We start from the raw sequence: 115,343 nt of genomic DNA, 5'->3' as shown, positions 1-115,343 counted from the left end.
GCCTACAGCAGACGCTCCAGCGATGAAGTCAGCCCCTTTGCCGAATTGCACCAGCGCCAGTTCCTTCGCTTTTGCCGGATCATTGAAGCCACCCACATAATTCACCAGGAACTCAGCGTTCGGATTCACAGATTCCAGACCTGCCTTGAAGCCCTCTGTATATTTCTTGATCAGGGGAACGTCCATCGCCGCAATCATGCCGACTACGTTAGACTTGGTGGACAATCCAGCCGCTGCGCCGAGCAGATAGGCTCCTTCGTATTCGCGGAAGCCGACACTTCGGACATTCGGCAGATCAATGGTCGTGTCAATGATCGCGAATGGCTTGTCCGGATTCTCAGCAGCTACCTTCTTAAGCGCATCCTCCGCCTGGAACGTAGCTGTGATGATCAGATCATAATTCTCAGCTACTGCTGCACGCAGATTTTGCTCAAATGCTGCTGGGTCTGTAGACTCGATCGTTTTGGCATCCACCTTGAAGTCTGTACCCGCTTTTTTGAAGCCCTCATCCATTTGGACGAAGAATGGGTTGACCCCGATTTTCTCAGGAAGTACGAGTGCAACTCTCAGAGCTTTGCCGCTATCGTTCCCACCTTCAGTCCCTTGAGTGGATTGTTCGTTTTTTGTCGCAGATGTACCACATGCCGAGAGCAAAATGGCCAAGATAAGGATAGATAATACGAACGAAAAGCCACGCTTCATTTTTTATAATTCCCCTTTTCGATATTCTTTGTTATCATCCTAGCGGAAAATGTCGAGCCTTGTCAATAAATCTTTGAAGGTTTACACTTCATTCGTAGATTTTTATGATTTTGATCATAGACAACTTCCAATTCCGTGCAATTTCTTCCTGATTTCCTCATTGACAGCATATCAGGTTCATGCTAAATTCAGTGCAATTCTGATTCCTAAATTCGATATATCCAATCTGTTTAGTAGGATTATATCGTAAATGTTCTCTTCGGGCTATCCCCACTTGGGTGCCAGCATACATAATTCATAATATTTTATAGGAGGAATCACGCTTGAGAACCTTATCACGCTTCACCCTGGCAGCCTTGGCTGCTGCACCGCTTGCTCTTGGCAGCTTCAGCCTGCCCGCTTTCACCCCTTATGCTTCTGCACAGGCGGCTACTGTCGTCTCGAACCCACAGGCTACGATCCACAGCGATAGCGCCGCTGATTTTGCCCAGTTTCTGAAAGTAAAGCTCAATATCGAACTGCCTGCTCAGCCAACCCAAGGGGATTTTCTGCTGGCATTGGCAGCAGTTGCTCTGGATGGAAAGGTTACCGCAGTAGATGGCACGGCTCCCGAATTCAGTGATCTTACTACGGGTAGTGCCCTATATGATGCGGCTGCATCACTATACAATGCAGGTGTGCTGACAGATACTGAGGTGAAGGCTGCTGACCGTCTGAACGCTCTGGATGCAGCTCTGATCGCCTTCAAAGCCTCCGGCTTGAAGGAGCTGGCTTACACCTATCCCGATGCTAAAGTCGCACGGACTTTAAGCAATGCCGGCATCAGCAGTAGCCTGGTAACAGGTCAAGCCGCCCAAGAGCTGGCAGCTGCCATCGACACTGGACTTGTCCCCGAGAGTCTCTATCCTGCCCTTCGTGAAGGTGGAACTGCTAGCCGAGAATACACCAATACCCTGCTGGGACGGATCCTCGTGAGTCAGGGCAAATACAAACACAGCATTGGCCGTACGAACGATGCAGATATTTATTCGAAGCTGTACGCCGCTTACCGCTCGACTGGATTGGTTGAGGTACCAGAGCTGAGATCCATTCTGGATCAAGCACTGCTGACAGATCTCGTCACAGGCTACAACCTGAAGGACAGTCGATTTGATTCCAATTTCATTGATGATTTGACGCTGACCTACGGTCACGACGATATCAAGCATGCTGTCCAGCTTGTTGGCCTGCTGCGCAGTGAGGGCATTGATGCGGCCGTTCAGCTCCAGCCGAAGACATCCGCCTTCATCTATCTGAAAGAATGGGGCGAGCCGAAGGAGACACCCGATTATAAGGTAGTACAGATCGAGAACGGTAACTATATTGCATATGCGAAGGAATACGACATTCAGTTCGAATTCAAGAATACGGCAGACAAAGCCCGCTTCGATCAGATCATTTCCCAATATGCCAAAAAGAATAGCGATTCCACTGCGAAGCTGATCTATGGCTCCTGGTGGCAGCCGCTGTATTATACCAATACTGCACTGAACGGATATCCGGTCATTGCCAACAACAAAATCTCACTTGGCAACTATTACGGCCAGTCCTTCTCACTCAAGGAACAGACCGGAGTGATCGCAGATGGGCTGCGCAAGCTTGCACCTGATGCGACCGTATCAAGCTACACTTTCTGGGTGGACCAGCCATTCTTCAATTACCTGAACGGTGAATCCGAATAACACGAGTAGCACAGCAGGGCTGCACATCCGTATCTATTTACTTAACGGATGCTGCAGCCCTTTCTTTACCTGAATATCTTTCTTAACATGCGATATAAACTAAACCTGCTCACAGTTAGTCCAGCATTTTCATGCTCATCTACGAATAAAGCTGCTGGCTGATTGTCGTTTGCTTCTCATTGGTACAGATAATGCTGCCCGATACAGACTTGCATATCTTTTTGATTCGGGTGGCTTCATCCACAATCTGATCCACACTCTCATACTTGCACTCGCTGTTCGTCACTACGGCAATGGACATGGATACCAACGGAATTGGCCGATGCTGGCCGGACCGACCTTCGCCGAGTACGTAGTTATTCTGCAGATCCTCCCGATTATAGAATGCTCTCTTCATCTGTTCAAAATCAGCTATGACGTCCTCTGATACTTGACGATAATGATGATGGTTCAGCATGGCTATGAAGTCATCTCCACCAATATGACCAAGAAATGCTTCGGGAAGCACATAATGCCGACGTAATAAGTTGGCGGTCTCCTGAATCAGCTGATCCCCCATTTTGAAGCCATAGCTGTCATTATATGATTTGAAGAAATCCAGATCTATGTACAGAACGCTATAGGAATCACATTGGTGAGTCTGATGCAGACGATCATCAATGATACGGTTTCCAGGCAGGCCTGTCAGCGGATTCATGAAGATCGCCATTTCAGCCCGTACATCAGCAACAGCCAGCAACAGACGGCGGATACTCACCGCTCCGCTTAGACTTCCTTTCGAGGTCACCAGCACCAAATCGTACAATTCCTCTTCTGTGCGATTCATAGCCTGAATACTTACTTCTGTAATCTGCTCGGCATAATCTACGACAAGCGGTCGTACGTTCATGACCAGGCTGACCGGACGGCCCATGTAGAGGGTATATCCATACTGTGAGCCGATCTGTTGAAAGAAGCGGGCTCGCATCATCAATGATGGAACACCATCCTCTCCCATGATCGCAATTCCTTCCAGATTAGGTTTCATCTTAAATAGACGATACACAATATCGCATTTCGTATCTGGCGCTACTACAGGAATGGTTTCTGCTATATCTCCAATTTGCGTAAATATACCGTTCACCTTCTCTTTGTCATAGCTAATTAGTTACTCTTATCTGTATTTCTTAACCCCGCTTGGCCAAATTCAAGCTTTGGGAACTTTAATTGAGGATCTGGTCGGCCCAGTGCATACCCTTGTCCATACTCAATGCCTTCACTTCGCAAAAATTCAATCTCCTCATCTCGTTCGATCCCTTCGGCTACGATATAGGTGCCCGAGCCAGCAGCGAACTCCTTCAATAACCTGACAAGGTGCTGCTGATCTGAGTGGACATCGGCGTATCGAATCAGAGCTCTGTCCAATTTGATGAAGTCCGGCTTCAAGCTAATAATGGCTTTGAGACTGCTATAACCAGAACCGACATCATCAATTGCAATTCGGAAGCCTTGTGCCCGATAGTTGGACAGAATCCGTTCAAATTCAAAATAATCATGGACCGCCTGCTTTTCGGTGAGCTCAAGGACAACCTGCTCTGGTGACAGACCATGTACGTGAAGGAGATTGACCGTCTCTCCACTCCGATAATGGGAATCAGCCAGCACCTGGGGATGTACATTCAGAAATACGACGGCCTCCTTCGGGTCTCTATCTGCCGGAAAGGAGGCTCTGAAGCGTTCGATAGAAATTTCACGACAAAACCGTTCGAAGGCAAAGACCTGATCGGTATGACCGATGAACTCATAGAAGGATTCTGTGCTGGGAAAACTGCTCGACAGAGGCGGTCGATTTAATATCTCGTAGCCGAGGCAGCTTCCATCCTGCAGATTCATGATGGGCTGAAAAAATGTCGTGAGCCGATTGTGACTCATAATCTTATGCAGCTCAGAGAACTGTCGATATGTAATCATTGTCTTCCGGGCATTATTATGAACATAGGTAAGAAAATTGGTGAACTGATTCGTATATGGGTATATAGAAACCCTTTTCTTCATGAAAATGCATCCTTTATGCCTATAGTGAGAGCGGATATATAGCCCCATGGTATCATTTGGTTGCACAAAAATCATCAACTGCACGTAAAACTTTGTTACTCCCTGTGACGAATTTGCTTCAAGGCAGTATTATTCAGGAGTCTTCAAAGAATTCCAGCTTGTACCTGCTCGAAGATCTCTTGAATCTTGCGGATGACCTGAGTAATGTCCTTCGTGCGATATTCGATGATCGGCTGAGCCCAGTCCTCCCCATCCTGCCCGATTCTTAGCAAATACAAGGCATACTCTCCTGTAGGGCTCATCTCCGGATACCAGCCCAGATCCAGACTTCGCTTCCTCACCTCACTTTTGAAGTAGAAGATGTCTTCTACCAATTCATAGCGATGCGGAAAGCTGTCATCTACGAACGACGCGGACGGTACATCATAAAAATGATTCCATTTCACCTGCCAATCTTCAGGTATTTGTAGATCTACTAATTGCAGGCTCATATGTACTGTTCTCCTATGTATCGTATTTCCTAACCAATGAGGTCCATCGCATTCCAGTATAACAGGATATGAACTTTCCTATTGTTGTTCTGTTATTTTCTTATTGTTATCGAAATAAAGACAAGCCCCCAATACCATATATCCGGGCATTGGGGGCTATATTTATTGTGGACCATCAAAGGCAGCTTGCAGTTCAGCCAGGTTGAACTTCTTCATGCTCATGAATGCTTTCGTTACTCGCTCACGCTGCTCTGCCGTACCCTTGTTCATAAATCCATCCATATTGGCAGGAACTACCTGCCACGAAAGCCCGTACCGATCCTTGAGCCAGCCGCATTGCTCGGCTTCTGGTACAGCAGATAAAGCCTCCCAATAATGATCGATCTCCTCTTGAGATTCACAGCGAATCATAAAGGATACCGCCTCATTGAAGCTGAATGCGTGCTCCATGGCACTATCCATAGCCGCAAGCCAGGTTCCCTCCAACATGAAGTCGGTGAACATGACCGTACCCGCTTGATTTGGCTCCTGACCAGGTCCATAGTGCTGCAAGGAGCCTGGGGTGGAATGCCGAAAGATAGAGAGGTAGAATTCACGTGCTTCCTCTGCTTTGCCTACATTTTCACCAACGAACATAAATGAAGGGACAATCGGAGGACGGGGTTCGCCCGCGGGATTCGTCAGCATCAACTGCCAGGTAACACCATATTTGTCCTGTACCCAGCCGAAGCGCTCACTGAACGGATACTTGTCCAGCGGCACTAGCGGCGTACCTCCATCAGACAGCTTGGACCATGCCTCGTCCAGCATAGCGCTTGCGTTCGCTTCACGGGATGGATCAAAATTGACAATGAAGGAGATGGAGGGATTGAGCTTGAAGTAGGGCCCTGCCGAGATTGCCTGAAAAGGAAGTCCCCAGAGCGTGAAGGAGACGAGATCACAATCACCTGAGGGCGTATTCTGCAAGACAGTTGTATGGGTGATCTCTGAATTTGGAAATATCGAACAATAGAACGCTGCAGCATCTGTCGCTTCTCGATCGAACCACAGATGTGGAATCAGATTGTGACGATGTGAATCGTTTCTAACATTGGACATAATCTTTCCTCCTCACGAATTGTATAAGCTGATTGTAGCATGATCATCATGCATGACGAGAACGAGTCTTCCTCTTTCGTTGCCTCCATTTCCCAACCATGAGCATGAGCAAGGGTAATGCGATCATATTCATCGGCATCGCGATTGGCACCCAATAATTCACCAAATAGTTGGTGGATGCCTGCGACACATCCTGAGGAATCAAGGCGAACGCAAACATCACCGGGGCAAAGATCCATATTAGATTTCTCCAGTTGCGGATATTCAGGAACTTGGCTGTTCCATAGCACGCAATGAAGAAATAGACAGACAATTTAATGAATACACTCGCAATCCAGACCACGACAGGCACCGCATCAAAATTGTCAATAAAGCCGAATAGAGAGATTTTTCGAGCCAACTCAAAAAAAGGATACCACATCGACGAGGCTAACGTACTCCCAATGGTACAAATAATAGTCACTGTCGTTACGAGCACCATGAAGCAAGCCAATAGCACAGCCCAGAATACGTAGGAGGATTTATTAGGCTGCTGTTTGACGAACGACGCCAGCATCAAATACTCTATGGAATGACCCAGATAGGAAGCTGGGGCAAAGGCTCCTTTTATAATCTTCATAACGCCACTATCTGCATATACCGGCAGAATCTGACTCCCATGGACATTGAAAATATTCGCAAATAGCACCAAGGTCACCATGATCAATATAATGGGTCCCAAAAATTCGCCGCACCGTCCGATACCTTCAATCCCCCCTATGTAGGTGACATATACTATGAGGAGCACCATTAAGGCAATAACCGCTTCTTTGGGTGTCTTTTGCAGCAGCATGACCTGAGCCAAATCAGAGAACTGACGGAGCACAATCGGAATGATGGTGTACCACTGGATGATGTATGTGACAATTACTAGCTTACCGAGCCATGACCCCAGAATTTTCTGACTCGACTCCACCAGAGTGAGATTGGGATAAAGCTTCGCTGTCTGGGTGGTCAGTAGGGCGACCAGCATGGCGATGCCGCAGGCAACTATTATAGATATCCAGGCATCCTGAGCGTCGACTTGCAAAGCAGGTGTAATCGTCATCACCAGACTCATCCCCAAGTTCATGGTCATAATCATCCAGAATACCTGAATACCGGTTAGTTCCATCTTCACTTTGAATCACCGCCTCTGCTGTGCTGATCAATTTGCGCTGCCTGTGTGTGCAGGCTTTTCTGTCTTTCCGGTACGAACAATCTTGATTTTACTCACGACTTGAACAGGAATCGTCGGGTATATATCGACCCAGCTAGACCTCAATTTCTTCCATACGTAAGGCCTTCTGTGATGTACGATCTCACCTAATCCGAGAATATCGGATTTAAGTTCGTTTTTTACATACTGCAGCAATTCATCCATGTCCTCCGTAATCTGTGTAGACAACAGCAGTTCGACCTTGCGCATGTTCTCCTCCTGGGTCACGTCCAGACTAGAGTCGTTATCCACAGCTCGGACAGTGGCATTGAGATCAATTAAGAATTCAGGCATACCGTTATGGATCTTCATATGAATTTTTTTCTTGCTGTCAACGAGTTCTACTCCAATAATACCTTTATATCTTTGACTTTCTGGCTCCACCCTTACTGTGAATCTTATCTTGTATTTCTGCTCAGACCACCAACGCAGCAGCTTCGCTCTCTCCCCTTCAAGGAATCCTACCAGCTTATTGCCCCGATACATGGCGATTTGGTCAATAACAAATGTCTTATTGGAGGGCTCCTGCCCCATTACCCGAATACCGCCTGTGATCGCTGACCTTCCCTGGGTAGCTAGCGCAGATGCATATTGATCAATTTTTACACCAAAGCTAATGTTGTTGGATTGAATCTTAGCCATACCGATACCAGAGATCAGCTCAGGCTGATAGGGAGTGGACAGAACTTCTTTGGCGGTTGCCCCTCTTGCCGTCAGCACATAGCTGTTATATCGGCTTTCGGGTAGTCGGGTAAAGGTATCCAGCACCTGGTTTACCCCCTTTCGGGCGTATTGCTCTCCGAATACAATGACACTTCGGTGACCGAAATGAATGGTGCGTGACATCTGCTGCTGCAATTTCCCTAATATATCAGATGAATTTTTGCCTTTGGAGGAGAGGACGATAATAGGCTTCTTATCTGGGCCACCAGACTGTACAGCGCTCGGGATTCCCGTCGGCAAGGCAATTTGAACTGTAATCTCTAATTGTCCATCTTCAGTCAGATCGATTCCACTCGCCATGACGAGAGCCAACTCATCCATCTCTTTGCGGTCCCAGCAGCCCGTAATCATCCCCGGAATCAACAATATCAGTAAAAATCGCAGGGCTAATGGTAATCGGGCCATCCCATCTCCTCCTTAATCCATTCGATGCTTACTGTAGTGATGTCGTTTGCGTAGCACTCTCCATGGGGCACGGATAATAGAATCAGCCAATCCAGCCCATTGAAACGGCGCAATCGGTGTCATATAAGCTGTCCCGAAGGAACTCATGTTGACCAGATGAATGAGTACAGCTAGCAAGCCAACCCCCACGCCATATAAGCCAAGGGTTGCCCCCAGAATCATGAGCGGGAATCGGATCAAGCTAATGGCCTGACTCATGCCAGGATTAGGAATGAGAAATGAAGCAATCCCGGTCGTGGCAACCACAATGATCATAGGAGCAGATATGATGCCAGCCTGAACTGCAGCCTGTCCAATAACCAGTGCTCCGACAATACTGATCGTCTGACCGACCGGGCGTGGCAAGCGAATACCCGCTTCGCGAAGTGCCTCGAAGGTAATCTCCATAATGAGTGCCTCTGCCATGACTGGAAATGGTACGACCTCCCTGGCTGCTGCAAGGCTAAGCGCAAGAGAGGTCGGAATCATTTCCTGCTGAAAGCTGGTTATTCCTATATACATGGCAGGCAGTGCCATCGCTAAAAAAGCAAACATATAACGCAGCCAGCGAAGCATCGTTGCGAATATGAAGCTCATATAGTAATCCTCAGCTGTCTGGAAGCCGAACCAAAAGGTGATGGGAAGCACAAGCGACATCGGTGTACCGTCGATCAGCACAGCGACCTTTCCCTCGATCAAAGAGCCTGCTACTACATCCGGTCTTTGGGTAGATTGAATGGTCGGAAAAGGAGAATAGGGATGATCGTCAATGAACTCCTCCAGATATCCCGACTCCAGCACACTATCCATATCAACCTTGGAGATGCGCTTCTTTACTTCATCAACCACGCTCTGTTTTGCATAGCCTTCTATGTATACAATCGCGATATCGGAATGTGACAGACTACCTACACTCATTCTTTCCATCTTAAGCCTTGGGGTACGAAGTCGTTGGCGCAATATGGCAATATTGATGTCCAGCTTCTCAATGAAGCCGAAGCGAGGTCCGCGAATGATCGCTTCGGTCGTCGGCTCCTCCAGATTCCGGTGCAGTTTGTTGCCAATCTTGAAGGCATAGGCTTCTGAGAAGCTATCGACGAACAGGATGATTTCTCCCTTGACAATCCGTTGTATGATATTCCCCATATTCCGAATCATTTCTGGCTGTACCGTGGATGCCAGCTTGTGACCTAGCAGCTCATACAACTGGGCCGGACTCTCGACATTGGATCGGTCCTGTAGCATTAAAGGCTGCAAAAAACCGATATCCCACATTTCACTATCGACCAATACATCCAGATAGATGGCAACTCCAGGCATCGATCCAAGGACCTGCAATCGGCGTATGACTAGATCAGAGCAATTGGCAAATTGTTGCTTCAGCAGATCAATATTCTCATCCATCTGGGAGGAAATATCCACATGTATTGCAGATTCCAGCCCCTTCAACTTTTTTTCGAAAGGATCTTTTTTACCCCGTCTCATCCTTCTCACCCCCTGTACTCCAAGCTTAAGCTTAAAATGTCCTTTTTTTACTAATTTATGCAGAGACAAAATCAACTTAACTTCAAATAGCCCCACCAAAGGTGAGGCTGCCGCTTAACTTCTATTGTATACTTTTCCTTGGCTGAACATTATTCATGATGCTGGAGTCAGAGTATGGATCAAGGGCAAGCATGTGTATACTGAAAATACTGATATATTTCTGTTTCTGTTCAATCTCCTAGAGAGTGGTGAGCTGATGCGAACGGTTGGGAAAGCGATTGTCCTGGGGCTTTTGCTGGTGCTCGCAGGGATGGTCATGTATTTTGCAGTTGGTGCAGGCAATTAGGAAAAATATTTGTGTGCAATGGCCTCGGCTGTTCTGGTGGCTAATGCTTGTGTAGTTAATGTCGGGTTTGGGCCACCAATGCCATTAAAATGCACACTATTATCCGCAATAAATAGCCGTTTGACCTGATAAGCCTCACAGTGACTATCCGTCACAAATCCCATTCGCATCGTGCTCTCCAGATGTAGCATGAAGGAGAACGGGGTGTCGGATCGAATAATCGTTCTCGCTCCCGCCTTCCGCAGGGTCTCTGAAGCGTATTTGGCCAGCTGATCTCGTCGCTGTAATGTCTTGATGCTTGGCCTGTAATGAATGACCGGAATCGGGCCATGCTCGTCTTTCAGAATGGGGTCAATGCCTACTCTGTTATGGTACTGTGTCTCGTCATCGGTGAGCAGTAGCATCGTCATCGTCCGGTTGTAATTCATCATCAATTCCTTCAATTGCGGGCCGACAACTCTGCCCCGAATATCCCATGGCTCCCCCTGCACAGGTGGATTCAAAGCATCATAGCCCGCTTCACTAAAACCATAGGTCAAATAAGACATTAAGCCTGGACTCAGACAGGACACTTGGAAAATCCCCGTTCCCGGAATGTCCACTCTGGCGCCCGAGGTGTGTCCAGCATATGGATAGACATCATTCGTGCCGAGGATCCGCATCAGATCCTGTTCATCGAAGACGCCTCCTACCCAGTCAAAGCAGTGATTCGTAAGCCCTCTACCTACCCATTCATTATGCGGAAGCTCCGAATTGAGCCATAGACGCGGCGACTCGATGCAGCCAGCTGCCATGACGACCGTCCTGGCTGTCAGTTCCCCTATCTCACCCGTCCACGTGTCCCGAAATTGTACACCTGTGGCCCGAATCCCACCTTGTGCATCATGCCCGGTCAGAATCTTGAAGACATACGAATTGGGACGAATAGCTACATTTCCGGTCTTCAATGCAAGAGGAACGTAGCTGACCAAGGTGCCACGCTTGGCAATTCGATCGACGGAGGGGCCAACACTACAGCCATTCACACAATTCCCCTTCAAAGTGCAGCCTTCCATATGGGATAATTGCTCCAATGAATAGTTCGGGTCCATGAGATGCTCATTGACGGGCAATATAGCATTAGGATTGGGACGATAGCCAGGTGTAGTCACATTCAGGGTTGGATTCAGCGTCCAGCCTGCTTTTTTCGCTCCATAATAGAATAGCTCTTCCTTAGGAGTCGTTGGTGAAAATTGTACTGGCAGCGTTGCCTCCACACGCTCATAGTAGGGCATTAGCTCACGATAGCTGATGGGCCATATTCCATCAACCGCCGCCGGAAAAGCACGAGGGGATTGACTCCAGTAATGCTGAGTCGTCCCACCAACTCCAGCAATTTGCCAGATCGCTCCCTTTTGCGGCGTCACCCGATTCCAGGGAACACGACTTCGATCAGCTGGGCCAAAGCGAAATACGCCAGAGATCAGATCGTTCATATTGTTCTCATAGGCGTTGTAGATGTCCTTATAGATGCCTATATCCAGATCTTGATAACTGGAGCTCCATTCACCGCCACGGTCACTATTGGGATGCGGCCATTTCTTGTTACCAATCCAGGGGCCTGCTTCAAGCACGAGTACCTTTAACCCCAGTTCCCCAAGCTCCTTGGCAACAACGCCTCCTCCGCCTCCAGAGCCAATGACAATAACGTCCGTATCGAAAGCCGAATCAGTTGGATACAACTGTGGATGTCCCCCCTTCCCGAACGATCATTAGCTCATACCCCATGAACACGCGGTAGCCCGGCTGTACACCAGGGTATTTCACCTGCCTCCAGCTTATCGGAAAGTATTCCAGTCTTCGCTTGGTAGGCGTCAACAATCGAGTACTTCCATAGGCGTTCCACTCCGAATAGTTGCCGAACATCAGTTGTCTGTTCAGGATACTCACCATGAACCTGACCCAGCCACCATTGTAGGTGTACGGTAGCGGTAAGTCACCCAGGTCGATCTGCACCTCTTCCAGCATAGAAAGCACACGAATACGATCCATTGGTGTTAACGATGCAAACGGGCTAATATGCCAAATCTGTGGATTCGGTGGGCACTCTGTCTGCTGCGCTTGCGTAAACTGTACAGCTCCGGAATTGAGCAGATGAGCCGTTGGTCTTGATAGCGGTATAACCGACGGCCCGAGGCCAATCACCACCGAGAAGGCATGATCCAGCTCCCAGATCATATATTCGTGAATGCATAATTCAGCTGCCCCAGGCACCTGTTCAGCCCCATAGACGGCGAGCGCTGGCGTCTTCGGAATAAGTGCTTCGGCCAGTGCCCAAAAGGTTGTGACAGTACAGACATCGACGCTGGCAGCATAAGCTTGAGCCGGATGCATATTCATCCTTTTCCCCTCCCTAACGGTCCAAGCATAGACGAGCCGATTATGAAATAGCGTGATAGTAATTACTATTCTAGGGAAGAAGGATTATGCTTCGTACTATATCCCCATCTCTACTCCTAACTCTACTTCTGGTGCTATTCTTCTACCAGCTCTGTCCAAAACGGAATACGCTTGATTCTATCAAATTCAATGGCATTGTATGGCTTATCTCCGAACTCTACCATCAAGTATTCCTCAAGATTCTCTCCATAGTAGATGATGTCTGTCTGATACACAGAAAATACCGGGTTCCCTGCCTCCATGGGAGTGGAAGGAATGTAGCGGTGAGAGTAGATCGGTATAAGAGTCGGTACGCTGCTGCATTCTTGGATGCAGATTTCCTTTGCAGCAGCTACATTGTCGGGCTTGCTTCCCCATGACGGATTATGCTCGACATCAAACAGCATGCCGTCTAACGGCCATCTCAAGCGGGTACGAAGGCTATGAACATTTGACTCCGAAAAGTCCCGCCAGTTGGGGAATTTATCGCCACTAGGCAATGCATGCTGCAGTAGCTCTCGCATATCCTGGGGAAATTCTATTTGATACAGCTCCTCAATTTGGTGGATCTCTGCCTGTGTCAGACCATCTGTAAGTTGAACTCCCTGCTCTCGTAGTCTGTTGCATATCTTCTATCCTCCATATTTTTCATAGATGCGTTGACACTGCGAGTAGAGCGTCATATAATGTGGATATCAAAAAAACATATGAATAGTTGCTCATGTGTTATTTTATCATTTAAATTCAACTCATCATTTTCCACACAATGACTCATGCTACACCTACATACTAAAGGAGATGAATCTCTATGTCTGGACAACACCACGAGCACGGGCACGACCATGCACACAGTCATAATCACAGCAGTAACAAGAAAATACTTCTCTTCTCATTCATCATCATCACGGGTTACATGTTCATTGAGGCTGTTGGAGGATTTATAACGAACAGTCTGGCGCTGATCTCGGATGCTGGCCACATGCTATCCGATTCCATTGCACTTGGAATTGCCCTATTGGCCTTCACCTTCGGGGGTAAAGCTGCAGATGCCACGAAGACCTTCGGCTACAGACGTTTTGAGATTCTTGCTGCTATACTAAACGGTGTCACACTGATTGGCATCGCATTGTACATTTTCTATGAAGCAATTCAAAGATTCGCCAACCCGCCAGAGGTCGCAACCGTTGGCATGCTGATCATTAGTGTTATTGGGCTGCTCATTAACATTCTGGTGGCCTGGATGATGATGAGTAAGAGTGATACCGAGAAAAACTTGAATATGCGTGGCGCCTACCTGCATGTCATCAGCGATATGCTGGGGTCCATTGGTGCGATTGCGGCAGCGTTATTGATGATGTTCTTCGGTTGGGGCTGGGCTGATCCACTTGCAAGCGTGATTGTTGCGGTGCTTGTGTTACGCAGTGGCTTCTTTGTCACCAAATCATCCCTGCATGTACTGATGGAAGGTACACCGAAGAGTGTAAATATGGAGGAAATTGTGCAGACGATCCTGCAGGTGGATGGCGTTCAAGGCGTGCATGATGTACACATCTGGTCCATTACCAGTAACTACAATGCTTTGACGGCCCATATCGTCGTTGATGGAAGCATGGATGTGTATGGAACGGAAGCTCTGATCCACAAGATTGAGCATATGCTGGAGCACAAGGACATTAAGCACGTCACGCTCCAGGTGGAATCCGAGAAACACATGCACGATAGCTCTGTTCTATGCACGCTCAAAGCGGATGCCCCGGATGCGCATGCTCATCATAATCATTAAAAGACATACAAGGAAGCCAGTGACAAACGAGATGCTCGCATAATGAAGCGGCCACTCGTTACTGTATACTGGCTTTTCTTTTAAGAGAAACATTCTTCTGCATGGTACTGTTTGCCTTTACTGTATTTGAAGTAGAGACAGGCAAGTAAGAGTACTTTCCCCGTACTTAATTAGGAATAGTATACTTGTTCTACTTTATATAAAGTATGCTCGATAATTGGGCAGAGATCAGCATCCACTTTGTAAAATTTAATTCGAAAATATAGACTTTTCAAAAAGTTCTTTATATTATTTTTTTGCTTAAAGGCAAGCAGAAACTCTGAGGGCTTTTCCACATCACCAAAGCTTTGAATCCACTCTTCCACAACAGTCTGACTAAGCATTTTTCTATTTAAAACACTGATGATAGCTCTTACCATTCTTTCATCTTCCCCGTCGGAATACACTCGATCTGTTATGGTCATCTTTTCGTAAACCAAATCGAGGATGGCTAGGAGGTCATTCTCATTCAATTCAGAGCATTGAGCCAAATCGTCTAAAGCGTCTGCTGCATGGGCTATCGCATGAGCCCAGCCTTTTTCTTCGTCATACCCACGGTAATCTCGCTCTTGCTGTATATTGTAAAATACCTTCTCCTTTATCAGATGAATACGCTCACCTGAAAGAAATGGTAATTTTTTATGCCTCATCAAGAGGAGTGGTATAACTAGCATAGAGAATGATCGGGTAAAGACTGAATCTGTATTTATTTCACCTAGCCTATACAGCAAATGGTCATCATCCAAAACAATGGATAAGAGTTGTTCGAGTTCGTAGGTTGTTAGCATATTACCCGGAATCCAGTTGGATAAGGTTGTATAAATAAGCTCATCACGTAGCTGGGCATCCAAAGAACCTATATTCTCCATCATTTCTTGTATCAATTGGAATATGTCTTGAGGTGGTTGGTAGCCATTTTCTTTGATTATTATTAGCTTTTCTTTCATATTCATTTTTCACACTCCAACTATAATCCATTTACTTGAAAGCACACTACACAAGCAACTATTTAATATTAAGCTATCTCAAAAACTCTGGATATGTAATAAGCTCAGAATCGTATTCCAGTAATATTCAAATGCTTCATCTCGGATCTCTTTATGCCCAAATGATCGGATTACCTGTCTGTAAGGAAGCCTCAAACAGGCTTCTTAGTACTCGCGTGGATCGAGAATCAGATGCCTTTAGGTTTCTTTTTACGATCTGAAAAGCTTTTGGATAATACAACTCATCGATTCCCCATATCTTTCGGCTTAGCGGATAAGAAGATTCAAACACCCGTCCCTTCTCCACATCTTGAAATCTTGCATACTTACGCTTCCGTCCTTCTTTTTCAACACTCAGTACTTCCTGGGTGAACGCTACTGAATGAAAAAGCTCACGATGATCTCTGTCTAGAATACAGAATCCTCGGTCGTTTAACTGATACGTGTGCTTGCCTCCAGATGATAAGAACCACTTACCCTCTCCAGAAAAAGACCTCTCATATTCATCATTAGATTCCGTATCAACGAGAAAAATACCTTGCAGCTTGCTTATTACTGATTCAAAAATATCCAGTTCCTTCAAAGCTTTTCCGGACTGATCAGCAGAAAATAGCTTCTCCCCAATTGAAATCAACATTGGGAATTTGTCCTGCCCCAACCGGTCAATGATTCCATAAAAGAAATTTCCTCCTGCGATATTAAAAACCCGATCTTGATAATAATAGAAGTCTTCATGCTCGCAAGCATTCTCGCGCCACTGCTGATACAGTTCATAGGTTTCGTCATTAACAGAGTCCAGTATGTCGATCCCTTCGTCTGTAATTTCCAGCAAGCTCAGATCAAAAGGAGGAGGCTTAACATTTCCTTCCTTCACACAATTACATACTACATAAGCATCCACACCCATACCCCGGCTCCTTTACAAGTCCAATGAGTAATTATTAAATCTTCCATTAATCGTTATAACCTAAAAAGAATAACCTCAGATGAACTAAGCATAGTATCCACCCTTGATAGAATATTCGTGATTCTCAAGATAGTGTTTATATATCTTTCCAAATACTCTGTTGGCCTTAGATTGAGATTGGTTGTGATTTTTTAGTTTTACTACTTCATCAATTGGCGCTTGCATCGAAATTTCTCCACTGATCAACTTGGGTAGATCAATCTCAAAAACCCCATCTAATTCCTGTAAGCAGTCGCCAAATTTATACACAGCAACAGTTCCTCTTATCTCAACTAATTCATAGTCCAAAATAAATGGCCATTTGCATCTCCTCGGAGAAGGTTCTCCTTTAATAAATTCTTTCAACTTCTTTTTTGCACTATTACTACTCACTTGGCTCTTCCCATTCCGTGTCCAGCACTAGGACGCCACTTACGTCACGTATATATGCTGTGCCAGGAGGTGCGTCGAGAAAAGGGATAATGTCCGGGTCATAGTTGCATATCGTATTCACCAAATAAATCCCGTGATAAACCGCATTGGCCATATATTCCTCGTCCTCGTCTCCCGCCATGAACCTCCATCCACTATCCGGGTACTTACTATCCGACGTATCTTCTCGGTACATAAAGCCTACCTTGCATCCGTCCACAGTGATTCTATCACTGACGATACAGCCTTCATTGGAATCAATTCGCTTAACGATCTGATCCGCAGATAGATAGAAGCTCTTATCACTCTTATTGTCAGCCATATGATCACTTCCCATGTACACTTAAAAAGGATTATCTTACCTAATGTAATTATGAAGAAAATTCTGTATACTCTAACCCTTTCTTTCGAGCACAGCCATCAGGTGCTGTAGTTCCTCTTCATATTGCCGCCTATCGAATTCCAACGGAGCAAGCTTCGAATAGTCCCAGTGTCCGCCCGCTGATTCCTCATTTCTATATGGCTGTTCATAGTCGCTCCACACAATAGTATCTTCATGCACAGTGATCTTGACCAAGAAGGGCCAGCAGCTCGGTATTCCGCAATTGCAGCCCAGAAGCTGAATCTTCTCTTCCATGTTGAATCGATCGTCCTCCGTAAGTCTGCCTAGGAAATGTCCTTCAATGTCTATCAAATCCTCGATGTCTAATCCTTCGTACCCGCCAGCAATGTCCGGTTCAAATTGCATTTCGTAGCTTTTTACCCATTCAATGAAAGGTTGTTGATTCACGTAGATATTTAAGACGCTGTAATCCGACTCCTGTGAGGGCTCTACTTTAAATTGTATTATGTCCATCTGCTCAGCTCCATTAGGATATTAGGCCGCATACTGGCCAATCCTACTCTTTCCGCAAGTTCTATAGCAAGTATTCATATCCTGCAACCATTCTAGCAAATGGGGGATTAGCTGTATTCGCTCGTTTTTGTCTATACTTTTCAACTGGCGTACTTTGTCAAAGTCATGCTTGTCGCTTGGTAATAGATTCAATAATTCGCTCATGATATGATCTATTTAACCCACAGACTTTCATTACTTTGCCCGAGATAATCATACACATATAGCAACTCTGCCCCATCATTCTTTAAATATAACTTCGTTGTGAACTCGACTTTGTCAATCTCTTCATCATATGAGATCTCTTGCGAATATCCGTGGATGACGATCCATTGCTCCTCAGCATTGATCTCAGTGACTGAAAAATCAGCAACAGTTAACATTTGTCCATTCTTCACGCCGATCTCTTCCTTGCCATCCATTAGCCGCAAAAAAACATCCTCTTGCTCCTTACTGGTCCAATCGCCATAGAAGTGATGAATGAATTCCTTCTCCTCTTCCGTTGCAGCCATATTTGTAGCCTGGCCTACCTCAGCTTCCTCTTGTTCTGTATCCGCCGTACCTTCATCGACCTGTTCTTGTTCACTCTCTAATGCTGGACTGGACGAAGAAGCCTCATTTGCCTTCACTTGTTCTGTATTGTTAGCATTGTCAGGATTAGCATCTTTAGTACAGCCAGCTAGAAGTAGGCACAGCAACGATATTCCTATTAACAACAATCTCACTCTAGGTCCTCCTGAATCATGTCTGTGACTTCAAATACATTATCCAATGATCTTACCATGTATAGTTCGTCAAACCCTTCAGCATAAGTAGGAATCTGCAGGTTTTTCAAAGTGCTCTTGATCCCGATCTCGGGGATTTTCGCCTTCCCTTGTCTCTGTTCATTTCGGTGTATAGATAGCTCATAATCAGGATGAAAGTAGTAACCAATCATTTTAAAATTATGCTCCTTGGCAGCAGCGATATATTTCTGTCTATCAGCCACTGTAGGATTGGTATTATCCACTACAAATGCCTGCTTCCCCTTCAAGGCTGCTTCGACAAATATGTGCTCACGATACCTCGTCTTAAGCATATCCAGATTGATCCTCATATGTGTGGTGAAGAATCGTTCTTTATAGAACGTGGACTTTCCCGAAGCTTGGATCCCGACGAAAATAACGCATTCCATCATTATTCATCCTTCGTGATATAGACGTGTTGATCAATATAGTCTCGCTGCTGGCTAAAAATCGGTGTATCCAGGTCAACCTCCCACTTGCGGCGGATGGCTTCACCTTTATTATAGTCTTGCTTGGTTATGCATACTCCGCGCTTCTGCCAGATCGGCAAGTCATTCCAGTTAATACCCTTTTCGACGAATAATTTGTCCTGCAGTTGCTTCCCATTCAGACCCTGAAGCTCCTCATGCGCGAAATGAGCCTGCGCAACCATGGAAATGCTATTCTTGGTAGCATCCTGCTGTCTCCACAGAAAGTAATTGGCGACCTCATCCTGAGGCAGTACCCATGCTCTGCTATCGAAGGTAGCCAGTGGCTTATCTGGATGGGTCTTCGTGATCACCTCATTGAACTTGGCTGTCGCCATTGAGGCTGATATGGATACGATCTTTTGCAGATTATTCTCGAACCAGGATTGCGTGGTTAACTTATCATAGTTCGTTAGCAGGATCGAGATTTCATCACTTTGGTGGTAGATCAATTTACAGCCCATCATGTTCTGCCCTAAATACTTGCACGTCTCCCAAAATGCCTGCATAAGCCCTTCATCAAACGGCTTGTTCATCCCACGAGTGTAAGTGTGGAAGTGCGAGCCGTCGATGCGAATTATTACCGGAAGCCTTTGCGGAAGAGTCTGTCTAAAAATATTCTCATAGCCCTTCATTCGATTGCCAAAATCATCTTTATGCATGTGGATCTCCTTTTTTGCTTGAATAACTAGATTCTAATTCTGGACCATTCAAATATGAGTGTAAAGCTGCTGCGAGCTGCTTATGATTGACTCGTTACTCACAGATCCATGCTCAATCTGATCATATCTCGACAGTGAATTCCATTCTCGTAGATTTCTTCGTCATAATGTCTTACGAAAAAATCACGGTCTACTCCCGTAATTCGGAATCCACACTTCTGATACAGAGCTAGCTGCTGTATGCTTGAATTCCCGGTTCCAATTTCTATTGTTGTCGCGTTATGCTCCTTCGCCTTGGCTATCGCCTGCTCCACAAGCTGCCTGCCTATTCCTTTTCCTTGATAATCTTCCCGCACGGCAATATTTACAATTTCAACGGTCCCCGGTCTGGTTCTTAGCAGTACAAATACTCCAATGATCTCCTCCAACCATGTGGCGACATAACAAGTACCTCTACCGACATATTCTCTTACGATCTTCTCCGATGGATCTGCCAGAAGTAATAAATCTAATGGTAGCTCCTCGTTGTCCTCTACTACATGAATTTTAACATTCATATTGATCTCCCCTTGGTTAATCGCAGTGTCTGATGGCAATCATGCATAGTCATTGCTCCATCGCTTCTTAGCTTCATTGCTTTTGTGCCCAGCCCTCGTTACTTCTATGTTTGTCCAGGCCCACTGTAGCAAATTCATCTTGAGACTCCTCCTTTACAACTCCCAAGCCTAACAGCACTTTATTAATAGCGTTTTGCTCCTGTACATACTGTAGAGTCATCGCTGAATTTCGATACAGCAAGCCATTCTGATACCCGGTTCCGCCAAAATATTCAGCCTCAATATAACCAATATCCATCTCACGGGAGAGCTCATTCAGCAACGCTAACATTGTGTCTGTTAAGCAGTCGAAGCCTTGAATGTCGTTAGCTGCGCATTCATGAATCTCATCATATAGCTCATCGGTCAGGGGGATGAATAGCATCCCTTCCTTTAACGTGGCTAAGCATATGTTTTTATAGGGTAACATCGCTTGAATACTTGGGAAGCTAGACTCCCTTATTATGAAACCTTGTATTGTATAAGCCATGAATGAAGCTCCTTTTTGTATGTTATCCCCACCGGGGCAAGTGCATCTACAGCACTCTAACCTGAATTGGGTGATAATCTTATGTATGAATAATACCTGCACGCAATACTATGATGAGTCGTCAGTAGTTCAAACATTAAAATGCCCATCTATGATCTTCAGGTAAGCATTCATCACAAAGCAGTTCTCCATTTACTACCGCTCCATTACTTAATTCACTTATTGGGTTTGCTTCTTCTCGATTGGTAACCCAACTCTTACAATTGTTACATCTCCCACAATTCATTTTCGTCGTATCTAGCACTGTTGTAGAAATGCTTTCCCACTTCATTTTTCTATTTGCAGACCACGTGATATCCTTACCGATTGCTCTAGAAATGGCCAAGTTGATCTCATCATACTTCTGTTGATATTCTTCTTCAGTTAATTCAATGAAGTATGCCGATTTAATAAGCAAGGTCTTCTTGTTCACTTTCTCACCTTCAAGCATAAATGATGGTCTCTAGCATCTAACTGTTTAGAGTATTAGCACATATTATAATTCTTGCTCCATCCCGAGCGTATCACGAATAGCCCTCTGATATGGCTCCCATTCAAAATAGAAGGGCCCTACATGGATCTGCTTCGTATCTGGCTCTAACCTAAAATCCTTCCAGATGACAAGGTCCCCTTCTCTATCAATTTTCACTGAGATGTAACCACACTCTTCGTCCCCACACCAAGGACGGGACCATATCATGCTTTTTAAGTCTTTCATAAAGGGATTTTCAATCAATAATTATATCTGAAAATCTTGTATTCTTATTTCCTTCCTTTTCAGGATCAAGTTCCTCATAGCGACTGGACGGTTGGGTATGTAGATTATTTATGGTCATCATTGGATTCTCCTCGGTGAAATCTCTCTGCTCTTCATTTCCCCTACTTGCGTTACTCCGCTCTACTTAGATTCCTTCTCATATAGATAGCTACTTCATCGTCATGGCTACGATTATTCGAGTACAACGAGATGTCTATTCCTTCAATCTGATAACCACAGTGTCTGTAAAAGTGAATGGCTGGAACGTTCGTATTCTGTGTCTCGACCGTTGTTGCCCTGAACCCTTTTTCCTGAGCCATATCATTTACTTGATCGATCAGCCGCTTACCGTATCCCTGTCGTTGGTACGTCTTATGCACCTGAACATGCCAGATCATCAGTGTGTTATTCCAGTGCTGCGGCTCTGCAATGACCAGGGCGATGAGTCCTCCATCCCTATATGCACCAAGCGAATATCCCAGCTGTAGCATTTCCTGATAGCGTGCCAGATCCTCCTCGTCGTTCATTTCTACTTTCTCATACACAGCTTCCAGGTCGATCAAGCTTAGTTGCATGGTGAAGCAGCCTTGGGCTTCCTGTGTCGTAAGCTCATATTTCTGAATGGACCTATAGCCGAAATTACCGAGTTCAAGCCAATCCGTAGGTGTCAATTCCTTGACCGCTCTAATCTCCATTCCCATCACTCCCATGCTGATGTTTGCGGGTCTCTTACTTTTCAACACAGTTAATTCATCATTAATGCTCCATCGTCATTTTCACTGTAGGGATGTACCCTTTCTCCAGAACGATTCCAATCAAGATAATTAGAATGGAGATTCTTAACCAATTTAAAATCTTTGATCGAACTTCCATTCTCCATCCATTTTAATAATAGAATATGAAGTTTGATCAGTCTCTCCATTTTCCCACGCCCTAGTGACATGGATATTTACATGGTTGGCACTGACCTTCTCAACTTCATCAAGTTTACATTCATTAAGCTGTAAGCTGTGTTTATTTATATCAGCAATAATAGCTTTCATTTCTTCAATTGTTTTGGTTTCGGTTGTATCTCCTGAGCACAACCAATACACTTGTTTGACAAAATCATCTGAAGAATATGCGCTCCACTCATTAATATGATTAAAGCTTTGGAAATACTTATGTATGGTAGTATCGAGTTCAGCAATTCCCGTATCTGGTTCTTGAACGACAACGACGGCTGCTTCACGAGTAGTGCACGAGCATAAAAGAATAACCATGATCACACTGAGAAATAATAACTTCAATTTCATCAACTTTCGTCTCCTTATCTATTCACTAACACGATTAAAAGTATCATCTATGTAATAAAATAACCGAATCAAATTACGCTCCCTCATAGCCTGATCAACAGCCTCCTTGTAGGCCTCCTAATTGACCGTTCTGTTTCAATTGTCGATCCAATATCTCTTAATTACGTTCCCATCCTCTTCAATAAAATCCGTATCTGCAATTCCCCCATTACTAATAATAGTTCGTGCTGAAGCCACATTAGCCTCATCACACACAACAAGAACTTTTTCTATCCCTAAGGCTTTTGCTTCTTTCAAGGATAAATACAATAATTGAGCCGCATAGCCTTTTCTTCTCTCTGATGGACGTATTCCATATCCAATATGCCCGCCACTACTGATCAAAAATTCCGTCAACTCATGTCTTATGTTTACTGCACCTAAAATTCTATGGCTTGGCGCAACTAACCAATACGTCGAATTTGAAACCCAGCCTTCCTTAAGGTGGACCCCTCTTTCATTATCATTCAGCCATGTTATCATTTCTTCAAATGTAGATGGATCTCTACTAACAACCCAGGGAACTATCATTTCGCCACTTTGTATCCATTCCTGATAAAAGTCCAAATATTCATCCTTCAAATGCATTGAAGGTTTTGATAGATATATTCTCTCCATATATTAATCCTCCTACTATATTTGTTAGACGAAGTAATGGCAATGCAACTCTCTTACGCTAACGATTGCTCCACCTCACAGCCCTGCCTTTTTTCATCTTAAAGCCTTTATTCCAAAGTGCCTCAGAACAATGCACTAGAGAATGCAGCACATTCATAATGCTTTTGAAGCTCTACTTTGTTTGTGGTTTGAATAACCATCGACTCAGGGATCTGATTGGAAGCAATCCGATCTTTCTTAGGCAGAATAAAATAATAGGAGACAATTGCAATAACAATTAAACTAACTAGCATCGACTGGATTATCATTTCCATAGCTTCCCTTCCACATGGCCCAATTCAGAAAGAGATATTATCACAGCCAAACTAATAAATATATGACTGCATCAGTTATAGTACTCCGGGGGCAAGCTCTGCCTTCCTCGGCACTTATAACATTACAATGGAAATATGAAAGATAGATATAATCCAGTTTTTATATGATACACTAATACAACGAAATTCATCATCCACTTTTTTCTACAATATCGCATTTTTCCAAGGAGAACTCTATGATTAAATCCATCGTCGCAACTGACACACTAGAGGAACTTACGAAGCAGATTCAAGCGGCTTCTGACGTGAACGAGCTTCGGACGCAGCTAATCGCAGAATACCACCGTCTCTTCCACTATACGAACATTATCGAATGGAATGAACTCGTACGAGTGTGTGAAGCCTTGGCCATCACAGGTTGGGGTCAAGACCTGACACCTGCAGAAGCCATCGCGGAAAATGGATCAACGGTGCTTATTATACGGAGCTGCGAACACGTACCTTCCAGCAGCTTGAGGGGTCTACTCGCGGCTGGAGCAAACACAAAGATAGCTTGGAAAGCTATCCACCCGTAAAGGGGAGCTCAAATTGGAGATCACACGTCTATTTACAAGAGCAGAGGGTGAGCTGCCTATGGAGGAGCAACAGAAGCTGTTCCAGGTAGATCTGCTTCACATCATTGATGTGCTGGAGGAGAAGCTTCGCAAGAAAAAGCTCAACTACCGTGTGGATTTACTAAAAGAGGATGCGGAGCAGATTCTGGATCAATGGATACACCTTAGTGACATCAAGTAATTGTTGTACAGTTGTACATTTATAACTTTGCCCAGTGCAATGAAGCTCCATAAAAATGAATAATTAACGCCGCATCATGAAAGGAAGCTTGTTGGATATGTTAGAGAACGCGTTTATGATCGGTAGGAATATAATTGAAGAAAATAAGGATCAGGTTCTCCCTACTTTTGCTTACTCTGTATTAGATAATTATATTGCTGGAGATATCGTTAACGACGAGGGTTCCTTATTGATCGGGACTAACTCAGGTATATATGTAGCTGTGGGGGACGAACAAAACGATCACTTTTCCGACCTACTGGTACAAATATTTATGCAGAGAACGAATTCTAACCAGAGATTCACTCTATTCTCTCCGACTCAGGCATGGGATGACAGGATTAATGAATTATTTGCGGGAGAACTAAGGTCACTACACAGGTACTCTTTTCGTTTTAATGAGAACGATTTTGTAAGGAGAGGCATTTCAAGCTTAGCGAGCGACTTTCAATGTAAACCGATCCATGAGGATACCCTCCGGCACAGTAGTGACTTTAATGAGTCTTATGTAATCAAATATTGGGGCTCAGTAGAACGTTTTTTGGAAAAGGGCTTCGGTTACTGTATAACTAAGAGTGACATTACTCAAAGCTTCGTACATGCCAGTGAATGTATCTCCATTTTCTCATCATCAGCGTTTGCAGAAGTGGATATTGCGACAAATGATCAGTTTAGAGGTAAAGGACTGGCTCAGTTCAACGCTGAAGCTTTTATAGTGGAGTGTCTACAACGAGAGTTAACACCGAAATGGGACTGTGATATTCATAATACGGCCTCTATTCGACTGGCTGAAAAAGTAGGCTTTGCTAATCCGGAAAGATACTCTGTGTTCGTAAGAAAGTAAGTCAGCACCTAAGCTAAAAACCCGTCAATGATGCTTAGACATTCTAACCATCATTGACGGGTTCTATTGTTCTTTAGATGAGCAAAAGCTCAAATTAAAAGAAAAAGCTCAAAAGACCGAATTGTATATCTTAATGTTATGCGTTGAAGCTAATCCTTTCAGCTCACTTTATGCTCAATTCTCAGTTTGTCAGCAACCATCGCGATGAATTCACTGTTCGTAGGTTTGGACTTGCTGATGTTGATGGTGTAGCCAAATAGGTGGCTGATGGAGTCGATGTTCCCACGTGTCCAGGCTACTTCAATGGCATGGCGGATGGCGCGTTCAACGCGGCTTGGCGTTGTTTTGAACTTCTCTGCAATGGCTGGATACAAGGTCTTCGTGATGGCACCTAGGATCTCAATGTTGTTATACACCATCGTGATCGCTTCACGTAGATACTGATATCCTTTAATATGCGCAGGTACGCCGATTTCATGTATGATGGAGGTGATACTGGCATCCAAATTTTTGGTTTTGCCCATGGGAACCACATTCGATTTTAGATTGGAGATCGAAGCTGAAGCCGAGCTAACGGATTGCAGACCCACCAGCTGTCTAACACGGTTCGCCAGTACCTCCATATCGAATGGCTTGAGGATATAATAAGATGCTCCCAGTTGAACAGCACGCTGCGTAATGTTTTCCTGTCCAAAAGCTGTCAGCATGATAATTTTGGGCTGAGGAGAAAGATTCATCTCACGCAAGCGTTCCAAGACACCAAGTCCATCCAGATGAGGCATGATAATATCCAGAATCAGCACATCAGGAACCTTATGCAGCTCCTCAATACGCTGGAGCACTTCTTCACCATTAAAGGCGATACCCGTTACTTCCATATCTTCTTGATCCGATATATATTCAGCAAGCAAATTCGTGAACTCCCGGTTGTCATCAGCCAACAGCACTTCGATTTTTTGCAATGTGCTTCCTCCTTTATTCTCTGACAGGAATTTGGGTTATCATGTATTTTTCTTCGGAGTATATAGTTTCGACATTAGTTATTGAATTCCTTCTGTCGAAAATTATTTTTATTTATTTTTTTCGCTAGTTGTTTTATAATAAATAATTTATTTGAAATTTCGATCTTATCTGTAGCATTTCGACAAAAAAAATCTTAAGGCATCAGCTCGCCTTAAGATTTTTGAGTGCTCCTTGCTTGTGAGTAACTACGCCTGCGTCCTGTAGCATCCATTCGATGAAGCATCCATAACCGGACTTAGGATCATTCACGAATACATGAGTCACAGCCCCAATGAGCTTGCCATTCTGGATAATAGGACTACCGCTCATTCCCTGTACAATGCCACCAGTCTTTGCAATGAGATTGGAGTCAACAATTCGAACTACCAGACCCTTAGTTGCTGGTGAGCCTTGACTGGCTACATGAACGATTTCTGCCTTGAAGCGCTGAATGGACTGACCGTCTACAACCGTCAATATTTCAGCTGGACCTTCCTTTACTTCCTCTGCCCAACCTACCGGTATGGGTTGCTTATACAGGCTATGCTCAGGCTGAAGTGCCATTTTACCAAATATGCCGAATTGCGTATTACGTTCAATCGTACCCAAGACCTTATTATTCTTCATAAAATGAGCTCGTTTTTCGCCTGGCTCTCCATTTTGGCTCTTGGAGATGGAGGTTACATTCGATTGTACAATTTGACCACTACCTACGACAATTGGAGTCTGTGTATTCATGTCTGTGATGACATGGCCAAGTGCCCCATAAACACCGTGATCAGGAGCAAAAAATGTCAGCGTTCCTACCCCTGCTGCAGAATCCCTGATATACAAACCTAGGCGCCATGCCTTGTCCTCACGGTCATAAGCCGGCATCAGTTTGGTCTGTATACGTTCACTGCCACGTTGCAAAGTGATTTGAAGCGGGATATGCTGCTTTCCAGCCTGCTCTACTGCCTGAGATACCAACATCAGATTATCTGGAACTGTACCATTAATACGTGTGATCCGATCTCCAAGTCGGATGCCCGCAGCTTCACCGGGAGATAATGGCTCTTTATCGCCTTTGACCAGATGATGTCCTACGACCAGGATGCCGTCAGATTTTACCTTGACACCAATTGTTTGTCCGCCAGGATACACCTTTAGCTCTGGCAGTCGGCTTAGCTCGGCTCTCCCACTGGAATGTTGTAATAATAATTTCGGAATGGTCCCCCACGTACTCGCACTATGAGAACTTGCTGTGGCAGATGCAGTACCGTGCTGGGACATGAGGATACCCACCATACATAATAGCAGGACAAGCAAAAGACCGGGCAGGTTGTTCCTGGAGTTGAAATTCAATGGCTGTCACGCTCCCTTTGCTTCTTTCGCTTGACGAGAAAAGGTCGTCGCCAATTGCGTACCTATAAGGTAACCTCGCCCCCAGGCTTTTATTACTGTCAATCATTGTCCCGGTGCCTGTTTTCCTCCTTTTTGGCTGCAGCCAAATTGAGCATTTCTTGCGCATGATGTAAGGTTTTTTCAGTGATCTCGACACCGCCCAGCATTCGGGCCAACTCCTTGACTCTGCCCTGCTCAGACAGCTCCTCTACATGCGTCATGGTGCGATTATCGGATATGTTCTTCTCGATTAAATACTGACTGTCAGCCATGCAAGCCACCTGCGGCAAATGTGTGATGGAGAACACCTGACAGATCGAAGACAGACGGAACAGCTTTTCCGCAATGGACTGTGCCGCTCTTCCGCTGACTCCGGTATCAACTTCGTCGAAGATTAGCACTGGCACTTGATCGTGCCGAGCAAATATACTCTTCAGCGCCAACATAATTCTGGACATCTCGCCACCAGAAGCAATCTTGCTGAGCGGACGCATCGGCTCACCCGGATTAGCCGAGATCAGGAACTCTGCATTATCAGTTCCCTGCTTGGTTGGACGCAATCTTCGTCCATTCCATTCATAGCCTCTCGGGTCCTCCATAGGCTCAATGCGTACTTGCAGAGATGTTCGTCCCATTTGCAGATCCTTGAGCTCTTGCTCGACCTGTGCCGCTAATTCTCCAGCAATCATCTTTCTGGCCTGTGTAAGTTCATCAGCAGTGCTTAATAGCTCATATAGCAATTCGTCGCGACGCTTAGTTAGCTGGTCCAGCCGCTCATCTTTGTTTTCCAGCGTATCTGTCTCCTGCTCAATTTGCTGGTAATATTGCAATATATGCTCAACACTTTCGCCGTACTTACGCTTTAGTCCCATAATCATATTCAGTCGCTGTTCGATCTCCTGCAGTCGAATTGGATTGAATTCAATATTCTCCTGGTATGACCGTAGCTGAAAGGCTGCATCCTCCAGTTGGTAAAAAGCAGATTGAATCTGCTCCGCAATGGGCGCCAATTCCTTGCTGTCATACGAAGCAATATCCTGTATCATGATGGCTGCATGACTTGCCGCGTCTAATCCACGACTATGCAATAGATCGTACGCTCCTGCCACGGCTCCCATCATTTTCTCACTATGAGATAGCTTGACCCGTTCTTCGGTTAATAATTCATCCTCCCCAGATTGTAGCTGAGCTGCAGCAATCTCCTCCAGTTGAAAACGATACATATCAAGTAATTGAAATGACTTCTGGCTAGAAGCCTGCAGCTCCCTAAGCTCCCTCTCCGCCTGTACAAAGGACTGATATTGCTGTCTATAGCGCTGCTTCACGGGTCCGATGGTTGGTTCTCCGTATGTATCCAGCAGCGCCAGATGGCTGTCAGGCCGCAGCAGATTCTGGTGCTCATGTTGACCATGAATATTCACCAGTTGCTCGCCGACTTCACGAAGCATGCTCAGATTCACCATTTGTCCGTTAATCCGAGATGTACTCTTGCCCTGGACAGTAACTTCCCTTCTTATAAGCAGATGCTCCTCGGGGGTGCCCTGTATACCAAGATGCTCGAGTGTATGCCAGACCGGATGATTGGAGGGCAGCTCGAACAGGGCCTCCATCTCCGCCTTCTCACAGCCGAAGCGAACCAGATCTGCAGTCGCCCGCCCGCCTGCGATTAAGGCTAGAGCATCTATAATAATGGATTTACCTGCGCCGGTCTCTCCGGTAAGGACATGAAAGCCTTGGTGAAAATGAACATCTACCGATTCAACAACAGCCAAATTACGTATGGACAATAATACCAGCAAAGTCTAGTCCTCCTCTAGCGTGTCAGGAAATATAAGCCATAATCTGTTCCCGGACAGTTACACTATTCTCATCTGTACGGCAAATGATCAAAATCGTATCATCGCCGCTAATCGTTCCCATGACCTCAGGCCATTCGATATTATCCAGCAGAGCTGCAATCGAATTTGCTGTACCCGGCAAGCATTTCATGACGATCAGATTCCCCGTAATATCAATATGCAGGAAGTTATCTACCAAGGCCCGCTTCAGCTTATGCACAGGATTGTAGCGCTGGTCCGTCGGAAGCGAGTATTTATACCTGCCATCATCCATGGGAATTTTGATGAGCAGCAGTTCCTTGATATCTCTAGATACTGTTGCCTGCGTTACCTGAAATCCTGAAGCACGCAACGCATCCACCAGCTCGTCCTGTGTCTCAATCTCTTGATTCGTAATAATCTCTCGGATCTTGATATGTCGTTGGCCTTTCATATAATTCCTCCCGTGTTCATTCTGTTCTACTCCGTATCATACATGTCCAGGTCATGGTCCTCCGCAAGGACTATTCGCTTGATGCTTTCCTGATCTGTATCGACATACAGGATTCCCGCACAGCTGGGATAGATCAGCATGAGCGATAGATACTTATCCCTCATCTCTGGTCCGCTCCATTCCATCGGCTGCTTGCGTCTTGAGGTCTTAACCATATATGTGTCATCATCCATTACAGCTATGTAATCCATATATAGCCGACTGTGCACCGTCTCCTTGTCGATAAGAAAAGCGAGCGGAATCCTCATCTTACCGCCTACCACTTCATAACCAGCCTTCTCCAGTATATCGACTGCAGGCCCGGGCTGAATCTCGTTATTAAGGGGAATCGCTTCCATCTGGCGTCGTCGTGGCTGCTCCAGCCAGTATCTCAGTCCAACATAGCCCCAGATCAGTAAGCCTGCTGCTATGCACACCATGAGTATTGAATCATAACCCGTGTCCATTCGACTGTATCCACCTTTTCAGCTTAGTTAGCAGTCGTGCTTGCTCATCTTAGTTGCCAATCTGCGACCTCGTCCAAGCGCTTCTGTTCAAGCTATGTCCAGATGTGATAGAGAATATGTAATCGCATGACATCATTGGTATAATTATTCACCATTATGCACTGCGTTTTCTACCATATCCCTATACGGATGACTTTCTTACTAATCTAGCTGCCCACCTAGTATTCATTCTAGGCAGTTCGTCCGAATTCCTTGTTCTCTTGATTCATATTATAAGCGAACATGCGTTCTTTTATCAACCACTAAACTGTATTGCTTTTTTCTTTACAAAAAAAGAGCTCTCAAGAGCCCAGAACGAGAACCCTTGAGAACCCTTGTTACTTCGTGCGCGAACCACTTGCCTGAAAAGTCTCACTAGCTTGCCGGATAACCTGGTCAATCAGTTCCTTCCGGTCATGAACTGCAGTATTCTGAATAATTGCTTCATCATTTTCTGCAATCGTGTCAACATTCGTACCAGAAGCAGCGTGGATCCCCGAACCCTCACCCTCCGTCGTATCCTCCTGCTCCAATCTCCAATGAGCAAGGAATTCGATGTTACCTTCGCCGCCAGTAATCGGTGAGAAAGTAAGACCTTGAAGTGATAATCCAAGCTCAGAAGCATAGTTCAGAATCGTTGTCAGAACCTCGCGGTGCGTCGCTGAATCACGTACGACACCGGATTTTCCAACCTTCTCTCTGCCCGCCTCGAATTGTGGCTTGATGAGGGCCGCAATATCCGCGGGGCGCTTCAGCAGGTTCATTAGCGGAGGAAGTATGATTTTTAAGGAGATAAACGAGACATCAATACTCGCAAAATCAGGAGTGGGGCCCGTCAAATCCTGCGGCTGTGTATATCGGAAATTCGTTCGTTCCATGACGCAGACCTGCTCATGATTGCGCAATGACCAATCCAACTGATTGTATCCAACGTCAATGGCGTACACATAGGATGCGCCGTGCTGAAGTGCGCAATCCGTGAAGCCACCAGTAGATGAACCGATATCCAGCATCACTCTTCCATCCATTTGAAGCTGGAACTCCCGAATCGCCTTCTCCAGCTTCAATCCCCCACGACTGACGTATGGGTGCACTGCACCCTTTACCTTCAGCTCACTATCACGCGGAACCTTCATTCCTGCCTTCTCGATCCGTTCTCCTCCAGCCAGCACAAGCCCGGCCATAATTGCCGCCTTCGCTTTCTCACGGCTGTCATAGAAGCCTTGCTCAACTAACAGAATATCTATTCGTTCTTTAGGAACTGACATATTTAACCCCTATTCTTGCTTATACTGACTGCCCGTAGCCGAAGGTCTGGGTTGTAGCAAGGGAGCGTATTTCTGAACATACTGACTCTACTGTAAGTCCTGCTTCAGCCCTTTGCTCCTTGATGGAGCCATGCTCAACAAAGCAATCCGGTATGCCCAGCAAACGAATATGCATATCGAAGCTTGCCTGTCTTGCATAGAATTCCAGCACAGCGCTTCCCAGACTACCCGCTTCAGACGCTTCTTCGAGAACTACCAGCTTCGTTCCCTGGCGGGCAAGCTCCAGTAGAAGCTCCTCGTCCAGCGGCTTGAAGAAGCGGGCATTAATAATATGCACCTGTAGACCCTCACGCTTGAGGATATCTGCAGCTTCCGTCGCAACCTGCAGCATCGGTCCTGCGGCGATAATTGCATAACCTTCGCCTTGCCGCAGATACTCCCATGAACCGATTGGAATCGCCTTTAGCTCCTCATCCAGCGGGACGCCCAAGATATTGACACGAGGGTAGCGATATGCGATCGGTCCGTCATTGTAATCCAGGGCTGTCTTCATCATGTGACGCAGCTCATTTTCATCCTTCGGCATCATCATGACCAGATTCGGAATATGGCGCATGAAGGCCACGTCATAGACCCCGTGATGGGTCTCTCCGTCAGCACCGACGAAGCCTGCACGGTCAATCGCGAACATGACGTTGGCATTGTGCCGGCAAATGTCATGGACGATCTGATCGTAAGCGCGCTGCATGAAGGTAGAATACACCGCATAGACCGGCTTCATTCCCTCCATCGCCAGAGCTGCACACATCGTCGCAGCATGCTGCTCGGCAATTCCCACATCAATCATTCGGTCGGGAAACTCCTTCGAGAACGGCACCAGACCTGAACCGCCTGGCATTGCTGGCGTTACTGCGACAATGCGTTCATCCTGCTTCGCAAGCTCGATAAGTGTCTGACCAAATACCTCGGTATACATCGGGTTACCCACAGACTTAAGCACCTGACCAGACTCGATCTTGTAAGGCGAGATTCCATGCCATTTATGTGAATCTGCTTCCGCAGGCTTGTAGCCCTTGCCCTTAGTTGTCAGCACATGTACCAGCACAGGGCCATTCACATTATCCGCTTGGTGGAAGGTCTCAATGAGCTTGGGCAGATCATGACCATCTACCGGACCTAGATAAGTGAAGCCCAGCTCCTCGAACAACACACCTGGTACCATCATGTATTTCAGACTATCCTTGACCCGTCCAGCGGACTTGGCGAGCTTGCCCCCGATCGCTGGAATACGCTTCAATAATAGCTCCAGCTCATCCTTCGCTCTTAGATAATGCCGGTCAGATCGAATCTTGCTCAAATAATTATGCATAGCCCCGACATTCGGAGCAATGGACATCTCATTATCGTTAAGAATGACCATGAGCTTCTTGCCTTCGTGACCAATATGATTCAGGGCCTCGAAGGCCATCCCCCCTGTCAAGGCTCCATCGCCAATGACAGCTATGACCTTGTTGTCCTCGCCCTTAAGGTCACGGGCCAACGCCATCCCCATCGCAGCAGACAGGGAAGTACTGCTATGGCCAGCCTCCCATACATCATGCTCACTTTCATTTCGCTTGACGAAGCCACACAATCCCCCATGCTGGCGAAGGGTATCAAAACGGTCCATACGCCCCGTCAGTATCTTATGCACATAAGCTTGATGCCCGACATCATAGATCATTTTGTCCTGTGGACTGTCATAGCAATAATGCAGGGCGACCGTGAGCTCAACCACTCCCAGGTTCGATGCCAAGTGCCCTCCGGTGACAGACAGCTTCTCCACCAAAAATGTCCGGATTTCCTCCGAGAGAGAAGCTAACTCATCAACAGACAATGATTTCAAATCGCTTGGTTGCTTTATGTGTGGAAGCAGCACGCGAATCTCCCCGCTTTCCTTCAAGTAGTCGAATCTGTTAATGTTGCCTGATGTAATACATAATCCATATTATATCACACAAAAATGTGCGACTCTAACAGCCACGACTCACGCTTGAGGCTATTCACTCCCCAAGCTTAATGATCGCGCTTCATCAGATAGTCCGCAAGCTCCAGCAGGCGCGTCGGATCTGGGATGCCAGCCTCCACAATCGCTGTCTTGGCAGAGTGCGTAAGTCGCTCGACTTCCTCAGCCGAGGCGTCCAGCCCAATAAAGTAAGGATAAGTTACCTTTTGCTGCTTTACATCGCTTTGTGTTGATTTGCCCAGCTTGTCCGTGCTTCCGGTCAGATCCAGGATATCATCCTGGATCTGGAAGGCCAAGCCGATATCACGCCCGAACGTTCGCAGCGCTTCCAGCTGTCGGTCATTCGCACCACCTATTCGCCCACCCGCGAGTAAAGAGAAGATAATCAGATCCGCCGTCTTATGCAGATGAATGTACTGAAGCTCTTCAAGGCTTGTAATACCTTGATCACCAGACATATCTGCTACCTGACCGCCGACCATGCCACGAGCTCCGGCCATTTCTGACAGCTCCTCTACGATCGCGAGCAGCACATCAGCCGATACGCCAGCTTGTCTGCCTGCCTGAATAATGCAGTAGAATGCATGTGTAAGCAAGGCGTCACCAGCCAGAATAGCAGCAGCCTCTCCATATACCTTATGGTTCGTAGGCTTGCCACGGCGCAGATCATCATCATCCATGGCAGGAAGATCATCGTGAATCAGCGAATAGGTGTGAACAACCTCCACAGCACAGGCTACTGGCATAGCAGCCTCCTGACTACCTCCAAAAGCTTCTGCTGCGGCTAATACCAGCACTGGACGCAAGCGTTTGCCGCCAGCCATTACGGAATAATGCATGGCTTCCTTGAGCAAGACAGGAATGTCCCAATGTGCAGGGAAAATATGCGGCAATGCGCCTTCGACCGCCTCTGCGGCCTGCTGTAAATAATGCTTAAAGGACAGCTGCGTACTCAAAGATTCTCACCCTCGCCCTCTTCGATGTTCCCACCGAACGGCTTTCTGCGCAGCTCGCCGTCCTCCTCTACGATCATTTCAATCTTGCGCTCGACCTGCTCCAGCTTGGTACTGCACACTTGAGATAATTTCATGCCCTGCTGAAAGAGCTCAATCGCCTGCTCCAACGGCACATCTCCGTGTTCAAGTCTTCCGACAATATCCTCTAAGGCGGCCATCGCCTCTTCAAATTTAAGCTCCGTTTCCTTCGCCACTGCTCTTCGCGTCCTCCTTCATTCCCCAGACCTGGCAGTCGAGCTGCCCGTCGCTCAGCTTAATTTTTACCATGTCTCCTGGTTGCACATCGGTAAGTGACTTGATGAGTGTACGTTCTTCCTCGTCATACACCAGACTATAACCCCGGCCCATGACCTTGAGCGGGCTCAAGGCATCAAGATGGCGGATATGGGCCCCCAGTCTGGCTGTCTGCTCCTTGGTTCCGGAACGAATGGCCTGCTCCAGTTGGCGACGCAGACTATCTAGCTGCCGTCTTGCTCCCTGCACCTGCTCGCGAGGGTTATGCCGCTCCAGCGCATGCCTCAGACGCGCATTTTGCTCTACATGAAGTCTCGCACGTCCTTGAACCGCACGACGTAGGCGTTCACGCAGACCATCGATACGCTCAGCATGCTGTAACATATATCTGCGCGGGAATACCAGCACAGGCGAACGCTGCAGTCGCTGCAACCGTTCACGCTCAGACCTCGCTCGGCGCTGCACTGCCGTATTCATCCGTGACACGAACTGACGCACTTGATCAGATAGCTCACGAATGTCAGGTACAGCCAGCTCTGCTGCTGCTGTAGGTGTAGCAGCCCGTAGATCTGCCGTAAAATCAGCTATCGTAAAATCCGTCTCATGTCCTACCGCAGAAATGACAGGAATTGTTGAGCTATAGATTGCCCGAGCTACGATCTCCTCGTTGAATGCCCACAGCTCCTCAAGTGATCCACCTCCGCGTCCCACAATCATGACATCGGCTTCAGCCAGTCGATTCACCGTCTCAATCGCCTTCACAATGGATGGGGCCGCTCCCTTGCCCTGCACCAGAACAGGGTACAGATGCACCTCTGCCTGTGGATATCTGCGACGAAGTGTAATCAGAATATCACGTACTGCTGCTCCAGTAGGTGAGGTCACAACAGCAATAACAGCCGGAATACGTGGCAGAGGACGCTTTCTCTCAGGGGCAAATAGCCCTTCCTCCTGCAGCTTCTTCTTCAGCTGCTCATAGGCAAGATACAGACTACCAATTCCGTCCGGCTGCATATGCGTTGCGTAGAACTGATACTGCCCGTCACGCTCATAGACCGATACGTTACCGCGAGCGATGACCCGGGCACCTTCCTTCGGCACGAACGGCAGACGCTGATTGTGAGAAGCGAACATGATCGACTTGATGCGACTGCTCTCATCCTTCAGCGTAAAGTACATATGACCGCTGGAGTGGTGGGTAAAGTTGGATATCTCCCCGCGAATCCACACATCGGACAGCATGGAATCGGACTCCAGCTTCATGCGTATATATCGATTCAGATCCTTGATCGAGAAGATTTTCTGCTCTCCCATAGTCAGCCCCTTATTTCAGGCCGCTTGCACGACGAGCCGCAATCAGGGTGTTCTGCATCAGCATGGTAATCGTCATAGGACCTACTCCACCTGGTACTGGGGTAATTGGACCAGATATCTCTTGTACGCTCTCGAAGTCAACATCGCCAGCAAGCTTGCCATTATCCAGGCGATTCACGCCCACATCAATGACAACCGCACCGGGCTTCACGAAGCTCGCATCGACGAATTTGGGACGACCGATCGCAACGACGAGAATATCCGCCTGCTTGCAAAGCTCCTTCATATTAGCTGTGCGGGAATGGCACATCGTAACAGTGGCATTCTCACGCTGGAGCAGCAGAGATACTGGCTTACCGACGATATTACTGCGTCCGATGACAACTGCATGCTTGCCAGCACAATCAATACCTGCACGTTTGATTAGCTCAATGACCCCTGCCGGTGTACACGGCAACAGACTATCATCCCCAATGACCAGATTACCGACATTGATTGGGTGGAAGCCGTCGACATCCTTTTCCACAGCGATTGCATTAATGACCGCCTTCTCATCCATATGGGCAGGCAGCGGCAGTTGCACGAGAATCCCATGAACTTCCTGCTTGGCATTCAGCTCAGCGACCAGTGACAATAAATCCTCCTGGCTTGTCTCAGCTGGAAGACGATGAACCTCCGAATGATATCCCAAATCTAGACAGGTCTTCTCTTTGCTACGGACATAGACCTGGGAAGCAGGGTCTTCTCCGACGAGCACTACAGCCAACCCCGGTTGCACGCCTTGCTCCTTCAGCTTTGCTGTTTCTTTGGCGATATCGCCAAGAATCTCCTGAGATACTTGTTTGCCATTAATAATCGGTGCTGCCATGGTGTACACTCTCCCTCGCAAGATATCATCTGATTGTAAATAGGATACTCTTGAATGCTTGAATGCCCGTTTATTCGTGCTCAAATTAATGCGTGTAGCTCTATTGGTCTACCTTGTACCTTGATTACGTGATGACCATCCAACCATTAAGATCTTCTGCTTTTAAGCTGCTCCAGCTCTTGAATAATACGACCCAGGACTCCATTAACGAACTTTCCGGATTCCTCGGTGCCGAAATGCTTGGACAATTCAATGGCCTCATTGACCGCTACTTTGGCAGGCACATCATCCATAAAGACCATCTCATAAGCCGCCAATCTGAGAATCTGACGATCCACACGAGACAGACGGCTAACCTGCCAGCCCTTCAGGTATTCGGCCAACAGCTCATCAAGCGCCTTACGGTGCTCCCATGCGCCTTCGACCAGCTTCTGTACATAATCACGCAGCTTCGCTGTATCGCTTAGAACCACCTCGGACTCATTGTCCGCTGCAGCTTCCTGTAGTAGCATTTCGATGGCCTCTGCGGCGCTTACTTCGTTCATTTCCATATGGTACATGCTCTGTACCGTCAATTCCCTTGCCAATCGTCTCTTCATACATTGCCTCCTGAGCATCTGCTCTTGCATTGATATCTTGTCAACCTCTTGTGAAGCATAGTTACACATTTAGTATGTTCCAACTTACATGCCTGCTCCCATGATACCAAGCATGCTATACAAAAAAACCTGTAATAGCTCTCTCCATGGTTCAAGGGGTACAACGTAGCTGCGGCTCAAGCCTTCTGGAGAAAGCGTATTACAGGTCTCATTTGAACGGACGCCATCGGTCATTCAGCCATTCACCAATCGCTCTCCATGGTATGAGAGAGCCCAGATTGGTATCGCTTCGTCTGCCTAGCGTAAATCCTATGAACACCAATAGTACAAAGAACAGCATATCCCAAAAACCAAACCATAAATAAATAAAGCCGAAAAAAATTCCTGCTACAACGCCTATGATTCGGCCCTTGTATTGATCCCATACTTCCTTCCACTGTATCAGGGAGATCACCTCTATTCCACCCGGCTCTTGAAGCTTGGAGAAGCAGTGACATTAGCTATGTAGACAGACACACTCGATACGGGAATACCAGTAATCTCTTCTACATGGTCATGTACACCCTTCTGGATATCCGACGTCAATGCCGGAATAGACATGTCACCATCCACTACTGCACGCAATGTAATATCCAGACCAGATTCAACCACCCTGATGCGCGTCTTCAGATCACTTACCCCACGATGCTTCGCAGCCGCCTTCAGACACAGATTCTCAATCGTGTCCATAGAGATCTGGATATCTCCATGCTCTGTACGCTGATCGATCGAAGGGGTAGAGGACTTGTCCCGACGAATGGAGATGTAAAAGAATCGAAGACTGATCAGCAGCAACACGCCTGCAATGACATACCCTACAATCTGGAGGTTGTACTCATCTATATAGCCTAGACTAAAGCCGATATTCGTTCCGCTTAGGAGGAAGATGGCTGCAATAGATATTACCCCGATGCTCAAGCTGTAGATGAACAGCAGGAGCCTGTCAATAATTTTAGCCACAAGAGCACAGCCTCCTTAAAATTAGAGTAAACCCTCGACCCATAGGTCGGGGGTTTTTCAGTGACAATGCTTATTTGACCCGTCCAGTCAGATCAGTCTCTTCCACTTTCTCTACAGCCGATTTGAATTGAACGTCATGGATATGCACGTTGACCTCCACTACATTCAATCCTGTCATGGTCTCAATCGAACGCTTGACGTTATGTTGAATCTGAGCAGCAACTTCTGGCAAACGGTTCCCGTATTCGATAATAACGGAGACGTCCACGGCTGCCTCACGCTGACCCACTTCCACTTTAACACCCTTGGACAGATTCTTCCGTCCCAGAAGCTCTGCGAATCCGCCTGCGAGTCCGCCACTCATCCCTGCTACACCTTTAACTTCTACCGTTGCCAGTCCTGCGATCACCTCAATGACCTCAGGGGCAATTTGAATCTCGCCAATCTCAGTACGTTCAAATTCAGTTGGCACAGTGCTCATTCGCTCAACACACCTTTCGGGAACATAAGTTCATCGTTCATGCGACGCATGTACTTATTATTCATACTATATCATTTGGTAAACATTATGACAAACCTTCGCACACAAGCAATCCCGGACTGCTTGCAGAGGCATAACACCGCCAAATTGCCGGCAATTTTTTTACAAATGTAGCTTTGCCAGCTATTCAGCGATACTAGTTAGCCCGACGCAGCTTAGACCTCATTTTCCTCCAGGAATTTGATATCGAAGTCGCCCTTTTCAAAGGTTGGATGCTGTAATAAACGCTGATGGAACGAAATAGTCGTCGGTACACCTTCGATGATGAACTCGGACAAGGCCCGCTTCATCTTGGCGATAGCCTCGTCTCTTGTGCTTCCCCATACGATCAGCTTCGCAATCATGGAATCATAGTAAGGAGGAATGCTATAGCCCGGATATGCCCCGCTATCTACCCGTACCCCTGGACCACCTGGTGCGAGGTAGAAGTTAACTTTACCAGGAGCCGGCATGAAGTTACGATCCGGGTCCTCCGCATTAATACGACATTCAATGGACCAGCCGTTCATAACGACATCCTCCTGACGGAAGGAGAGGACATTGCCTTCAGCGACCGAAATCATTTCCTTGATCAGATCGACACCAGTAATCATCTCCGTAACTGGATGCTCTACCTGAATGCGTGTATTCATTTCCATGAAGTAGAAGTTATTATCCGGACCGAGCAAGAATTCAAGTGTCCCTGCACCAGAGTAGTTAACAGCCTTGGCTGCACGAACAGCAGCCTCACCCATGCGTGCACGAGTCTCATCATCTAGTACCGGACAAGGGGCTTCCTCAATCAGCTTCTGACGGCGACGCTGGATGGAGCAATCACGCTCTCCCAGATGTGCGACATTACCATGCTTGTCAGCGATAATCTGGATTTCGACGTGCTTCATGCCAGTCAGGAATTTCTCAAGATACACACCTGCGTTCCCAAAGGCCTTCTGAGCCTCTTGCTGAGCAGTCGTGATCTGCTGTATGAGCATTTCCTCAGTATCAGCAATCCGGATCCCCTTACCACCGCCACCTGCTGTAGCCTTGATAATAACTGGATAACCAATATCTTTTGCGATCATAATCGCTTCATTCATATCCTCTACCAAGCCATCAGAGCCAGGTATAACGGGTACCCCAGCGTCCTTCATTGTCTGCTTGGCTACAGCCTTGTCCCCCATGCGAGTAATCGCGTCTGGAGATGGACCGATAAATGTAATATTGCAGGACTGGCAGATCTCAGCGAAATCCGCATTCTCGGCCAAAAATCCATAGCCTGGATGGATCGCGTCACATTCTGTCAATGTAGCCACACTCATAAGGTTGGTAAAATTCAAATAGCTATCCTTGGACAAAACAGGCCCAATGCAATAAGCTTCATCTGCTAGTCTGACATGCAGTGAATCCTTATCGGCTTCGGAATATACAGCTACTGTAGATATGTTCATTTCGCGGCACGCACGAATAATGCGAACCGCGATCTCACCGCGGTTCGCTATCAGTATTTTATGAAAAGTCATGATATTTCCTCCTTAGAGCATTGATATCTCTCTGCCCGTTACAGACGCTTACTCAGGCTTGACCAGGAACAACGGCTGACCGTACTCCACCAGTTGACCGTTCTCCACCAGAATCTCGACGATCTCGCCCTTCACTTCAGCCTCCAGCTCGTTCATCAGCTTCATGGCCTCGATAATGCATACTGTAGTCTTCTCATTCACTTTGTCACCAGCACTCACGTAAGGAGCTGCTTCAGGGGAAGCAGAACGGTAGAAGGTACCGACCATTGGCGATACGATCTTATGTAGGTTATCGTTCGACTCAGCTGCCGGGATAGAAGCACCAGTGGCTTGAGCAGGAGCCTGCTGTACAGGTGCTGCAGTCTGAACATAAGGAATGGCTGCAGGTGGAGCTTGCACAGTCACGACCTCGGAACGTCCAGGCTTGCGAATCGACAGACGTGTTCCTTCATTCTCAATCTCAAGCTCTTGCACAGAAGTCTCGTCAACCAGCTTGATCAACTCTTTAATCTCATTCAAATTAAACATGTCAATTAATCACTCCTTCAGCATTCTGCTGGCTCTGTCACAGTCTTGTCCATTATGGCGTTGTCCATATTGGAGCCATGCAACTGTGTCCCGGATCAACACCGGTATGTACAAATGGAGAACGGCCAATGACCGCTCATCGCGTAATGGTTGCCAGTATAACACGATAGCTTTATGTATTATATCACAATAGTTCAAAATGGAAAGAGCCCGGGGAAGAACCCGCCCCGGGCATCTCAATGGAGGCTGATCTGGTTACTCGGCCACATACTGTACACTGATTTTGTCCTGTGTTACATTCAATTCCTTCATCACCCGATCCACGATACCTACAGCCTGCTTCGCATCCATCTTGTCACTCAGGACAACAACCTTGTACTTGTCATTATCTTCCTCCCGTACAACAGCACTGGCATATTGCTGCTGCAGTTCCTCTTCGATACCAGTAATCTTGGCTTGCTTATCCTCCAGAGCCTGAAGCTCACGTTGTGCTGCGGCTGCATCCTCCGAAGCCTTGTCATTCATTGCCGCTGTCAGCTCTTCATGCTTCTTCTGATTATTCACATCTCGCTCAAGCAGGTAATCGTCAATGACAGCTGCAGCTGTCGGCTTGGCATTCTGATCAGCGGCCACCTCTTTCAGCACCTGATCATCTGTCTTGGCTGTCGCTTGTGGCTGCTCTGTTGTCGCGGTAGTCTGCGGCGTAGCTTCCTGATCTGTTGTCGTTGCCTTATCCGACGAGGATGGTTCCTGGGCTCCAGCCGTGCTTGGTGATTCTCCTCCCTGAGCTTCTGTTCCAGTTGTGCCATCAGCCTGAGTGGTTGATGTACTTCCGTCCGTTACGACTTCATTGATAACAAGCCCATCCGGAGTGGATGTATCACCAGTTGTTGTCTCTTGTGCAGCCGAAGCATTCAGATCCGTTACCTGCTCGCTATCAGCTACGGGAGGGTTGTCAGGGGCAGGGCTTTCTGTAAAGAGATAATACGCAGAGAGCACCACCATGAGACTGAGCATGGACACTAACCATATTGTTTGTCTTTTGTTATTCATTCCTTACTTCCTCCTGTCATTCGTTATCGATTACAACATTTCTAGAGCATTGTAGGTGCGATCGCCTTCCTTTATTGACTTCTAATCACACCACATGTCACAAAACTGTGCCTGCATAGACCACATGTCTTCTTAATCCCTATTCGTCAATCCTATTCAAGATAAGTGCTCTTATGAATGCCCTATAGATCATCATGTTTGGTCAAGAACCTGGCTCCCCCTGCTTGCGAGGAACTACGGAGATTTTGTAAGTCGGTACGTTCAGTCCCTTTTGTACCGCATCCGTAATCAGTTGCTTGACGATCCGGTTCTCGGCTCCCTTCGCCACCACCAGAACGCCGCGCACCTGCGGCTTGATCTTCTTCGTAATGATCGGGGTATTCCCCCCTGTTCCTTCATAGGTCACGATCTCACCGTCTCTTGTGTACTGCGTCATATGTCGCTTGCCACCATTCGAATCCGTCTCCTCTGTCTGCTGCTGTGAATCCTTGACATTGCGCTGAACCACTAGCTCCTCAGTGGAGTCGACAGTAACCATGACATCTACGGCCCCTACACCTACTATCTGTTCCAACATGGACTTCATGTTATCTTCGAATGTCTTCTCCATCGCAGCGAAGGGATTCTCCTCCGTAACGGAAGGCTCCATCACCGCAGCAGACCCTGTCTGATTAGGGGGCTCACGGCCTACATTCTCCAGATCAATCGTCTTGACATTCACGAAGGAATAGAACAGCATGATCGCGACCCCGACCAGCCCCAGGATGAGCAGCCAGCGAAACGTGCTGGAGCGCTTAGCTCCGCCAGGCCCATCCCCAATCCATCGCTGCAGCCAATTCTGCCATTTCCCCACCTTCTTCACCTCCCGATTTGATCTACTGCTACAGCTGTGATCCGCCTTGAATTTGTACCATCCCACGCTTCAGTCCCCAGGTCCGTTCCAGCCAATCCGCGAGCCCCTGGAGGTCCTCATCATCTGAGGTAGCTGGAGTGGATTCTGTCTTTTCCTGGCGCCTATCCATTTGTACTCCCCTAGTATCCGAAGACTGGGCACCTGATGTGGTGCTCTCCTGTGCTTGATCAGAGCCAATGGTCGAAGTGCCCACCTCAATCTTGATCTTCTCCACCGGAGCAATGGCGATGGCCTTATCCTCCTCGTTTGGGGCTAGCGATTCCGTCCCTCCTGCAACTACACTTGCATTGGGGGGTACACCAGAACCGTGCCAATTGGTCTCACTTGCAACGTTTGTGCCGGCATCTGAACTCACAGCTTGGGTGCCTTGTTTATCCAGGCTCCCCCGAGGTGCGCCGACTGATGATGTGTGATCCATTCGTACACGAACAGCCGTAATCTCTGTCCCGGTCCGAACGCCCGTCGCTTTGTCCTGCACTGGGGTGAAGGCTACCTCGACCGCTTGCACCCGCTGGCCTGTGTGCTCCTCCACCTGCTCCTTCATCATGGCTGCGACCTGCTTGCCTGCCCAATCGAGCGCCTCCTTTTCCTGTGTCTGATACAGCTTCTCCCCCTCTGCCAGAATCTGCTCTAGCGAAGGCTGTGCCCCTTGTTGGCGTTGCCCCCTGTCCAGCTGTGCACTTAGAACCTGCTTCAATTCCTGAGCACCCCGGAACTGTAGTAATTCAACAATTGGCGACAGCAGTGTGAATAAAATGAGCAAGCTAAGCACCAGCTTCACATAGCGCTCCATGGATCGGCTCGGCAGAATCAGATCTACAAAGGTAGCCAGCAGCACAATCAGGATCACATGCTTCAACCATTCGCCGAGCCAGGACATCGCTTCACCTCATCATGACCGTCAGATTGCCTGCGGTCAGCATTATCGTAATGGCCAAAAAGCACATCAGACCTACGGCAGCTACAGCTGCGAATACGTGCATCATGCCTTTTCCAATAGACTGCAGACAGCTTACGATCGGGGTATTTCCGAGTGGCTGCATAATGGCCGCCGTAACACTGTAGATCAAGGCCAGCGTCAGAATCTTGATTGCCGGAAAGGCACACAGGAAGAGGATAATAATAACGCCCGCAAGGCCGATGGCATTCTTGACCAGCAGCGAAGCTGTAATTACGGTATCTGTTGCATCTGCCAGAGCCTTACCGACTACAGGCACGAAGCTGCCAGTGATGAACTTGGCTGTACGTAATGTCATCCCATCCGTTACAGATGAGGTCCAGCCCTGCACAGAGATTACTCCAAGAAAGATGGTCAGCAGACCGCCGAGTAGACCAGCCCCGATCGTTCTCAGTAGACTGGCCAGTTGTGTCAGCTTGTACTTGTCTGTCAAGGAGCTAACCAGATACAACAAGGCCGAGAAGAAGAATAGTGGAAAAACAATCATATGAATGACATTGGCAATCGTATGGATCATGAACACAATCAACGGGTGCGTTACAGATACAGTTATGACATTGCCCATAGATGCCAACAGTGTGAATAACAATGGCAGCATGGCCAGCATAAAATCAGTCATCATGTCAATCGCTGATTTCGCATATTGAATAGCCACCGTGAAGCTGTTAATAGCAATGATCACAATGACCATATAGCATAGAGAGTAAGCTATTTTACTGACCTGATTTCGTTCGAACGCCGTCTGTAGTGTCTCAAGTACCATGCTCATAATACTGAGCATCACGATCGTAACCAGAAGCTTCGCATTCACCGCGATTTCTTGCCACAGAAATGCTCCTAGCGCTGATAGTGCACCCTCCAGCGTGAACTTATCCTTGCCGGGCAACAGCATATCCATGAAGGAAGGCGTATGCTGCTGGGGGAAAAACCCTCCATACTGCTTCATGAGCTGGTCCCAGTACCGCTCGACCTCATCCTTGGGCAGGCTCTCTGCCTGGCTTCTGACCCATTCGTTCACAGTCGAATCCGCAGGACTGGCCTCCAGCACTGCCCCGGACCACAGCGACAAGAAGAAGACGCAGATGATCACCCGTACTCCTACAGCAGCGTATCTCACAATCAGCTCTCCCTTGGGTGCAGACAATCACACCGGCATAAGCTTCAGAATCGTTTCGATGATGATTCCGATGATCGGCAAGGCAAGCACCATAATCAACACTTTCCCCGCCAGCTCAATCTTCGAGGCAATGCTGTCCTGTCCCGCATCCCTCACAATCTGGGCACCAAATTCTGCTATATAAGCAATACCTATAATCTTCAAGACAGTCTTGAAATAGATCATGTCCATACCTGAGGAGCGAGCCAATCGCTCCAGCATGGCAATCACGCTACCGATCTTCCCGATCAGCATGAGAAATATCAAGATTCCGGTCGCGGTCGCTATCAGAAATGCGAACATCGGTTTTTGTTCTTTAATTGTTAGAATGAGTACCGTAGCGATCAGTCCGAAGCCGACAACCTGAATGATTTCCACAGGCTTCACCTACTGAAACAAAAATATGGATTTAATCTCTTGCAGCAGCTCATCAAGCAGCCGGACCACCATAAAGAGTACAACCACAAACCCGATTACAGTGACCCAATGAGCCATATCTTCCTTGCCCATCTGCTTGAGCACGGTATGGATCATCGCAATGATGATCCCGATTCCCGCGATTTGGAATATTGCGTTAACCTCCAGATTCATTCGAGCACCTCGCTAATACCAGCATTTTGCATCCTGGGAATAGTCATGCTATCAGGTACAATATATAGGCGAACATACACGTTTCGATATATATTGAGGGATTGACGATCGCTTGATCTGTGAAGATGCAAAATGCTCTAATACATCAAAATGACGATTAATGCTCCGATCAGCAGCCCCATATTTCTGCTCAGCTTCTCATACTTCATCTGCTCACTTTGCGCCGTCGCCTCCTCATGCTTGAGCTGCTGCACAGCTAAGGTGATATGTCTTAGTTGATCCTCTCGGTCACTAAGACCAAGGCTATAGGCGAGCTGCAGCATCGTATCCCGTTCCGGGTTCTTCATACTGGTGTTTCCCCAGCTCTTGTAGATCGCTTGGTGCAGGCTATCTCTGGCTGTCAGCCCTGAGGCGGGCTGCATGGCACCAGCAGCTTGCTCGAAGAGCTCTCGCAAGGGCTTGCTCATCGGCATAGCAGCCTTTTTCAGCGCTTCCGGCAGAGGAGTGAGACCATAGCTAATCTCAGTGACCAACCGCTGCAGTCCCAGGATCATCTCCCGGATCTGTCTGGGCCGCTCAGCAAAATGTCTTGCCCGGTGCCAGCCGGCGACCGTCGCCGCAAGCATGATCAGGATCGCTCCCAGCAGCTTACCCATACTCTCGGCCCCCTGGTGACGATTCAGCGAGCGTCATCATTCGCTGCTTGGCATCCGCTATGCGGAAGGACACTCCCCGGCTCGTCCGCTCAAGCTGGACATACATCTGGAATATCTGCTGCGCAGTCACGCTGGCAAGCCCTGGCCTTGCAGCGACCTCTGCCAGATCCCTGCCGTGGACTGAGGCGATGACGCTGATTCCTGCATAAAGTGCTTCACGCACTGCATCTGCATCCTCAGGACGGCCGATTTCATCGACAATTAGCACGTCAGGAGACATGGAGCGAATCATCATCATCATGCCTTCTGCCTTGGGACATCCATCCAGCACATCCGTTCGGGGCCCAACATCGAATCCAGGAAGTCCCTTGTAGCTGCCTGCAATCTCGGATCGTTCGTCAATGATGCCTACCTTCATTCCCATAGGCACCCCTCCCTTACGGCTCTGCCAGCCTTGACTCAGCTGTCTTGCGAGGTCACGCAGCAGTGTTGTCTTTCCTTGCTGTGGAGGCGAGATGATTAAGGTATGCAGGACTCGCTTCGTCTTGGTATCGAGCAGGTACGGAAGGATTCTGTCGGCTACACCCGGGACTGCACGTGCAATACGGATGTTAAAGCTATTGATATCCCGCAGATGTTCGACCCGACCTCCACCTAATACCGTCCTTCCAGCCAGCCCGACCCGGTGACCGCCAGGAAGTGTAATGAATCCTTTTCGCAGCTCCTCCTCCAGCGTATAGAGAGAATGGTTGCTGATCAGATCCAGTAGCCTGTGTGTATCCTCCCGTCCTGGCTTGTACGCCTCCGGTTCCTCGTGTGTTGTTCGGCCATCCCCCGTGACAAAATAATGCTCACTCCCTGCATTTATTTCCAGTGGCCTCTGTTCCCTCACCCTGACTTCCTCCAGACGCTCAAAGAGCGTCGCTGGAAGCTTTCTCAGCATCATGTTCAGAGGCTCCGGGATAAAATCGAGCCATTGCATTGCCATCCTGCTTCCTCCTAACCCAGTCTGCTCTAGCTGACTTCTATCTCTTAAGACAAGTCTATGCTTGGACGAAGCGATTATGACAGGATTCAAAAGAGAGAATATAAGTGCACGTAAAAAAACAACGGTAGCTCTGAATTGAATCAAAGCTACCGTTGCATAAGCACGAGATCATCATTTCTGGGGCATACTCCCAATCTCGTAAAATATTCAATTATCGTTGTAATCTACTATCTGCGTTCTTGTGGTCCGCCTACGCTAACTTGCTCTTCGGTATCGAGATTGTATGCTGTATGAAGCGCTCTGATCGCATCATGCAGCTTCTCTCCATCAATGACACAGGACACCTTGATCTCCGAAGTACTGACCATCTTGATGCTTACGCCAAGCTTCGACAATACTTCGAACATACTGGCTGCTACACCAGGATGGCTTACCATGCCAGCACCTACGATCGAGATCTTCACAAGCCCGTCCTCCGTTGTCACCTCACGGTATGGTACCTCTTGACGAATACCTTCCAGAACCTTGACAGCTGCAGCCTGATCGGACAGTGCTACTGTGAAGGAGAAGTCTGCTTTCCCTTCCATTACACCGCTTTGGACAATGATATCCACGTCGATCTTGGCATCAGCCAGCGCTCCAAATACTTGAGCCAGCACACCAGGCACATCCACTACGCCCAGGATGCTGATGCGAGCTACATTTTTATCATATGCAATGCCGCTAACTACTACACCTTGCTCCATGACTGCTTCCTCCTTCACAACCGTTCCTTCATTATAATTGAAACTGGACCGTACAATCAGCGGCACCTTGCTGTGCTTGGCATATTCTACAGCACGAGGATGCAGGACCGCTGCTCCGAGGTGGGCCAGTTCAAGCATTTCATCATAAGAGATTTCCTCCAGCTTGCGCGCAACCTTTACGATCCGCGGATCTGTTGAATAGATGCCGTCTACATCTGTATAGATCTCACACGCATCTGCCTTGATGGCACCGGCCAACGCAACGGCTGTCGTATCTGATCCACCCCGTCCCAAGGTGGTAATCTCGCCACTCTCGGACTGACCCTGGAATCCGGCCACGATGACAATCTTATCTGCCTCCAGAGCTTCGAGTACACGTGCTGGCTTAATATCCAGAATGCGTGCACGCCCATGCTCAGATTCAGTTACAAATCCAGCCTGCCAGCCAGTGAATGAGATCGCTTCTCTGCCTAACTGATGCAGGGCCATAGACAACATGGCTATGGAGATCTGTTCCCCGGTCGTCATCAGCATATCCATCTCTCTTGCAGGAGGATTCTCATTGAGCAGCTTGGCTTGATCGATGAGATCATCCGTCGTATCACCCATAGCAGACACAACCACTACGCACTTGTGCCCTTCATCTTGTTTTTCCGCAATGCGTTTGGCAACACGCTTCATTCGCTCCGTATCTCCTACAGAGCTGCCTCCAAACTTCATAACATACAAAGACAAAGCTATTTCACTCCCTCAAACTACACATTATGCAGTGTTTTCCAAGCTGTACCCCGAGCGAATAGACATCCACGGGCATAACTTTAATACAGTATAATACGAAAGTATTACCGTGTTCCATTGTTTTTTTACAGAAGTGTTTATCCGTTTCACATTATCAATGAGGGTCATCCATTGCTGTTCGCATAGGCCGAAAAGCTTATACTAAAAAACCTGCCTTGAAGAAGGCAGGTCTAGAGCAATAATCAACTATGCACGGGAGATGTATTTTCCGTCACGAGTATCAACGAGCAGAACATCGTCCTGGTTAATGAACAGTGGAACCTGTACATTCAGTCCAGTTTCAACCTTAGCATTCTTGGTTGCACCAGTAGCTGTATTTCCTTTGATGCCTGGCTCAGTCTCAACTACCTTCAGCTCAACGCTGGTAGGCAGGTTGATCCCGAGGATTTCGCCCTGGTAGCTGACGATGTGAACGTTCATGTTTTCTTTGAGGAAGTTCAATTCCCATTCCAGCTGCTTGCTGTCCAATGTGAATTGATCGTAAGTCTCGTTGTCCATGAAGGTATGCTCGTCTGCACTTGCATACAGATAGGATACGCCACGATTCTCGATTTGAGCACGTCCGATTGTCTCGCCTGCACGGAACGTACGCTCTACTGTATTACCATTACGCAGATTCTTCAGCTTGGAGCGGACAAAAGCTGCGCCTTTACCTGGCTTTACATGTTGGAAATCCAACACGGTAAAAATGTCGCCGTCTACCTCTACGGTAAGACCTGTCTTAAAATCGTTAACGTTAATCACTAAAATACCCCTCCTAAGGTGTCCATCAATACCCTCTGCACCACTTTATGTTGCTGAGGTTCACTGCCATATTTACACAATGGTAAATTCCTTGCTTGAGCTGGTCAATATGCGAATACCATTATCGGTAATGACAATGTCATCTTCAATCCGCACACCACCGAGTCCTGGCAAATAAATGCCTGGCTCCACTGTTACCACCATGCCTGGCTTTAATACATCATCACTCAGCTTGGACAGACGAGGGGATTCATGTACCTCCATGCCCAAGCCATGTCCGGTACTATGCCCGAAATATTCCCCGTACCCATGTCTCGTAATGACATCACGGGCCAGAGCATCCGCTTCACGACCTGTCATGCCTGCACGGATATGCTCCAGCGTGTGAAGCTGTGCCTCCAGCACGACATCATAGATCTCACGCAGCTTAGGCGCAAGCTCACCTGTTGCCACTGTACGGGTCAGGTCAGAGCAATAGCCGTCCAGCAGCGCCCCGAAATCGAAGGTGATCAACTCATTCTTCTGCACTACCTTGCTGCTCGCTACGCCGTGTGGCAATGCCGAGCGCTCGCCTGAAGCAACAATGGTGTCGAAGGAGGAGGAAGTAGCCCCACGGCTTCTCATGAAGAATTCCATCTCGAGATCCAGCTCACGCTCCGTAATTCCCGGCTTGATCTTGGGAAGAATATGAGCAAATGCAGCATCAGCTAGATCAGCAGCACGCTGCATCAATTCAATCTCATTCGCATCCTTGTACAGACGCAATCCCTCGACCAGGCCCGATACCGGAACAAGCTCGATTGTCGCCAGCTTCTCGCCATATGCAGTGTAGCTGCTATAGCTTACATGCTCCTGCTCGAATCCCAGCTTGGTAATACTACGTGCTGTAAGTAGCTCTCTTACCGTATCCATGACCTGCGGTGCATGCTCAACCACCTGAAAATCAGGGGCTTGTGCAGGAGCCTGTGTCATATAGCGGAAATCAGTGAGCAGAATACTGTCATGCTCCGTAACCAGCACATAGCCTGCTGATCCGGTAAAGCCAGTCAAATAGCGACGGTTCACAGGGCTTGCAACTAGCATAGCCTGTACATTTCGTTCACTCATAGCGTGACGAAGCTGATTCACACGATTGTTCATGATCGGTCAATCCTCTCTTTTCGGTCTTGCAAGACTTACAGATTCCCCAAATTACCAAAAGCTATTTTACCACACGATGCGTATGCTTGAGAAGTTTTTGTTCTTGCTCGCGCTCGCTTCCTTATATACATACATCCTAGATAAGCTTTTCATCCCATCATTCAGAGCTTGTTAGTTTGTCCGTATCACGTACTCGATCATCTGTGAACTCTACCGAAATGGTGTAGCCAATGAATAATCCCCAGATTAACATAAGGCAAAAATCTGTGAATATCGAATCCCAGGTGGAGCGGTTAACGGGCGACATCATACCAAGCTTGGGTCCAGCCAGCACAAACAGGATTGCCCACCATACCACACCGTAAATCATACCTGGATACGGCCCCTTTAAAGTCTTGATCGTTAGTGCATACAGGAGAGAGGCCAGCACCGAGAAGGCGATGAAGAACAATAGCCCCGTAATCTGTCCAGCACCGCTGACAATAAAGGAGTGGCGAAAAAAAGGCTCAGCCAGAAACCCCGGCTCCACCCGCGTAAAATGCATGTAGTGGCTTAACCAGCGTACACAACCCCAGATGACCCCGGCGAAAAAGCCCGTCAGCATGGAGAAGCTAACGACCGAGGTTTTTCCTTCCGACACCTGATTGGCAATACCCATGCGCCGCTTATTTCCATCATGCTGCCTGCTTCCGATATGTTGTCTATGCTCCATTAGTTACCGTACCTCCTGAATTGTAGCGACATCGTTTTTTGTAGTATGTTCATCGGCTAGAAATGTTATTGAAAATTCGATACAATAAATGCAGACACAGCATGTTTACACACTGCTGATCGTAAGATAATCATTTCATAATCAGATAGGGAACGCTGTTAACAGCATCCCGGAATGGAAGGTGAACCGTTTGTCTCAGACATCCAAACCCGCCATCTACGGTGGTCAGGCGGTGATTGAAGGTGTGATGTTCGGCGGCAAGCGTGTCAACGTCACAGCCGTACGCCGCAAAAATGGCGAGATCACATATTTAGAGGTACCGCGTAAAGAGCAGCCCTTGCTGAACAAGCTTCGCAAGATTCCACTACTGCGTGGGATTGTCAGCATCATAGATTCCAGTGCCAAAGGAACACGACATCTGAATTACTCAGCAGACGCCTATGCAGATGATGAGCTTGATCCGGAGGAGCGCGCGGAGCAAAAAGCTAAAGAAGAATCCAAGTGGAGCCTGAGCATGATTATCGGAGTGGCTGCCGTCGGCATTCTCTCTTTTCTATTTGGTAAAATTGTACTGACGCTCGTCCCTGTCATGGTTGAGGAATTTCTCTTCGGCAACCTGTTCACAAGCCAGGTGCTTCATAACATGTTGGAAGGTGTCATTAAGCTGATCTTGCTGCTCGCTTATCTGTGGGGAATTTCTCAGACTCCGATGATTAAGAGACTGTTCCAATATCACGGTGCAGAGCATAAAGTAATAAGTGCCTATGAAGCTGGCGAGGAGCTTATACCTGAGAAGGTGCAGAAGTACAGTCGACTTCACTATCGCTGCGGCAGTAGCTTCATTATGTTGACGGTCATTATCGGTGTTATTGTGTATTCCTTGTTCCCTTATGACAACATTTGGGAGCGGATGGGTCAGCGAATATTGCTGCTCCCGCTGGTGCTTGGTCTGTCCTTCGAGCTGCTGAGAATTACGAATGCTCTTAGAGACATTCCTGTGCTTCGTTATTTGGGATATCCCGGCCTGTGGCTGCAGCTGCTCACTACCAAGGAGCCTAGCAATGATCAGGTTGAGGTATCCATCGCTTCCTTCAAGCGTATGCTTGCCTTGGATGCGGAGCTTGAGAAGAATCCTGTGCAAGAACAGTGGAGTAGCTCATCTCTCGATCCTGTGAAAGGGTGAATCAATGATGATCAGACATGCGGTGATCTTCTATGTAAGTATTGCACTGGCAGCCTGGGGGATTGCAGACGTCCTGATTCGGGGTGATTTCGGTTCATTAATGATGCTAATGATTCCGATCGCCATTTTTGGTGTCGTATTTCTGCTGTATAAGTTCCCTCCAGGCAGTCGAAGACGTAAGATGCCCAAGGTGAAGCCGTCCGCACGTACCATGGCTAAGGTAGCGAGCAGTCGCAAGGCTCAACCATCGAAGAAGCGCAAGGAATATCCTTTCTACGTCATTGAAGGCCAAAAAGGCAAAGAAGACGAGAACATCCCTAAATATCACTAGCATTCATACAAAACGGTCAAAGTCAGGCACTCTTAGAGTGCTGAGCTTTGACCGTTTTTTGTTAAGAACATGGAATTTATATGGTTGCAGCGAAGCTGGACAATTCGATACTCGATGATCGCAAGCAAAACTTCAGTTAAACGCGGTCTGGCTTCTGTGCGTCGATAGACGTTTTTTCATGCCTATAGTTATGGCTATGCTTATAGCCCTCTCGATCACCATGGTAATTGTTATGACGATGGTTATGGCTATTTCATTGCGAAAGCCGAGTCCTTCAGTAGCTGGAACTTCTTGAACTGCGTCTGGTAAGCAGCAACGCTCCAATTGCGGAAGAAATCATTGCCTGCGTGCAGACCTGACGAGTATAGCTGCTCTCCCTGCTCAGGTGATAGATTGAACTGCGTCGTGCGCACACCCAGGGCAGGAATCTTGATCGTACGGTAGCGATTCTCCTGCTCGATATATCGCTCATCGTGTGCAGACAGCATCGTGTCCACAATCGCCTGTAGCATACTGAGTGGTCCACGAATGAAGGCAGTCTTGGTCTCGTTTTTCCCCACAATCTGAAAGCCTACTGTAGGTATATCCTCCGCTCGTTTTCCCTTCGCTGCACGCTCCTGATCGAATAGCCATAGCGGCAGGTTGCTGAGAATGGCTCCATCGACCACATAGACGAATTGATTAGAGAACTCCTGCCCTTTGGCCAGCTTGGTATTGAGCCGGATCATAACCGGATCGAAGAAATACGGAATACTTGTGCTCATCCGGATGGCCTTCGCTACCTCGAACGAATGTGGCTCTAGCCCAAAGCGATTTACATCATCAGGGAGTACTAGGATGCGTCCATTGGTAATATCGGATGCAATGACCCGCAGCTTGCCTGGTGGAAGATCTCCAAAGGTCCGAATGCCCTTAGCACGAAGCAACTCCCGGACCCAATGCTCTAGTGCCTCTCCGGAATACAGTCCCTTTTTTAACCAGATTCGCGCAGCGGGACCAACCCATCTTACATTGAACAATGGAGAACGGTGCAGTAAGCTAACGAACGGCGTCTCCAGAATTAGCTCCTTCATTTCTTCTCCAGTGTACCCCGCGGCAATGAGGGCAGCGACAATCGCACCAGAGGAGGTACCGGCCAATCGATTGAATACAACTCCGTTCTGCTCAGCTGCGCGAACTGCACCAGCCAGCGAAATCCCTTTCATCCCTCCGCCTTGAAATACACCATTCATAAGCATGACAAATAACCCCCGTTCCCGTTGTGATACATGTATATGGGAACAGGGGTTGTTTATATGCGAATCATTTATATACGTAATTATTAGTGCAATGGCGCAAGTATAACATTAGAAGCGACTAGGGTACTTGTGGAGATCAATACTCTCCGGGGTATCCATGTAGCTTGCCTCTGCTCTTACAACGACCGTGCCTGCAATCATATCATGGAGTGAACGCTTATCTTGCCTGAAGATAACCATGAAGAAGCTAACAATATAACCAATACCAAATGTAAAAACATATGCAATTCCTGCTACGAGTACCCGTAATAGCATGTTACCAATGTTAGGCGATTCAAGTGTCGTGTGCTTGGCAATTCTGATACCACAGATGCGTTTTCCAATCGTTCTGCCATTCCAAAAAACAGGGAGCAACAAGGCATACAGGAAATACACCAGATTTACTATATTTTTAATAGTTTCATCTCTTCCACTGCTTTCCTCTATGACTGTTCCAGTGTATCCTTCCACAAATCCATTCATGAATCCGCCAAAAAAGCCCAGACCAAAGGACAAGGGAAGTACGATTATCAACATATCCAGAGCAAATGCCCCTAATCGTATCCAAAATCCAGCTTCTCTTCTCATCTCTATTAATCCTCCCTAATCTTTTCATCAAGTTCCACACTCAGGAAGCTGGAATCTGACCATCTCAATGTAGCCACTACGACCAAGCAAGTCAAGGAATTTATTGTAAAACGAACTTCGGAACTCATAAATCGCCTCAATCATTCAAAATCAGATATGTACAACGCACGCTATTGGGCATCATGGATTAAGTTATTACAAGCCAGGAGTGCACATAAAAAAACTGCGCTTCGTTGTAGGCAATACCTACACACGAAACGCAGTTCATTAGTTCTAAGCTTTTAGTATAGATCCACATGATTTTGATCACAAAACTTAATGCATAGAACCTTGCTGACCTTGTCCTGTCACCTTCACACGCTTGATGAAGAAAGCAACGATCAGACCGAGCACAGCAAGCAGCAGTGCGAACAAGAAGGCACTTTGAGCACCTGCTGTATAGGCCAGTTGTTCGGTTGCCATAGCAGGATCCGTTACACTATTCAAATAACGAGTCTGCCCTGCCGCCAGAATACTCACGGCCAGCGCTGTTCCGATCGCTCCAGCTACCTGCTGCAACGTGTTCATAATCGCTGTACCATGTGGGTAATATTCAATTGGCAATTGATTCAGACCATTCGTCTGAGCTGGCATCATAACCATCGAAATCCCGATCATCAGGAAGATGTGCAGTGCTACAATCAATCCGAATGGAGTTGTGTTATCAATACCCGACAATACGAACAGGACAATAGAAATTACAGCCATCCCGATAATAACAAGCCAACGTGGGCCGAATTTGTCAAACAATCTTCCCATAAATGGAGACAAGAATCCATTCAGCAGACTTCCCGGTAGCATCACAAGACCGGCCGCGAGAGCTGTAGCCTGAAGTCCCTGTTGCAGGAACATCGGCAAGATCAGCATGGTGGACAACATCATCATCATACAAATGAAAATCAGCACCAGACCAATCGTGAACATCGGATATTTGAAGGCGCGCAAATCCATCAGCGGTTGTGGCATGCGAAGCTGACGAATCGCGAACCAGAGCAGCGAGATACCACCGATCACAATTGCTGCAATGACATTCGGACTTGTCCAGCCCGCAGCCCCGTCACCGTGGCCACCTGCACTACTGAAGCCATACACAATTCCACCAAAGCCCAGTGTAGACAGAACTAAGGACAGCACATCAATCTTTGGCTTGGTCAACGTCGAGATATTCGGCATGAACAACAGACCGAATAGCAGGGAAATAACAAAGAACGGCAGAGAAATCCAGAAAATCCAATGCCAGCTAAGATTCGCAAGAATAAGACCAGATACGGTAGGACCACTAGCTGGCGCGAACATGATTACGAGACCAATCAGCCCCATGGCGGCTCCCCTTTTCTCAATCGGGAAGATCACCAGAATCGTATTGAACAACAGCGGCAGCAGCAATGCTGTACCAGTCGCCTGCAGTACGCGTGCCACCATCAGTACTTCAAAGCTTGGGGCTATGGCAGCAACTATGGTACCTGCAATAGAAAATATCAATGATGTCGTGAATAGCTGTCTGGTTGAGAACCATTGCAGCAATAGTCCAGATGTAGGAACCAGTATCCCCATGACCAGCAGATACCCTGTGGTCAGCCATTGAATAGTGGTTGGACCTACCTCAAGCAGCCTCATGAGTGGAGTCATGGCTACATTTAGCGCCGTCTCACTGAACAGTCCCATAAATCCACTGAGCAGCATGGCGAATAAAATGGGTAATACCTTATATTGTTTGTTATCTTTCTCTTGTTGTTGATCTTTAGTAAGATCGGCATTCATGGTCGCTTCCACGATCCATCCTCCTCTATCCAATGATAAGTTAAACCAAATAAATTACGCTTTAAGTTCAACCTATCTCTCTGTAAATATTCTGTGTAATAGCAAAAACTAAGCCTCTTGCACAGGATTCCTTGCCACTTTGACCAAAAATTCGGCCGCCGTGAGTAGCGGTGTCTTGTCCTGGCGAGTCAAGCTAATAATCAGGGCTCCCTCCATGAGGGAAATAATAAGCAGAGCAATCTCCTCCGCTTGTTGATCAGAGAAGCCGTCTTTGTGTAGACTTTCAGAAATAATCTCCTGCCAATCCACAAATACAGCCTGGGATGCCTCGCGCAGGCGTGGGCTGACGCAGGCCGTCTCAACAGCGGCCCACAGGCTGAAGGGCATGAACCCCGTATAGCCGTTGCTCTCCGCTTCATCCGCCATGGAACGAATAAAAGCCTGAATCGCATCGGCAGTATTGTCGTACTTTGCAAAAAACTCCTCAAACCGGCTCTTTATGTGTAGATTGGTCTGATGAATGCATTCATGAGCTAGCTCTTCCTTGCCCTGAGGGAAATAATGATATAGGGAACCCTTTGGCGCCTGACTTTCCTTCAGAATCTGGTTCAGACCTGTAGCATGATAGCCTTGTGAGAAGAATAATCTTGCGGCTGTATCAATGATTAAGTCCTTCGAGCTATTTTTTTTCACACACACACTCACACCCTTAAAATTTAATATAACAATTGGTCTACATAACTATATCATGACAAGCGGCTAAAAAGTCAAGAAAAAAGAAGGAACCGCCATACGACGAATCGTATAGCGGCTCTGAATCTTGCCACTGCAAGCAGCTGCAGAAGCAGCTATGGGCTCTATTCCCCGATGATAATTACCTCGGTCTCCAGCTCAACCTGGAATTTCTCACGGACACGCTGCTGTACCAGTGCGATCAGATCAATATAATCTTGGGCAGTAGCATGGTCCACGTTCACAATGAAGCCTGAATGCTTCGTAGACACCTCTGCACCACCAATTCGGGTTCCCTGAAGATCACAATCCTGAATCAGCTTACCTGCAAAATATCCTGGCGGACGCTTGAACACACTTCCGCATGACGGGTATTCCAACGGCTGCTTCGATTCTCTCGCCAGAGTTAGTTCCTCCATCTTGGCACGAATGAGCGCCGGGTCCCCCGGAGTCAACTGAAATGTCACGTCGACAATAATGTCTGTTGTCTGCATGAACCTGCTATGACGATAAGCCAGCTCCATTTCATCCTTGCTCATCACCACGATCTCACCTTGTTCAGTCACGATGGTGGCACGAATGACTACGTCTGTCATCTCTCCTCCGTAAGCACCAGCATTCATGTACAGAGCCCCACCGGTAGAGCCGGGGATACCACAGGCAAATTCCAGTCCCGTCAAGCTTGCTCGTAGCGCGGCCCGCGAGACATCAATAATAGAGGATCCTGCCTGTGCCTTCATAATGCCCTCATGGATATCAATTCCATTCAAATGCTGAAGAGACATGGTCACACCACGAATGCCGCCGTCTCTGACAATCATATTGGAGCCATAGCCAAGGATCGTCAGCGGAATATCATGTGCCTTCGTCCGCTGAACAATGGTTGCGACCTCCTCCACCGCGGTGGGAAACATCAGCAGATCCGCTGCACCGCCTAGACGGGTATATGTATGCTTCGAGATAGGCTCTGCGTATTTTGTGTGTGCCTCAGGAAAATCACTAAATATTTTTTTGCATAATTCTTGATAGGAATTCATCATTTCAACCACCTTGTTAAGTTCGCATGGAACATTATATCATACGCCGCATTCTCATCCTATGCACAAAGTAATACATTTGAACGTTTGCCAAAAAAACAAATTCCTGACTGCTTCAAAGATGTATAATAGAAAATCATATGGGAAAAGGGATGTCTAATTTTATGCTACAGGTTCTGAACCAACGATTGAATCGTATTATGCCCCTTATTACACCAGCCAGCATTTTGATTGGTGTGCTATGTGGAAGTATGCTTTCGCCTTATACGTTTTTATCTCCATGGCTGTTTGCATTCATGACCTTTGCAGGCAGCATCAGTCTGAGCTTTCGTGATTTAGTAGGCGTTCTGCGGAAGCCGCTACCTCTAATTGTATGTCTGTTCATTTTGCATCTTGCCATGCCGTTGGTCGCCTTGGGGCTAGGTCATCTCGTATATCCGACAGATGCCTATACCATTACCGGAATGGTGCTAGCCGCTGTGATACCAACCGGGATTTCCAGCTTTATCTGGGTGTCGATCTATCGTGGCAATATTGCACTTACACTTAGCATCATTCTGATCGACACGTTGCTTGCTCCGTTTATCGTTCCAGGCATTATGTCATTATTGCTAGGCACGAGTATCCAACTGGATTCTGCGGCTATGATGGGCAGTCTGTTCTGGATGATTGTCGTTCCTTCTCTGGTCGGAATGATGTTAAACGAATGGACCAAGGGTGCTATTGCACCGATTTGGGGACCTAGGCTGAACCCTTTCTCCAAGCTGTTCATGGCTGTTGTTGTTGCCATTAATGGCTCGGTGGTTGCACCCTATCTCACGAATATTGACTGGCCGCTCATCGGCATGGCCCTCGTCATTATTTTACTGGCAGCCATAGGCTACTTATTATGCTACTTGAGCTCTCGCTTGCTGAGATGGAATGAAGCCGATCAGGTAGCTCTCATGTTCAACGGGGGAATGCGGAATATTAGCGCAGGCGCTGTACTCGCTGTTACGTTCTTCCCTCCTCCAGTTGCCGTCCCGGTTGTGCTGGGAATGGTCTTTCAGCAAATGATGGCTTCCTTGATTGGCTACTTGCTTGGTCGCCGTACAGAGCTGCGACAGGCTGCCAACAAAGCCACCGTAGCATAGGTGAACACAGCCGAAGCAATGCATTATAAGTGAACATCGTTATGGAACAACTGAGCTTCAGCCTCTCAGCAAAAACAGCAGCGAGGACCCAAGCATGTCGGGTGTCGCTGCTGTTTTTGCTGTCATTTTACTGATAATAGGATTTGAGAAGCTCACTCAGACCGAGTGGATTTTTGCGTAAATGCTGGGCACTGAAGAAAATGTCCCCCTTAACCTCAGGGTAGCTCTCATTCCATGCTAACTGATCAATAATTTGCTGAGCTGTCTGCCAGCCCTTCTCAGGCGTACCTAATTTGTACGGGGCATGACCTATATACAGCTTGACCTTCGTTCCCTTCACTTCCCCAGCCCACCAGGATACCAACGTATCATAAGGTGCAGCCGCGAAGCCAATACTCCAATAGACCTGTGGAACGACATAATCAATGTATTCCTGCTTGATCCAGGTACGTACATCTGCAAAGGTCGTATCGTATGCGGTTACGCCTGCCTTTGTGTTCGAGCCTGTGATATCTACCGATTTATTCCGCCATACACCAAATGGGCTAATCCCGAATTCAACCTTCGGCTTGCTGGCATGGATAGATGCACCTAGCTCTTTAACGAACACATTGATATTGTTCCGACGCCAGTCACCCTTATTCGAGAAGACGCCATTTGACTCCTTATATGTCGCATCATCATTAAAGCTCCCGCTGTATGGATAGAAATAGTCATCCAGATGCACACCGTCAATATCATAATTGTTGACGACCTCCATGATCGCATCAATAATGTGCTGACGTGCTTGCGGTATTCCTGGGTTAATGTACAGCTGGCTACCTGTATTCACGATCCAGTTCGGGTGCTCGTTCACCACATGATTGCTAGCGAGTCCCGTCTTGGCACTGGTCGTATTGGCCCGGAACGGGTTGAACCACGCATGGAACTCCATCCCTCTGGCGTGTGTCTCTTCAATCATGAAGGCTAATGGATCATAGCCAGGGTCTTTCCCCTGTGTATTGGTCAAGTACCTACTCCAGGGAACTAGCTTGGAGGTATAGATCGCATCACCGCTTGCCCGTACCTGAACAAATACCGCATTGATGCCCATGGCTTGCAGATCATCCAGTAGCGCTGTGAATTCCTGACGCTGCTTCTGCGCACTATTCTTGGCTGATGCCGATGGCCAGTCGCCATTGACAGTCGCTACCCAGGCTCCCCTCATGGAGGAAGAGGCTTGTACAGAAGGTGTTGGACGTGAGCTGCCAGAATCCGTAGATGGATTAGCCGTATTTCCCGGCAAAGAAGGAGCTATGCTTCCTTGACCTGACCCGGATTGCAGTGTAATCCATCTGGTCGAAGCATTCCAATCCACCTGTAGACCAAGCGTTTCCCCAATGAAGCGTAGCGGTACCATCACTCGTCCATTTCTAGTCTGCACAGCTGAATCCAGCGCAACGGGGCTACCATTCACCAGGGCAGATCGATCTCCCCTGCTCATCATGAGCTGAGTGCCGTTCCCCGTAATGATTACTGTCTCCGTAGCTTGTTGCCAGTCTACTGAGGCACCCAGTCCGTTACTTATGACTCTAAGAGGAACCATCGTTACATTATTGCTTGTTATGTACGGCGCCACATCGCTATCAAGCGTCTGTCCATCAAGTGCCAGTCGGATATCTTGAGCTGCCGCCGATATTGTCGTCTGTGCGAATATGCTGGATAGCATGACTACGCAAATCATCCAAGTCTTGAACCATTTCTTGTACATCTCTGACCTCCGAAACATTCTATTCAGTTCTACAGCCAACAAGAGTTGTCTATAAAGGATAGACGTTCCAAAGGATACGTTGGTTGCGGTCCTCCGCAAAATAAAAAAAACGTCTAACGACGTACTTTCACAGAAGACAGACCGCGCTTGGATGAAGTTTCTTGTAATGATAGAATTGTTTCAGCTCCGCTGAAAACTAATAAATTTTATCATCTAAAAAAACGTCTTCAGACGTCAAGAAAAGGCAAGCAGACTCATATTCCGTTGCAATAGCTTATGAATCCTCATCAAGATTCCTTGGCAAGCTCCTCCTGAATATGACGAAGATCCTTAATTCGGCTATCGTCCTGACGGAAATACTCCACAAGCGTCTCAATACAAGTGATGGAGTTCCAGCTTAAGTGATGCTCAATTCCTTCGACGTCCCTATATATATGCTCCTCATCTACACCAATCAGTTCCAAAAATTCTTCTAGTAAATGATGGCGATCCACCAGGCGCTTGCCGACCTTCTTGCCCTTGGGAGTCAGAATCAAGCCTCTGTATTTCTCATATATCAAATATTCATCCTTATCCAGCTTCTGGATCATCTTCGTTACCGATGAAGGGTGTACTTCAAGACCTTCGGCAATATCCGAGACCCTTGCGTACCCTTTCTCATCAATCAACTTGTAAATTCGCTCCAGATAATCTTCCATGCTTGGTGTTGGCATTTTCTTTCCCTCTTTTCAGCGTTGTGCTGCTGTTACATTGCTTAAACCATGATACATGTTCTCAACACTCATTGGCAAGTCCTGTCACCCTTCGCTCACATGTATTGCCACGTTTGATCCCGCTAAATCAGCACATCCTAAGGATGTCATCCTAACATTCTGCATGGTCAAAAAAGGAGGGGAAACCGATCGGAGCAACCCTAAGCGAGGCTCGTCCAGCTCGAACGTTACAGCTCACCAAGCCGTTTATTCCCGATCTAGTTTATTTTGAGCCAGATGCCCTGAATTATCCCAAGGGACAGCATATTATGAACTGGGTTCAGGAACAAAATATTCCTTATCAGATGACAACCTCTCATAACCGAATTACCAACCTGCCGGGCGAAACGGATCAGGAAAAGTACCGTATGGCCAAAAGAACGCTGGTTGTGGGCCTCCGCAAGACATTAACCTTTGACCAGTCAAAGCCATCGGCAGAATATGCCATTCCGATCTCCACAGGTTGTATGGGGCATTGCCATTATTGCTATTTACAGACAACCCTAGGTGCCAAGCCTTATGTCAGAGTGTATGTCAATACCGACGATATCCTAAAGTCCGCCAAGCGATATATTGAGGAAAGAGCACCTGAGATCACACGCTTCGAAGCAGCTTGTACATCGGATCCTGTAGGTCTGGAGCATATTACTGGCTCTCTGGGGGATCTGATTCAATTCATGGCCAAGGAAGAATTCGGTCGTCTTCGGTTCGTAACCAAATACCATCATGTAGAGCCGTTGCTGGGTCTGCAGCATAATGGACACACACGCATTCGTTTTAGCGTCAACTCGGACTACGTAATCAAGCAATTTGAGCCGGGAACCTCACGCTTTCATGAACGCATTGAGGCCGCAGGCAAAGTAGCTGCAGCAGGCTATCCATTAGGCTTCATTATAGCCCCTATTATCTGGTATGACGGATGGGAGCAAGGCTATGCAGAGTTGCTGGAGCGCCTGGCGGATACATTGCCTCCTGAAGCCGAGCGGGATCTGACCTTCGAGATGATCCAGCACCGGTTTACGAAGACCGCAAAGACCGTCATTGAGCAAAGATATCCCAAGACCAAGCTCGAAATGGATATCGAGAAACGAAAGAAAAAATGGGGACGCTGGGGACAAAATAAATACGTATACCTGGATGAACAGCAGCAGGCCCTGCGAGAGTTCATTACGGAACGAATATTTGAGCATTTTCCGAAGGCAAACATTGATTATTTCACATGACACTTGATTATTTCACAGGTCATAGATATTTATTCTCTAATTTTCAAAGAACAAAAAGAGGGTGTTCCGATTCTTCATTCGGGCACCCTGCTGTCTACTCAACCTTTATATATCGTTGTTCACTTAGATTATACATACGTAGTAGTTGTTTGCTGTAGAGTCCGCACTCATAGGAACTTAATATTTGTAGCCTCATATAACAACTTGATCATCGTTTGTCTCAGGCTACAGCCGCAGCCAATTGGGGGTCACGCGCTGGAGCAGAATACTAAGGTCTGCCCAGTGGTCTGTAAGAAGCAAGAGTCCTGTTAGCACAAGCATCCCTCCGCCCAGCTTCATCAACCATGCCCCATATCGTCCCGATAGCCGTGGGCCTGAGCCCGCATATGCAGCGAGAATTACAAAAGGGATGGCGAACCCTGCCACGTAACAGGTCATTAGCCAGAACCATTGCTGATGCTCTACAGCAGCCAGAGCAATAATCGCAGCCAGCATCGGACCGATGCATGGTGTCCACCCTGCCGCAAAGCCGATCCCGACCAAAAGTGAGCCCACATACCCTACTGGCTTGATTCGTAGAGGCACCCGATAATCCCTCATGAATAGATGAACCCGAAGCACATTCATAGCGACCAGTCCCATCAGAATCATACAGATCGCAGATATCAAGCGAAGCATATCGCGGTACTGCCCGAACCAGTAGCTGAACAGACTTGCACTTGCGCCTAGCGAATAAAATACAGCCGAGAAGCCCAGGATAAATGCCACCGCATGAGTTAGCATCCTTACACGTCGCTCCTCCATGGCAAGCGAATTCTGCCCCCTATCCCCAGCTGGAATACCTGATATATAGGATAAATAGGCCGGGATAAGTGGTAAGCAGCATGGAGACAGCGCAGAGACGAGTCCAGCCGTAAAAGCAATGCCCCAATGAATATCCGGCATATACCTCCCCCTTCTCGGGACTAGGTCGTGAATCCTTTCTTACCTGCCATCACAGTAATCAGCATGGCAATCAACATCAACACAATGGTTGCTCCAGGAGCCAGATTCCATATACCTGCAATCAATAGCCCTACTACAACAGCAATCTCGGCGAAAATGACGGACAGGACTACCGATGCCTTAAAGCTGCGGGCAATAAGAAGACTGATTGCCACAGGCACCGTCAGCAACGCCGATACCAGCAATGCCCCTACAATCTTGATTGCTGTACTAATGACAAGTGCAGTCATTACGGTAATTAGCAAATTCAGTATCTTGACCGGAAGACCACTAACAGCCGCTGCATCCTCTTCGAAGCTCAGGAGGAACAGCTCCTTACGAAGCAGGAAGACGACAGTTACCACAATGACTGTAACAGCCCCGACCACATAGACATCGCTCGTATTCAGCGTGTAAATGCTACCGAACAGATAGCTCATGACATCCGTGTTATAGCCCATCCCCAAAGTGAAGAACAGCGAGGCTAGAGCCACACCGCCTGACATAATGATCGCTATCGACAGCTCTGCATACGTCTTATAGGCCTTGCGGAGCTTCTCAATGGCGAAGGCCGCCAGCACCGCGAAGATAAGTCCCATGATTAATGGGAACTTGTCTAGCAGAAATCCTAGCGCTACACCAGCAATCGTGACGTGCGCCAGCGTATCCCCGATCATGGATAATCTGCGCAGAACAAGAAATAGACCGATCAGCGGGGCTGTGATGCCGATGAGAAGCCCTCCGATCAATGCTCTTTGAAAAAAATCACTCCATAAAATGTCCACTGCAACGACTCCTCTAATAAATGAACCGGATCTGGTAGGTCAAATCAGCGAGTGCTGCAAATCAGTCTCCCTGCAATCCAGTGCTTCATGTGAATGTTTGACATAGAATCCAATTTTGCCATTTCTGGCTGCAGGCTGATCCCCAAGGTACCCCTGCATACGCTCCATATCATGCGATACCATCAGGAAGGTCATTTCATGGTGGGCATGCATATGCTTGATTAGTTCAAAAAAATCATCCTGCGTCTCCGCATCAATCCCTACGGTCGGCTCATCCAGAATAAGCAGCTCAGGTCTGTTAATCAGAGCCCGGGCAAGAAACACACGCTGCTGTTGACCGCCAGATAGCTGACCTATACGCTTGTTCGCCAGATCCTGAACACGCATCGTCTCCAGTGCATCATCACACTGGCGCTGCTGCTTGCTGCCCACACGCCGAAACATGCTCTTGTTGTTGTACAGTCCAGAGAGCACCACTTCACGGACCGTTGCAGGGAACAAGGGATTAAAAGCGTTCTTCTGCGGCACATAGCCGATGCGCTCCCAATCCTTGAACTTCTGGACAGACTCGCCAAAGAGTCGAATCTCCCCTTGAGTCACGGGCAGCAAGCCTACGATCATGCGCAGCAGTGTTGTTTTCCCCGCACCATTCGAGCCGATGATACCTACAAAATCACGCTCACGCACTCCATAACTGAGCCCGGAAATGACCTGCTGGTCCCGATAAGAAAAGGATACGTCCTTTAGCTGCAAAATATGATCGTGACAATCTAATGCGCTATAAGCCATGACAACTCCTCCATCTTGATTCCGCTTTTCGCTTTTATTGTAATGCAGTGACCAGATTATTCAAGTTGTTCTGCATAAGAGTAAAATAATTATCACCATTCGCCGCTTGCTCTTTGGTCAATCCTTCCACAGGATTCAGCACCATTGTCTCTACACCAGCTTCACTCGCCAAGGTCTGGGCAAGACGATCCGAGACCAGCTCCTCGAAGAAAATATACTTGATGCCTTCGTCCTTGACCAACTGTGCCAGGCGTACAAGATCCTGTCCACGCGGCTCCGCCTCTGGTGACAGTCCCATGATCGAATGCTGTACCAGGCCATAATCACGGCAGAGATAGCCGAACGCCTGATGAGACACGACAATCTCATGCTTTGGCAATGAGGATAGCTTCTGCTCAAATTCTACATCCAGCGCTACCAGCTTTTCCTTCAAGCCCTCGTAACGTTGCTCATACTCTACTTTATGCTCTGGATCAGCTGCAATCAGTTCGTTTTTGATATTCTCGGCCATGATCAGGGCAGATTTGGGACTTACCCACGTATGAGGGTCCACATAATGCGTTCCATCATGCTCATGTGCTTCCTGCTCAGAACTACTTGCTGTAGCTTCGGACGTCTCGTGGGCATCATGCTCATGCCCATGCTCATCCTCATGCGCTTCACTTGCAGACTGCGGATCTGCAGCTTGTCCAGCAGCCCCGTGATCATGTCCATCATCTTCATCGGTATGGATGAGTTCAATGCCTCGACTCACTTCCACGGCCTTGACCTGGGAGCTCTTGTCGATGCCTTGCAGGAAATTAGGCACCCAGCCTTCAAGCCCTGCACCATTATACAGGAACAACTGTGCCTTGGAAGTATTCATAATGTCTTGACTCTTCGGAGTCCAGTCATGCGGCTCGACGCCTGTAGGGAGCAGATTGATTACATTTGTGTCCTCTCCGCCGATTTCCTTCGCAAATTCATAGATCGGATAGAAGCTAGTGACTACATTTAGCTTTCCCTCCTGAATAGCACCTTGAGTCTGGCTGCCACAACCAGCGATCACGAGGAATGAAAGTGCTGCTAGCGCAACCCAAGCTACTCTATATGCTGCAGCCTTGCGGCGCCAAAGCTTCAGTATGCCACCTTTGTTATGTGATTTCCGATGTTTCTGTAGTTTCTGTTCTTTCAACTGTTGCCGTTGTTGCTGTACTTGTATTTCGTTATTCATGAACGCTCTCCCGCCTAAATCGTAATGGTTACTATTCGGATTATAGAAAACCACTCCGTCGCTGTCAACCTGTAATCCTTGATACCACCATATCAAGCGATCAATAATCTGCAGCGCAACCCAGTCTCACGGCCAGTCAATGCGAGTAAGGAGCGCATTGAGTATCGTTCTCTAGAGTATATCTCTTTTGATTATAGAGCTGTTTTGAGTAGGGAGCCTGCCATTCAAGGAGTATGCGCCTCTGCTCTAAGTCACAATCAAAGTAAGACCGACAAGGAATTATGGTTCCCTGCCGGTCTTATATGTGAATATATGCTTGATGCTACTTGATTTACTTGACGATCGCACCATTCGGCATCGACTCTGGTACCGTCGCAAGGGTCAGCTGATCTCCGTGAGAAGCAGCGAGAATCATCCCCTGAGATAGCTCTCCGCGCAGCTTCACAGGCTTCAGATTAGTTACACAGATAACCTTCCGTCCGACCATATCCTCCGGTGTGTAGAACTTCGCAATGCCTGAGACAACCTGACGCTGCTCATACCCGAGGTCCAACTGCAGCTTCAACAGCTTATCAGCCTTCTTCACTGGCTCACACGCGATAACCTGAGCTACACGCAGCTCCACCTTTCCGAAATCCTCAATGCCGATCTCTTCCTTCACCTCTGGAGCTTCGACAGCAGCAGCGCCTGCCGCTGAATCCGTCTTGGCTGGTGTCGTATCTGCAGCAGTTGCCACGGCGCCGCCACTCATTGCCTCCACGATATAAGCTACCTCCTCTGTGGCGTCCAGACGCGGGAAGATTGGATCACCCTTATGCAATTGCGTTCCTTCTGGAATCTGACCGAAGGTCTTGCCACTGTCCCAAGCCGTCAGCTCACCTTCTGTAATGCCAAGCTGCTCCCAGATCTTGCGTGGGGCCCGGGTCAGGAATGGCTGCAGCAGAATGGAGGCAATTCGCAGGCTCTCGACCAGATGAAGCATAACCGAAGCAAGCTCTCTGCGCTTGCTCTCATCCTTGGCAAGAGTCCATGGCTGTGTCTCATCAATATATTTGTTGCTGCGACTGATGAATTGGCCGATCGCCGTCAATGCGACGGAGAATTCCATATTCTCAAGCGCTTCCTCCACCTTCTGATAAGTTACGACCGACAGGTCCTCCAGCGCCTGATCAAAAGGAGTCACCTGCGGCTCATAAGCCGGAACGCGTCCTTCGAAGTATTTATCGACCATGGCTACTGTCCGATTCAACAGATTACCCAGGTCATTGGCCAAGTCCGAATTTACACGCTCTACGAAGCTTTCTGGTGTGAATGTGCCATCCGCTCCAAAAGGAACCTCACGCAGCAGATAGTAACGAAGTGAATCCAGACCATAGCGGTTGATCAAGGTCACAGGATCAACTACGTTGCCCTTGGACTTGGACATCTTGCCATCCTTCATCAGCAGCCAGCCGTGAGCGAACACCTTCTTCGGCAGTGGCAGATCCAGTGCCATCAGCATGATCGGCCAATAGATCGTATGGAAGCGCACAATCTCCTTACCTACAATGTGCACGTTAGCTGGCCAGAACTTATCATAGAGCTCTGTATTCGAGGAGCCATATCCCAGTGCAGTGATATAGTTGGACAAGGCATCAATCCATACGTAGACTACGTGCTTCGGATCATTCTTGACCTTCACGCCCCAGTCAAAGGTCGTCCGGGATACCGCCAGATCCTCCAGTCCAGGCTTGATGAAGTTGTTAATCATTTCTTTCTTGCGTGACTCCGGTTGGATGAATCCTGGGTTGTCTTCATAGAATTGCAGTAGTCGATCTGCATACTTACTCATCCGGAAAAAGTAACATTCCTCTTTCACCAGCTCCACAGGATGACCGCTATCCGGGCTCTTCCCGCCAATGACATTTCCGGCATCATCCTTTACGACATCAACTAGCTGTGTCTCCGTGTAATAGGTCTCATCCGGAATGCTGTACCAGCCCTCATATTCACCCTTATAGATATCTCCCTGCTGTAGCAGTCGGTCAAAGATATCCTGAACTACCTTCTTGTGACGCTCCTCGGTGGTCCGGATGAAATCATCATTAGAGATGTCCAGTGTACGCCACAGCTCCTGAATTCCTGCTACGATGCCATCTACGAACTGCTGCGGCGTCTTGCCAGCAGCCTCAGCCTTCTGTTCAATCTTCTGTCCGTGCTCATCTGTACCCGTCAAATATCGCACGTCATAGCCACGCAGTCTCTTATAGCGGGCCATTGCGTCACCAGCCACCGTTGTATACGCATGACCAATATGCAGCTTGTCACTTGGGTAATAGATTGGGGTTGTAATATAAAATGTCTTGTTATCCGCCATTTCAATTCCTCCTGGCATAATATTTGCGCTTCATGCAGAGCAATCAGCTAGGTTCCATGCTTATGGGCCACAAAAAAGACCCCCGCCCATTATAAGGGACGAGAGTCATCTCACGTGTTACCACCCAAATTCCCCGCTGCTTCACAGCCAGCAGGCTCCATCGGTTATTCAACCGTCCATTAACGCTGGATCACGCCAACCTCTTACCTCAGCTTTGCTGAAGCTCGAAAGCGGTTCCTCCGGGACCATATTCAGGAATCTAACCAGACCGGTTCGCAGCTAATTCCGGCTCTCTGTGCTGGCAGGGTTCTCCTTACTCATCCGTTCACAGGATTATGTTATGCATCTTGTTAACCATCATTCACCATTCTATACCAAAATATAACGAAAATCCTATCATCATGTCAAGGATAACGATCATGTATCTGACAGTTCCTGTTGTCCAGCCATTATCTCTACCCGAGGGGGAACAGGATCAAATCCACCTGGATGAAATGGATGGCACTTCCCAATGCGTTTTAGAGCCAGCCAGCTCCCTTTGGCAGGGCCATGCACCTCTACCGCTTCAAGCGCATAGGCAGAGCAGGTTGGATAGAAGCGGCAGGTCGGTGGCTTGAGTGGGGATATCGCTTTTCTATAAAAGTGAATCGGAGCCTGAACCAATCTGCGGCCCATATTATGCCTCTTAGCAGACGGGCTGGCACTCATAGGATTAGCATCCTGTGGATGCGAAGTAGCGCGTTCCTGATACGAATCGAGCTTATGACCTTCTCCTGCGGAGCGTGCGCTGTTCACCCTATTCCCTCCATCTGTTGTCTTTATTTCACCTATCATTCTCTCCATTATAGCACGAACAGCTACTCTGCAAGAAATGGACAACGAATAGCAAAGGAAGGTACATAGTGAATGTGTGCTCAAGCGCTATGTAACTCTACTATAGCGTCTTTTTAAAGTGCCATTTTTGAAACGTCCTCCAAGGTATAACTCAAAAAAACAGCCCCTTCTGAGATCCACCGACATTACGCCGATGGACCCACATCGAGAGCTGCTTCCTCATTAGGGTTGACTTTTAACGGTAAAGTTATTCCAATCGGACAGCCTCATCGGCTCAAATCCTACTAGTGCTTGCGCTCAGGCAAAGGCATAATCAAGAGATTGACAGGCAGATTGCTGCCTGCTGCCGCTGTAAAGTAAATCTCAACGGCCTCTTCAATCACACCCGTCCGATACAGCACAGTATTCTCGTGCGGCGCCTCGACAGCTCCGTTCGTAGGCAATCCGGTGATCTGATTGTTCACCATGGCGAACCCGGAATATTGTCCACCACGCGGATTGAACGTGATTAGAGAGTATGGAGCTACTCGATCGAGCTTGATTTTGTATACTACACCAAAGTTACCGGCATTGGACGTAGATGATCCATCCATACCATCATAACCGCTCAGATTCGGGTCCAGATTGTTATCGCCGATGGCGATACGCTGCTCGGTAGTACCCACTACATCTGTGTACTCATAAGTGCGATCTGCATTCATGTAGGTACCACGGTTATGAATTCCATCCTTCGCCAGCATCGGCAAATAATTCAGAGCTTCAATCGGATCAGCAGACTCCTCTACTACAACTACTCTGTACTGGATCGGTTGATCCGTGTAGAGGTCAGACAGCAAGGAGATAACTTGGTCCGGCTTGATCGGCAATGCATTCAGATCCTGCAGGATGATGTGGCTCTCACCTGGATTCAGCACCAGACTGGAGCGTTTGTTGCCTGTCTGCATGGATTCGAAGTATTTTCGGATGGACACCTTTCCTGCCGCTGTAGCGAACGGGCTTGGTCCTGCAAAGCCAGAATTCTCGATATTCATGTAAGCTGGTACGATGTTGTTATTCGTCGCAATCACATACATTTTGACATTGCGGCCTGTCTCGTTCACATGATGCACCAGAATACGCTGGCTGCCTACTCCTACCTCTTGATATACAATACCATCCTGGAACACACGCTCTGGGCTATTCGCACGAATCAGCATCCGTGGCTGCGATGTAGAGGTCAATGGAACTGAATTCATCATAGGAACTTCACTACCGTTGAAGGTATATTTGTCGCCATAAGGCGTGAAGAATTTGTTGAAGTCATCTTCGTTATACAGTTCTTCATCTGTAATCCTAATCGAGGTCTCATAAGTACCCGTAAGACCATGCTTATCCGTAACCGTCAAAGTGATGGTAACCTCACCCGGCTCGAAGAAAGCCAGCTTGTTGTTCTTCCATTCACGCTTGGTAATGGCGTTCTCATCATCCGTACTGAGGTCAGTGATGGTAATTTTCTCCCCCATCTTATATTCCTTCTTGTCGGTGGTGAACATGGCTACAGGCGGCTGATTCGGTGGCTTGACCGTGATGGTCACAGAGTAAGGCTCACTCCATTGACCAGCTGCATCCTGCACAGCATATGTAACGACGTAAGTTCCTGGCTCCTGAAATACGTCTTGACGTCCTTCCCAGCGCTCATTGATAATCGCATAACCTCGCGGAGAGGAGGATTGTGTTGTATAAGCCACTTGTGTCTGCTCAGCATAAATCTCCGAAGGCGTAACCTTGAAGGATGCCGTAGGAAGTGCAATTAGGTTCAACGTAACGGTCTTGTTCACAGCATCAACCGTATACGGAATATTCAATGCTTGTGTAATCGAGGTCAGAGGAACCATAAAGACATTATCCTGTTGGAAAGAAGGACCCTTCATCGTCTTTTGAACTCCATTAACCGTGTATACATTGCTATCTGTCTTGAAGCGAAGCTCGTCACTGCCTTGGCGAATGACGGTTTCTTTCGTTGCTGCATCATAATAGAATTGCAGACCGACGCGGTCTACCAACGAGCGGATAGCCACATAGGATACTCCGTCCTTGACCATCATTGGCTTGGTAGCCGTATATTCAATGCCATCCTGCACGATGCGAGCGCTATTCATATAAAGAATCAAGTTCTGCGGTGCGCCAACGGTTCCGGTCGTTCCTGGAGTGTACACTTGATCCGTAACATCGGTACCAGGTACAGAGGTCTGATTATCAGTATCTACAGGTGGAGTGACAGGAGTCGTAGCATCTGTCTGCTCTACAGCATCTACTGCGGAATCTGCAGGCTGTTCTGCCTGATCTTCATTGGTATTCTGATTATCACTTGTTACAGAGTCGCTGATATCAGCAGTCTGCTCGAGACTGGATTCGGTGACTTGTGCTTCTTGCGCTCCCGCCGGGAGTACCGCAGCTACCTGCGCTAACACCAGAACTGTGAGCATCGTCCATTTCTTGAGATTCATTATTTGTCTCCTTCTAATTGCAGTTTCTAGTCTTTCCCGTAAAAAGTCATACTATTAGACGCCCCGTTGTTCGAAAAGTTGCTCCGCTATCATACAAAATTAGTTAAAGAACACAATTTTAATTACTTGAGTTCACATAACTCAACATTTGTAACACTAGTGTAAAATGAATAAGAGCTCAACAAAACAGATTTTGCCGTCTATAAAGTCTGAGATCACAAGAAAAAACGCCGTAAACCCTACTACGGCGCTTGTTACACATTCATGATATACATATGGATATATACGAAATTGTTAAGGTGAAGACAGCGGATTCCTAAGTGTTGATTTACATATATAATCGTTACTTAGATCAAAATTACATATATCAAAGTTACATATAAGATGAAGCGATTTGTGCAGAAGTCTCAGCTCTGCCCTCCTCAATCAGGCGATAAGCACGCTGTACTTCCTCTTCTGTAGGTGATGGGACACCTTCGAGTGGATATTCCTTACCAAGCATCTCCCATTTATACACACCCATTTGGTGATACGGCAGAATCTCGAATTTCTCAACACCTTGCAGGGTTCCGATGAAGCGCCCCAGATTGCGGAGATCGTCTTCATCATCATGAATACCTGGTACGAATACGTGTCTGATCCACATCTTACGTCCTTGATCCGATAGCCAGCGCGCGGTCTCCAGCATGCGCTCGTTCGATTTTCCCGTCAGCTTAATGTGCTTCTCATTGTCGATATGCTTGAGATCAAGCATCACCAGGTCCGTCACTTCGAGCAGTTCATGAATTCGATCCGCATCATTGAAGCCGTTGGTATCCAGTGTGGTATGCAGATTCCAGCGTTCCTTCACAGCTCTGAACAGCTCTGCGACGAATTTGGCCTGCAGGGTCGGTTCCCCACCCGAGACGGTGAGACCACCGCCAGACGAGCGATAGTAGCTCAGGTAAGGCTCAATCTCGGCCAGGACCTCCTCCAGTTCCATTGGGTTTCCTTCATTCAGTGCCCACGTATCCGGGTTGTGACAATATTGGCATTTCAGCAAGCATCCCTGCATGAAGAGCACGAAGCGGATGCCGGGACCGTCTACGGTCCCGAAGGTTTCTAGTGAGTGAATGTGTCCTTTTAACATGTTGCATCTCCCTTTCTGCATCCGCTTCTGCTTCAGTTCATGTAGGTGTTACATCGATCCGTGGAATGTACGGTTGATCACGTCAAGCTGCTGTTCGCGAGTCAGCTTGATGAAGTTCACCGCGTAGCCCGATACACGAATCGTCAGCTGCGGATAATTTTCCGGATGCTCCATAGCATCCATGAGTTGTTCACGGGCAAATACGTTGACATTCAGGTGATGCGCATTGCTTCCAAAGTAACCGTCCATCATAGATACCAGGTTGTTCTTGCGGATTTCCTCTTCCTTGCCCAGTGCTTTTGGCACGATGGAGAAGGTATTGGAGATACCGTCCAGGCTGTGCTCATATGGCAGCTTCGCTACAGAGCTCAGGGATGCCAACGCACCTTTCTTGTCACGACCATGCATTGGGTTCGCACCAGGTGCGAATGGTTCACCTGCTTTACGACCATCAGGTGTAGTACCAGTCTTCTTGCCATATACCACGTTGGAGGTAATGGTCAATACCGATTGGGTAGGTAATGCATTACGGTATGCTTTATGCTTGCGGATCATGCTCATGAAGGATTCAACAAGCTCTACTGCAATGCTGTCGACGCGATCGTCGTTGTTACCATAGCAAGGGAACTCGCCTTCAATCTCGAAGTCCACTGCGATGCCTTTTTCGTTGCGAATCGGTTTTACTTTAGCAAATTTGATAGCGCTCAGGGAGTCAGCGGCTACCGACAGACCTGCGATACCACATGCCATCGTACGTAGAATATCACGGTCATGCAGCGCCATCTCAATGCGCTCGTAGCTATACTTGTCATGCATGTAGTGAATGACGTTCAATGTATTCATGTACAGTTTGGCCAGCCATTCCATCATTGGCTTGAAGCGTTTCATAACCTCTTGGTAGTCCAGCACTTCGCCAGTGATTGCAGGGAATTCAGGACCTACCTGTGCACCGGATTTCTCATCCACACCGCCATTGATTGCATACAGCAGGGCTTTGGCCAGGTTAGCACGAGCTCCGAAGAATTGCATTTGCTTACCGATCTTCATAGCGGATACGCAACAAGCGATACCGTAGTCATCACCGTAGATCGGACGCATCAGATCATCATTTTCGTATTGGATGGAGCTAGTCTCGATGGATACTTTAGCACAGTATTTCTTAAAGGCTTCAGGCAGCTTCTCGGACCACAGTACAGTCAGGTTCGGCTCAGGTGCAGGTCCCAGGTTGTACAGGGTGTGCAAGAAGCGGAAGCTGTTCTTCGTTACACGAGTCTCACCAGTGACGGACATGCCGCCGATGGATTCAGTTACCCATGTTGGGTCACCACTGAACAACTCGTTATAGTCAGGTGTACGCAGGAATTTCACGATACGCAGCTTCATGACGAAATGGTCAACCAGCTCTTGCGCTTGTTCCTCCGTCAGTACACCTTCTGCCAGGTCACGCTGAGTGTAGATATCCAAGAAAGAGGATACGCGTCCCAGTGACATTGCTGCACCGTTCTGCTCCTTGATGGCAGCCAGGTAACCGAAGTACACCCATTGGAAAGCTTCCTTGGCGTTCAGGGCTGGCTTGGAGATATCCAGACCATGCTCTGCTGCCATTTGTTTCAGTTCATTCAGGGCACGAATTTGCTCGGAGATTTCTTCACGCAGACGGATAACATCCTCTTCCATCGCGTCAACTTCAAGGCTCTTCAATTGTCCTTTTTTGTCTTGAACCAGGAAGTCTGTTCCATACAGTGCTACCCGGCGATAGTCACCGATAATTCGGCCACGACCGTAAGCATCTGGAAGCCCTGTAATGATCCCGGCTTTACGTGCTGCTCTCATTTCATCTGTATAGGCATCAAATACACCCTGATTATGAGTCTTGCGGATATGGGTGAATATGTCAACAATGTTTTGCGGCACTTCAAATCCATAGGCTTTACATGCATCGATCATCATCCGAATGCCGCCAAATGGTTGCAGGGAACGCTTGAATGGTGCGTCTGTCTGTACACCGACGATTTGTTCCTTAGCTTGATCAATGTATCCTGGTCTGTGGGAAGTAATGGTAGATGGTGTGTTCACATCCACATCCAGCACGCCGCCGTTAGCCAGTTCCTTCTTCGTCAGATCGGAGATAATCTCCCACAAAGCTGTAGTATTCGATGTTGGTCCCACCAGGAACTTCTCATCTTCATGATATGGTGTAATGTTCTGTTCGATAAAGTCATTTACATTGACTTCTCTGGACCATTTACCATTTTTGAAACCGCGCCATCCCGATTGTTGCTCTTGTAATGTTTTCTCAATCACCGACATGTGAATCCCTCCGTTTAGTTGTCTGTTATGACTTCGGGCTTTGAAGGTGTAATACCCGTTGTCAACGATCCCGCCTTCATGTGCCTGTTTTCACATTCCTAGAGATGTGAATACATGGTTCAATCAGCAACCTTAGTGTGTTCGGTGGGATCTGTCTTACAACTTCATTGTAGATTAATGATACAGTTGAGTATGTGACAAAAATCACAAATATTAAAAATTCCTCCCTTTGCTTACGCAACAAGCTCAGCTCCCCTTCACAGGAGAGCTGAGCCATATGGGAATGGCTGTATATAACAGCATTACCCTTGTATTATTTATTGAAACGTCCGTAGAAGGCATTCCGGTATACATCCGCCAATTCCGATACAAGCGGAAGCTTTGGATTCGCTGTTGTACATTGGTCCTCAAATGCACGATCAGCCAGATAATCCACACGGGATTCGAAGTCCTTGGCATCGAAGCCAAGCTGCTGGAACGACTCCTCGATTCCAAGCGTCTTGTTCAATTTGCGGATGGCATCAATCAAGCTGTCTACGCCTTCCTCTGTCGTGCGTGCAGGCAGCCCCAGAATGCGAGCGATCTCTGCATAACGCTCGTCAGCTACGAAGCTCGAATATTTCGGAAAGGAAGCGAACTTGGTCGGCTTCTTCGCGTTGTAGCGGATGACGTGCGGCATCAGGATTGCGTTGGTACGTCCATGCGCAGTGTGATATTGACCGCCCCATTTGTGCGCCAAGCTATGGTTAATACCCAGGAAAGCATTGGCGAACGCCATACCTGCCAGCGTGGAAGCATTGTGCATCTTCTCTCTAGCGAGCTTGTCGCCAGTCAGAGCGGATTGCTCCAGGTATTGGAACACCAGTTGGATCGCCTTGATCGCCAGACCATCGGTATAGTCGCTTGCCATGACAGACACATAAGCTTCAATCGCATGTGTCAGAACGTCCATACCTGTATCAGCAACAGCCGTCTTCGGCAGGGAGTATACGAATACCGGATCTATGATCGCTACATCTGGAGTCAGCTCATAGTCTGCGAGCGGATACTTGGTGTTGCCCTGCTCCTTGTCAGTGATGACCGCGAACGATGTTACCTCCGAGCCTGTTCCCGATGTTGTAGGGATCGCTACGAACTTGGCTTTTTGGCCCAGACGCGGATATTTGTAGATCCGTTTGCGGATATCCATGAATTTTTGCTTCAGGTTATGGAAATCAGTATCTGGATATTCATAGAATAGCCACATGCCCTTCGCAGCGTCCATTGGCGAACCACCACCGAGTGCGATGATACAGTCAGGCTGGAAGCGATTCATCATATCTGTTCCACGCTTCACAGTCGTTGTCGATGGATCTGGCTCCACTTCAGAGAATACTTCGATAGCTACAGGCGTCTGACGCTGGCGCAGATAATGCGTCACTCTATCTACATAGCCGAGTTTGACCATCATAGGGTCAGTTACGATCGCTACCCGTGTGATGTCAGGCATTTTAGCCAGATATTGCGTCGAATTTTTCTCGAAATAGATTTTGTCAGGAATCTTGAACCATTGCATATTCACGGTACGTTTAGCCACCCTTTTCACATTGATCAGATTGACAGCCGATACGTTCGACGAGGTCGAGTTCCGTCCGTAGGAGCCGCAGCCCAGAGTCAGGGATGGTAGATTCGTGTTGTAAATGTCGCCGATCGCACCATGCGTGGAAGGCGAGTTAACGATGATCCGGCCCGTCTGCAGGCGGTTCGCGAACTTCTGAATGACTTCATCATTGTTCGAGTGGATCGCCGAGGAGTGTCCCATGCCTCCGAATTCAACAACTTGAGCAGCGCGTTCGATGCCTTGCTCTGCACTCTTGACACGGTAGCAAGCCAGTACAGGGCTTAATTTCTCAGCGGATAGAGGAAATTTGGTGCCTACGCCTTCCAGCTCCGCTACGAGAATCTTGGTTCCCTCTGGAACAGTGATGCCGCACAGCTCTGCGATTTTCATAGCCGATTGACCTACGATCGCAGGGTTCACTGCACATTTCTCCACGTTCATAGCTCCGCCAGTGAGCTTCGCAGCTTCTTCTTTATTTACGAAATAGCAGCCGTTCGCTATCATTAATTGTTTTACTTGATCATAGACGGGTTCTTCGATAATGACAGCCTGCTCGGAAGCACAGATCATACCGTTGTCAAAGGACTTCGACAGAATCAGATCAGTTACGGCCTGCTTGATATCTGCTGTCTTCTCAATAAAGCAAGGTACGTTACCTGGCCCTACGCCAAGTGCTGGCTTACCGCAGCTATATGCTGCCTTAACCATCCCGGAGCCACCGGTTGCCAGTATCAGTGCAACGTCAGGGTGATTCATGAGGGAGTTCGTTTTGTCCATGGACGGTGCTTCAATCCATTGGATGCAATCTGCAGGAGCTCCGTGCTTCACTGCTGCTTCAAGCAGGATGCGGGCTGCTTCCTTACTACATTCCTGAGCGGATGGATGGAAGCCAAAGATAATCGGGTTCCGTGTCTTTATTGAGATGAGCGCCTTGAACATGGTTGTGGATGTCGGATTCGTGACTGGCGTAATTCCCATGATTATACCGACTGGCTCAGCAATTTTCTGGAAGCTATCAAAATCGTTATCTTCAATGACACCTACTGTCTTGTCATACTTGATATTGTGATAGATATATTCTGTAGCGAACATGTTCTTCGTGATCTTGTCTTCATAGACCCCGCGGCCAGTCTCTTCCACAGCCAGCTTAGCCAAATACATGTGCTTATCCAGTCCTGCAAGGGCCATTGCCTGAATGATCTTGTCGATCTGCTCCTGATCCATTTCCATGAATGCTTGCTGTGCCTTATTCGCACGATCAATCAGTTTTTGGATGTACTGCTCTGCAGTTGGTTCTGCTGCCTTCGTGACTTCATTTTTTACAGCCATGTTCCTCATCCTCCATGTTTATAGTAGTTGCTCTCTCTTCTACGCACTGATCGTAACACAGGAAGTTATCTTATTATGTGATTTTTTTCACAATCTAATTCAATTTTGATCTTTTTTTAGTGAAATGGTTCACAAAGTTTGAAAATTCGCCACTTTTCACGCCAGTTCTTCCCACCCAAGTTGAACTAAAGGGTATATAATTAATTTGAAATACTGAACTTGCAGATACATGATTTTAATTCTGCATTTCATTACAAAGGGGAAATGGAACATGAGCAACCCTAACTTACAGACACTGAACAAAGGCAATACTGGATGTATATCGGATGTGAATATGACTCGACTGCTGTCCGTGATGAAAGATCGAACAGTTCCTGAGGGCTCTCATTTATTCTGGGAGGGCGATACCTCAGATAAATTGTTCTATATTAAACGAGGACGTGTGAAGATCACGAAGACTACCGATGAAGGCAAAGAGCTGATACTGTACATGCATCAGGATGGGGACCTGATCGGTCAGGCTGACCCGTTCTTTGGCACCAAACATACCTTCTCCGCCGAAGTGCTGGAGGATAGTGAGGTAGGTGTACTGGATCATACCGATTTGGAGCTATTAATCTGCCAGCACTGTGATTTTGCTATTGATTTCATGAAATGGATGGGCTCCCATCACCGCATCACTCAGACCAAATTTCGTGATCTCATGCTCTACGGTAAGCCAGGAGCCCTGTGCTCAACTTTAATCCGTCTTTATAACACATATGGTGAGCCTCATGGCGATCATATCATTATTAATAAGAAGATTACCCATACGGACTTATCCAATATGATTGGGGCTACGCGGGAAAGCGTGAACCGGATGCTGAGCGATCTGCGCAAGAAAGATGCCGTGGAATACGAAGGTGGCATGATTGTGATCAAGGACCTGGAGCATCTTCAGGGCATCTGCCACTGTGAGCTCTGCCCGAAGGAGATCTGCCGAATCTGATTAGTCTCATGCTATGATTATGGATACTTACACTCGTATACGCTAAATCCCTTGACCTTAGATCCTTTCTGGCGATTTGATCCATAGCTTGGAGAAATCCAGGTAACCGAAATTCGTAGTATTCAAGCCCTGCAGCCCTTGATAATAAAGGGCTTTTTTGCTTAGGTGGCAGCCGTACAGCAGCCAGTTATGCTCCTGAATATGCTCTTCCACCTGATACAGCAGGTCATGCCGCTGGGTCTCGGAATATTGTGAGTAGCCCTCCAGTATCTTCTCGATCATCTGAATACGTGCATCGTCCAATAAGTGATGCATAGAATTGTATTGGGTCTTGAAAAAATTGATCAGTCCCCATTCCCAGTCCTCCTCTAGCATTTCTTCAGCCAATACGAGGTCAGCCTGACCCAGCAGAAATGCGAAATCTATAGTCTCGAAGGGAAGCAGTGTCAGGCAAATACCGATCTGTTCACAGCGCTGGCGCAGCCACTCGGCCTCCTCAATGGATTCTTTCTCCAGCATTTTATAAGCCAGACGAAGCTCTTCCCCCGCATAACCACTTTCCTGAAGCAGCCTTCTGGCATCCTCCAGCCTATTGGGCCTGCCATTTTCCGAATTCATAGCGAGACTCCTCCACGGCAGGAAGCTGAAGGCTGGAGACAAGCGGCTCCCCCCTAATTCCTGCATTTGCAGTGCAGGGTCATACATACAGCGAATGGCCTCACGAACGCTTGCTCTATGCTGGGGCCCCTCTCTCCTGAAGTTGAACACCAGATACCTGCACCCACCCGATTGGTATTCAAAAGAAAGCTCGCTTGACTGCTTCATCTCCGCCAAACTTCCAGTTCCATCGTGCGTCATATCACGGTCTACCAGCTGGTATCTCCGATCCTGGACAGCTACATCCGGCAGGAACCAGATGTTAACCTCATCAAGCAGCGGTCTGTACCCGAAATAGGAATCGTAGGCGGTGAGCCTGAGTGCCGTGTTCGTAAGACTCGTAATGCAAAAGGGTCCTGTTCCAATCAAGCTTACCCGGGGGTCCGAGCCCAGAGGCAATATGCTCATCGTGAAGCTTGCAGCACAATGCAAAAGCATTCGATTGGGCGAGGCAAAGATCAGACTCAGGCAATGGCTCCCATGAATCTCCACACGTTCAAGCTGTTCTAACTGCCAGGTTCCAGAGCCATAGCTCCCTTGCAATCTTTCCACGGTATACTTTACGTCTTCAGCGGTGAAGGTTTTACCGTTATGAAACTGGACTCCCTTGCGCAAATAAAAGGTCCAGCGCGTATAATCCTCATTATGCTCCCAGAGATGAGCGAGCTTGGGCTGGAAACGCATGCTATCCGCATCATAACTGATCAGCGTACTGCATACTTGCTCCAGCAAATAGGCTTCGAAAGCTGTATAAACTAATGCCGGGTCCAATTGTTCCAATCTTCGATATCGAGACATCTGGAGTACATCGGTTCCACCTGCTGCGGTCATTTGATGGGTCATACCCATCTCGGCATGGAAAGCAAGCCATAGTTGCTCTCTACGACCATCATCCAGCTCAGATCTGCCTATCAGATCAATCGCCGCCTTAATATTTCCCTGCTTGAGCTTGGTGTGAAATGCATCAGTAATGACCTCATTGGGGGTGCGAAGGAGCTGAAGACGCGATATATGTCCCCTTCCACGCCCTGGTGTCCAGTGAATGTAACGCATATCCTCTAAGCGGCGAAGGATGATCTTCACGTTGCGAGACGAACAATTCAATAATTCGCTGAGCTGTTCAATCGTGACAGGTATGGCTGGATGGGGATGCTCATCTGACAGCATGGGTCCCCCCAGTGTGTGTGCCAATTTGATAAAATGTGCCTCGTAAGGATCCATCTGTCCACCCTTTCGCCAGGAATAAAAGGTGAAATGATTAATATCATGTTTACACTTTTATTGCCCTCTTTTCTCGTTACAATTATATACATCATTCAGCAGAAGGAGAACCCCTACGTCATGTCACATCCCTTGCGTCATATCCACCCATTAGCCTGGACCATCATTGTCGGCACCATCTTTGGCAGACTTGTTACATCCATGAGCATCCCTTTTCTATCCATCTATTTGATTCAGGTGCTTGGCACCTCCGCTACAGAGGCCGGATTTACGGTTGCTGTCAGTGCACTCGCAGGGGTATTGGTAAGCTTTCATGGCGGCTACGTCTCCGATCGAATCGGACGCAAAAAAGTCATGCTCATCTCCGTATTCGTCTGGGCATGCGTGTTCTTTGGCTTTGCTGCAGCACAGCATTTGTGGGTCTTCTTTATTATGAATACCTTGAATGGCTTGTGTCGTTCGGTATTCGAACCCGCATCACGTGCATTGCTGGCAGATGTCACACCCAAGGATAAGAAGCTGCTCGTATTCAACCTGCGGTATTTTGCCATTAATCTAGGTGTTGTGTTCGGTCCGCTCCTTGGCGTGGCCCTAGGCTCCGCACAGTCCACATTTCCCTTTATGATCGCTGGATTGATTTATATTGTCTATGGAGTGGTCATCTTTATCCAATTCAGATCCCATGCAGTTCCTGTCGCTACCGCTAAGACTGGCAGCTCTCCAAGCATCCGAGAAGCATTACGTACAACCAGCCGTGACAAAGTGTTCTTGCCGATTCTGATCGGCACGGTCTTCTGCGTGCTTGGCTACGGTCATTTTAGCTCAACCTTGGCGCAATATCTCGCTACCAGTCCGCTGTTTGAGGACGGCACCCGCCTCTTCTCCTACATGCTGACACTCAATGCGATTACCGTCCTTGTCGTTCAGTATCCAGTGGTCAAGGCAGCGAGTAAATTCCCGCCTGTTATTCCCCTAATCCTGGGTAATCTTTGCGTAGCCGCCAGTCTGCTCGTCTTCGGTACGGCAAGCGGGTTAATTGTGCTGATGCTTGGTGTCGTCTTGTTTACCGTTGGTGAGGTGCTCATGTTCACGATGATGGACGTACTAATTGACCGCATCGCCCAGCCGGAATGGCGTGGCACCTATTTTGGCACTATTGGCTTCAACAATATAGGCAACGTGTTGGCCCCGATACTGGGAGGTCTCCTGCTTGATGGAGTCGGAGTACATAACGGCCTACTTATCTTCGCCCCACTTGCATTGACGACAGCGCTGGGACTGCCCCTGCTGCTCATAGCCCACCGACGCTTGACTAGGCGGGAACACGCAGCTGCCTCATAAGTGAAGTTTGTTTACAGCGCAGCTATAGGAATTTAAGATCGAGGATTAGCTTACGTAAAAACCAAAGGTGTCCCAGGCAGCCATTCTACGGCTCTTGGGACACCTCTTTGTAATCACCTCCATGAGATGAGATCGGTTCATCACTTCGTTAGTTCATGTCGAAGCGGTGAGCAAGGCATACTTCACTCGAACCTGCTACTGACTAGCGCATGGATACCATCCCTATTTTGCCATCAAGAGATAGACCAAGAGTAATGACTTCCCCCCGGATCTGGACAATATCATGGACACGCTCCAGACTCCAGCCTTGATCCCCAGCAAAGCTTTGCCATTCCTTCAACCCCCATGTAGCAACTATCCCCGGATGCACTACCTTCTGTCGATTGCCATGCAGATCAATATCCATTGCGATCACATCCCCATGCTCTACCATCACTGTAACGTTACCGTATGTATAATGGACCATCGTCGATTTTTTACTTACTTTTGCAGCGGGCAGTTCTGGCTCCCCCAGACAACTCACTACGACACCCTCGGGCTGTCCCACCTGCAAGGCATGGATGCTGTTATGTCGTATGACATCTATGAGCTCTACTTCGAATGATGGTGTCCATTCATGATTCATATCACTAATTCCCCCGCTTCATATATTTGAGCTAGTCCAATACTGGATCATGTCTATATCCATACTTCCCACCGTAGAAAAGACCTTCACACAGCATATCTGCTGAATAATCGGAATACAATGGGGTAATACTATAACATTGTGAAAATATTACTTTCCAATATTCTCGACAAATAGGCACTAGGATCCATATGCAATTAGTTTATTTCAAAAGAAATAGTTCTTAAGTCTAAATAACTAGTGGATATAGTCAATAAGTCATAGTATTATATATCCATAGACTCAAATCCGACATGACAAAGGAATGATTATTATGGAGTTACAGACAATGAACTGTCCTGAATGTGGTTCCATATTTCGTAGAAATCCTCGCAACCTCTGCCAGAACTGCAGCTCGGATAAGGACCGCAAGCTTGATTTCTGCACCGATTATTTATGGAAGCATCCGCAGGCGACGACAGAAGAACTAAGCAACGCCGCCGGGATCGAATATGCACAGGTTGCTCATTGGGTCAAGACACGCAAATTTTCATATACATACGCTAATCTGACCTATCCTTGCGAATCCTGCCGTCATCCGATCGGTGAGGGACGACTTTGCCACAATTGTCATCAATCAATCACAGAGACTGTGCAGCAGATGGCTAGACGACTGCCTAGGCGTCATACCTTCTCCATCGCCCAGCAAGCACGCTACTAGCTGTAGCCACGTCTAATCGTCTATTAGAAGACTCTACTGAGGTAACAGAGCAGTTACCATTTCTTATAGTACAACTTGCAAAAAGCCAGATCCTCCAGCTTAACTCGCTGCAGAGATCTGGCTTTTCTAGTTCATATACTTTTCTAGTCCATATACGTACTTTGTTAGAACATGATCTCAGATTGAATGATCTGAGGAGCGTAGTCGTGAGCGGAAAGCGGGCCTACACTCGCATTTGATCTGTTCAGGGTACTAGTACCTTGACCGAATTATATTTTAGGTTGAATGGTCTGGAGAGATCGTGGTTAGCGGAAAGCGGGGAAGTCCTAGAGAAACGAAGTGGCCGCCTTTAAGCTTGCTGTTCATCCACTTTTCCATTTCGTTCAAAAGAACAGCAAGCTTAACAGAGGTCGACAGGGCTCCCCGCTTGCAGCGGCTCTACACTCGCATTTCATCTGCTCAAGGTACTAGGAACGAGACTTGCCAAGCTTGCTATAGGAGGAAATATAGCTATAGGCCATACCCACAAAGACAGCCCCACCTACGATATTCCCCAGAGTAACGGGAATCATGTTGTGTAGCCAGCCCGCCAATGTAATAGTCTCGGGATGGTTAGGCAGCACCCAGGCTACAGTCAGCAACGTCATATTCGCAACACTATGCTCATAGCCGCTCGCGATAAAGGCAAACAGACACCACCAGATTAATACCAGCCGGGCCGCCTCACTCTTCGCACGAGAGGACATCCACAAGGCAAGACACACAAGCCAGTTACACAGAATACCGCGGAAGAACAAATCTGTGTATGGCAGACTCATTTTTTTGGCAGCAGCAGCAAAGATCAGATGATCTTGGGGAATTCCCCGAAATAGTCCGGTTCCAGCAATCAGATAGGACAGTAGCACAGCACCTGCCAGGTTACCAATAAAAACAAGTCCCCAGTTCTTCAATGTATCTGTCACCGTCGTGCGTTTGGCAATCGTACTCACCGTGAGGAACATATTATTGCCCGTGAACAGCTCTGAGCCAGCAAATACAACCAAGGTGAGAGCAATTCCGAAGGATGCCCCCATAATCAGTGGCTGAAACGGGGACTTTATGGCAGCCAGTGGAGCCCCCAGAGAAAAGATTAAGATGATTCCCAAGCCTACATAGGCGCCAGCAAGCAGCGCAGCGACCATATACCTGGGCCAGCTTTCGTTCATTCTTTTGACTTTATTTACTGCGGCTTCTACCATCGTCTCCACGTCGGGTGCAAACATGGGACACACCTCCTAAGTTACGCTTCCAATGCTAGTCTACGGCCTGCTAGGCCAAAATCATGATCTGATCCTGCTCCAGTCTGACCGGAAAGGTGCGAACCTGTCCCTGATCGGGTGCCTGCACCTGACCATCCTCCAGATTAATCTTCCAATCATAGAGCGGATCATAGAGATAGTGCCCTGAGACGATGCCTTCGGCCAATGGGCCACCCTTCGGATGAGGATTACGGTTCTCCACTGCGTAGATCTGTCCGTCGGATGTACGGAAGACAGCAATCTCTACATCTTTCAGCTGGATTACACGTCCGATCATAGGAAAGAATTCCTCCTGACGGCCTACCGCGCAGTACTCTGTTGTGGTTTTCAAGGTCCTTCGCCTCCTGTATTAATGTACTATTGTGACTCACTGCTATGCGAAGCTCTCAGAAGCTGTAAATCAGCATGAGAGCTTCGTATAAGCAATCAGTAAATTAGTTAATAGTTTATAGTTAAAATTAGTCAGTTAGTTAGTCAGCCAGTTAGTTAACTAGATAGCAATCACGTGTACGAGCTATTACATCACTGGTTCTTTTTTCTCAAAGAGCACTTCACGTTTCTCTGGATTGTTCAGGATCTTCTTCCATGGGTCCTCTACCTGTGCCAGCGCGAATTCGATTCGCTCAACCAATGCCTTGCGGTTCTCCAGATCTTCCACGGTACGAGCTCGAATGTCTTCAATGCCAATACGCTCCACCCACTCCGAAGTCCGCTCCAGGTAATTCCCTGTCTCACGGTAATACTGCATAACTGCCGCACAGATATCAATCAGTTCCTGATCTGTCTTCACCTTGCAGAGCGAGTCTGCCAAGCGAGCCTTGATACCGCCATTGCCACCCACGAATATTTCCCAGCCACCATCGTTGCCGACGATACCGATATCCTTGGTGCAGGATTCTGCGCAGTTCCGCGGACATCCGTTGACAGCGTATTTGAACTTCGCTGGGAGATCGAGCCGCTCAAACTTGCGTTCCAGAAGGGCTCCCATCGCCATTGAATCCTGAGTACCGAAGCGGCAAAATTGCGAGCCGACACAGGTCTTGACTGTACGAAGCGATTTGGCATACGCATAGCCGGAAGGCATATCCAGCTCTTCCCATACCTTCGGTAGATCCTCTTTCTTCACGCCGATCAAATCCAAACGCTGACCGCCTGTCACCTTAACTACCTTCACATCATATTTAAGTGATACATCAGCAATTTTCTTCAAATCTTCTGGTGTTGTGACCCCACCGTACATTCTTGGTACGACAGTATAGGTTCCGTCTTTCTGAATATTGGCACTCATACGTTCGTTTACGAAGCGCGACTCTGCTTCATCTTCATGAGTATCTGGATTAATCATGCCGAGGTAGTAGTTAAGCGCCGGTCTACACTTCGAGCATCCTTCAGGCTGGGACCAGCCCAGTACATTCATGACCTCACGCGATGTAGTCAGCCCTTTGGCCTTAATCTCAGCTACAATCTCATCGCGGCTCAATGATGTACAGCTACAGATGCCTTGCTTGGCAGTACTTTCGAAGCCATCACCAAGCACATATTGCAGGATCTGCTCCACCATCGGCTTACAGCCACCACAAGAACGAGTAGCTCCTGTACAGGCCTTGATTTCATCTACTGTTGTCAGTCCTTGATCTGTAATAGCCTCTACGATTGCCAGCTTAGTTACACCGTTACAGCCACACACAATCTCGTCATCAGGCATGGTAGCAACTGAAGCCGAAGCTGCTTTGTGTCCAGCACATCCGGTTCCCATAATGGAGCCGTAGATCTCATCATTCATCTCTGTTCCTTGACGCACGAGCTTTTGCAGATTTGCCGACTCCGTCACGTCTCCAAACAATACCGCTCCGACAATTACATTATTGCGCAGCAACACTTTTTTGTAGGTACGTTTCCATTCATCCTTCGCAGTAATTACGGTATGTTCTGGGGTATCCAGGAACTCACCTGCGGAGAAGACGTCCACCCCGGAAATCTTCAGCTTCGTGGATACGACAGATCCTTCATAGGCTTGAGTCTCTGCACCACACAAATGCTTCGCCAGCACTGCACCTTGCTCAAAGAGCGGTGCTACCAGACCGTAGCATACACCACGGTGCTCTGTGCATTCGCCTACCGCGTACACATCTGGAAGAGAGGTTCTCATGTAGTCATCCACGACGATCCCGCGATTCACGTTCATTCCACTTGCCACAGCTACGTCTGTATTCGGCTTAATCCCTACGGCCATGACAACCAGATCCGCCTCAAGCTCACTATTGTCACTGAAGCGCAGCCCTGTCACCCGTTCGTCGCCAGTCAGTTCTACAGTCTGTTTGCCCATTGCAAATTTGATACCCTGACGCTCAAGCTCTGCCTTCAGCATCAAGGAAGCAGCAGGGTCCAGCTGACGTTCCATCAGATCTTCCATCAGATGCACAACGGTCACGTCCATGCCCAGGTTCACAAGCCCCTTCGCCGCTTCCAGACCAAGCAATCCACCACCGATTACCGCTGCCTTGCGATAGGTCCCTGCTGCCTCAATCATTTGTCTACAGTCAGCCACGTCACGGAAACCAATGACTCCTTCACGCTCGATCCCCGGAATCGGGAGCATGAATGGCTTTGAGCCGGTTGCGATAATCACTTTGTCATAGGACAGTGTCTGACCCTTGTCCGTAGAGATGGTCTTGGCTTCGGCATCAATCTTCACTACGGTAGTATCCGTGTGAAGCTGGATACCGTTATCCTTGTACCAGTCCCAGTCGTTCAGAATGATATCCTCAACCGTCTTGCTTCCTTCCAATACGTAAGACAGCATGATCCGGTTATAGTTAGGGTACGGCTCGCTACCGAACACATGCAGATCGTATTCGCCGCCCAGCTTGATGATCTGTTCTAATGTACCTACGCCAGCCATTCCGTTCCCAATCAGTACCAGTTGCTCTCGTCTCTTGCTCATACTGTAGCCCTCCTTAGCAATGCCCAGCCTGTCTGCTGCTCTCTCTTATGGACTGACAATGCCTGATATCTTATAATTCAATTTTAAAATAGATTAAATTTTAACTTTGTGATTTTGGTCACAAATATTGTACTTTTTTTCACTTCAATTTTTTGTAAAAAATATTGCGGTTTTCATGAGCTCGAACTGTTCAGCTCCGTTGAAAACGTATAAATTCTATGCTCTTAACAAAAAAAGAAGGCACCCCTTTGAACTCAGGGTACCTTCCTTTACGCTACCTACAACTTGTCATTCTTCATCTACTCTACTTGTCTACTGTACCCAATCCTCAGCCCATGATTGAATCTGATCCATAACTGGACGCAGTGCCTGGCCTTTAGGCGTTAGCTCATATTCGATACGAACCGGAGTCTCTGGGTATACATGTCTGATGAGGATCCCTTCGCTCTCAAGGTCCTTCATCCGCTCCGATAGCATCTTGTCACTCATGCTGGGAATTTGATTCGATATATCCTTGAACCGCTTAGGCCCATCCATTAGCGTCCGAATGATCAGACCATTCCAGCGCTTTCCCAAAAATGAGAAGGCTGTCTCAAAGCGGGGACACAAATGAGTTGGATGATTGTCCATAATTTTATTCACCTCTTTGACAGGTCTGTTGTTAACTTTCAATTAGTTAGTATATTTCAGTTTAGCATATTTTCATCAAATTGAAAATGACCTGGTCCCAATTAATTGTAGGACATTGCTGTAGAGCATGAAAATAACGAAAGACAGGCGATTCCCGGAGTCGCCTGTCTTTCACCGTATCATTACAATAGCATGCATGTATCGTCAATGGACTGTCTGATGGGAGGCACAGCGTTGATCAAGCTACACCTTCCTGCGGGTCGCATCCTATTCTTCCGGACGCACTACGAGAACACATGTGGAAATGTCATACGAGCACCTCGCCAAAAGGGCGAACCGGTTCGCTGCGTCCATAAGTCTGCTGCGGGTGATGCACAGGGTACGCCCAGCGAATGCCGTTGGCAATAACCTTCAGAATCTCGGGGTGATAGAACGTTGGATACGTCTCATGCCCTGGCCGGAAATAGAAGATCTTGCCTGCTCCACGCCGGAAAGTACAACCACTGCGGAATACTTCGCCTCCAGCAAAATTACTAATAAATACCAGCTCATCCGGAGTAGGAATATCAAAGAATTCGCCATACATCTCTTCCTGCTCCAGAATAATCTTCGTATCAATGCCCTCTGCAATCGGATGCGAGGGATTTACTGACCACAGGATTTCCTGCTCGCCAGCTACTCTCCATTTCAGATCGCAGCTGGTGCCCATCAGGGCCTTGAACGGCTTCGAAAAGTGCCCCGAATGCAGCACCACGAAGCCCATACCTTCCTGTACCTTGCGAACCACCTTGGCGACCACCTCGTCACTTACCCGATCATGAGCCATATGCCCCCACCAGATCAATACATCCGTAGAATTCAGCACTTCATCCGTTAGCCCATGTTCCGGTTGGTCCAATGTTGCTGTACGGATTGCGAAGCCTTCTCCCCCAAGCCCCGCAGCGAGTGCATTATGCAATCCATCAGGATAGACGCGCTGCACGGCATCGTGTATTTTCTCATGAACAAATTCATTCCAGATGGTTACGTTAATCATAACTTATCCCCCTAAATATTGCCCCTGTTGTCTCCCAAGCTGTTATACCCACCACATTTCGCCTAAAGGTTCATTCATAAGCACCTGCTTCAGATTGTGAACCGCCTTGGTGAAGCCTTCCTCGATGGACATCAGTCCATCCTCATGCTCAATGCTAACAACATAATCATAGCCTACAAGACGAAGCGCGCTCAGGATATCCGCCCACGTCTTGATGTCATGCCCAAATCCTACTGTACGGAACTGCCACGCACGCTCCAGCATATTGGTGTACGGCTGCATATCTGTCAGACCGTATTTGTTGACATTCACTGGATCAATGACAGTATCCTTGGCGTGGAAATGATGAATCGCTCCTTCACGGCCAAGAATCTGTACAGCCTGAACCGGGTCAATACCCTGCCACCACATATGGCTTGGGTCAAGATTGGCACCAATCACTTCTCCTGCAGCTTCACGCAGACGCAACAGCGTAGCAGGCGTATGCACAGAGAAGCCCCCGTGCAGCTCCAATCCAATCTTGACATGATGCTCAGCTGCGAACTTGCCTGTCTCCGTCCAATAAGGAATAACTTTATTCTCCCATTGCCACTTCAGAATCTCCTGATAATCGTTCGGCCACGGAGCTACGGGCCAGTTCGGATACTTCGCATTCTCATGATCCCCCGGACAGCCGGAGAATGTATTCACGACAGGTACTTCCAGCTTCTCAGCCAGCAATACCGTGTTGATAAAATCTTCATGATCCTGCTGTGCCAGATGCTTTTGCGGATGCAATGGATTCCCGTGACAGCTTAAGGCACTGATTGTCAGCCCACGAGATTCTACGGCCTTCTTGAAATTCTGAATCGCTGTATCATTACCCAGCAATGCCGCTGGATCACAATGCTTCTTGCCTGGATTGCCACCTGTTCCGATCTCTACGGCTGTTACCCCCGTGGATGCTGCAAAATCCAATGCTTCTTCCAAAGATCTGTCCCCGAATAAGACCAAGAATACACCAAGTTTCATAGAATAATCCTCCCCTGTCGCTATGGATAAAATTTCAACAACTATAATGTAAAGTTCAACGGATCATGCATATATTCCGACTGAATGGGATTGCCTTATCTTGAGTCTCTAATATTACATACGCATGTCATGTTAAAAATGTTTCCTTTTGTGCATAAAAAACACATTTTTGAGCTTTTATGGGTATCTATTAAGTGAGATTTCCCTTGTATGCCGATAGCGATTTCAACGTCTACCTAGACTTCAACCTTCGCCAGAATCTCATTGCCGTAATACAAGGTCTCATCCGGTTCGAAACGGCTATCCAGGATGATGTGCTTCCCTTCCAGTGAGGAACGCTGAAACGCATGCATCGCCTCCAGAATGTGATAAGCAAGCTCTCCACTCGTTCGCGGCTGCTTACCTGCTCGCAAGGCTGTGACCATCTCCGAGGCCCCCAAGCCGCGCTCGTTGCGAGAGCATATGAATAGTGGCTCCACCGTCTCCCACTCGTCCGCACCGAAGCGTCTGACCTTCACATCACCATTAAACGTATTGGGATCAGGAACGCTCATTGTCCCTTCAGTGCCATAGATCTCAATGAAAGGAAGCTCTGAGGAGCCCCGGATATCAAAACTGGTAATGACGGTGGCAATCGCCCCGCTCTGAAAGTCAATGTTACCTGCCAGATGCGTCGGAGTCTGCACCCGCAGCGGAGTTCCTTCCTTCGGTCCACTATGGATCATTCGATCAGGCACCTGGATTCCGACAGTTGAGCTGATCCGCCGGATTGAGCCAAGCAGATTCACGAGTGCCGTTAAATAGTAGGGTCCCATGTCGAACATAGGGCCGCCGCCTGCGGCATAGAAGAACTCAGGATCATGATGCCACCATTCCGGGCCGCTTCCCATAAAGAAAGCCGTGGCTGCAATCGGACGCCCGATCATGCCCTGTTGTATCGCGCTCCGTGCCGTCTGAATACCTGCTCCCAGGAAGGTATCCGGTGCGCAGCCGACCAGCAGACCTTTTTCTCTGGCGCATTCAAGGACTCTCTTGCCATCCTCAAGGGATACGGCCAGCGGCTTCTCGCTGAATACATGCTTTCCTGCCTCCAGCACAGCCAGATCCGTCATGGCATGACTGCCAGGAACGGTCAGATTAAATACCAGCTCAATGGACGAATCTTGAATCAGCTCATCCACTGTGTATACGTTTGCAACAGAGAATTCCTCTGCTCTTGCTCTTGCACGATCTGCCAGCAGGTCAGCAACAGCTACGATTTCGATGTAAGGACTATGCTTCAGATTTTCGAGATATACGGCACTAATGTGACCGCAGCCGATAATGCCTGCCTTTACTCTCTCCACTACATTCTTCACTCCTCAGATGCCAGTTAGTATGAGGTGTACAATCTACTCTCATGGTATTCTGTACAGCCCTCGAATAAAATGAATAATATGATTAGAACATGAACAATCTGGCCAATATTTATCAAGTAACCGTGATTTTGATTCCGGGATAAGGACAGGTATCCGGGAATTGGAGCATGGGAGCAAAGGAGTGCTTACAATGTCCTCTAATGAATCATGTAAGGTACTGACTGCCGGATTTTCTTTTCACCGCAGACCCTATTATTCAAGCCAGCCCGAAGGCATTCGCAATTACATGCTGCGCCTGCAGACGGACGGTAGCTGCCGAGCACGGATCGGTAGCGATATGGTCGAAGTGGTGGCTGGTGATCTGCTGCTCCTTCATCCTTCGGAGCCTTACGAATTGACGATTGATGGCGAAACGGATGCGACAGGGGACACGCTGATTGAGAGCAGCGATTATCACATCTTCTTCACTGGGCCCTGGGCTGAAGCCTGGTGGAAGCAGCGTAAACGTCCAGCCAAGATGCGGGTAGAACTGAACGAATCCCTACTGAATATATTCCGCCAGATTGTCATGGAGCAGCGTCGGATATTCAACCATTATCCTGAGATATCGGAGTATTACATGCGGATTCTCTGTCTCGAGATTGACCGACTGTTGGCAGAGCAGCCTGTTGCCTCCCAACACGGCTATCTGGCCTTCCAGATCAAGCATTACATTGAGGAAAATGCCTCGACTGCCTTTAAGCTGGACGACGTTGCAGGCTACCTCGGCATCAGCGTATCCCGTGCCGTGCATTTGTTCAAGGAAACATTCGATACCACCATCATGCGATATGCGCTGGAGGTTCGGCTCAATATGGCGCGGGAACGGATTATTTTCAGCCCGATGTCCTTGGAGCAAGCGGCTGAATCGTCCGGATTTGCCAATTATACTTATTTCCACCGCGTATTCCGTGCAAAATACGGGATATCACCAAGACAATACCGCGCCGAGCACCGTGAGCAGCTGTAAGCTCCCTTTCCCATAAGTTAAACAACTAACGCGAGCAATAACCAAAAAAACGTATGACAATGGGAGACTTGCTCTCATTATCATACGTTATTGAGGTGGGAATCATCCGGGCTTAGCGGGATTTCTGTTCAATTGCTCTCTTGCCTCCGCCACGATCATGGCCAGATCCTCATTGCCGAACATGGACAGCACACCAAGGACGGTATCATCCGGAATGTCGCCAGCCTCCTCGCGAGGTACCGTCAACTCCAGCACTCGCTGCAGGCGCTCATTTTTCTCCTGATGCGGATACGCTTGTCGATATAAGACCTCAGGGTCTAACCCCTGATTCACGCACCACTGGGCAAAGACAAGAATCATCATATCCTCTTCCTGCCGATATTGTTGGGCTATCACTTCCTCTATTGAGGAAGGCTTATTGCTGTCATCCATCGTACTTCTCCTCTCACTTCCTACTGTTGGCTAGTGACCAAATCGTATACCAACTTCAGAAGCGATGCAACCCGAAGTAGCATTCTTGATACAACTACCGAAATGCCGGACCCTTCCCTCAGGAGCAGCGAGAGTAATGATTACTCCGCCGTTTTAATCCGAACTGGGCGGCTCTTGATCTTGCTCTCACGTCTTTTCTTCACATTCCAGCCATACAGCACTACAGCAATGACAACAAGAAGCTCGAAGCCGTATTTCACGACAGGATTCACGAACCAGTCATGAAGAAGCGGCTCGGCGACGATCATTTTGGCAGCGGTATACGCGAGTACAGCAGCCCCGATGGCAATTACATATGGGAAGCGGTCGGTAAGCTTAAGGATAATCGTGCTGCCCCAGACCATAATCGGTACCGAGATCGCCAGCCCCAGAATGACCAGAATCATGTCACCATGCGCAGCCCCTGCTACAGCGAGTACATTATCCAGCCCCATCATGGCATCTGCAATAATAATCGTACGAATCGCAGCCCACATCTGATTTCCTGCCGAGATTTCATGCTTCCTTTCTTCAACAAGCAGCTTATAAGCAATCCAGACGAGCAGCAGCCCTCCGATCAATCGCAAGCCGTATATTTGCAGCAAATACGTGACCAGTAGCGTAGCAATAACACGAATCAGAACGGCCCCGACCGTCCCCCAGAAAATCACCTTCCTTTGATCCTCTTTTCGTACATTACGCGCAGCAAGTCCAATGACAATCGCATTGTCGCCAGCAAGCACCAGGTCGATAATTACGATGGACATGAGTGCTGTCCAGAACTCCACAGACATGAAATCCATGCGCTCCCCACTCTCCCTCATTTTTTTGTTATACTTAGCTTTGCGACTCGCATTCATGCATGTCAGCATTTTGCATCATTTTTCGGGATCTATGCGCAACACTCATGCAAAAAGGCGCTTGCTCCTTGAACAATCAGGAACGGCGCCTTTTGAATTCACATCAAAAAGACCTTTACCCGAATGTTCAAGATTCCAGGCAAAGGTCTCGCTTACAACGTCACGTTGCCAATAAAGCCGGGGCAAATTTACCCGTCATGACGACTTTATTGTCTGAGCTACTCCCCTTTGGGATTATTCTATGCCGCATATTATAGCATTCATGACATAAACAAGGAATCGGCACTTACATTATTTTGAGCACGATCGTAAGTACTTATTAAGACTCCTCCAGAACTTGCTTTACTTTTTAGGAACTTGTTTACTTCCTCAGAACTTATCTGGAATTTAGCTCATATCTTATTGAAAGCATGTTCAGGACCTTTTCGGGGACTTATTGGAGATTTATTGGAGATTTATTAGAGACTTATTAGGTATTCATTTGTTGTTAATTAGGGTTTATTCAGGAAAGGATTTATTTATGAAAAAATGGATTTTTGTGAGTGGATATATCCTGCTACTGCTGGTGACATGGTTGGAGAGAGAGCGCTTGTGGACATGGACTGAGCAGCAGGCATCCTGGCCTGTATTGCTGTTGGTCTCGTCCCTGTTTGCCCTGCTCCCCGTCTTTCCTTATAAGCTGGTGATCGCGGCTATCTCCTATACAACCGGCCCATGGCAAGGGGCTCTCATCTGCTGGACCGGAAGCTCTTTGGCTGCATTTGCCGTCTACGCAGGGATTCGCTATTTCTTCCGTGCCAGCGGACAGGCATATTTACAGCGTTCACCTGCCCTATCCAAGGTCAACCGAGTCATGGAGGGTCACCCCTTCGTCTCTGTGCTGCTGGCTCGGCTCTTTCCGCTCATCCCCCAGACCGTGGTCAATGTGTATGCCGGGGTAGCTCGCTTTCCTTTTCACAGCTTCGCACTTGGCACATGTATTGGTAAGCTTCCAGGTGTAACTGCCTATGCTTTCGCTGGCGGTCTCTTGGCCACCTACCCGCTCGCTGGTGTCTCACTTGCCGTGTTATACCTCGGGATTAGTATTGGCATCTTCATGCTGTTACGCAAAAAGTTGTACGGTAGCTAGCTAGTTTGGTCTCAGAGGCACAATTCGAGTATAATTTAAATTAAGGATATTTCCCGATAGGAATTATCCGCGGCTTATAACATGTCTTCAAGAACGGAGTGATTATAGATGGATATCATTAAAAATCCCAACGATACAGAATTAGCTACCTTTGCAGGTGGATGCTTCTGGTGCATGGTATCTCCCTTCGAGGATCTGCCAGGAATCAAGAAAGTCCGTTCTGGCTACACAGGTGGTCATACAGAGAATCCCACTTACGAGGAAGTCTGCTCCGATACGACAGGTCATGTCGAGGCTGTCCAGATTACCTTCGATCCTTATGTCTTCCCTTATGAGAAGCTGCTGGAGCTATTCTGGCAACAGATTAATCCGACAGATGCTGGTGGTCAGTTCCATGATCGCGGGGAATCCTATCAGACGGCCATCTTCTATCATAATGAGGAGCAGCGTCTTAAGGCAGAAGCCTCAAAGAAAGCACTTGCGGACAGCGGACGATTCGATCAACCAATCGTTACACCGATTGTACCAGCATCTGTCTTTTATGAAGCAGAGGAATACCATCAAGACTATCATAAGAAGAATCCAGGGCACTACAAACGCTATCGCAAAGGCTCTGGACGTGAGGACTTCATCGAGAATCATTGGTCCGGCAAGCTGGACAAGTCCAACCTCCAGGAACGGCTGACACCGCTGCAATATGAAGTCACCCAGAACAATGCTACCGAGCGTCCCTTCCAGAATGAATTCTGGAACCACGAAGATGAAGGCATCTACGTGGACATCGTCTCAGGTGAAGCCTTGTTTAGCTCGCGGGATAAGTATGATGCAGGCTGCGGCTGGCCTAGCTTCACTCGCCCATTGAGCAGCTATAGCATCAAGGAGAAGACGGATCTTAGTCATTTCATGATTCGCACCGAGGTCCGCAGCCGAATCGGAGACTCCCATCTTGGCCATGTATTCGATGATGGACCTGGCGAGAATGGCCTACGCTACTGCATCAACTCCGCTGCGCTGCGTTTTGTTCCTAAGGACAAGCTGGAGGAAGAGGGCTATGGAGAGTATGCTTCACTATTTCAGTAAATTGCTTTTTCCAGCAAGATGCTATTCCAGTAACTTATTCATGTATAGTATCACTGAATTTACCCAGGAATAAATCATCCCTGTCAACGATATAGCTTCGAATTACTGCGAATACGCACAAATAAAGCCACAGGATCTTCATTCAACTTCAAAGTCGGATGATCCCCTGTGGCTTTGTTATCTGTGGCCCTTCTCCTTCCGATAACTGCAAGCCTATTCCTTCTCATCTAACGGCTGGGCACAGATTTTACTTAGTTGGGAGATACAATTACGGCGATCCGCGTTTGCCCACGAATGGGAAGGGTAATATATATCTAAGCTCCATATCTACCGTCCCTTAGGAGCATTGATTTAATCTCGTTTTTCGTAACCTGAAGGAAGAGACAGGAGGAATGATTATGCCGTGGAACAAGCAGGATTACCCCCCATCCATGAAAAATCTGGAGGAACGTGTGCGCAACAAGGCGATCGAGATCGCCAATGCCCTCCTATCGAACGGCTATGAGGAAGGGAGAGCAATTGCGATTGCAACGGCTCAGGCTGAGGAATGGAATCGCAACCATCCCGCACACGAGACGGATGAGCCCATTCATGTCGTTCCCCACGAGGAAGGCTGGGCGATTAAGGAGCAGGGACGAGATCATCCCTCTTCTGTGCACCATACCAAGACGGAGGCCGTTCAAGAAGCCAAGTGCTGGTCTGCAGACCAGAGCATACGGGTGATCATTCATGATCAGCATGGTCGCATTCAGGAGTCACGCCATTTCAGTAAGTGATGTATACACATACAAATAGAGGTGCTCCTGATCCATGGTGGCATCAAGAGCACCTCTATGCTTGATCTGCTCTATTATTCGTTCATGCTTATCGTCTGTCTGCGTACCCTTCTCATTCTCATCAGTCCAGAGCATTCGCCTGAAGTCCCAAACAATGCTTTCCGGAACATAGGGCACTGCGGTTACTATGCGGTTAATTCGAATCGCGTATAGCTCCCCACAATCCATGCCTAGCTGTGCGCTTGCTGCTTCAGAGTTACTTGAGGAGCAACAGTTGGCTTCGGTAGACGGAAGGTGACGGTGATGGTGATAATCTTGCCTGCCACCCATACTGCAAGAATCGTGTACAGTGTCTCCTTCATTGGCAAATATAACAGTGAGAGAAGAAGTACTATACAGTCACTGGCAAAAAATACATTCCCCAGCTTCCAGCCTCTCCACTGACTAATGAGGAGGGATAAAATATCATCGCCCCCAGTAGCACCGCCAAATCTCATAACCAGACCCGCACCGACACCTGTCAGTAAGCCTGATAACAAGGCAGCTACCGCCAGATTGCCTGCCAGATCGATATGCAGAGGCGAGTATAATTCAAAGGCAGCATAGAATCCAGAGAACATCAAAGCTCCGACCAATGCGGAGGCCATGAACTTCCAGCCCTTCCACAGCCAAGCGACAAGCAGCACTGGAATGTCCAGCAGCAATGCCGTCCAGGCAGGTGACCAACCGAAGGCGTATTTGCCCAGAAGAGCTAGGCCAACGAATCCTCCTTCAGTTAAATGATTCGCAAAATTAATATGGTAGTAAGCAAATGCAAGAATGAGCGTGCCCAGCATCATAGCCAGCATACGTCGGGCTAGAGGGGCGAGTTGACTAACAGTAATTGAACTTTGGTTGGGTATCCTCATACAGGCTTCCTCGGTTTCTCGTAAGTTTGGTGTAACTACCGTTCTTACGGAAGCCGAAATGGATGCTTAGCCTGGAGGACTTGGTCCTTCGCATTTCACAATCCCCTCTTCCGTAAAGTCGGTCAGAATGGCTGACGTCATCCACGAGAAGAAGCTAAGTATAAGAGAGATCATACCGTTTCCAGATCGTCCTTTGGGGAAGTATCCTTCGGGGACACATGGTATCCTGATCCTTTCTGCATGTTATTTCGTCACAACTGGTCGGTTAGCCGAACCAGTCCCTGTAACAATTCTACCACAGACGAGCACCTGTGAAACAGCCCTGTTATGTCAAACCTACGTAAAATGGACGATATGCATAGTCGACGATATACATATCCATGGTAACGAATGTTGCAGAGCCCCTAGACGGCAGAACATTCTACACCACCACAAGATCCACACGAAGTAAGACTAAAATCCGCTGGCATTAACAATATATGATTAAAAGCTTTGGTTATGCGTCTGGCAGCAGATGCACGGAAAATTGTGCAACAATCCCGAAGATGCGGAAGATAAATGCAGAAGATAAATACAGTTGTGCAAAACTGGACTTAGGTTGGGGATACAACTGGACTAGGGCACGTTCTCCCTTCACTTCATTTTTGTTAAAATTCTGGATATCTAGCATGTATCATACGCTTCAAACCATATAGCACGAGCTTATATAACATAGGGAAGGATGTGTGGAATCAATCAGAGGAGACAATACATTGCTCTCTTAGGAGCAGTATTTCACAGAAAAGGAGCGATAATAATGATCAAAAATAAGAAGCAGTTGGTACTAACCTGTGCTACCTTAACCCTGATGACGATCTTAAGCGCTTGTAGCACCCAAGCGGCTCAGGAGTCCGGAGATAGTAATAATACTAATGGTAGCAAGGTGCCCGCCGCAGAGAGCATAGCAGATACGAGCAAGGCCTCCACATCTGCAGCGAAGCCTGCGGAAGCAGAAGTGAACCAGAATAAGCAACTGCCTGAAAATATGCCAGCTGACTTCCCCTTACCGGCTGATGCCCAGATTGAATTAGCTCAGTCCAGCGAACAAGAGGGCAAGAAGTCAGTGATGATTATCTTTACAACCCCTGAAGATCTGAAGGCCGTCTCCGATATGTACAAAGATTATTTTGCCACCAAAGCCATGACAGATGCTATGGAGACCATTGATGATAAAAATATCATCATTCAAGGAACCGATACAGAAGCCCATGAAAAATGGTCCTTAATTGGAGGAGTAATGGCCAGTAAGGACGGATCTGTAGAACTGACAATGACCTGGAGTGAACTCTGATCCCTGCCCACCCTGAGTTCGACAATCCATGTCTCATCGCCCCGTTGGCACTGCCTCCTCTCTGATTTCGGGTAGGAGTGGAAGATGAGATAGATAGCAGTTCCTCGATATGTACGTGTATATTTTAATAGTGTAGAATCTGACGAATAAAATGATGGCGGGTAACGCTCGAAGCGCACCCGCCTTATTCTGTACATCCGTTTGTGAAATTCGACTAATGCATCATAACGATTAGTGTCTGTCCTCCGTTATTCTCTGCTCGATAATAGCTACCTCTGTCTCGTTGGCTTTTTTCTTTCTTCTCTGCTCCATTTGAACCGTCATCTGCTTTGCTCGATCAAGCCCTTCCTTTGCCCTTCTGCCTGATGAACCTACACTTCCCCGACGATTAGCGATGAAGACTCCACCGAGGATCAGCACCAGTCCACCCAGCAGATTCCAACCGATATGCTCGCCTAACAAGGCATAGCCCCATACCATCGCTGTAGCAGGCACCAGATACGTTACGGAGGTCGCGAACTCTGGGCTACCCTTCATCAGCATGTAATTAAACAGAATGTACGCTACACCCGAGCCAAGGACGCCGAGTCCCAATAGCGAAACCATGACCTGAAGTGACCCTAGCGATGCTAATGAAGCTATTGACGGGCTCTCCAGCACCAGCGCAGCCAGCGTACTGCTGATCCACGCCCCTGCCAGGGTAGCTACCGAAATCTGGTACATATCCATACCTCCCAGAAGCTTGCGCGCAAGCTGGGAGCCGATAGCGTAACACAATGTCGCCGAGAGCATCACCGCAAAGCCTATTGGATCTGCAGCAATGATCGTATCCGAATTAATGCCGAGCAGTACTAAGATGCCTGCAAATGCAATCCCCATCCCCAGCCATTGCTGTCTGCCGAACACCGCTCCAAAGAACACCAGACCTACAAGCATCGTCCAAATCGGAGTCGTCGCATTCAGCACAGAAGCCATACTGCTGGTGAGTCTCGTCTCGCTGAAAGCAATGAGTGCCCAAGGCAACGCCATATTGATAATCCCCACCAGCAGAGACCCGCCCCAGTTCAGCTTCTTCAAGTCAAATGGCCTACGTAGCAGCACCATCATTAGCACGATGAACAGCATGCCCAGCAAGGAGCGGAGGCTGGCTATCGTCCACGGACCCATCTGATGTGCCAATAGCACCTTGATGAGCATGAAGGACGCTCCCCACACAAGACTTAACAAAATAAGCGCAGTATACAGCCGGCGCATCTGATCATTCCTTCTTTCATTAACAATTGTGAACTCCAACAGACATGACCAACCATACCTTATTTTGCTGTCCATGGGAAGCATGTGCCTTCAAGTGTCTGTGTGCACTGCATTTTCCATGAATTCCTCGTTGCTGGAATGTATGAACTCCATTATGATGGTTATATTAAGAACATATGTTCTCATACATCTAAGATAGTACCCCATGAAGGAAGTGAACGATGTTATGAAGCCATCATCAGCACCTCCCATCCCTACACATGAGGATGACCGTCTGGTGAAATCCTATGTCTTGTATACCTTGATGCTCGATATGCTGGCAAAGGATATTGCCGTCTTGAAGCATTCCTCCTCTACACTGTACCTCTCTGATCTCTACACTCGCGGACTGGATCGCCTGCAGCAGCATATCACCCACGAGCTGACCTCCACCCGACGGGATATGCGGGCAAGAGGGATTAAGGTTCTGGAGGAGCAGCGAGGTCCTGCTGGCATTGAAGTGCATTACCTGTGCCGGGGATATCGGAGATTCTTCTCCATGCTCCCCCGCTTCGCCAGAAGTGAGGTGCGACGCGAGCTAAGTCGCCTGTTCCAGATTGTACATTAATCGGACCCTGCAGATGCAATGGCTAGGTGGGTACTCTCTGCTCGACTCTCTAAACAATCCCTCTAGTCCAGCCCCTCAAGCCAAGTACCTCAAGCCGAGTGCCAGTGCAACATCCGCTCATAACCCGGCTGTGATTCGTTTCGCACGGACAGCTGCCTGTTGCAGCAGCTCTGGCTCGTCTATCGTCAACAGCTGGCGTTCTCTCATCAGCACACGACCATTTACAATAGTGGTGTGCACATCCGAACCACAGGCCGCATAGGCCAGTAGGGAGAATGGATCATGAAGGGGCTGCAGGTGCGGCTGCTGCAAGTCCAGCAGGATGATGTCAGCCAGTCTCCCAGGCTCCAACTGACCTTCCCTTGTTCCAAGCCTGAGCAATTCTGCTCCTCCGGTTGTAGCCATGGCTAGTGCTTGTCTGGCACGGAATCGGGCGGGGTCTCCACTAGCCAGCTTCTGCAGCCATGCCCCCGCACGTACCTCGGCAAACATATCGAGCGTTGTAGCACTGCCTGCTCCGTCTGTCCCTAGACCGACGCTAACCCCTTGCTCTAGCAGCTCGGTTATAGGAGCAATTCCGCAAGCCAGCTTCAGATTGCTCACCGGATTATGAGCTATTCCACCACCACGAATAGAGCGAAGCAGGTGGATATCCTCCTGCTGCAGATGCACTCCATGGGCCAGCAAAATATGATCATGATCCAGTAGACCACAATCGTGCAAATACTGTGTTGGTGTACAATGATACCGCTCCTGAATGATCGCGCTCTCCTCCAGAGTCTCAGCTAGATGAATATGGATTGGTACGCGCTTGGATTCAGCAACCTTCAATACCTCCTTCAGCATATCCGGAGGGCAGGTATAGGGCGCATGGGGTCCCATCATGGTCGTGATTCGTCCCTCTGCTTTGCCGGACCAGCGATCGATCAGATCAATCGCCTCATGTATTCTGCGGCCCCCGTCGTCCTCCAGACCAATTACTCCCCTGGTAAGCGATGCACGGATACCACTCTCCTGTACAGCCTCGGCAATTTCATTCATATGAATGTACATATCAGCAAAAGCTGTCGTACCCGACTTGATCATTTCAGCAATCGCCAGCTTGGCTCCCCAATAGATATCCTCAGGCGTCATCCGCGCCTCGGCTGGCAGCATCTTGCGATCAAGCCAGTCCATCAGCTTCAGATCATCGGAGAAGCCCCGCAGCAGGCTCATCGGTGAATGCTGATGGGCATTGATCAGCCCTGGCATAGCGATCATGCCACGTGCATGAATGCACTCCCCCGGCTGCTTCGAAAGCTCTGGCCCCATCGCCTCTATTCGCGTGCCCTTGATTGCAATATCTCCTTCATATGGCTCTTCTCCAGGTACCATACTCACAATGAGAGCACCCTTGATCATGATCGTATCGCTTGCCTCTGTCATCATTTTCATTTTCTTCATCCTCCTGGCTTATCACATGAGTACTACTTCACCAGAAGACTACAAGTTTCCCTTACGTCAAGGTCAAGAGACTTTCACTCATCAGGAGAAAAGAGATCCGCTGCGCGCCTGACCATAATGAACAGGAACGGCATATACCATGTAGACAGGACCAGCGACACGCCGGGTAATCGTTACATATCCATGCTGCTCAAGCCATTCTGTCAGAAACGAAGGCGTCACATAGTAGGCTGGCTGCTTGTCCAGATGATTCGCCAGTGGATCTGACATAGAGCTAGACAGAGGATCTGTCATAAAATTGGGCTGAAGGCTTGGCTGAGGGTTGGGCCAATCATCCGATAGATAATCCACCGGACGTTCCTCCAGACGCCCTGCTTGATCAGCGACTACGCTATCATCTGAAAGCGCTGCGCTCACCCAACGTTCTGGCTCCTGCATCACATCTGCAATGCAGATGCGGCCATGCGGCTGGAGCACACGGCATATTTCCCCTAAAGCAATGTACTTCTGTTCATCAGCCAGATGATGCATAGCATAACTGCTCACCGCAAAATCAAAGCTCCCGTCTACGAACGGGATCCGCATCAGATTCCCCGGACGGACATCAATATGTGGAAATTTACGACGACACTGCTTCAGCATCTCTGTAGACTGGTCAATACCGGCCATCATTGCCCCTTCTGCTGCAAAAAGCCCGGCCAGATTGCCGGTCCCCGTCCCCATATCAATTCCCTTTTCCCCGGGCTGTGGCTGAACGCGCTCCACCATGAACCGCAGGGTATCCGAGTAAGCCGGATGACCGCCACTCTGCAGCTCCTCTTGCTTCACCAGTTCATCATGTATGGCTGCGCGGCTATCAAAATCCCAATTGTCCTGCCATGAATTCCTCAGCTGGCGTTGTCGCTTCAAGCCACCAGCCTTCGCGAACCAGCTTCCCCACTCAGGGTCTTCGCCCGTCCGCAGGCAATCAATCATATAATCAGCGGCCTCCAGCTGCTGCTTGCTCTCCATCCAGCTATCGAACATCGCTGAACGCTGAAGCTCCAGTGTATGCAGCGCCTCCTCCCGTCGCCCTTGCTCCAGGCTGCCCAGCAGCTGCTTGACCTGCTCCACCGACATCCCAAATTCGCGAAGCGAGATAATCATCCTTAGCCGGATCATATCACGCTCACCAAACACCCGATAGCCGTTATCCGGGTCCTTCTCGGGAGTGATCAGCCCCTTCTCCTCGTAGAACCGGATCGTTCGTGTAGATACATGCAGCTCTGAGGCTAGCTCCTTGATTTTCCATCTCTGACTCATTCCTACGCTCCTTTCGCCAGACTGCCCTGCCCTTAGTTCTCAAGCACAGGGCTCTCTATCCAGCGTCTGTCCTGAGTCCATTATAGAACATTAACGTTACGTAAAGGCTATAACAGGCGAGCTGTCATCAGCTCGGCAAAATCAATCCACTCAAAGCCATCCTGCGTATCGACTCTGAATTTTCGCTGATGCTGGCTAATGGCTGTAACCGTGCCTTCTGCGCGATGAGCAGGACCACGTTCGGTGAATAGCTCAATCTGTATCGGCAGCCCATCATGCTCCGAGATCAGGATATAGCGAAGCATCTCCTCCAGCTCATCCTCATGCAGGAGTGGACGAGACCTCTTGTCTGCCCTTCCTGCCTCCTCCAGAATACGCGCCCGATGCTCAGGCAGCATCATCCGGCTAGATTCCCATAGTCCGTTATTTTGCAGCTTTTTGCTCATTTGTAATGCCCCCCAATTTTCAGCGATCTTTCCAATGCCTGACCCGCATAGGTCAGAGAGGATGCCCGAACGATAGCAGCACTGCCATACCGCTCCTTGATGCGATCGGTCGCTTCCTCAAGGGAGCGCACCCGCTCCTGATCCTCGAAGAAGGAGATCTGATAGACCCCATCCTCGACGAGATCACTCAGGCTGACACCCAGACGACGTACAGGCATATGATCCCAGAACTTATAGAACAGCTCCTTCACGGACGCAAATACTTTATTAGTGCTATTCGTCGGATCAAGCAGCTTCCTTTGCCGGGAAAATCCCGTAGGTGCTTCATAAGGGCTGCACATGCAGCTGACATTCACCACCTGCCCCATATAGCCTTTACGCCGACTGTCCCGGCATACTTCCTCCGTCAGCTCCAGCAGAATGGTCTCAATTTCCTTCGGCTCCAGATAATCCTTGGGCAATGTCATCATATGACCGATGGACTTCTGAGGGGTACGAAATGTGTACGGGGCGACTGGACTGTCATCCAGCCCATGAGCACTCCGCCACAGCACCTCTGCCTGAATGTCTGACTGCTTGCCAAAATGAGCCCGTAAGCGGGACTTCAGCACAGGAAGCGGCGTACGGGCGATATCTCCAATCGTATGCATACCCAGTCTGGCCAGATGCTTCGTCATGCGCGAGCCAATACCGAACATCTTCTGCACGGGCTGAGGCCACAGCAGCATCTCAAGCCCCGACTTCGGTAAGCGATACAAGCCGCTCTCGTTCTTCTTCGCCCATATATCCGTGGCCATTTTAGCCAGAATCTTGTTGGAGCCCATTCCGATCCGTACCCACACTCCCGTCTTCAGAAGTACCCTCTGCTGAATCTCTCGGGCAATCTCTAACGGATCACCGAACAATCCAAGGCTTCCGGTCACATCTAGGAACTGCTCGTCTATACTGAACACCTCTACCAGATCTGTATACTGCCTATAGATATCAGAGATGGCCAAGGACACATCAATGTAATACTGCATCCGCGGTCGAACAACGACGAGCTCCGGGCATTTCTTCAGCGCTTCCCCAAGACGTTCTGCCGTTGTCACGCCAAAGCTCTTGGCTATCGGGCAGGCAGCAAGAATAATTCCAGATCTTCGGGCAGGATCACCTGCCACCGCAAGCGGCTTATGCTCGCAATCCAGACGTGAGGCTTTTTCTACGCTAGCGTAAAAAGACTGACAGTCTGCCAGAAAAATGATTCGTTCATTTTTTTTAGGCATGATTATGCACCCCTCTATAAAATCACAGCAATGAGAACATACATTCTTATCTAATTATAATCAGAACATACGTTCTGTATACATTATAATTTCTGGAAGCACTTATGTATTGAATTCACTCTTCCCATCAACTATTATATAAGCAGTCACTTATGTATGAAGGAGGGATCAGGTGAAGACCATTCAAGAGGTCGCTGAACAACTAAAGCTGTTAGCTGATAAGACACGTTTGACGATGCTAGCGCTGATGAAAGAACGAGAATGGTGTGTTTGCGAATTTGTTGATATTTTGGAGATATCTCAGCCAGGAGTTAGCCAGCATTTGCGTAAGCTCAAGGCCCAAGGAATCGTCAAGGAGGATAAACGTGGGCAGTGGGTATATTATTCGTTAAATGTAGAAGACAAGCCTTATATTCAAGACGTGTTGAAGTATATGCCTGACAACAAAATGATACTTGCTGCCTTAAATAAAGAATGTGTTACATCCGTTTGTAAATAGGGGCTCCCCCTCGCCTCAAATATAAGCATATACTTATATACTAATCAAAAGGAGATATCCATTATGAAACAAAAGACAATCTACTTCTTGTGCACAGGCAACTCATGTCGTAGCCAGATGGCTGAAGGATGGGCTAAAAAATACTTGGGAGACTACTGGAATGTATATAGCGCTGGGATTGAAGCTCATGGACTTAATCCAAACGCTATTAAGGCTATGAAGGAGGTCGGTATTGATATATCTACTCAAACATCGGATATTATTGATTCCCATCTGCTGAACAGTGCTGATCTAATTGTAACCTTGTGTGGGGACGCGGCAGATAAGTGTCCAATCACTCCTCCACAGGTAAGACGTGAGCATTGGGGTTTCGATGACCCAGCCAAGGCACAGGGGACGAATGAAGAAAAATGGGTTGTATTCCAAAGGGTTCGCGATCAGATTGGCGAGCGCATCCAAAGATTTGCTGCTACAGGCGAATAGGAATAAGCGCATACCAGTGTTATACCAGTCTATGACTACTAGGACGGCTTTTGCTCCGGGAATATTCGGTTAGGACTTATTTTCAATTGTACTTCTACTATTCATAGAGTTATATATTAAGATGAGCATTTAGTAGATTTGAGGTTTTCGTTGTTCGTTGAACATCTAGGAGGGTACTTGTGGTTGGTATTGTTTTGTCATGCATAATATTTCTGGTTACTCTGGTGCTGGTGATCTGGCAGCCCAAAAATCTCTCGATCGGATGGTCTGCCTGTGGAGGAGCACTGCTCGCCCTTCTGGTTGGCGTCGTCGATCTACAGGACGTCTGGGATGTAACCCAGATGGTCTGGAATGCCACGCTGGCCTTCGTCGCCATTATCCTGATTTCATTGATTCTGGATAGAATCGGATTCTTTGAATGGGCCGCCTTGCATATGGCCAGCGCAGCGAAGGGGCATGGGGTACGAATGTTCGTGTATATCTCGGTGCTAGGCGCTGTGGTAGCGGCCTTTTTTGCCAATGACGGAGCCGCTCTCATTCTGACTCCGATCGTGCTTGCCATGGTGCGAGCGCTGCGACTGGATGAGCGACAGGTGTTCCCCTTCATCATTGCCGGAGGCTTCATTGCTGATACGACATCACTACCTCTGGTCGTCAGCAATCTCGTCAATATCGTATCAGCTGATTATTTCGGGATTACGTTCATGGAATATGCCGGGCGGATGATCGTCCCCAATCTGTTTTCGCTCGGAGCCAGCATTCTTGTGCTGTACCTGCTCTTCCGCAAGGCCATACCAAGACAATATGACCTTGCTCATCTCAAGCCGCCAAGGGAAGCGATCCAGGACATAAAGCTGTTCCGAATCTCCTGGTTCGTGCTGGCAGCGCTGCTCATTGGCTATCTTGTCAGCGAGTGGCTACGCATACCTGTATCGCTCATCGCTGGAGGAATTGCACTAATCTTCCTGCTCATCGCTGGCCGAAGCAAGGTCGTCCCGGCACCAGAGGTGATTCGGGGAGCACCATGGGCGATCGTATTCTTCTCCATCGGAATGTATGTTGTCGTGTATGGGTTGCGTAACGCCGGATTAACCGATACTCTGGCACACATAATCCGAGCCGCTGCCCAAGAGGGATTGCTAGCAGCTACCATGAGCATGGGTATTATAGCCGCCGTCCTCTCCTCCGTGATGAATAATCTGCCTACGGTGCTAATCAATGCGCTTGCCATTGATAGTGCATCCGTCACCGGAACAGTCAAGGAAGCACTCATCTATGCCAATGTCATCGGTTCGGATCTCGGCCCCAAAATGACTCCGATTGGCTCTCTGGCCACACTACTCTGGCTGCATGTGCTCTCCTCCAAGGGCATCCGTATTTCATGGGGGACCTATTTCAAAACAGGCATCGTGCTGACGGTGCCGACCTTGTTGCTAACACTCCTGGGACTATATCTCTGGCTGGCATTTTTGTAAAAGCATCAATCAGATGCAAGGATTGACATGCTGCCAAGCCATGAGGGTACAAAAAGAATCAGATATAAGAATAGCTATACTCCCAAAGGAAATCATCACATTCTTGGTACAAAAAAAAGATACTCTAGCAGGCTTGATTGCCTTAGAGTATCTTTTTTTGTGGGCGATTCCTTAGCGCTTACCATTACGCTTATCGAAACATCCCCCACAGCTTAATCAGATGAAAGGTGTTGTTCGGATCAATCCGCTGCCCAATGACAAAAGAGACAAGCTGCTCCTCTTGGGCTGGTGTCAGCTTCTCATGCAGAATGACTGCAGAGCTCTTCACCAGTCGATGTACTGTGGGTCGATTCTGGAGATCGGCTTTCGTGACCCCGTCCATCAGCTTCTTGATCCGTTCCTTCACGGCTGAATTCTTCATCTTCGTCTTCACCCGCTCTACCAGCTGCGGGCTGATGCCATATTGTTGATAGCTCACTCTGTCCACGCCTCCCGTCAAAATTCAATCATCCTCAATATATGACGGAAAGAACGTGAATTTGCCTAATCCATAATATCTCCCTGAAAAATCTGCTCCTGCTGCAAATAATCCCGCAAGGGCGCATAGGAGGAGGAGGTCCAGAAATCCTTATCCTCGATCAGTTGCACTGCATCCTCACGTGCACGCTCCAGTACCTCGAAATCAGCTACCATATCCGCTATACGAAATTCTGGCAGACCGCTCTGCTTGGTCCCGAAGAAATCTCCAGGCCCACGCAGCTCCAGATCCCGCCGGGCCACCTCGAAGCCGTCATCCGTCTCGGTCATCACCTTCATCCGTTCCTGACCTACCTCCGACTTGGGATCGGCAATGAGCACACAATAGGAGCTATGCGCTCCACGCCCGACACGTCCACGCAGCTGATGCAGCTGGGAGAGCCCAAAGCGCTCCGCATCCATAATGATCATCAGGGTCGCATTAGGCACATCCACGCCTACCTCAACTACGGTGGTAGATACGAGCAGCTGGATTTCATTCGCGTAAAAGGCCCGCATGACCTCTTCCTTCTCCGCAGCGCTCATCCGTCCATGCAGCAAGCCTACACGATAGGATGGGAAGGCCTGCTGCATCTGAATATGCAGGTCGATAGCATTTTGAACATCCAGCTTATCCGATTCCTCAATTAATGGGCAAATGAAATAAGCCTGTCGCCCTTGATCAATCTCACGCGAGATGAAGCCAAGGACCCGATCCATCATATTGTGCTTCACCCAGTAGGTGGAGATTGGAATCCGTCCCTTGGGCCGCTCGGAAATCGTCGATACATCCATATCCCCGAAGGCCGTAATAGCAAGCGTACGCGGAATCGGTGTGGCCGTCATGGTGAGCACATCCGGATTGTAGCCCTTGCGGCGTAATATACTGCGCTGATTCACACCAAAGCGATGCTGCTCATCCGTGACCACAAGACCAAGCTGGCGGAAGTAGACGTCCTCCTGAATCAGCGCATGCGTACCGACGACAATGTCCGTAAGACCCATTTGCAGGGAAGCCAGCAGGTCCTTGCGCTTACGCCCATTCACACTGCCTGTCAGCAATGCTACGGTTACTCCGAACGGCTCGTACATCTTCTGTAGTGAGCGCATATGCTGCTCAGCCAAAATTTCCGTCGGTACCATCAGTGCACCCTGAAAGCCGGAACGAACGGAGGCATACAGCGCAATCGCTGCGATAACTGTCTTACCTGAGCCAACATCCCCCTGCAGCAGCCGGTTCATGCTGTAGGGAGAGCGTAGATCCGCCAGAATTTCCAGCTCTACCCGCTTCTGCGCATCCGTCAGCTCAAAGGGCAGACTGCGTACGAAGCTGCGAATCGTCGCATTATCCGCCGTATGTACCACACCGTCTGCACGGCCACGATTGAGCGCCCGGAAGGCCTGCATCTTCATCTGGAAGAGAAATAGCTCCTCATACACCATCCGGCGCCGCGCATCCTGCCCTTCCTGATTATCCTGAGGGCGATGAATGGACGCAATAGCCTGCTTGCGTGGCATAAGTGCATACTTCGTCATGAGCTGCTGTGGCAAAATTTCAGGGATCATCTCTCCGTACTGCTCCAAAGCCTGATTCATCGTCTTTCGCATCCAGGATTGAGTAATCTTGCCCCCTACTGAATAAACAGGCTGAAGCGTGCCTGAACGAGACGTGCCTTGATCAGGGAATTCAGAATCTGATACCGTGAGCTGCATTCGCTTCATATCCCACTTTCCGGTTACAACAATCTCCCGCCCCGCCGTCAGCTGCTCCTTCAGAAAATGGCGGTTGAACCAGGTAGCACTGAACATCCAGTCCTCTGCCATCAGCTTGCATGTGAGACGGGATTTGCGTCCATAGCGCTGCAACACAGGAATCCCTATAATCTTGGCCTGTACCGTGACTTTCTCCTGATCCTTGGCCTCGATTAATGAACCTAACCGATAGTCGTCATATCGGTAAGGATAATATTCCAGCAGCTCCTTGATATTGGAGATGCCAAAGGCGTGAAGCTCCTCTTCCTTAAGAGCACTCACGCCGTGGATTTGTTTCGTACGTATTTGATCCAGATTCAGCATACCTCAGACCTCATCTCCTGCAGGCCACGCGTAGACAGCAAGTGTACCAGGACCCACATGGGTGCCAATGACAGCACCAATCTCACTGTACTGCACCTCTTCCACAGCAAAACGCTCACGCAATAGCTGAAGCAGGGTATCGGTAGAGGCTTGATTCGCGGTATGGCCTACAGCCACATTAATTTTTTGTCCCTGCAAATCAGCTTCTAGCATCTCGACAATACGCAACATCGCTTTTCTCTGTCCTCTCGCCTTCTCCATCGAGTAGATGATCCCTTCCTGGTCGATGGACAGAATGGGCTTGATGTTCAACAGTGTGCCGATCATAGCAGCGGCTTTGCCGATCCGGCCGCCCTTTTGGAGATACTGCAGCGTATCTACGAGGAAAAACAAACGTCTCTGCTCTCCCATCCGCTCCAGCTCACGCAGAATGGCATCCTTGTCCGCTCCATTTGAAGCCAGCTTGGCTGCCTGAACAACCAATGCACCATAGCCGAATGAAGCGGATTTGGAGTCTACCGTCGTTACAGCTTCTTCACGTTCCAGCATGGTAACGGCCAGTCTCGCGGATTGGTACGTGCCACTCACTCCGGAAGATAGGTGAATAGACACAATATGAGCATCAGGGTGCTGCTCCAGAATTTCGCTATAGACCTTGAGAAACTCCGCAGGAGATGGCTGGGATGTGGTAGGCAGCTCTGCCGCTTGAACGAGTCGTTCATAGAACTGTCCGGCAGACATCTCCACTCCATCGAGATAGGCTTGGTCACCGAACATGACTGTGAGCGGCACTACATGAATTCCCCACTGCTTAACCAGGTCTGCAGGTATATCAGCCGTGCTGTCCGTTACGATAAATGTCCGGCTCATCCGTCCGTCCCCTCTCTGCAATCAGATTGATATCAGGATTCTACCGAGAACAGGTATGAGTAGATCGGCTGACCTCCATCATGTACTTCAATGTCGATCCCCGGATACTCTTGCTCAATCCAGGATACGAGCTCCTCGGTCTCGGCTGGGTCGCTATCCGAGCCTGTCAGCATCATTACAAGCACCGCTTCATCCACACTGCCGAGCATCTTGGACAACAGCTCACGGCAGGTAGGAATCAATTGCTCCTCGGTAGCTACAATCTTGGAATTGTGAATCCCGATATAGTGTCCGGCCTTGATCTCCATCTCATCAAGTACCGTGTCACGCACTGCATAAGTCACCTGCCCGGATTGCACCCGAGTAACTGCCTCTGCCATATTTTCCAGATTTACACCGAAGCTCTCTTCCTCCTGGAAAGCAAACGCTGCCGCAATTCCCTGCGGAATGGTCTTGCTCGGAATAACGAATACCTGGCGCTCATCCTCCAATAGCTCACGTGCCTGCTCAGCAGCAAGAATAATATTAGAGTTGTTCGGCAGGATGTAGATGTACTCCGCCGCGATGGAACGGACCGCATTCACGAAGTCCTCCGTGCTCGGATTCATTGTCTGTCCTCCAGACAGCACTACATCTACGCCCATGCTCCGGAAAATGTTCGTAATGCCTTCACCCGGCGATACGGCAATGAAGCCATGCGGGGCCAGCTCATGAGCAGGCAATTCGGAAGGCTCCACCGTGCGTGCAGGCTCTGCCGGAATCTCAGCGAACCATTCTGGCGCAGGAGCCACGTCCATACCCGCTGTTAGCAGTTCACGGTGCTGCTCGCGCATGTTCAGGATACGAATCTGGGTGATCTCCCCATATTGGAGTGCCAAATTAAGGACCTCTCCTGGAGCCTTGGAGTGAACATGTACCTTGACGATATCCTCATCCGCAATGACGATAATGGAATCACCATTCACTGATAACGCTTTCTCGAATTTCTCCTCATCAAATGGCTGTCCATTCGATTCGCCCAGATGGCGATTGATGAAGAACTCCATATCGTACAGGAACTCAATATGCTCTGTCTCCAGCTTGGCTTGCGCGGATAATGGAGCATCATAGGATGGAGCCACTACCGATGTCGGTACAGAGCCTGCTACTGGCGAGACCGCTGAAGCTGACGTTGTCGATGCAGCCGTATGGCGAACCTGTCCTGTAGCTGTCGTTCCGCTGGAGAGATACTGCATGAATCCTTCATAAATATATACAAGCCCTTGTCCACCAGAATCAACGACACCCACCTGCTTGAGTACAGGCAGCATCTCCTGTGTCATGGCGAGCGCTTCCTTCGCCTTGGACAGCACCTCTGCCATGAGCTCCGGAATATCATTGGCCCGACGGGCATAATATACGGCATGCTTGGCAGCTTCCTTCGCAACGGTCAGAATGGTTCCTTCTACGGGCTTCACCACTGCCTTGTAGGCAGCATCCACACCGCTTTGCAAGGCGGCTGCGAATTGCAGAGTATTCAATTCCTCGTATGGGGCAGCGTAACGGCTAAACCCGCGAAACAACTGAGACAGAATTACCCCTGAATTTCCGCGAGCCCCCATCAGCAGGCCTTTGGAAAGAATCCCTGACATCACACCAATCGATACAGAATCTCCTTTCGTGATCTCGGCTACGCCTGCATTCATTGTCAGATTCATATTCGTTCCCGTATCACCATCAGGCACCGGGAATACATTCAGGGAATTGACGTGCTCGGCATGCTGTTGCAATTGTTCCGCTCCGGCTAACACCATTGCGGTAAAATCTGTTCCATTCAAAGAACGCTTACTCAATGAGAATTCCCCTTCCTCGCTTTATGCATATCGTCCTCAGGTATACACCAAGTGGCCGTATCGTCGATCTGATCATTACTTAGAGTAAATATGAAGCCGCCGACATGTGGGCAGCACATGTAATAAGACCAACATCTATAGCCCGGGTCATGCCTGGCCCAGGCCGGTAAGGCTTTCCATTATTAATATGTCAATTTGTCACCTGGAGTATGATGGACTACTCAATATTGTACTA

Annotated in this window: 115 protein-coding genes and 1 other annotated feature (1 of these 116 running past the window's edge); of the genes, 22 read left to right on the top strand and 93 right to left on the bottom strand. The window is 48.1% G+C overall.

Features of this window, described 5'->3' with window-relative positions; translation table 11 throughout:
* A protein-coding gene (locus K331_RS0102315) for a BMP family lipoprotein (RefSeq protein WP_028589022.1) crosses the window boundary here: on the bottom strand, nt 1-702 show its 5' portion. 342 nt of this gene lie to the left of the window's left edge; 702 of the gene's 1,044 nt are visible here — the first part of the coding sequence; its start codon is at nt 700-702; the stop codon falls past the left edge of the window.
* A 323-nt stretch (nt 703-1,025) separates the two neighbouring features.
* Here K331_RS0102315 and K331_RS0102310 point away from each other — a divergent pair, with 323 nt between their 5' ends.
* Entirely contained in the window at nt 1,026-2,423 is a 1,398-nt protein-coding gene (locus tag K331_RS0102310) for a hypothetical protein (RefSeq protein ID WP_028589021.1), read from the top strand.
* A 139-nt stretch (nt 2,424-2,562) separates the two neighbouring features.
* Here the strand turns inward: K331_RS0102310 and K331_RS0102305 are convergent, their stop codons facing one another.
* The 7 genes from K331_RS0102305 to K331_RS28755 form a co-directional block, all read right to left on the bottom strand.
* Nucleotides 2,563-3,546, bottom strand: coding sequence for a GGDEF domain-containing protein (locus K331_RS0102305; protein WP_084165308.1), 984 nt, complete (start codon nt 3,544-3,546; stop codon nt 2,563-2,565).
* Nucleotides 3,547-3,566: 20 nt separating this feature from the next.
* A complete protein-coding gene (locus tag K331_RS0102300; RefSeq protein WP_028589019.1) occupies nt 3,567-4,457 on the bottom strand; it encodes an EAL domain-containing protein in 891 nt (296 codons plus the stop codon).
* A gap of 143 nt (nt 4,458-4,600) precedes the next feature.
* Nucleotides 4,601-4,948, bottom strand: a complete 348-nt coding sequence (locus K331_RS0102295) for a hypothetical protein (RefSeq protein WP_028589018.1) — start codon at nt 4,946-4,948, stop codon at nt 4,601-4,603.
* Nucleotides 4,949-5,110: 162 nt separating this feature from the next.
* The gene (locus K331_RS0102290; protein WP_028589017.1) at nt 5,111-6,046 is read right to left on the bottom strand and encodes a VOC family protein; all 936 of its coding nucleotides are present in this window, start codon (nt 6,044-6,046) and stop codon (nt 5,111-5,113) included.
* A gap of 46 nt (nt 6,047-6,092) precedes the next feature.
* Nucleotides 6,093-7,199: a GerAB/ArcD/ProY family transporter gene (locus tag K331_RS0102285; RefSeq protein ID WP_226383522.1), complete on the bottom strand. Its 1,107-nt coding sequence runs from the start codon at nt 7,197-7,199 to the stop codon at nt 6,093-6,095.
* A gap of 33 nt (nt 7,200-7,232) precedes the next feature.
* On the bottom strand, nt 7,233-8,411 hold the full coding sequence (locus K331_RS0102280; protein ID WP_028589015.1) for a Ger(x)C family spore germination protein: 1,179 nt from the start codon (nt 8,409-8,411) through the stop codon (nt 7,233-7,235).
* A gap of 12 nt (nt 8,412-8,423) precedes the next feature.
* Complete coding sequence (locus K331_RS28755; RefSeq protein ID WP_036633913.1) at nt 8,424-9,935, bottom strand: spore germination protein; 1,512 nt, start codon at nt 9,933-9,935, stop codon at nt 8,424-8,426.
* Nucleotides 9,936-10,128: 193 nt separating this feature from the next.
* Between K331_RS28755 and K331_RS0102270 the strand changes: the two genes are divergently transcribed.
* Nucleotides 10,129-10,281, top strand: coding sequence for a hypothetical protein (locus K331_RS0102270; RefSeq protein WP_156897603.1), 153 nt, complete (start codon nt 10,129-10,131; stop codon nt 10,279-10,281).
* On the opposite strand, the gene K331_RS0102265 is transcribed toward K331_RS0102270, so the two are convergent.
* The 3 genes from K331_RS0102265 to K331_RS0102255 form a co-directional block, all read right to left on the bottom strand.
* Entirely contained in the window at nt 10,278-12,002 is a 1,725-nt protein-coding gene (locus K331_RS0102265) for a GMC family oxidoreductase N-terminal domain-containing protein (RefSeq protein ID WP_028589013.1), read from the bottom strand. The genes K331_RS0102270 and K331_RS0102265 overlap by 4 nt on opposite strands.
* Nucleotides 11,989-12,660, bottom strand: coding sequence for a hypothetical protein (locus tag K331_RS0102260; RefSeq protein ID WP_028589012.1), 672 nt, complete (start codon nt 12,658-12,660; stop codon nt 11,989-11,991). Before K331_RS0102260 ends, K331_RS0102265 begins: the two co-directional genes overlap by 14 nt.
* Before the next feature lie 134 nt (nt 12,661-12,794).
* Complete coding sequence (locus tag K331_RS0102255) at nt 12,795-13,223, bottom strand: SMI1/KNR4 family protein (protein ID WP_226383519.1); 429 nt, start codon at nt 13,221-13,223, stop codon at nt 12,795-12,797.
* A 284-nt stretch (nt 13,224-13,507) separates the two neighbouring features.
* Between K331_RS0102255 and K331_RS0102250 the strand changes: the two genes are divergently transcribed.
* Nucleotides 13,508-14,482: a cation diffusion facilitator family transporter gene (locus tag K331_RS0102250; protein WP_028589010.1), complete on the top strand. Its 975-nt coding sequence runs from the start codon at nt 13,508-13,510 to the stop codon at nt 14,480-14,482.
* A 170-nt stretch (nt 14,483-14,652) separates the two neighbouring features.
* Here K331_RS0102250 and K331_RS0102245 read toward each other — a convergent pair whose 3' ends face one another.
* From K331_RS0102245 to K331_RS0102175, 15 genes are all read right to left on the bottom strand, one after another.
* Entirely contained in the window at nt 14,653-15,474 is an 822-nt protein-coding gene (locus K331_RS0102245) for a DUF2785 domain-containing protein (protein WP_028589009.1), read from the bottom strand.
* A 145-nt stretch (nt 15,475-15,619) separates the two neighbouring features.
* Nucleotides 15,620-16,414, bottom strand: a complete 795-nt coding sequence (locus tag K331_RS28750) for a hypothetical protein (RefSeq protein WP_051289547.1) — start codon at nt 16,412-16,414, stop codon at nt 15,620-15,622.
* Between the two features lie 84 nt (nt 16,415-16,498).
* Nucleotides 16,499-16,846: a hypothetical protein gene (locus K331_RS0102235; RefSeq protein ID WP_226383518.1), complete on the bottom strand. Its 348-nt coding sequence runs from the start codon at nt 16,844-16,846 to the stop codon at nt 16,499-16,501.
* Nucleotides 16,839-17,207, bottom strand: coding sequence for a DUF2185 domain-containing protein (locus K331_RS28745; RefSeq protein ID WP_036633909.1), 369 nt, complete (start codon nt 17,205-17,207; stop codon nt 16,839-16,841). The genes K331_RS0102235 and K331_RS28745 overlap by 8 nt, the downstream gene beginning before the upstream one ends.
* A gap of 72 nt (nt 17,208-17,279) precedes the next feature.
* Complete coding sequence (locus K331_RS30850) at nt 17,280-17,741, bottom strand: hypothetical protein (protein WP_051289545.1); 462 nt, start codon at nt 17,739-17,741, stop codon at nt 17,280-17,282.
* Between the two features lie 21 nt (nt 17,742-17,762).
* Nucleotides 17,763-17,945 (bottom strand): DUF5071 domain-containing protein, encoded by a 183-nt coding sequence (locus tag K331_RS33085; protein WP_084165304.1) that lies wholly within the window; start codon nt 17,943-17,945, stop codon nt 17,763-17,765.
* An 8-nt stretch (nt 17,946-17,953) separates the two neighbouring features.
* Nucleotides 17,954-18,505 (bottom strand): hypothetical protein, encoded by a 552-nt coding sequence (locus K331_RS0102220; RefSeq protein WP_028589007.1) that lies wholly within the window; start codon nt 18,503-18,505, stop codon nt 17,954-17,956.
* On the bottom strand, nt 18,502-18,954 hold the full coding sequence (locus K331_RS0102215; RefSeq protein WP_028589006.1) for an ATP-binding protein: 453 nt from the start codon (nt 18,952-18,954) through the stop codon (nt 18,502-18,504). Before K331_RS0102215 ends, K331_RS0102220 begins: the two co-directional genes overlap by 4 nt.
* Before the next feature lie 2 nt (nt 18,955-18,956).
* Complete coding sequence (locus K331_RS0102210) at nt 18,957-19,694, bottom strand: tRNA(His) guanylyltransferase Thg1 family protein (protein ID WP_028589005.1); 738 nt, start codon at nt 19,692-19,694, stop codon at nt 18,957-18,959.
* Nucleotides 19,695-19,792: 98 nt separating this feature from the next.
* Nucleotides 19,793-20,251, bottom strand: a complete 459-nt coding sequence (locus K331_RS0102205) for a GNAT family N-acetyltransferase (RefSeq protein WP_028589004.1) — start codon at nt 20,249-20,251, stop codon at nt 19,793-19,795.
* A gap of 73 nt (nt 20,252-20,324) precedes the next feature.
* A complete protein-coding gene (locus K331_RS0102200; protein ID WP_028589003.1) occupies nt 20,325-20,780 on the bottom strand; it encodes a hypothetical protein in 456 nt (151 codons plus the stop codon).
* A 136-nt stretch (nt 20,781-20,916) separates the two neighbouring features.
* Nucleotides 20,917-21,252, bottom strand: coding sequence for a hypothetical protein (locus tag K331_RS0102195; RefSeq protein ID WP_156897602.1), 336 nt, complete (start codon nt 21,250-21,252; stop codon nt 20,917-20,919).
* Nucleotides 21,253-21,707: 455 nt separating this feature from the next.
* Complete coding sequence (locus K331_RS0102185; protein WP_028589001.1) at nt 21,708-22,271, bottom strand: GNAT family N-acetyltransferase; 564 nt, start codon at nt 22,269-22,271, stop codon at nt 21,708-21,710.
* Nucleotides 22,272-22,424: 153 nt separating this feature from the next.
* Nucleotides 22,425-22,871 carry a hypothetical protein gene (locus tag K331_RS0102180; RefSeq protein WP_028589000.1) on the bottom strand — a complete coding sequence of 149 codons (447 nt, stop codon included), beginning with the start codon at nt 22,869-22,871 and terminating at the stop codon, nt 22,425-22,427.
* Between the two features lie 135 nt (nt 22,872-23,006).
* Nucleotides 23,007-23,528: a GNAT family N-acetyltransferase gene (locus tag K331_RS0102175; protein WP_028588999.1), complete on the bottom strand. Its 522-nt coding sequence runs from the start codon at nt 23,526-23,528 to the stop codon at nt 23,007-23,009.
* Between the two features lie 550 nt (nt 23,529-24,078).
* Here K331_RS0102175 and K331_RS0102165 point away from each other — a divergent pair.
* The 3 genes from K331_RS0102165 (at nt 24,079) to K331_RS0102155 (ending at nt 25,520) form a co-directional block, all read left to right on the top strand.
* A complete protein-coding gene (locus K331_RS0102165; protein WP_028588997.1) occupies nt 24,079-24,417 on the top strand; it encodes a hypothetical protein in 339 nt (112 codons plus the stop codon).
* 13 nt (nt 24,418-24,430) lie between these two features.
* The gene (locus K331_RS0102160) at nt 24,431-24,637 is read left to right on the top strand and encodes a hypothetical protein (RefSeq protein WP_028588996.1); all 207 of its coding nucleotides are present in this window, start codon (nt 24,431-24,433) and stop codon (nt 24,635-24,637) included.
* 97 nt (nt 24,638-24,734) lie between these two features.
* A complete protein-coding gene (locus tag K331_RS0102155; RefSeq protein WP_051289543.1) occupies nt 24,735-25,520 on the top strand; it encodes a GNAT family N-acetyltransferase in 786 nt (261 codons plus the stop codon).
* Nucleotides 25,521-25,678: 158 nt separating this feature from the next.
* On the opposite strand, the gene spo0A is transcribed toward K331_RS0102155, so the two are convergent.
* The 29 genes from spo0A to K331_RS0102010 all read right to left on the bottom strand — a co-directional run bounded on the left by spo0A (nt 25,679) and on the right by K331_RS0102010 (nt 52,047).
* Nucleotides 25,679-26,482 (bottom strand): sporulation transcription factor Spo0A, encoded by an 804-nt coding sequence (gene spo0A, locus K331_RS0102150; protein ID WP_018886368.1) that lies wholly within the window; start codon nt 26,480-26,482, stop codon nt 25,679-25,681.
* A gap of 202 nt (nt 26,483-26,684) precedes the next feature.
* A complete protein-coding gene (spoIVB, locus tag K331_RS0102145) occupies nt 26,685-27,866 on the bottom strand; it encodes a SpoIVB peptidase (protein WP_028588994.1) in 1,182 nt (393 codons plus the stop codon).
* Between the two features lie 98 nt (nt 27,867-27,964).
* Nucleotides 27,965-29,704 (bottom strand): DNA repair protein RecN, encoded by a 1,740-nt coding sequence (recN, locus tag K331_RS0102140; protein ID WP_028588993.1) that lies wholly within the window; start codon nt 29,702-29,704, stop codon nt 27,965-27,967.
* A gap of 22 nt (nt 29,705-29,726) precedes the next feature.
* Entirely contained in the window at nt 29,727-30,176 is a 450-nt protein-coding gene (ahrC, locus tag K331_RS0102135) for a transcriptional regulator AhrC/ArgR (protein ID WP_028588992.1), read from the bottom strand.
* A gap of 26 nt (nt 30,177-30,202) precedes the next feature.
* Nucleotides 30,203-30,682, bottom strand: a complete 480-nt coding sequence (locus tag K331_RS0102130; RefSeq protein WP_018886372.1) for a hypothetical protein — start codon at nt 30,680-30,682, stop codon at nt 30,203-30,205.
* 377 nt (nt 30,683-31,059) lie between these two features.
* Complete coding sequence (locus K331_RS0102125) at nt 31,060-31,989, bottom strand: TlyA family RNA methyltransferase (RefSeq protein ID WP_028588991.1); 930 nt, start codon at nt 31,987-31,989, stop codon at nt 31,060-31,062.
* A 19-nt stretch (nt 31,990-32,008) separates the two neighbouring features.
* The gene (dxs, locus tag K331_RS0102120; RefSeq protein WP_028588990.1) at nt 32,009-33,907 is read right to left on the bottom strand and encodes a 1-deoxy-D-xylulose-5-phosphate synthase; all 1,899 of its coding nucleotides are present in this window, start codon (nt 33,905-33,907) and stop codon (nt 32,009-32,011) included.
* A gap of 137 nt (nt 33,908-34,044) precedes the next feature.
* Nucleotides 34,045-34,950 carry a polyprenyl synthetase family protein gene (locus K331_RS0102115; RefSeq protein ID WP_028588989.1) on the bottom strand — a complete coding sequence of 302 codons (906 nt, stop codon included), beginning with the start codon at nt 34,948-34,950 and terminating at the stop codon, nt 34,045-34,047.
* Entirely contained in the window at nt 34,947-35,204 is a 258-nt protein-coding gene (xseB, locus tag K331_RS0102110; protein WP_028588988.1) for an exodeoxyribonuclease VII small subunit, read from the bottom strand. Before xseB ends, K331_RS0102115 begins: the two co-directional genes overlap by 4 nt.
* Entirely contained in the window at nt 35,182-36,558 is a 1,377-nt protein-coding gene (xseA, locus tag K331_RS0102105) for an exodeoxyribonuclease VII large subunit (RefSeq protein WP_028588987.1), read from the bottom strand. Before xseA ends, xseB begins: the two co-directional genes overlap by 23 nt.
* Nucleotides 36,559-36,568: 10 nt before the next feature.
* Entirely contained in the window at nt 36,569-37,426 is an 858-nt protein-coding gene (gene folD / locus K331_RS0102100; protein WP_028588986.1) for a bifunctional methylenetetrahydrofolate dehydrogenase/methenyltetrahydrofolate cyclohydrolase FolD, read from the bottom strand.
* A gap of 146 nt (nt 37,427-37,572) precedes the next feature.
* Nucleotides 37,573-38,025, bottom strand: a complete 453-nt coding sequence (gene nusB, locus K331_RS0102095; protein WP_018886379.1) for a transcription antitermination factor NusB — start codon at nt 38,023-38,025, stop codon at nt 37,573-37,575.
* A 208-nt stretch (nt 38,026-38,233) separates the two neighbouring features.
* The gene (locus tag K331_RS0102090; RefSeq protein WP_026281248.1) at nt 38,234-38,467 is read right to left on the bottom strand and encodes a DUF2273 domain-containing protein; all 234 of its coding nucleotides are present in this window, start codon (nt 38,465-38,467) and stop codon (nt 38,234-38,236) included.
* A gap of 14 nt (nt 38,468-38,481) precedes the next feature.
* Nucleotides 38,482-39,024 carry an alkaline shock response membrane anchor protein AmaP gene (gene amaP, locus K331_RS0102085; RefSeq protein ID WP_018886381.1) on the bottom strand — a complete coding sequence of 181 codons (543 nt, stop codon included), beginning with the start codon at nt 39,022-39,024 and terminating at the stop codon, nt 38,482-38,484.
* A gap of 70 nt (nt 39,025-39,094) precedes the next feature.
* Nucleotides 39,095-39,505 (bottom strand): Asp23/Gls24 family envelope stress response protein, encoded by a 411-nt coding sequence (locus tag K331_RS0102080; protein WP_018886382.1) that lies wholly within the window; start codon nt 39,503-39,505, stop codon nt 39,095-39,097.
* A 215-nt stretch (nt 39,506-39,720) separates the two neighbouring features.
* A complete protein-coding gene (gene accC, locus K331_RS0102075) occupies nt 39,721-41,064 on the bottom strand; it encodes an acetyl-CoA carboxylase biotin carboxylase subunit (RefSeq protein WP_028588985.1) in 1,344 nt (447 codons plus the stop codon).
* Between the two features lie 48 nt (nt 41,065-41,112).
* The gene (gene accB / locus K331_RS0102070; RefSeq protein WP_018886384.1) at nt 41,113-41,592 is read right to left on the bottom strand and encodes an acetyl-CoA carboxylase biotin carboxyl carrier protein; all 480 of its coding nucleotides are present in this window, start codon (nt 41,590-41,592) and stop codon (nt 41,113-41,115) included.
* A 255-nt stretch (nt 41,593-41,847) separates the two neighbouring features.
* Complete coding sequence (locus K331_RS0102065) at nt 41,848-42,645, bottom strand: SpoIIIAH-like family protein (protein WP_028588984.1); 798 nt, start codon at nt 42,643-42,645, stop codon at nt 41,848-41,850.
* Between the two features lie 202 nt (nt 42,646-42,847).
* The gene (gene spoIIIAG, locus K331_RS0102060; RefSeq protein WP_018886386.1) at nt 42,848-43,498 is read right to left on the bottom strand and encodes a stage III sporulation protein AG; all 651 of its coding nucleotides are present in this window, start codon (nt 43,496-43,498) and stop codon (nt 42,848-42,850) included.
* 28 nt (nt 43,499-43,526) lie between these two features.
* On the bottom strand, nt 43,527-44,438 hold the full coding sequence (gene spoIIIAF, locus K331_RS30845) for a stage III sporulation protein AF (RefSeq protein ID WP_051289541.1): 912 nt from the start codon (nt 44,436-44,438) through the stop codon (nt 43,527-43,529).
* Nucleotides 44,439-44,442: 4 nt separating this feature from the next.
* On the bottom strand, nt 44,443-45,633 hold the full coding sequence (gene spoIIIAE / locus K331_RS0102050) for a stage III sporulation protein AE (RefSeq protein ID WP_028588983.1): 1,191 nt from the start codon (nt 45,631-45,633) through the stop codon (nt 44,443-44,445).
* A 27-nt stretch (nt 45,634-45,660) separates the two neighbouring features.
* A complete protein-coding gene (spoIIIAD, locus tag K331_RS0102045) occupies nt 45,661-46,050 on the bottom strand; it encodes a stage III sporulation protein AD (RefSeq protein ID WP_025681649.1) in 390 nt (129 codons plus the stop codon).
* Between the two features lie 9 nt (nt 46,051-46,059).
* Nucleotides 46,060-46,263: a stage III sporulation protein AC gene (gene spoIIIAC, locus K331_RS0102040; protein WP_018886390.1), complete on the bottom strand. Its 204-nt coding sequence runs from the start codon at nt 46,261-46,263 to the stop codon at nt 46,060-46,062.
* A 137-nt stretch (nt 46,264-46,400) separates the two neighbouring features.
* On the bottom strand, nt 46,401-46,919 hold the full coding sequence (gene spoIIIAB, locus K331_RS0102035; RefSeq protein ID WP_028588982.1) for a stage III sporulation protein SpoIIIAB: 519 nt from the start codon (nt 46,917-46,919) through the stop codon (nt 46,401-46,403).
* Nucleotides 46,912-47,901 (bottom strand): stage III sporulation protein AA, encoded by a 990-nt coding sequence (spoIIIAA, locus tag K331_RS28725; protein ID WP_211237320.1) that lies wholly within the window; start codon nt 47,899-47,901, stop codon nt 46,912-46,914. The genes spoIIIAB and spoIIIAA overlap by 8 nt, the downstream gene beginning before the upstream one ends.
* A 233-nt stretch (nt 47,902-48,134) precedes the next feature.
* A complete protein-coding gene (locus tag K331_RS0102025; protein ID WP_028588981.1) occupies nt 48,135-49,388 on the bottom strand; it encodes an aspartate kinase in 1,254 nt (417 codons plus the stop codon).
* 249 nt (nt 49,389-49,637) lie between these two features.
* Complete coding sequence (efp, locus tag K331_RS0102020; RefSeq protein WP_018886394.1) at nt 49,638-50,195, bottom strand: elongation factor P; 558 nt, start codon at nt 50,193-50,195, stop codon at nt 49,638-49,640.
* Between the two features lie 72 nt (nt 50,196-50,267).
* Nucleotides 50,268-51,338: a M24 family metallopeptidase gene (locus K331_RS0102015; RefSeq protein ID WP_028588980.1), complete on the bottom strand. Its 1,071-nt coding sequence runs from the start codon at nt 51,336-51,338 to the stop codon at nt 50,268-50,270.
* 154 nt (nt 51,339-51,492) lie between these two features.
* Nucleotides 51,493-52,047 (bottom strand): YqhR family membrane protein, encoded by a 555-nt coding sequence (locus tag K331_RS0102010; protein WP_028588979.1) that lies wholly within the window; start codon nt 52,045-52,047, stop codon nt 51,493-51,495.
* 190 nt (nt 52,048-52,237) lie between these two features.
* Between K331_RS0102010 and K331_RS0102005 the strand changes: the two genes are divergently transcribed.
* Together K331_RS0102005 and K331_RS0102000 are read left to right on the top strand one after the other, a co-directional pair.
* On the top strand, nt 52,238-53,230 hold the full coding sequence (locus K331_RS0102005) for a DUF1385 domain-containing protein (protein ID WP_028588978.1): 993 nt from the start codon (nt 52,238-52,240) through the stop codon (nt 53,228-53,230).
* A gap of 4 nt (nt 53,231-53,234) precedes the next feature.
* The gene (locus K331_RS0102000; protein WP_404821457.1) at nt 53,235-53,561 is read left to right on the top strand and encodes a hypothetical protein; all 327 of its coding nucleotides are present in this window, start codon (nt 53,235-53,237) and stop codon (nt 53,559-53,561) included.
* 248 nt (nt 53,562-53,809) lie between these two features.
* Here K331_RS0102000 and K331_RS0101995 read toward each other — a convergent pair whose 3' ends face one another.
* From K331_RS0101995 to murB, 5 genes are all read right to left on the bottom strand, one after another.
* The gene (locus K331_RS0101995) at nt 53,810-54,799 is read right to left on the bottom strand and encodes a patatin-like phospholipase family protein (protein WP_028588976.1); all 990 of its coding nucleotides are present in this window, start codon (nt 54,797-54,799) and stop codon (nt 53,810-53,812) included.
* Between the two features lie 108 nt (nt 54,800-54,907).
* On the bottom strand, nt 54,908-55,426 hold the full coding sequence (locus K331_RS0101990) for an RDD family protein (RefSeq protein WP_051289539.1): 519 nt from the start codon (nt 55,424-55,426) through the stop codon (nt 54,908-54,910).
* Between the two features lie 315 nt (nt 55,427-55,741).
* Nucleotides 55,742-57,226 carry a DHA2 family efflux MFS transporter permease subunit gene (locus tag K331_RS0101985; RefSeq protein WP_051289583.1) on the bottom strand — a complete coding sequence of 495 codons (1,485 nt, stop codon included), beginning with the start codon at nt 57,224-57,226 and terminating at the stop codon, nt 55,742-55,744.
* Between the two features lie 108 nt (nt 57,227-57,334).
* On the bottom strand, nt 57,335-57,919 hold the full coding sequence (locus K331_RS0101980) for a TetR/AcrR family transcriptional regulator (protein ID WP_028588973.1): 585 nt from the start codon (nt 57,917-57,919) through the stop codon (nt 57,335-57,337).
* 164 nt (nt 57,920-58,083) lie between these two features.
* Complete coding sequence (gene murB, locus K331_RS0101975; RefSeq protein ID WP_028588972.1) at nt 58,084-58,995, bottom strand: UDP-N-acetylmuramate dehydrogenase; 912 nt, start codon at nt 58,993-58,995, stop codon at nt 58,084-58,086.
* Nucleotides 58,996-59,159: 164 nt separating this feature from the next.
* Here murB and K331_RS0101970 point away from each other — a divergent pair, with 164 nt between their 5' ends.
* Entirely contained in the window at nt 59,160-60,128 is a 969-nt protein-coding gene (locus K331_RS0101970; RefSeq protein ID WP_028588971.1) for a bile acid:sodium symporter family protein, read from the top strand.
* 127 nt (nt 60,129-60,255) lie between these two features.
* Here the strand turns inward: K331_RS0101970 and K331_RS0101965 are convergent, their stop codons facing one another.
* Together K331_RS0101965 and mntR are read right to left on the bottom strand one after the other, a co-directional pair.
* On the bottom strand, nt 60,256-61,851 hold the full coding sequence (locus K331_RS0101965) for a family 10 glycosylhydrolase (protein ID WP_404821462.1): 1,596 nt from the start codon (nt 61,849-61,851) through the stop codon (nt 60,256-60,258).
* Between the two features lie 314 nt (nt 61,852-62,165).
* A complete protein-coding gene (mntR, locus tag K331_RS0101960) occupies nt 62,166-62,591 on the bottom strand; it encodes a transcriptional regulator MntR (RefSeq protein WP_018886406.1) in 426 nt (141 codons plus the stop codon).
* Between the two features lie 188 nt (nt 62,592-62,779).
* Here mntR and splB point away from each other — a divergent pair, with 188 nt between their 5' ends.
* Nucleotides 62,780-63,853, top strand: coding sequence for a spore photoproduct lyase (splB, locus tag K331_RS0101955; RefSeq protein WP_028588969.1), 1,074 nt, complete (start codon nt 62,780-62,782; stop codon nt 63,851-63,853).
* 225 nt (nt 63,854-64,078) lie between these two features.
* On the opposite strand, the gene K331_RS0101950 is transcribed toward splB, so the two are convergent.
* The 10 genes from K331_RS0101950 to adhE all read right to left on the bottom strand — a co-directional run bounded on the left by K331_RS0101950 (nt 64,079) and on the right by adhE (nt 79,668).
* On the bottom strand, nt 64,079-64,798 hold the full coding sequence (locus K331_RS0101950; protein ID WP_028588968.1) for a cytochrome c biogenesis CcdA family protein: 720 nt from the start codon (nt 64,796-64,798) through the stop codon (nt 64,079-64,081).
* Nucleotides 64,799-64,818: 20 nt separating this feature from the next.
* The gene (locus tag K331_RS0101945; protein WP_028588967.1) at nt 64,819-65,622 is read right to left on the bottom strand and encodes a metal ABC transporter permease; all 804 of its coding nucleotides are present in this window, start codon (nt 65,620-65,622) and stop codon (nt 64,819-64,821) included.
* Between the two features lie 39 nt (nt 65,623-65,661).
* On the bottom strand, nt 65,662-66,411 hold the full coding sequence (locus K331_RS0101940; RefSeq protein WP_028588966.1) for a metal ABC transporter ATP-binding protein: 750 nt from the start codon (nt 66,409-66,411) through the stop codon (nt 65,662-65,664).
* A gap of 34 nt (nt 66,412-66,445) precedes the next feature.
* Nucleotides 66,446-67,624 carry a metal ABC transporter solute-binding protein, Zn/Mn family gene (locus tag K331_RS0101935; RefSeq protein WP_028588965.1) on the bottom strand — a complete coding sequence of 393 codons (1,179 nt, stop codon included), beginning with the start codon at nt 67,622-67,624 and terminating at the stop codon, nt 66,446-66,448.
* A 331-nt stretch (nt 67,625-67,955) separates the two neighbouring features.
* Nucleotides 67,956-69,980: a methionine--tRNA ligase gene (gene metG / locus K331_RS0101930; RefSeq protein WP_028588964.1), complete on the bottom strand. Its 2,025-nt coding sequence runs from the start codon at nt 69,978-69,980 to the stop codon at nt 67,956-67,958.
* A 91-nt stretch (nt 69,981-70,071) separates the two neighbouring features.
* Nucleotides 70,072-70,318 (bottom strand) — a binding site (T-box leader).
* Nucleotides 70,319-70,397: 79 nt separating this feature from the next.
* A complete protein-coding gene (gene yidD, locus K331_RS0101925; protein WP_028588963.1) occupies nt 70,398-70,655 on the bottom strand; it encodes a membrane protein insertion efficiency factor YidD in 258 nt (85 codons plus the stop codon).
* 443 nt (nt 70,656-71,098) lie between these two features.
* A complete protein-coding gene (locus tag K331_RS0101920) occupies nt 71,099-73,300 on the bottom strand; it encodes a copper amine oxidase N-terminal domain-containing protein (RefSeq protein WP_028588962.1) in 2,202 nt (733 codons plus the stop codon).
* Nucleotides 73,301-73,673: 373 nt separating this feature from the next.
* Nucleotides 73,674-74,429, bottom strand: a complete 756-nt coding sequence (gene pflA / locus K331_RS0101915; RefSeq protein ID WP_025680599.1) for a pyruvate formate-lyase-activating protein — start codon at nt 74,427-74,429, stop codon at nt 73,674-73,676.
* A 48-nt stretch (nt 74,430-74,477) separates the two neighbouring features.
* Nucleotides 74,478-76,739, bottom strand: coding sequence for a formate C-acetyltransferase (gene pflB, locus K331_RS0101910; RefSeq protein WP_028588961.1), 2,262 nt, complete (start codon nt 76,737-76,739; stop codon nt 74,478-74,480).
* Nucleotides 76,740-77,052: 313 nt separating this feature from the next.
* On the bottom strand, nt 77,053-79,668 hold the full coding sequence (gene adhE / locus K331_RS0101905) for a bifunctional acetaldehyde-CoA/alcohol dehydrogenase (RefSeq protein ID WP_028588960.1): 2,616 nt from the start codon (nt 79,666-79,668) through the stop codon (nt 77,053-77,055).
* 271 nt (nt 79,669-79,939) lie between these two features.
* Here adhE and K331_RS0101900 point away from each other — a divergent pair, with 271 nt between their 5' ends.
* Entirely contained in the window at nt 79,940-80,656 is a 717-nt protein-coding gene (locus tag K331_RS0101900; protein ID WP_028588959.1) for a Crp/Fnr family transcriptional regulator, read from the top strand.
* Nucleotides 80,657-80,713: 57 nt separating this feature from the next.
* Here the strand turns inward: K331_RS0101900 and K331_RS0101895 are convergent, their stop codons facing one another.
* Nucleotides 80,714-82,534: an ABC transporter substrate-binding protein gene (locus K331_RS0101895; RefSeq protein ID WP_028588958.1), complete on the bottom strand. Its 1,821-nt coding sequence runs from the start codon at nt 82,532-82,534 to the stop codon at nt 80,714-80,716.
* A gap of 120 nt (nt 82,535-82,654) precedes the next feature.
* Between K331_RS0101895 and K331_RS0101890 the strand changes: the two genes are divergently transcribed.
* Nucleotides 82,655-83,875 carry an MDR family MFS transporter gene (locus tag K331_RS0101890; protein ID WP_028588957.1) on the top strand — a complete coding sequence of 407 codons (1,221 nt, stop codon included), beginning with the start codon at nt 82,655-82,657 and terminating at the stop codon, nt 83,873-83,875.
* A 202-nt stretch (nt 83,876-84,077) separates the two neighbouring features.
* Here K331_RS0101890 and K331_RS0101885 read toward each other — a convergent pair whose 3' ends face one another.
* Nucleotides 84,078-84,500 (bottom strand): hypothetical protein, encoded by a 423-nt coding sequence (locus K331_RS0101885; RefSeq protein ID WP_028588956.1) that lies wholly within the window; start codon nt 84,498-84,500, stop codon nt 84,078-84,080.
* A 313-nt stretch (nt 84,501-84,813) separates the two neighbouring features.
* Here K331_RS0101885 and K331_RS0101880 point away from each other — a divergent pair, with 313 nt between their 5' ends.
* Nucleotides 84,814-85,200, top strand: a complete 387-nt coding sequence (locus K331_RS0101880) for a hypothetical protein (RefSeq protein WP_028588955.1) — start codon at nt 84,814-84,816, stop codon at nt 85,198-85,200.
* 467 nt (nt 85,201-85,667) lie between these two features.
* On the opposite strand, the gene K331_RS0101875 is transcribed toward K331_RS0101880, so the two are convergent.
* From K331_RS0101875 to K331_RS0101845, 7 genes are all read right to left on the bottom strand, one after another.
* A complete protein-coding gene (locus K331_RS0101875; RefSeq protein ID WP_018886422.1) occupies nt 85,668-86,462 on the bottom strand; it encodes a formate/nitrite transporter family protein in 795 nt (264 codons plus the stop codon).
* A 46-nt stretch (nt 86,463-86,508) separates the two neighbouring features.
* Entirely contained in the window at nt 86,509-86,829 is a 321-nt protein-coding gene (gene nirD, locus K331_RS0101870) for a nitrite reductase small subunit NirD (RefSeq protein ID WP_018886423.1), read from the bottom strand.
* Between the two features lie 186 nt (nt 86,830-87,015).
* Entirely contained in the window at nt 87,016-89,442 is a 2,427-nt protein-coding gene (nirB, locus tag K331_RS0101865; RefSeq protein WP_028588954.1) for a nitrite reductase large subunit NirB, read from the bottom strand.
* Between the two features lie 312 nt (nt 89,443-89,754).
* Entirely contained in the window at nt 89,755-90,072 is a 318-nt protein-coding gene (locus K331_RS0101860) for a winged helix-turn-helix transcriptional regulator (protein WP_018887586.1), read from the bottom strand.
* Between the two features lie 307 nt (nt 90,073-90,379).
* Nucleotides 90,380-91,108 carry a ThuA domain-containing protein gene (locus K331_RS0101855; protein ID WP_028588953.1) on the bottom strand — a complete coding sequence of 243 codons (729 nt, stop codon included), beginning with the start codon at nt 91,106-91,108 and terminating at the stop codon, nt 90,380-90,382.
* Nucleotides 91,109-91,150: 42 nt separating this feature from the next.
* Nucleotides 91,151-92,119, bottom strand: coding sequence for a sugar phosphate isomerase/epimerase family protein (locus K331_RS0101850; RefSeq protein WP_028588952.1), 969 nt, complete (start codon nt 92,117-92,119; stop codon nt 91,151-91,153).
* A gap of 236 nt (nt 92,120-92,355) precedes the next feature.
* A complete protein-coding gene (locus tag K331_RS0101845) occupies nt 92,356-93,465 on the bottom strand; it encodes a Gfo/Idh/MocA family protein (protein WP_028588951.1) in 1,110 nt (369 codons plus the stop codon).
* Between the two features lie 202 nt (nt 93,466-93,667).
* On the opposite strand from K331_RS0101845, the gene K331_RS0101840 reads away from it, so the two are divergent.
* Complete coding sequence (locus K331_RS0101840; protein ID WP_028588950.1) at nt 93,668-94,486, top strand: helix-turn-helix transcriptional regulator; 819 nt, start codon at nt 93,668-93,670, stop codon at nt 94,484-94,486.
* A 102-nt stretch (nt 94,487-94,588) separates the two neighbouring features.
* Here K331_RS0101840 and K331_RS0101835 read toward each other — a convergent pair whose 3' ends face one another.
* Both K331_RS0101835 and K331_RS0101830 read right to left on the bottom strand, forming a co-directional pair.
* Entirely contained in the window at nt 94,589-94,918 is a 330-nt protein-coding gene (locus K331_RS0101835) for a hypothetical protein (protein WP_028588949.1), read from the bottom strand.
* Nucleotides 94,919-95,058: 140 nt separating this feature from the next.
* Entirely contained in the window at nt 95,059-95,760 is a 702-nt protein-coding gene (locus K331_RS0101830; protein ID WP_028588948.1) for a TerC family protein, read from the bottom strand.
* A gap of 577 nt (nt 95,761-96,337) precedes the next feature.
* On the opposite strand from K331_RS0101830, the gene K331_RS0101825 reads away from it, so the two are divergent.
* The 3 genes from K331_RS0101825 to K331_RS0101815 all read left to right on the top strand — a co-directional run bounded on the left by K331_RS0101825 (nt 96,338) and on the right by K331_RS0101815 (nt 98,802).
* On the top strand, nt 96,338-96,946 hold the full coding sequence (locus K331_RS0101825) for a TVP38/TMEM64 family protein (protein WP_028588947.1): 609 nt from the start codon (nt 96,338-96,340) through the stop codon (nt 96,944-96,946).
* Nucleotides 96,947-97,054: 108 nt separating this feature from the next.
* Nucleotides 97,055-98,026: a peptide-methionine (S)-S-oxide reductase MsrA gene (msrA, locus tag K331_RS0101820; RefSeq protein WP_028588946.1), complete on the top strand. Its 972-nt coding sequence runs from the start codon at nt 97,055-97,057 to the stop codon at nt 98,024-98,026.
* 398 nt (nt 98,027-98,424) lie between these two features.
* Nucleotides 98,425-98,802: a DUF2188 domain-containing protein gene (locus tag K331_RS0101815; protein WP_028588945.1), complete on the top strand. Its 378-nt coding sequence runs from the start codon at nt 98,425-98,427 to the stop codon at nt 98,800-98,802.
* Between the two features lie 230 nt (nt 98,803-99,032).
* Here K331_RS0101815 and K331_RS0101805 read toward each other — a convergent pair whose 3' ends face one another.
* Nucleotides 99,033-99,650, bottom strand: a complete 618-nt coding sequence (locus tag K331_RS0101805) for a YitT family protein (RefSeq protein WP_051289579.1) — start codon at nt 99,648-99,650, stop codon at nt 99,033-99,035.
* A gap of 856 nt (nt 99,651-100,506) precedes the next feature.
* On the opposite strand from K331_RS0101805, the gene K331_RS0101800 reads away from it, so the two are divergent.
* Nucleotides 100,507-101,040, top strand: coding sequence for a hypothetical protein (locus K331_RS0101800; RefSeq protein WP_028588943.1), 534 nt, complete (start codon nt 100,507-100,509; stop codon nt 101,038-101,040).
* A 231-nt stretch (nt 101,041-101,271) separates the two neighbouring features.
* Here K331_RS0101800 and K331_RS28715 read toward each other — a convergent pair whose 3' ends face one another.
* Nucleotides 101,272-102,294 carry a DMT family transporter gene (locus K331_RS28715; RefSeq protein WP_051289536.1) on the bottom strand — a complete coding sequence of 341 codons (1,023 nt, stop codon included), beginning with the start codon at nt 102,292-102,294 and terminating at the stop codon, nt 101,272-101,274.
* 226 nt (nt 102,295-102,520) lie between these two features.
* On the opposite strand from K331_RS28715, the gene K331_RS0101790 reads away from it, so the two are divergent.
* The gene (locus K331_RS0101790) at nt 102,521-102,901 is read left to right on the top strand and encodes a hypothetical protein (RefSeq protein ID WP_036633893.1); all 381 of its coding nucleotides are present in this window, start codon (nt 102,521-102,523) and stop codon (nt 102,899-102,901) included.
* 117 nt (nt 102,902-103,018) lie between these two features.
* On the opposite strand, the gene K331_RS0101785 is transcribed toward K331_RS0101790, so the two are convergent.
* The 4 genes from K331_RS0101785 to K331_RS0101770 form a co-directional block, all read right to left on the bottom strand.
* Nucleotides 103,019-104,335: an amidohydrolase gene (locus K331_RS0101785; RefSeq protein WP_028588941.1), complete on the bottom strand. Its 1,317-nt coding sequence runs from the start codon at nt 104,333-104,335 to the stop codon at nt 103,019-103,021.
* Between the two features lie 90 nt (nt 104,336-104,425).
* The gene (locus tag K331_RS0101780; protein WP_028588940.1) at nt 104,426-105,646 is read right to left on the bottom strand and encodes a MerR family transcriptional regulator; all 1,221 of its coding nucleotides are present in this window, start codon (nt 105,644-105,646) and stop codon (nt 104,426-104,428) included.
* A gap of 107 nt (nt 105,647-105,753) precedes the next feature.
* Nucleotides 105,754-106,092, bottom strand: coding sequence for a YolD-like family protein (locus K331_RS28710; protein ID WP_018887569.1), 339 nt, complete (start codon nt 106,090-106,092; stop codon nt 105,754-105,756).
* Complete coding sequence (locus tag K331_RS0101770; RefSeq protein ID WP_018887568.1) at nt 106,089-107,357, bottom strand: DNA polymerase IV; 1,269 nt, start codon at nt 107,355-107,357, stop codon at nt 106,089-106,091. The genes K331_RS28710 and K331_RS0101770 overlap by 4 nt, the downstream gene beginning before the upstream one ends.
* Nucleotides 107,358-107,529: 172 nt before the next feature.
* On the opposite strand from K331_RS0101770, the gene K331_RS0101765 reads away from it, so the two are divergent.
* From K331_RS0101765 to K331_RS0101755, 3 genes are all read left to right on the top strand, one after another.
* A complete protein-coding gene (locus K331_RS0101765; RefSeq protein WP_018887567.1) occupies nt 107,530-107,856 on the top strand; it encodes an ArsR/SmtB family transcription factor in 327 nt (108 codons plus the stop codon).
* 63 nt (nt 107,857-107,919) lie between these two features.
* A complete protein-coding gene (gene arsC, locus K331_RS0101760; RefSeq protein ID WP_028588939.1) occupies nt 107,920-108,339 on the top strand; it encodes an arsenate reductase (thioredoxin) in 420 nt (139 codons plus the stop codon).
* A 179-nt stretch (nt 108,340-108,518) separates the two neighbouring features.
* On the top strand, nt 108,519-109,814 hold the full coding sequence (locus tag K331_RS0101755) for an arsenic transporter (RefSeq protein ID WP_028588938.1): 1,296 nt from the start codon (nt 108,519-108,521) through the stop codon (nt 109,812-109,814).
* A 190-nt stretch (nt 109,815-110,004) separates the two neighbouring features.
* Here K331_RS0101755 and K331_RS0101750 read toward each other — a convergent pair whose 3' ends face one another.
* The 4 genes from K331_RS0101750 to K331_RS0101735 form a co-directional block, all read right to left on the bottom strand.
* Nucleotides 110,005-110,292 carry a stage VI sporulation protein F gene (locus tag K331_RS0101750; RefSeq protein WP_018887564.1) on the bottom strand — a complete coding sequence of 96 codons (288 nt, stop codon included), beginning with the start codon at nt 110,290-110,292 and terminating at the stop codon, nt 110,005-110,007.
* A gap of 65 nt (nt 110,293-110,357) precedes the next feature.
* Nucleotides 110,358-112,406: an ATP-dependent DNA helicase RecG gene (gene recG / locus K331_RS0101745; protein WP_028588937.1), complete on the bottom strand. Its 2,049-nt coding sequence runs from the start codon at nt 112,404-112,406 to the stop codon at nt 110,358-110,360.
* Nucleotides 112,407-112,409: 3 nt separating this feature from the next.
* A complete protein-coding gene (locus K331_RS0101740; RefSeq protein ID WP_018887562.1) occupies nt 112,410-113,276 on the bottom strand; it encodes a DegV family protein in 867 nt (288 codons plus the stop codon).
* 32 nt (nt 113,277-113,308) lie between these two features.
* Nucleotides 113,309-115,108 (bottom strand): DAK2 domain-containing protein, encoded by a 1,800-nt coding sequence (locus K331_RS0101735; RefSeq protein ID WP_028588936.1) that lies wholly within the window; start codon nt 115,106-115,108, stop codon nt 113,309-113,311.
* Nucleotides 115,109-115,343: the final 235 nt, after the last annotated feature.

The sequence above is a fragment of the Paenibacillus massiliensis subsp. panacisoli DSM 21345 genome, assembly GCF_000426545.1.
GTDB classification, from domain to species: Bacteria; Bacillota; Bacilli; order Paenibacillales; family Paenibacillaceae; genus Paenibacillus; species Paenibacillus panacisoli.
The sequence above is the reverse complement of the archived record's forward strand: the minus strand, read 5'-3'. Positions and strand labels throughout refer to the sequence as shown.

Excerpts from the sequence above, each read along its gene's own strand:
- K331_RS0102185 (WP_028589001.1), bottom strand. The coding sequence starts at position 22,271 with ATGGAGATTAGAGCGGTCAAGGAATTGACACCTACGGATTGGCTTGAA.
- K331_RS0101990 (WP_051289539.1), bottom strand. The coding sequence starts at position 55,426 with ATGAGAAGAGAAGCTGGATTTTGGATACGATTAGGGGCATTTGCTCTG.
- K331_RS0101780 (WP_028588940.1), bottom strand. The coding sequence starts at position 105,646 with ATGAGTCAGAGATGGAAAATCAAGGAGCTAGCCTCAGAGCTGCATGTA.
- K331_RS0102245 (WP_028589009.1), bottom strand. The coding sequence starts at position 15,474 with ATGAATATGAAAGAAAAGCTAATAATAATCAAAGAAAATGGCTACCAA.
- folD (WP_028588986.1), bottom strand. The coding sequence starts at position 37,426 with ATGGCAGCACCGATTATTAATGGCAAACAAGTATCTCAGGAGATTCTT.
- K331_RS0101965 (WP_404821462.1), bottom strand. The coding sequence starts at position 61,851 with ATGATTTGCGTAGTCATGCTATCCAGCATATTCGCACAGACGACAATA.
- spoIIIAF (WP_051289541.1), bottom strand. The coding sequence starts at position 44,438 with ATGTCCTGGCTCGGCGAATGGTTGAAGCATGTGATCCTGATTGTGCTG.
- K331_RS28715 (WP_051289536.1), bottom strand. The coding sequence starts at position 102,294 with ATGCGCCGGCTGTATACTGCGCTTATTTTGTTAAGTCTTGTGTGGGGA.
- K331_RS0102080 (WP_018886382.1), bottom strand. The coding sequence starts at position 39,505 with ATGAGCACTGTGCCAACTGAATTTGAACGTACTGAGATTGGCGAGATT.
- K331_RS0102210 (WP_028589005.1), bottom strand. The coding sequence starts at position 19,694 with ATGCATAAAGATGATTTTGGCAATCGAATGAAGGGCTATGAGAATATT.
- K331_RS0101830 (WP_028588948.1), bottom strand. The coding sequence starts at position 95,760 with ATGGATTTCATGTCTGTGGAGTTCTGGACAGCACTCATGTCCATCGTA.
- K331_RS0102255 (WP_226383519.1), bottom strand. The coding sequence starts at position 13,223 with ATGCGAGAGCTACTGCAGCATGCATTGCCTAGTGGCGATAAATTCCCC.
- K331_RS0102280 (WP_028589015.1), bottom strand. The coding sequence starts at position 8,411 with ATGGCCCGATTACCATTAGCCCTGCGATTTTTACTGATATTGTTGATT.
- accC (WP_028588985.1), bottom strand. The coding sequence starts at position 41,064 with ATGACTTTTCATAAAATACTGATAGCGAACCGCGGTGAGATCGCGGTT.
- K331_RS0102065 (WP_028588984.1), bottom strand. The coding sequence starts at position 42,645 with ATGAATAACAAAAGACAAACAATATGGTTAGTGTCCATGCTCAGTCTC.
- K331_RS0101970 (WP_028588971.1), top strand. The coding sequence starts at position 59,160 with ATGCTACAGGTTCTGAACCAACGATTGAATCGTATTATGCCCCTTATT.
- K331_RS0101920 (WP_028588962.1), bottom strand. The coding sequence starts at position 73,300 with ATGAATCTCAAGAAATGGACGATGCTCACAGTTCTGGTGTTAGCGCAG.
- nirB (WP_028588954.1), bottom strand. The coding sequence starts at position 89,442 with ATGAGCAAGAGACGAGAGCAACTGGTACTGATTGGGAACGGAATGGCT.
- K331_RS0101860 (WP_018887586.1), bottom strand. The coding sequence starts at position 90,072 with ATGGACAATCATCCAACTCATTTGTGTCCCCGCTTTGAGACAGCCTTC.
- pflA (WP_025680599.1), bottom strand. The coding sequence starts at position 74,429 with ATGTTAAAAGGACACATTCACTCACTAGAAACCTTCGGGACCGTAGAC.
- recG (WP_028588937.1), bottom strand. The coding sequence starts at position 112,406 with ATGCTGAATCTGGATCAAATACGTACGAAACAAATCCACGGCGTGAGT.
- K331_RS28750 (WP_051289547.1), bottom strand. The coding sequence starts at position 16,414 with ATGGGTGTGGATGCTTATGTAGTATGTAATTGTGTGAAGGAAGGAAAT.
- yidD (WP_028588963.1), bottom strand. The coding sequence starts at position 70,655 with ATGGGCCGCAGATTGGTTCAGGCTCCGATTCACTTTTATAGAAAAGCG.
- arsC (WP_028588939.1), top strand. The coding sequence starts at position 107,920 with ATGAAACAAAAGACAATCTACTTCTTGTGCACAGGCAACTCATGTCGT.
- K331_RS0101825 (WP_028588947.1), top strand. The coding sequence starts at position 96,338 with ATGAAAAAATGGATTTTTGTGAGTGGATATATCCTGCTACTGCTGGTG.
- K331_RS0101855 (WP_028588953.1), bottom strand. The coding sequence starts at position 91,108 with ATGATTAACGTAACCATCTGGAATGAATTTGTTCATGAGAAAATACAC.
- K331_RS0101895 (WP_028588958.1), bottom strand. The coding sequence starts at position 82,534 with ATGGATCCTTACGAGGCACATTTTATCAAATTGGCACACACACTGGGG.
- K331_RS0101805 (WP_051289579.1), bottom strand. The coding sequence starts at position 99,650 with ATGCTGGCTATGATGCTGGGCACGCTCATTCTTGCATTTGCTTACTAC.
- pflB (WP_028588961.1), bottom strand. The coding sequence starts at position 76,739 with ATGTCGGTGATTGAGAAAACATTACAAGAGCAACAATCGGGATGGCGC.
- K331_RS33085 (WP_084165304.1), bottom strand. The coding sequence starts at position 17,945 with ATGAGCGAATTATTGAATCTATTACCAAGCGACAAGCATGACTTTGAC.
- K331_RS0102130 (WP_018886372.1), bottom strand. The coding sequence starts at position 30,682 with ATGGACACGGGTTATGATTCAATACTCATGGTGTGCATAGCAGCAGGC.
- ahrC (WP_028588992.1), bottom strand. The coding sequence starts at position 30,176 with ATGAAAGGCCAACGACATATCAAGATCCGAGAGATTATTACGAATCAA.
- K331_RS0102180 (WP_028589000.1), bottom strand. The coding sequence starts at position 22,871 with ATGAAATTGAAGTTATTATTTCTCAGTGTGATCATGGTTATTCTTTTA.
- K331_RS0102125 (WP_028588991.1), bottom strand. The coding sequence starts at position 31,989 with ATGTCAGTTCCTAAAGAACGAATAGATATTCTGTTAGTTGAGCAAGGC.
- murB (WP_028588972.1), bottom strand. The coding sequence starts at position 58,995 with ATGAATTCCTATCAAGAATTATGCAAAAAAATATTTAGTGATTTTCCT.
- K331_RS0102155 (WP_051289543.1), top strand. The coding sequence starts at position 24,735 with ATGTTAGAGAACGCGTTTATGATCGGTAGGAATATAATTGAAGAAAAT.
- K331_RS0102010 (WP_028588979.1), bottom strand. The coding sequence starts at position 52,047 with ATGGAGCATAGACAACATATCGGAAGCAGGCAGCATGATGGAAATAAG.
- K331_RS0102290 (WP_028589017.1), bottom strand. The coding sequence starts at position 6,046 with ATGTCCAATGTTAGAAACGATTCACATCGTCACAATCTGATTCCACAT.
- K331_RS0102000 (WP_404821457.1), top strand. The coding sequence starts at position 53,235 with ATGATGATCAGACATGCGGTGATCTTCTATGTAAGTATTGCACTGGCA.
- K331_RS0101885 (WP_028588956.1), bottom strand. The coding sequence starts at position 84,500 with ATGAATCATGAATGGACACCATCATTCGAAGTAGAGCTCATAGATGTC.
- K331_RS0101770 (WP_018887568.1), bottom strand. The coding sequence starts at position 107,357 with ATGCCTAAAAAAAATGAACGAATCATTTTTCTGGCAGACTGTCAGTCT.
- K331_RS0101880 (WP_028588955.1), top strand. The coding sequence starts at position 84,814 with ATGGAGTTACAGACAATGAACTGTCCTGAATGTGGTTCCATATTTCGT.
- adhE (WP_028588960.1), bottom strand. The coding sequence starts at position 79,668 with ATGGCTGTAAAAAATGAAGTCACGAAGGCAGCAGAACCAACTGCAGAG.
- metG (WP_028588964.1), bottom strand. The coding sequence starts at position 69,980 with ATGGCGGATAACAAGACATTTTATATTACAACCCCAATCTATTACCCA.
- K331_RS0102300 (WP_028589019.1), bottom strand. The coding sequence starts at position 4,457 with ATGAAGAAAAGGGTTTCTATATACCCATATACGAATCAGTTCACCAAT.
- msrA (WP_028588946.1), top strand. The coding sequence starts at position 97,055 with ATGGATATCATTAAAAATCCCAACGATACAGAATTAGCTACCTTTGCA.
- spoIIIAC (WP_018886390.1), bottom strand. The coding sequence starts at position 46,263 with ATGAATCTGGAGGTTAACGCAATATTCCAAATCGCGGGAATCGGGATC.
- K331_RS0101900 (WP_028588959.1), top strand. The coding sequence starts at position 79,940 with ATGAGCAACCCTAACTTACAGACACTGAACAAAGGCAATACTGGATGT.
- spoIIIAB (WP_028588982.1), bottom strand. The coding sequence starts at position 46,919 with ATGGGTAAGCTGCTGGGAGCGATCCTGATCATGCTTGCGGCGACGGTC.
- K331_RS28755 (WP_036633913.1), bottom strand. The coding sequence starts at position 9,935 with ATGAGACGGGGTAAAAAAGATCCTTTCGAAAAAAAGTTGAAGGGGCTG.
- K331_RS0101835 (WP_028588949.1), bottom strand. The coding sequence starts at position 94,918 with ATGGATGACAGCAATAAGCCTTCCTCAATAGAGGAAGTGATAGCCCAA.
- K331_RS0101935 (WP_028588965.1), bottom strand. The coding sequence starts at position 67,624 with ATGAATAACGAAATACAAGTACAGCAACAACGGCAACAGTTGAAAGAA.
- accB (WP_018886384.1), bottom strand. The coding sequence starts at position 41,592 with ATGTTTAATTTGAATGAGATTAAAGAGTTGATCAAGCTGGTTGACGAG.
- mntR (WP_018886406.1), bottom strand. The coding sequence starts at position 62,591 with ATGCCAACACCAAGCATGGAAGATTATCTGGAGCGAATTTACAAGTTG.
- K331_RS0101840 (WP_028588950.1), top strand. The coding sequence starts at position 93,668 with ATGTCCTCTAATGAATCATGTAAGGTACTGACTGCCGGATTTTCTTTT.
- K331_RS30850 (WP_051289545.1), bottom strand. The coding sequence starts at position 17,741 with ATGGACATAATACAATTTAAAGTAGAGCCCTCACAGGAGTCGGATTAC.
- K331_RS0102250 (WP_028589010.1), top strand. The coding sequence starts at position 13,508 with ATGTCTGGACAACACCACGAGCACGGGCACGACCATGCACACAGTCAT.
- K331_RS0102215 (WP_028589006.1), bottom strand. The coding sequence starts at position 18,954 with ATGGAATGCGTTATTTTCGTCGGGATCCAAGCTTCGGGAAAGTCCACG.
- K331_RS0102165 (WP_028588997.1), top strand. The coding sequence starts at position 24,079 with ATGATTAAATCCATCGTCGCAACTGACACACTAGAGGAACTTACGAAG.
- K331_RS0101940 (WP_028588966.1), bottom strand. The coding sequence starts at position 66,411 with ATGGCTTATAGCGCATTAGATTGTCACGATCATATTTTGCAGCTAAAG.
- K331_RS0101875 (WP_018886422.1), bottom strand. The coding sequence starts at position 86,462 with ATGTTTGCACCCGACGTGGAGACGATGGTAGAAGCCGCAGTAAATAAA.
- K331_RS0101890 (WP_028588957.1), top strand. The coding sequence starts at position 82,655 with ATGTCACATCCCTTGCGTCATATCCACCCATTAGCCTGGACCATCATT.
- K331_RS0102200 (WP_028589003.1), bottom strand. The coding sequence starts at position 20,780 with ATGGCTTATACAATACAAGGTTTCATAATAAGGGAGTCTAGCTTCCCA.
- K331_RS28745 (WP_036633909.1), bottom strand. The coding sequence starts at position 17,207 with ATGGCTGACAATAAGAGTGATAAGAGCTTCTATCTATCTGCGGATCAG.
- K331_RS0101985 (WP_051289583.1), bottom strand. The coding sequence starts at position 57,226 with ATGAATGCCGATCTTACTAAAGATCAACAACAAGAGAAAGATAACAAA.
- K331_RS0102260 (WP_028589012.1), bottom strand. The coding sequence starts at position 12,660 with ATGAATATGCATCCGGCTCAAGCTTATGCTGCCAGCGTCGATGTCTGT.
- K331_RS0101790 (WP_036633893.1), top strand. The coding sequence starts at position 102,521 with ATGAAGCCATCATCAGCACCTCCCATCCCTACACATGAGGATGACCGT.
- K331_RS0101950 (WP_028588968.1), bottom strand. The coding sequence starts at position 64,798 with ATGCCGGATATTCATTGGGGCATTGCTTTTACGGCTGGACTCGTCTCT.
- K331_RS0101800 (WP_028588943.1), top strand. The coding sequence starts at position 100,507 with ATGATCAAAAATAAGAAGCAGTTGGTACTAACCTGTGCTACCTTAACC.
- K331_RS0101995 (WP_028588976.1), bottom strand. The coding sequence starts at position 54,799 with ATGCTTATGAATGGTGTATTTCAAGGCGGAGGGATGAAAGGGATTTCG.
- K331_RS0101850 (WP_028588952.1), bottom strand. The coding sequence starts at position 92,119 with ATGAAACTTGGTGTATTCTTGGTCTTATTCGGGGACAGATCTTTGGAA.
- K331_RS0102175 (WP_028588999.1), bottom strand. The coding sequence starts at position 23,528 with ATGGAGAGAATATATCTATCAAAACCTTCAATGCATTTGAAGGATGAA.
- K331_RS0102205 (WP_028589004.1), bottom strand. The coding sequence starts at position 20,251 with ATGAATGTTAAAATTCATGTAGTAGAGGACAACGAGGAGCTACCATTA.
- K331_RS0101815 (WP_028588945.1), top strand. The coding sequence starts at position 98,425 with ATGCCGTGGAACAAGCAGGATTACCCCCCATCCATGAAAAATCTGGAG.
- K331_RS0102295 (WP_028589018.1), bottom strand. The coding sequence starts at position 4,948 with ATGAGCCTGCAATTAGTAGATCTACAAATACCTGAAGATTGGCAGGTG.
- K331_RS0101740 (WP_018887562.1), bottom strand. The coding sequence starts at position 113,276 with ATGAGCCGGACATTTATCGTAACGGACAGCACGGCTGATATACCTGCA.
- xseA (WP_028588987.1), bottom strand. The coding sequence starts at position 36,558 with ATGGGAGAGCAGAAAATCTTCTCGATCAAGGATCTGAATCGATATATA.
- spoIIIAA (WP_211237320.1), bottom strand. The coding sequence starts at position 47,901 with ATGCAATGGCTCGATTTTATCCCGGAGCCTCTGAACATGATGCTGAGA.
- K331_RS0101785 (WP_028588941.1), bottom strand. The coding sequence starts at position 104,335 with ATGAAAATGATGACAGAGGCAAGCGATACGATCATGATCAAGGGTGCT.
- nusB (WP_018886379.1), bottom strand. The coding sequence starts at position 38,025 with ATGAAGAGACGATTGGCAAGGGAATTGACGGTACAGAGCATGTACCAT.
- K331_RS0102285 (WP_226383522.1), bottom strand. The coding sequence starts at position 7,199 with ATGGAACTAACCGGTATTCAGGTATTCTGGATGATTATGACCATGAAC.
- K331_RS28710 (WP_018887569.1), bottom strand. The coding sequence starts at position 106,092 with ATGAGCAAAAAGCTGCAAAATAACGGACTATGGGAATCTAGCCGGATG.